Source organism: Streptomyces sp. NPDC091649, from assembly GCF_044756785.1.
Lineage (GTDB): Bacteria > Actinomycetota > Actinomycetes > Streptomycetales > Streptomycetaceae > Streptomyces.
Map to the genome: position 1 here is coordinate 1 of NZ_JBIVTR010000003.1, position 115049 is coordinate 115049.

Below are 115049 nucleotides of genomic sequence, written 5' to 3' on the forward strand. Positions count from 1 at the left end.
CCCACCTCGCCCGCGTCCAGACCCAGATCATCCAGATCCAGCGACTCGACCGGCTTCTTCTTCGCCGCCATGATCCCCTTGAACGACGGATAACGGGCCTCACCGGACTGGTCGGTCACCGACACCACCGCCGGAAGCGAAGCCCGAAGCTCCTCCGAAGCCGTGTCACCGTCACGACGACCGGTCACCACACCCCCGTCCACCGCGACCTCCGACAGCAGCGTCACCTGCGGCACACCCAACCGCTCCGCCAGCAGCGCCGGCAGCACACCCATCACACCGTCCGTCGACGCCATCCCGCAGACCACCAGGTCATACCCGGCCTTCTCCACAGCCTTCGCCAGCACCAGCGACGTCCCCATCACATCACTGCCGTGCAGATCATCGTCCTCGACGTGCACCGCCCTGTCCGCACCCATCGACAACGCCTTGCGCAACGCGTCCTTGGCATCCTCCGGACCCACCGTCACCACGGTGACCTCCGCATCGTCCGCCCCCTCAGCGATCCGCAACGCCTGCTCGACCGCGTACTCGTCCAGCTCCGACAACAGACCGTCGACATCCTCACGATCCAGCGTCAGGTCATCGGCGAACCGCCGGTCACCGGTCGCGTCGGGCACGTACTTCACACAGACAACGATCCTCAAGCTCACGCCGGCTCTCCTGCCTACCTGGGTGTGGTGTGGTTCCACCTGGGTGTCATTCGTAGTAAGGGAAAGGTTATGGCACTCAGTACCCTCTGTAAAGGTACGCAGTGCCAAAAGCGGGCTTCCGGTGCTACGTTTCGCCGCATGAGCGAGGCACGAGGACCCGAGAAGAAGGCGCCCATGCGGGAGGTGCTCGCGCAGGCGGCCTTCCAGCTCTTCCTGGAGCGGGGCTTCGAGCGGACGACCGTGGACGACATCGTGGCGCGGGCCGGCGTGGGCCGGCGTTCGTTCTTCCGCTACTTCCCGTCCAAGGAGGACGCGGTCTTCCCGGACCACGAGCGCTGCCTCGCCGACATGACCGGGTTCCTGGCCGAGGTCGACGACGCCGACCCGGTCGGCGCGGTGTGCGACGCCGCGCGCATCGTGCTGCGGATGTACGCGGCCAACCCCGAGTTCTCCGTGCAGCGCTACCGCCTCACCCGGGAAGTTCCGGGACTGCGGACGTACGAACTGTCCGTGGTGCGCCGCTACGAACAGACCCTCGCCGCCCATCTGCGGGGCCGCTTCGGCGAGGGCGGCGACGGGGAGCTGCGGGCCGAGGTGATCGCGGCCTCCGTGGTCGCCGCGCACAACAACGGGCTGAGGCTGTGGCTGCGGTCGGGTGGGGCGGGCGACCCCGAGGCGGCGGTCGATCACGCGCTCGCCCTGGTGCGCGAGGTGTGGGGCCGGTCGGCCGGGAGGGCGGACGCGCAGTCGCCCGGCCGGGAGGACGGCCTCCCGGCCGGCGCGGATGCCTCGGGCGCCGCCGTCTCCGACGAGGGAGAGGTGATCGTGATGGTGGCGCAGAAGGGCACCCCGATGTGGCGCGTCGTGCGGCAGATCGAGGCCGCCGTCGGCGAGAGCTGAGTACCAATGGGCACTCAGTGCCTTTACTGTCCGGCACTCAGTGCCATATGGTGCGGACGCGCCGGCAGTGCAGGTGCGGCGCGTCCGAGTCGAGCGCAGGGGGTCGAGCCGTGTCCCAGACAGGAATGGGCACCGTCCAGAAGGCGCACGAGGAGTGCGGCCTCTCCTACCACCGCTGCCGCTGGTGCGGCACCGCATCCTTCCGGCGGCTGCTGTGCCCGGTGTGCGCGTCGAGCGAACTGGAGCCCGAACGCACCACCGGCCACGGCGTGGTCGTCCGGACCGCCGTGGTCCACCGCTACACCGAGGCGGCGCGCAACGAGTCCCTGGTGCGGTTCTCCGAAGGATTCGTCTTCCGCTGTCAGATCGTGGGGGCGGCGCCGCACCTGGTGACGGTCGGCGCGCGCGTCCGGCCCGTCCCCGGGGACGGGCCGGAGACGGGCGCGGTCGTGCTGGAGCTCTGCGAGCCGCCCGCACGGCGGGACTGGGCCTGAGACGCCCGCGGGGCCGGCCGACGAGCCGCCGATCGGCCGGTCAGCCGAGCCGGTCGAGCATTTCGTCGGCCAACGGGGCGGAGGAAGCCGGGTTCTGACCGGTGATCAGGTTCCGGTCGGTGATGACGAACGGAGCCCAGGGCTCGCCCTCCTGGAAATCCGCGCCCAGCTCCACCAGCCGGTCCTGGAGCAGCCACTTCGCCCGGTCCGCCAAGCCCGCCTGGGTCTCCTCGGCGTTGGTGAACCCGGTCAGCCGGTACCCGGCGAACGGGTTCGAGCCGTCGGAGCCGGTCGCGGCCAGCAGCGCCGCCGGGCCGTGGCAGACCACGCCGAGCGGTTTGCCCGAGGCCAGCGCCCGGGTGAGCAGCCGCCCGGAGACGGGGTCCACCGCGAGGTCCTCCATCGGACCGTGGCCGCCGGGGTAGAAGACGGCGTCGTACGCGTCCAGGTCCACGTCCTCCAGCGCTACCGGGCTCCGCAGCTCCTCGAACGCCTCCAGCCCCGCCGCCACCCGGTCGGCGCCCTCCTGGCCGCCGTTCGCGTCGGGCGCCAGGCTGCCGCGGTCCACGGTCGGGACGACGCCGCCGGGAGTGGCGACGACCACCTCGTGCCCGGCGTCGGTGAACGCCCGGTGCGGAGCCACCGCCTCCTCCGCCCAGAAGCCCGTGGGGTGGGACGAGCCGTCCGCGAGGGTCCAGTGGTCCGCGCCGGACACCACGAAAAGGATCTTTGCCATGTCGTACATCTCCGTTGGTCGGGGTGACTGACCAGGCCGACGGTAGGCCCGGTCCGGCCAGGAGCCGCGTCCCGCCCACGTGTACCGGAAAGAGGCTTCCGACGAGGCGGTGACGATCGGCCGTCCGGCGGAGCACCTGCCCCCGACGACCGGACCGAACCGTCCCGACGGCTTCGGGCACGGCGCGGCCCCGCCCGCGCGGACACCGTCCGGCATCCGGCCGCGCCGCGGTGCCTGCCCGCTCACCCGGGGGCGGGGGGCCGGCTCCTCCGTGCTTAGCTGGAGCCATGATCGATGACTTCCTGTACGGGACAGCCGGGCACACCGGACCGCCGGCCGAGGTCGAGGCCGCTGTGCGCGCCGCCGCCGCGGCCGAGATCATGCCCCGCCACCGGAAGCTCGCCGCCCACGAGATCATCGAGAAGAGCGGACCGCACGACCTGGTCACCGCCGCCGACCGGCTGGCCGAGGAACACCTCACCGCCGCCCTCACCAAGCTGCTGCCCGGCTCGGTCGTCGTCGGCGAGGAGTCCGTGCACGCCGATCCCGCGGTCTACGACGCCCTCGGCGGCGACGCACCGGTATGGATCGTCGACCCGGTCGACGGCACCCGCCAGTTCGTCCGGGGCGAGGCCGGATTCTGCACCCTGGTCGCCCTCGCCCAGCACGGCGAGGTCCACGCCTCCTGGACGTACGCACCCGTCCTGGGCGAGATGGCCGTCGCGGTCAAAGGCCGGGGCGCCACGCTGAACGGCGCCCCGATACGCTCCGGGACACCCGCACCCGGCGCCGTGCTGAACGTGGCGATGTCGCACCCCGACTACACCACCGACGCCCAGAAGCGGGCCCTGCTCGGCCTGCGCGCCGAAGGCATCCGGGCGCGCCCGTGCGGTTCGGCGGGCCTGGAGTACCTGGCCGTGGCGCGTGGCGACCAGGACGCCGTCGCGTTCAACTGGGAGTTCGCCTGGGACCACGCGGCCGGGCTCCTCCTGGTCACCGAGGCGGGCGGCGCGCAGGCGACCCTCTCGGGCGCCCCGTTCCGCATCGCGGGCGGAAACGACCTGCCGTTCACCGCGGCCCGCGACGACGCCACGGTCCAGCGCGTCCTGACCGCCCTGCGGGCGGGCGGCTGACCCGCCCGAACGGCCCCCGGCACACCCGCGCGTCCCCACGGACGACGGGCCCGAATACCCTGGAGCTTCCGCCCGCAGGCCGACGAAGGAGTCCCCAGGTGACCTCGATGCTCGACGCGGTCGTCGTGGGGGCCGGGCCCAACGGGCTGACCGCCGCCGCCGAACTGGCCCGCAGGGGCTTCGCCGTGGAAATCCACGAGGCGCACGAGACCGTCGGAGGAGGGGCCCGTACCGAGGAGCTGACGCTCCCGGGGTTCCGGCACGACCCCTGCTCCGCCGTGCACCCCCTCGGGATCGGCTCGCCCGCGTTCCGGTCGATGCCCCTGGCCCGGCACGGCCTGGAATGGCTGCGCCCCGAGGTGGAGCTCGCCCACCCGTTCCCGGACGGCACCGCCGCCGTGCTCACCCGGTCCGTCGGCGAGAGCGCCATGTCGCTGGGGCCCCGGGACGCGGGAGCCTACCGCCGCCTCCTCGCCCCCTTCCTCGGCCGCTGGGACGCCCTGGCCGCCGACTTCCTGCGCACCCCCTGGGACGGCCTGCCCCGCGACCCGTACCGGCTGGCCCGCTTCGGCCTGCTCGGCCTCCAGCCCGCCACCTGGGTCTCCCGCCGCTTCGACGGCGAGAAGGCCCGCGGCCTCTTCGCCGGACTCGCCGCCCACGCCATCGCGCCCACCAGCGGGTTCGCCACCTCGGCGATCGCCCTCGTCTTCGCGCTCGCCGCCCACGAGAACGGCTGGCCGGTGCCGCGCGGCGGCTCCCAGGCCATCGCCGACGCCCTCGCCTCCCACCTCCGCGAACAGGGGGGCACGGTCCGCACCGGCAGCGAGGTCAGGCGGCTGGACGAGCTCCCGCCCGCCCGCGCCTACATCTTCGACACCTCTCCCTCCGCGCTCGCCCGGATCGCGGGCCTCGGCTCCGCGTACCACCGCTACCGCTACGGCGCCTCCGCCTTCAAGATCGATTACGCGCTGTCGGGCCCCGTCCCCTGGACCGCCGAGAGCGCCCGCCGCGCCGGGACCGTCCACATCGGCCCCGACGCCGGGACCATCGACACCGCGCTGAAGGCCGCCGTGGAGGGCCGCGACCCCGACATCCCCTTCCTCATCACCGCCCAGCCGAGCCTCCTCGACCCCTCCCGGGCCCCCGAAGGACGCCACGTCTTCTGGGTGTACGGGCACGTCCCGGCCGGCTGGGAGGGCGACGCCACCGACGTCATCGAACGCCAACTGGAGCGCTTCGCCCCCGGTTTCCGCGACCTGGTCCTGGCCCGCGCCCTCTCCGGCCCGCCCCGGCTCGCCCGGCGCAACGCCAACTACGTCGGCGGTGACATCGCCTGCGGAGCCTTCTCCGGCCTCCAGACCCTGATCCGCCCCAAGCTCGCCCGCGTCCCGTACGCGACCGCGCACCCGGCGGTCTTCCTCTGCTCCTCCGCCACCCCGCCCGGACCCGGCGTGCACGGCATGTCCGGCCACCACGCCGCCAAGGCCGTATGGCGACGGCTGCGGGCCTCCTGATCAGCGCGCGGCCGGGCCCCGGCCCGGCGTCCGCCCCCGGGGTCGCACAGCTGTCGGAATCTCGCGTGAGGTCTCTGTCGGAATTCCGCCAGCCAAGCGCCTGACCGGTGCCCCACCCTGGAACCATGCACACCGACACCGAGCGCTGCGTGCGGGCCGTCCAGTCGAAGGACGCCCGCTTCGACGGGTGGTTCTTCACCGCGGTCCTCACCACCCGGATCTACTGCCGCCCCAGCTGCCCCGTCGTGCCGCCCAAGGTCCGCAACATGACCTTCTACCCGAGCGCAGCCGCCTGCCAGCAGGCGGGGTTCCGGGCCTGCAAGCGGTGCCGCCCCGACACCAGCCCCGGCTCCCCGGAGTGGAACGCGCGCGCCGACTCGGTCGCCCGCGCCATGCGGCTGATCCGGGACGGGGTCGTCGACCGCGAGGGCGTGCCGGGACTCGCCTCCCGGCTCGGCTACTCCGCGCGGCAGATCGAACGCCAGCTGCTGGCCGAGCTGGGCGCCGGACCGCTGGCCCTGGCCCGCGCCCAGCGGGCGCAGACCGCCCGCCTCCTCATCGAGACGACCGCACTGCCCATGGCCCAGGTGGCGTTCGCCGCCGGCTTCTCCTCGATCCGCACCTTCAACGAGACGGTCCGCGAGGTCTTCGGCCTCGCCCCCGGCGACCTGCGCACCCGAGCCGCCCGGGCCCCCCGGCCCGCCGCCGTACCGGGTGTCATCGCGCTCCGCCTCCCGTACCGGGCCCCGCTCAACCCCAGCAACCTCTTCGGCCACCTCGCCGCGACCGCCGTCCCCGGCGTCGAGGAGTGGCGGGACGGCGCGTACCGGCGCACCCTCGCCCTCCCGTACGGGCACGGCGTCGTCGCCCTGAGCCCGGCGTCCGACCACATCGCCTGCCGGCTCTCCCTCACCGACCCCCGCGACCTCACCGGGGCCATCAGCCGCTGCCGCTGGCTCCTCGACCTGGACGCGGACCCGGTGGCCGTCGACGCGCGACTGCGCACCGACCCGCTGCTCGCCCCGCTGGTCGACGCGGGACCCGGCCGCCGGGTGCCCCGCACGGTGGACGGGGCGGAGTTCGCCGTACGCGCGGTGCTCGGCCAGCAGGTCTCCACCGCCGCCGCCCGCACCCACGCGGCCCGGCTGGTCACCGCCCACGGCATCCCGGTCGACGACCCCGAGGGCGGCCTCACCCACCTCTTCCCGACCGCCGGGGCGCTGGCCGGTCTCGACCCGGAGGCGCTCGCGCTGCCGCGCAGCCGCCGCACCACGCTCACCACGCTCGTCGCCGCCCTGGCGGAGGACCGGCTGCGGCTCGACACCGACACCGACTGGGAGCAGGCCCGCGCCGAACTGGACGCGCTGCCCGGCTTCGGCCCCTGGACGGTCGAGTCCATCGCCATGCGGGCCCTCGGCGACCCCGACGCCTTCCTCCCCACCGACCTCGGCATCCGCCGGGCGGCAGAACGGCTCGGCCTGCCGGCCACGCCCGCCGCCCTCACCGCACGGGCCGCCGACTGGCGCCCCTGGCGGGCGTACGCCGTGCAGTACCTCTGGACGGTGGACGACCACCCCATCAACCACCTGCCGGCCTGACGCAGACAAGGACACCGCCCCCATGACCGCGACCACCGCTTCGGTGACCACCCAGCACACGGTCCTCGACAGCCCCTACGGCCCGCTGACGCTCGTCGCCACCGACGGCGTCCTCTCCGCCCTCTACATGACCGACCAGCGCCACCGCCCGCCCCAGGAGACCTTCGGCGTCCCGGACCCGGAGCCCTTCGGCGAGGTGGTCCGGCAGCTCGGGGAGTACTTCGCGGGAGACCGCAGCACCTTCGGCCTTCCGCTGAGGCTGGCGGGCACTCCGTTCCAGCGGAGCGTGTGGGCGGAGCTGCTGAAGATCCCGTACGGAGAGACCCGTACGTACGGCGAACTGGCCGAGGAGCTCGGCAAGCCGGGCGCCTCGCGGGCGGTCGGCCTGGCCAACGGCAAGAACCCCGTCGGGATCATCGTGCCGTGCCACCGGGTGATCGGGGCCTCCGGGAGCCTCACCGGCTACGGCGGCGGCCTGGACCGCAAGCGGCGGCTCCTCGCCTTCGAGCGCGGCGAGCCGGAGGACGCGGTGCAGGCGCTGTTCTGAGAGCGGCCCGGGGGCGTACCGAAGCCCGGCTGGCCCCCGGCTCCGCGCTCCTCAGCCGGTGAAGATCTCCACGGCCGTCCAGACCGCGAGACCGAGCATGCAGATACCACCGATGCGCTGCACGGTCTTCAGCGGTACGCGCTTGGCGATGAAGCGGCCCGCCAGCAGGGCGAGGGCCGAGACGGACATCAGGGCCGCGGCCGAGCCGACCGCCGTGGACCAGGTGCCGTTGCTCGCCGCGAGGTTGGCGGTGGTGATCTGCGTCAGGTCGCCCCACTCGCTGATGAACACCGCCATGAAGGCGGTCGAGTAGACCGGCCAGAACCCGGTCACCGTCTTCACCTCGGCGCCCTCGTCGTCGTCCCCGCCGCTGCCGCGCAGCAGGAGGAACGCGCCGAGCGCGAAGAGCGAGGCCGAGACGAGCTTGACGATCCACTCGGGCAGCAGTCCGATGAGGCTGCCCGCGCCGACGGCGATGGCGACGTGCACGACGAACGCGGACGAGGTGCCGAACCAGACATAGAGCGGGCGCATCCGTGTGCCCATGGCCAGCGACGCGAACATCGTCTTGTCGGGGAGCTCCGCGAGGAAGATCAGCCCGAAGGCGGTGATGATCGCCAGAGGGTCGAGGTGCATTCCGGGTGGCTTTCTGTGCGAGCCGGGCCCCGGATCTTCGCGAAGCGCCGCTCGGGCTTTTCGGAGGACCACTCGGCCCGGCATGACGGCACCGCCCACAGGGCGTGGGCGTGTCATACAGGACCGAAGGTCTCGCCCGCCCGTGGAATCCCTCGCAGGACCCACGAGCCCGGCCACCGGGAACCCGGGGGCTCCAGTATGTCGACGACCGGTTTGCGGGGCTACTCCCCTTCGCAGCCGTCAACACTACCCCACCCGGCCGGTTCGGGGGACGGGTGTTCGGACCGTGTGCGCCTCGGTAGAGTCGTGGTGATCACCCGGACCGCAGGTGGTCCCTCCACACCGCCGCGACGGGAAGTGCCCCCATGAGCCGCCGCCCCCGCAAGAACGCGCCCGCCCAGGGCGCCGCCCGGCCCACCGTCAGCGTCTGCCGGGGCTGCTGCTGCGGCACCGGGAAGATTCCGGGCGTCGACCACGCGGCCCAGCTGTCGCGGCTCCGCTCCGGTCTCGACGGGGTCGCCACCGTAAGGGCGGTCGAGTGCCTGGACGCCTGCGAGCAGGGCAACGTGATCGTCGTGCAGCCCTCCTCCGAGGGCCGCGGCGCCGGGGGCCGGCCGGTCTGGCTGGGCCTCGTCAACGACCAGCACGCCGAACAGGACATCGTGACCTGGGCGGCGGCGGGGGGCCCGGGGCTCGCCGACGCCCCTGACATCCTCGACCTGTACGTCTTCCAGCCCTCGCGGCGGGTCCGGGCGGGTCTGGACGGCTGAGACCGCGCGGAGCGGAGAGGCCGGAAACACGCCACGCGAGCGTGGTACCCCGGTGTAGGGTCCGCGCATGGCCAAGGTGACCGTCAGTCTGGATGCCGAACTCATCGTCGAAGTCATGGTGCTCGCGGGGGTGGGGAGCCCCCAGGACGCCGTCGAACTCGTGGTGCGCGACTACATCGCACGCGGCCACCGCACGGAGGCCCTCGTCGCCGACCGCGAGGGGACGGTGCGCGACGTGGAGGTCAAGCCGGAGGCACAGCAGGGCTGATCGCCGGGCACGGGACCGGGCCGAGCACGACTGATCGCCCGTACGGGCCGGGCCCGGGCAGGTCCGGTCGCCCTTAGGCGACCGGCTCGCCGTCCTCCAGCTCCACGGTCCCGCCGCCGGACGTCAGGACCGCCAGCGCGGACCGCACCCGGCCGCCGAGCGAGCCGAGCAGAAAGCCGTCCAGATCGGCGGGCGCCACCAGCCTCCAAGAGAGCAGCTCCTCCTCCTGGAGCCGGATCGCCGCCAGCTGGTCCGCGGTGAGCACCCCGCCGTCGTACAGGTACGCCACGATCGGCGGGCGGCCGGCGCCCCGCACCCAGTCCACGGCGAGCAGCCGCCCCGGCGCCAGGTCGAGGCCGATCTCCTCCGCCGTCTCGCGTCGCGCGGCCTGCCGGGGGCCCTCACCCGTCTCCGACTCGACGGTCCCGCCGGGCAGCGCCCAGCCCTCGCGGTAGTTCGGCTCGACGAGCAGGAGCCGCCCCTCGACGTCACGGAAGAGCGAGGCGGCGCCGGACAGGACCCGGGGGAGCCCGGCGATGTAGGCGGTGTAGTCGGCATCGGGAGTCGTCACGGCCGACAGCGTAGTGGGAACGGCCGTCCCCGGGCGGGTCGTCCCGGTCCTGGCCGAGGTCGTCCGGCCGTGGACGGCCATGGGCAGATCAGGGTCCGTGCGGATAAGGTCGGGGCGGCGCGACTGCCTGTTCGAAAGCAAGGGATGCAAGGTGACGGACGGAGCAGATGTGGAGACCGCCCGCGTGCTCGTCGCGGCGGACAAGTTCAAGGGCTCGCTCACGGCCGTACAGGTCGCGGAGCGGGTGACGGCCGGGCTGCGGCGCGTCGTCCCCGGCGTGCGGGTGGAGGCCCTGCCGGTCGCGGACGGCGGCGACGGCACGGTCGCGGCGGCGGTGGCCGCCGGGTTCGAACGCCGCGAGGCGCGGGTGACCGGCCCGCTCGGGGACCCGGTGACGGCGGCGTACGCGCTGCACGGGTCCACCGCCGTGGTGGAGATGGCCGAGGCTTCGGGCCTCCAGCACCTGACCGAGGGGGTGTTCGCCCCGCTCACGGCCACCACGTACGGTTCGGGCGAACTCCTGACGGCAGCCCTGGAGGCGGGGGCGACGACGATCGTGTTCGGGGTCGGCGGCAGCGCCACCACGGACGGCGGCGCGGGCATGCTCGCCGCCCTCGGAGCTCGTTTCCTGGACGCCGGCGGCAAGCCCGTCGGTCCCGGCGGGGGTCCGCTCGCGGAGCTGGCCGTAGCCGACCTCTCCGGGCTCGACCCGCGCCTGGCGGACGTCGATCTGGTCCTGGCCAGCGACGTGGACAACCCGCTCACGGGGCCCAAGGGCGCCCCGGAGGTGTACGGCCGGCAGAAGGGCGCGAGCGAGGAGGACATCGCGGTCCTCGACGCGGCCCTGGCGCACTACGCCTCGGTCCTGGGCCCCGACGCGGCGGCCCTGCCCGGCGCGGGGGCCGCCGGCGGCATCGGCTACGGGGCGCTCGTCGCCCTCGGCGCCCGCTTCCGCCCCGGCATCGAGGTCATGCTCGACGTGCTCGGCTTCGCCCCCGCGCTGGCCCGTGCCACGCTGGTCATCACGGGTGAGGGCTCGCTCGACGAGCAGACGCTGCACGGCAAGGCCCCGGCCGGGGTCGCCGCCGCCGCCCGCGCGGCCGGGACCGAGGTCGTCGCGGTCTGCGGACGGCTCGCCCTTTCCCCGGAGGCTCTGGAGAAGGCGGGCATCCGCCGCGCCTACGCCCTGGCCGAGCTGGAACCGGACCCGGCCGTCTCCATGGCCCAGGCCGGGCCGCTGCTGGAGCGCGTGGCGGAGTCGATCGCCCGGGACTTCCTGCGGAACTGACCCGCGCCGGGCGGAGCCGATCCACGCGGAGGGAGGGCCCGGCGGGCAGACGCCGGGCGCTCCCTCGGGCCCTTCCTTCCGCCCGGCCCCTCCCTGGCCGGGCGCTTCCCTCCGCCCCTCCCAGCCGGGGCGGCTTTCGCCGGGCTCCCTTCCGCGCGCCCCTATCGCCGGCCGGCTGCCCCGCCTTGCCACCCGGCTACGTTCCCGGGCGCACGGCGGGTGCTGGTCGCCAGGCGGGTCCTGGGCGTACGGCGGGTCCTGGGCGTACGGCGGGCCCCGGGCCCACAGCGGGTCCTGGGCGTACGGCGGGTCCTGGGCGCACGGCGGGCTCCGGACCCACAGCGGGGCCATGGCTCACTGCGAATCCCGGGCGCACACCGCGCGCGGCGGCTCACGGCGGCGCGGAAGACAGCCGCAGTACGTCCAGCGCCAGCACCAGGTCGACCAGCTCGCGCGGCCGTGACAGCGAGCGGGCGGTCAGCCGCTCCAGCCGTCGCAGCCGGTTGAACACCGTGTTGCGGTGACACCGCAGCCGTACCGCTGCCCGCCCCATCGAACCCCCGCACTCCAGCCACGCCTCCAGCGTCCCCACCAGTACCGCCCGCTCCGCGGGGACCAGCGCCAGCAGCGGACCGAACACCTCCGCGAGGAGCCGGGCGGACAGCTCCGGCCGGCTCACCAGCAGGGCCGTCGGCAGCCGCTCGTCGAGCCGTACGACCTCCCGCGTGCCCGGCGCGCACGTCAGCAGCGCCGTGCCCGCGAGCCGCCGTGCCGCTCCCAGCTCCGCCAACGAGCCCACCACCGGACTCATGCCCCCCGGCCCCGCGCCGTGCTTCCCGAGCCGTGCCAGCGCCCCGGGCGGGCCCGCCGCACCCAGCAGCACCACCGCGACGTCCCCGGCCCCGTCCCCGGGACCGCACCAGCGCCAGCGCGTCCCGTCCGCGTCCGGGCCCTCCGCCACCGCGGCCTCCGGCACGGACCCGGCCAGCACCACCACCGCGTAGGCCCCCCGTTCCGGCAGCCCGAGACCGCGTGCCGCGCGCCGCACCAGGTCCGGCGGGGCCCCGCCCGCGAGCAGCGGGCCGAGCAGCACTCCGTACCGCGTCCCACGCCGCATCCGCCGCTCCGTCCCCGAGTCCGGGCGCTCCTGATGACCGATGAGGATGCCACCGGCCGCGTGGGCGGGCGCCCGCCCGTCACCGCCTCTGTGCGCGTGCACAACGAGGCCCTTCGCTCACTGGTCGCCCGCATCGAGTCGGCCCCGTGCCGTGGACGCGCGTCCCGCCCGGTGCTGGTCTGTGGCACCACACGACGCCACACCCTCACCGCTGAGCACCACGGTGAACACGGGACGACAAGGCGGAAGGAGGAGGACGCATGGCAACGCTAGAGATCCGCGCGTTGTCCGTCGGCTACGGTCCGGTCCGGGCGCTGCGCGACATCTCCGTCGAGGTGCCGGACGGCGGGATCACCGCCGTACTCGGCGGCAACGGCGCGGGCAAGACCACGCTGCTGCGGGCCGTGTCGCGGACCCTCGGCTTCCACCGCGGGACGGGCACCGGCACCATCCGGTTCGACGGCCGCCCCCTGGAAGGGCTGCGGCCCGCCCAGGTGGTGGCCGCCGGAGTGGTCCAGGTACCGGAGGGCCGGCAGGTCTTCGCCCGGATGACGGTGGCCGACAACCTGCGGGCGGGCGCCCTCGGGGCGCGCGGCGGACGCAAGGAGACGAGCGCCGCGCTGGCCCGGGTGCACGAGCTGTTCCCGGTGCTCGCCGACCGCGCGCACCAGCGGGCCGGGCTGCTGTCCGGCGGGGAGCAGCAGATGCTGGCCATGGGCCGCGCGCTGATGGCGGGGCCCCGGCTGCTGCTGCTGGACGAGCCCTCGCTCGGCCTCGCCCCGCTGATGGCCGCGAGGATCGCCGAGACGGTGCAGGAGATCAACGCGAGCGGCACCTCCGTCATGCTCGTCGAGCAGAACGCGGCCATCGCCCTGCGGCTCGCCTCCACGGCGTACGTACTGGACGTCGGCGAGGTGGTCCTGTCCGGCCCCGCCGACGAACTCGCCGCCTCCGACGAGGTTCGCCGCCGCTACCTCGGCGTCGTCGACGAGGACGCAGCGTCGGACACCGACCCGGCCGCCCGGCCCCGGCGCACCCTGAGCAGGTGGTCCGCGTGACCTCCACCGCAACGGCCTCGGCGCACAGCACCACGGCGGCCCTCACCGTGCAGGACGTCACCGTCCGCTTCTCGGGGCTCACCGCCCTGGACGGCGTCTCGTTCACCGTCGAACCCGGCAGTGTGCACGCCGTCATCGGGCCCAACGGCGCGGGCAAGTCCACCTGCTTCAACGTCCTGTCCGGCGTGTACCGGGCCACCTCCGGGCACGTCCGCCTCGGCGGCGCCGATCTCACCGGGCTCCAGCCGCACGCCATCGCGGACCTCGGAGTGGCGCGCACCTTCCAGAACCTGGCGCTGCCGCCGTACGCGACCGTCGCAGACAGCCTCCTGCTCGGCCGCCACCGGCTGACCCGCTCCGGGTTCGTCGCCACCGGCCTGCGACTGCCCTCCGCCGCCCGCGAGGAGCGGCGCCACCGCGACCGCGTCCGGGAGATCGCGGAATTCATCGGCCTGGAAAATCAGTTGGAGCGACCGGCGGGATCACTGCCGTACGGACAGCAGAAGCTCGTCGAGCTCGGCCGCGCCCTGTGCATGGAGCCGAAGGTCCTGCTGCTGGACGAGCCGATCGCCGGGATGACGGCGGACGAACGCCGACGCACCGCCGCCGTCGTGGCCGACGTACGCGACAGCCTCGGCATCTCCATCGTGCTCGTCGAGCACGACATGGGGGTGGTGATGCGGCTCGCGGACGCGGTGACCGTACTCGACTTCGGGCGACGGATAGCCGGGGGCACCCCCGCCGAGGTCCAGAGGGACCCGGCCGTCGTCCAGGCATATTTGGGAGCACCTCAATGACCACGTCTCTCGAACTCCTCCTCGGCGGCCTGTCGATCGGCTCCGTGTACGCGCTCATCGCGCTCGGGTTCGTCGTCATCTTCAAAGCCACCGAAGTCGTCAACTTCGCCCACGCCTCCCTGCTGTTGGCGGGCGGCTACGTCACCGCCGTGCTCCACGACGACATCGGGTTCTGGCCCGCGCTGCTCGTCGGGATCGCCGGGGCCGCGTCCGTCGGGGCAGCCATCGAGTTTCTCGTCATGCGCCGCTACCGAGGCAGCGACCACAGCGTCCTGGCCATCGTCACCATCGGCGTCGACATCCTCCTCATCACCGAACTCACCCGCCGCATGGGCACGGACGTGCTCGCCCTCGGGGACCCCTGGGGCGACGAGATCGTCTCCATCGGCGGCATCACCCTCGCCCAGACCAGGATCGCCGCGTTCCTCGCCGCCGGGCTGCTGATCACGGTGTTCCTTCTCGCCTTCCGCTACACCTCATGGGGTGTGTCGATGCGGGCCGCCGCCGAGAATCCGCAGACGGCGGCGCTGATGGGCATCAAGCTGGGGCGGGTCTCGCTCGCCGCTTGGGCGGTCGCCGGAGCCCTCGCCGCCGTCGCCGCGCTCTTCCTCACCGTCTTCCCGACCCCGGGGCTGGAGCGCGCCACCTCGCTCGCCGCACTCAAGGCGTTCCCCGCCGCGATCCTCGGCGGACTCGACTCCACCACCGGGGCGCTCGCCGGCGGGCTCATCGTCGGCGTCACCGAGTCGCTCGCCACCGGCTACCAGAGCGACCTCTCCTTCCTCGGCCGGGGCATCGGCGACCTGGCGCCCTACCTGGTGATGGTGGTGGTCCTGCTCATCCGGCCCGCGGGACTCTTCGGCACGAAGGAGCTGGCCCGTGTCTGACACCGCCGCCTCCGGCACCACCGCCGAAGCCGCTCCCGGGGCCCCCGCGGCCCCCGCGGCCGGCGGTGGCACGGAGAGCTTCACCGACCGGCTGCGCCGGCCCCGTACCCACGCCGTCCTCATCGGCTCCCTCCTGCTCCTCGTCCTCCCCTTCTACCTGGACCGCTTCTGGCTCCAGGCCGGACTGTTCGCGATGGCGGCGGCGATCGGCGCCATCGGGCTCAACATGCTCACGGGCGCCACCGGGCAGCTGTCCATGGGCCACGCGTTCTTCCTCGCGGTGGGCGCGTACGGCTACTGCGTCCTGGCGGGTGAGAGCAGCACCGAGAACGGGCACACACTGTCCGGGCTGGGGCTGCCGACCTGGCTGGCAGCGATCCTCGCCGTGCTTCTCGCCGGGGCGGCGGGCGGGCTGTTCAGCCCCATCGCCGGCCGCCTGCGCGGCGCGTACCTCGGCATCGCGACCCTCGCCCTGATCTTCATCGGGCAACACGTCCTGTTCAACGCGGGCTCGCTGACCGGCGGTTACAACGGCCGGGCCGTACCGCCGCTGTCGCTGTTCGGCTTCACCTTCGACGACACCGAAGTCGTGGTCGCCGCCGTGCCGTTCGGTTCGTCGGAGAAGCTCTGGTACGCGGGCCTGGTCGCACTCCTGGCGAGTGCGCTGTTCGCCCGGGGGGTGCTGCGCGGCCGGCCTGGGCGGGCCATGAACGCCATCCGCGACCACCGGATCGCGGCCGGGGTGATGGGCGTGCCGGTGGCCCGGTACCGGGCCGGCGTATTCGTCCTGTCCTCGATGTACGCGGGTCTCGCGGGAGTCCTGCTGGCCCTGGTCTTCCAGCGGACCGTGCCCGAGTACTTCGGCATGATCCTCTCCCTCGAATATCTCGCCATGATCGTCATCGGCGGGCTCGGCAGCGTCGCGGGAGCCGTGATCGGCGCCGCCTTCGTCTCCCTGCTCCCGCAGGTGTTCACGCACTACAGCGACTCCCTGCCGCTGGTCTCCGCCCCCGGTACGGGCGGGCTGGCGCCCGGTGAGGCGTCCCGCTATCTGTACGGCGCCGCGGTGGTCGCGGTGGTCCTGTTCCTGCCCGGCGGCCTCGCGCGCCCGGGCCTCGCACGCGCGAAGAAGCCGACGGCTCCGGAGCGGTCGGCGGCCTCGAAGAAGCCGTCGGCTTCGAAACGGTCGGCGTCTTCGAAGAATCCAGGGGAGAAGTCATGAAACTGAGAGTGCTCACGGCCGTGGTCGCCACCCTCGCCGTCACCCTCGTCGGGTGCAGCGGCAAGGCGACCGACGGGAAGGCGGACGAGCAGGCCGAGAACGGGATGAAGACGGGGCCGGGGGTCTCCTCCTCGACGATCTCCCTCGGTGTGCTGACCGACATGACGGGGGTCTACGCCTCGCTCGGCAAGAGCGTCACCCAGGCGCAGCAGCTGTGGGTCAAGCAGACGAACGACGAGGGCGGCATCTGCGACCGGAAGATCGAACTGACGGTCCGCGACCACGGCTACGACCCGCAGAAGGCGATCGCCGCGTACACCGAGCTGGAACCGAAGGTGGTGGGCTTCGCCCAGTTCATCGGGTCCCCGTTCGTCGCCGCCGTCGAGCAGCGCATCGACGGCCGGGACAAGGGCCTCGTGCTGCCGCAGGCATGGTCGGCGAACCTGCTGGGCTCCCCGTATATCCGGGTCATCGGCGCCACGTACGACGTCGAGACGATCAACCTGATCGACTACCTCCTCGCCGAGAAGCGCGTCGCGAAGGGCGACAAGATCGGTCATGTGTACTTCGAGGGCGACTACGGCGAGAACGCGCTCGTCGGCTCGAAGCACGCGGCGAAGGAGGCCGGGCTGACCGTCGTCGAGCAGAAGATCAAGCCGACCGACAACGACATGACGGCCCAGGTCGCCGCCCTCAAGCAGGCCGGGGTCACCGCCGTGATCGTCAGTGCGGGCCCGCGCCAGGCGGCCTCGCTCGTCGGCGTCGCCGCGGCCACCGGCTTCGACGTCCCGGTGGTGGGCAACAACTCGGCCTTCGCCCCGCAGCTGCTGAAGACCCAGGCAGGCCCCGCTCTGCTCAAGGACTACTACGTCGCCGCCTCCACGCTGCCCATCGGAGACCCGGGCGACGGCCCCGCCAAGCTCGCCGAGGAGTACGCAGCCCAGTACCCGAAGGACGTGCTCGACAACGGCGTCGTCGCCGGCTACACGGCGGCCTCCCTGTTCGGCGAGGCACTGACGAAGGCGTGTGACGACAAGGACCTCACCCGCGAGGGCATCGACAAGGCGCTGCTCACGATCAAGGGGTACGGGAGCGAGTTCGGGGTGTCGCACGACTTCTCGGACCCGAAGGCGCCGTCCACCCGCGAGAGCGTCATCATGAAGCCGGACGCCGGCGCCGCCGGCGGGCTGAAGGTGGTCCGGCCGGCCGAGGTCGCAGCGGCGGCCGAGTCCTTCACCGCCGGTTCCTGAGCCTCACGGGCCGGCGGGAGGCGTACGGGCGAAGGCCGTCCGTACGCCTCCCGTCGTCGTCGGGGCCGTCCGGTCGGACCTCCCGGCCGTCCGTCCCGACGTAGCGGAAGCGGCCCCGCTCCACCCGGTGGATGAGGACCCCGGGCAAGGCCCGGTGTACCTCCCCGACTCGAAGGCGTAGCCCTGGGAACGCGCGAGGGCCCGGATGCCGGAGCATCCGGGCCCTCGCCCTGTTGTCGCCTGTCCGCCGGCCGCCGCTACGGCAGCTGTGCCGCCCGCGCCTCGCGCCGGTTGTCACGGAACGTGTTCACGCGTCGCGCCGTGGCGAACAGCGGGATCACCGCGCCGAGCACGACCTGGAGCGCGCAGCCCGTCTGGAGCAGCAGCTGACCGCCGGGCGCGTCGAACGCCCACGCCGCGAGCAAGCCCATCGCGGCCACGATCCAGCTGAGCATCGCCACCGCGAGAACGCCCCGCGGCTTGGGGTACTCGACCCGGCTCACCATGAGCCAGGCGACCCCGATGATCGCCAGCAGCGTGAGCGGGAAGGGCAGCTCCAGGAGCACGATCGAGACGACCGTCAGCGCTCCGAAGGGGCTCGGCATGCCCTGGAACATGCCGTCCTTCAGTGTCACACAGGAGAATCTGGCCAGCCTGAGCACCACCGCCAGCAACACGACGATCGCCGCCAGTGCCGAAACCCGCTGATGGGCGTCGTCGGCGACCATGCCGTACACGAGCACGAAGTAGGCCGGCGCGAGCCCGAAGCTGATGAGGTCCGAGAGGTTGTCCAGCTCGGCGCCCATCGGCGAGGAGCGCAGCTTGCGCGCCACGAGTCCGTCGAACAGGTCGAAGATCGCGGCCATCAGCATGAGGATCACCGCGGTCGCGGCGGAGTGCCGGGCCATGCCCGTCCCGTCGCTGCCCGTGAGGTGCGGGATCAGAATGCCCGTGGTGGTGAAGTACACCGCCATGAACCCGCACGTCGCGTTACCGAGCGTGAGCGTGTCGGCTATCGACAGCCGCATCGACAGCGGCATGTCCTCCGCGGCGTCGACGTCGCTCTCCTCGTCGGCCTTCGGTACCCAGCCGGCCTGTGTATCAGGATCAATCACGGTCAATTCGAGTCACCCCCGCGGTGGTGGCCTGGCCGACCTCGACCGCGACATCGATACCTTCCGGAAGGTAGATGTCCACGCGCGAGCCGAAGCGGATCAGGCCGATGCGTTCGCCCTGCTCCACCTTCGTGCCCTCGGGGACGTACGGCACGATCCGACGGGCGACCGCTCCCGCGATCTGCACCATCTCGATGTCGCCGAGCTCGGTGTCGAAGTGCCAGACAACGCGCTCGTTGTTCTCGCTCTCCTTGTTGAACGCCGGAACGAAACCGCCCGGCACGTGCTCGACCGACGTCACGGTGCCCGCCAGCGGCGCGCGGTTGACGTGGACGTTGAGCGGGCTCATGAAGATCGCGACGCGCGTGCGCCCGTCCTTCCACGGCATGATGCTCTGCACCACACCGTCGGCCGGGGAGATGACCCGGCCGTCAGTGATCTCGCGCTCGGGGTCACGGAAGAACCACAGCATGCCCGCCGCGAGCGCGGTGGTGGGCACGGCCACGGCCGCCCAGCGGCCCGACTTGCGGGCTCGGGCCAGGCTGAGGGCTGCGGTGGCGACGGTCGGCAGGAGCCACGGCGATGCTCCGCGGGCGATGCGGACCCCGCCGCGGGGTGCGGAGATAGTGCTGTCGGGCATGGATGACCTTCGTAGCGGATGATGCCGCGCTGGCAACGGGGGACGGCGGCTTTCCGGCGATGCTATCGGTTGCCGGGCGCAACTGGGCAAGCCAGCAGCCGAGTCGGACGGCGGATAGGCACCCGCGGAGGATGACCCGGTGTGATGTTCTTCGCCACCAAATCACCTCGAAAGGGACAATCAGCCCTGGAATCGGTACTCCTCCAAGAGGCGCCGGCCAATGATCATTTTCTGGATCTCGGCGGTACCTTCACCGATCAGCAGCATCGGGGCCTCGCGGTAGAGGCGCTCGATCTCGTACTCCTTGGAGAAGCCGTAACCGCCGTGGATACGGAAGGCGTCCTCGACGACTTCCTTGCAGTACTCGGAGGCGAGGTACTTCGCCATCCCTGCCTCCAGGTCGTTTCGTTCCCCGGAGTCCTTTTTGCGTGCCGCATTGACCATCATCGCATGAGCGGCTTCGACCTTGGTGGCCATTTCGGCCAGTTTGAACTGGATGGCCTGGTGCTGGGCGATCGGTTTGCCGAAGGTGTGGCGCTGCTGCGCGTACGAGACGCCCAGCTCGAATGCACGTTGTGCGACCCCGCAACCACGCGCGGCGACATTCACCCGTCCGACTTCGACGCCGTCCATCATTTGGTAAAACCCTCGGCCCGTCGTGCCCCCGAGGACGCGATTGGCCGGAATGCGCAGGTCGTCCATGATGAGCTCGGTCGTGTCGACGCCCTTGTAGCCCATCTTGTCGATCTTCCCGGGGATGGTCAGACCGGGCCGGACCTCTCCGAAGCCGGGCTCCTTCTCGATGAGGAAGGTCGTCATCGACTTGTGGGGGGCGGTCCCCTCGGGGTGGCCTTCGTCACTCCGGCACAGTACGGCGACCAGTGTGGACGTTCCGCCGTTCGTCAGCCACATCTTCTGGCCGTTGAGAACGTACTCCTCGCCGTCCCTGACGCCCTTCGACGAGATCGCCGAGACGTCCGAGCCGAGCGCCGGCTCCGACATCGAGAACGCGCCCCGCACCTCGCCGAGCGCCATGCGCGGCAGAAACGTGTCCTTCTGCTCCTGGGTGCCGTGCTGCTTGAGCATGTAGGCCACGATGAAATGCGTGTTGATGATGCCCGACACGCTCATCCAGCCGCGTGCGATCTCCTCCACGCACAGCGCGTAGGTGAGCAGCGACTCGCCCAGACCCCCGTACTCCTCCGGGATCATCAGCCCGAACAGGCCGAGTTCCTTGAGCCCCTCGACGATTTCCGTCGGGTACTCGTCGCGGTGCTCCAGCCGGGTCGCGACCGGAATGATCTCCTTGTCGACGAAATCCCGGACCGTGGAAAGGATTTCCCGCTGGATGTCGTTCAGACCGGCGGTCTGGGCGAGTCGCGTCATGGCTGCTTCTCCTGTGGCTTCACGCGGATGGCCTTAAGGCTTCAGACGGTTATGCGGACGGCGTCGGGCGGCCCGGCTGCTCGCCGCCGCGCTCCTGGGTGTACGTCTCGGTGGGCACCATCACCTTGCGACGGAACACGCAGACCACGGTGCCGTCCTGCTTGTATCCCCTCGTCTCCACGTACACGACGCCGCGGTCGTTCCTGGACTTCGACGGCGTCTTGTCCAGCACGGTCGTCTCGCCGTAGAGGGTGTCCCCGTGGAAGGTCGGCGCGATGTGCTTCAGCGACTCGACCTCCAGGTTGGCGATGGCCTTTCCGGAGACGTCCGGCACCGACATGCCGAGGAGCAGCGAGTAGATGTAGTTCCCGACGACCACGTTCTTCCCGAAGTCGGTCGTGTTCTCCGCGTAGTTGCTGTCCATGTGCAGCGGGTGGTGATTCATGGTCAGCAGACAGAAGAGGTGGTCGTCGTACTCCGTGACCGTCTTTCCGGGCCAGTGCTTGTAGACGGCACCGACCTCGAACTCCTCAAAAGTGCGTCCGAACTGCATGGTCAGACCTCCGGGGCTTCGAACTTCGAGGTGCGCCGCATTCCGGCGGCCCGGCCCTTGCCCGCGATGACCAACGCCATCTTGCGGCTGGCCTCGTCGATCATCTCGTCACCGAGCATCGCCGAGCCCTTCTTGCCGCCCTCCTCGGAGGTGCACCAGTCATAGGCGTCGAGGATCAGCTCGGCGTGGTCGTAGTCCTCCTGCGAGGGCGAGAACACGTCGTTCGCCGCGTCGACCTGACCGGGATGCAGCACCCACTTGCCGTCGAAGCCGAGGGCGGCCGCGCGGCCGGCCACCTCGCGGTAGGCGTCCACGTCACGGATCTGGAGGAACGGGCCGTCGATCGCCTGGAGGTCGTGCGTGCGGGCCGCCATCAGGATGCGCATCAGGATGTAGTGGTAGGCGTCCGCCGGATAGCCGGGCGGCTGCTGGCCGACGACCAGGGTCTTCATGTTGATCGAGGCCATGAAGTCGGCCGGGCCGAAGATCAGCGTCTCCAGGCGGGGCGAGGCGGCCGCGATGTCGTCGATGTTCACCAGGCCCTTGGCGTTCTCGATCTGCGCCTCGATGCCGATCTTCCCGATCTCGAAGCCCATCGTCTTCTCGATCTGGGTCAGCAGCAGATCCAGGGCCACGACCTGCTGGGCGTCCTGGACCTTCGGCAGCATGATGCAGTCGAGGTTCGGACCCGCGCCCTCGACGACCGTGATGACGTCCCGGTACGTCCAGTGCGTCGTCCAGTCGTTGACCCGCACGACCCGGGTCTTGCCGCTCCAGTCACCGTTGTTCAGCGCGTCCACGATGGTGTGGCGGGCGCCCTCCTTGGCGAGCGGCGCGCAGGCGTCCTCCAGGTCCAGGAAGACCTGGTCGGCCGGGAGGCCCTGGGCCTTCTCCAGGAAGCGCGGGTTCGAGCCCGGCACGGCCAGACACGAGCGGCGGGGGCGCAGCCGGTTGACCGAGGAGTGCGCGGCGGAGCCGCTCTCCGCCGGGGCGGTGGCGGGCGACGGGTGGGCGGGCGTGGTCATGCGGGGACCTCCAGAGGGTCGAGCTTGTTCGCTTTCCGGATCTCGTCGACGATACGGCCGATGATCTCGGTGATGCCGAAGTCCTTCGGGGTGAAGACGGCGGCCACACCGGCTTCGATGAGCGCGGCGGCGTCGGCCGGCGGGATGATGCCGCCCGCGATCACCGGGATGTCGGGGGCCCCGGCCTCGCGCAGCCGGCGCAGCACGTCGGGTACCAGCTCCGCGTGCGAGCCGGACAGGATCGACAGGCCCACGCAGTGCACGTCCTCCGCGATCGCCGCGTCGGTGATCTGCTCGGGGGTCAGCCGGATGCCCTGGTACACGACCTCGAACCCGGCGTCCCTGGCCCGTACGGCGATCTGCTCGGCCCCGTTGGAGTGCCCGTCCAGGCCCGGCTTGCCGACCAGGAGCCGCAGCCGCCCCACGCCCAGGTCGGCCGAGGTGCGGGTGGCCTTCTCGCGGACGAGGGCGAGCGGGGTGCCCGCCTCGGCGGTGACCGCGACCGGGGCCGAGGAGACCCCGGTGGGCGCGCGGAACTCGCCGAAGACGTCCCGCAGGGCCCAGGACCACTCGCCGGTGGTGACGCCCGCGCGGGCGCACTCGACGGTGGCCTCCATCATGTTCTCGGTGCCCGCGGCGGCCTTCTTCAGCGCGGCCAGCGCCTCGGAGGCGCGCGCCTCGTCGCGGTTGTCCCGCCACTCGTGCAGGGCGGCGACGACCCGGGCCTCGTTCTCGGGGTCGACCGTCATGATCGCGCCGTCGAGGTCGGCGGTGAGCGGGCTGGGCTCGGTGTTCTCGTGGATGTTGACGCCGACGATCTTCTCCTGGCCGCCCTCGATGCGGGCCCGGCGCGCCGCGTGCGAGGAGACCAGCTCGGACTTGAGGTAGCCGGACTCGACGGCGGCCATCGCGCCGCCCATCTCCTGGATCCGCTCGATCTCCGCCAGCGACTCCTCGACCAGGGCCGCCACCTTGGCCTCGACGACGTGCGAGCCGGCGAAGATGTCCTCGTACTCCAGCAGATCGCTCTCGTGCGCCAGCACCTGCTGGATGCGCAGCGACCACTGCTGGTCCCAGGGCCGGGGCAGGCCCAGCGCCTCGTTCCAGGCCGGCAGCTGTACGGCGCGGGCGCGGGCGTCCTTGGAGAGGGTGACGGCCAGCATCTCCAGGACGATGCGCTGGACGTTGTTCTCCGGCTGCGCCTCGGTCAGCCCGAGGGAGTTGACCTGGACGCCGTAGCGGAAGCGGCGCTGCTTGGGGTTCTCGATCCCGTACCGCTCGCGGGTGACCCGGTCCCAGATGCGGCCGAAGGCGCGCATCTTGCACATCTCCTCGATGAAGCGGACGCCCGCGTTCACGAAGAACGAGATCCGGGCGACCACGTCACCGAACTTCTCCTCGGGCACCTGGCCGGAGTCGCGGACCGCGTCGAGCACCGCGATGGCGGTCGACATGGCGTACGCGATCTCCTGGACAGGGGTGGCCCCCGCCTCCTGGAGGTGGTAGCTGCAGATGTTGATCGGGTTCCACTTGGGGATGCGGTTGACCGTGTACGTGATCATGTCCGTGGTCAGCCGCAGCGAGGGCACCGGCGGGAAGACGTGCGTCCCGCGCGAGAGGTACTCCTTCACGATGTCGTTCTGCGTGGTCCCCTGGAGCCTGGCAGGGTCGGCCCCCTGTTCCTCCGCGACCACCTGGTAGAGCGCGAGCAGCCACATCGCGGTCGCGTTGATCGTCATCGAGGTGTTCATCTGCTCCAGGGGGATGTCCTGGAACAGCCGCCGCATGTCACCGAGGTGCGAGACGGGAACGCCGACGCGGCCCACCTCGCCTCGGGCGAGAATGTGGTCCGGGTCGTATCCGGTCTGCGTGGGCAGATCGAAGGCGACCGAGAGACCCGTCTGGCCCTTGGCGAGGTTGCGGCGGTACAGCTCGTTGGACGCCTCGGCGGTCGAGTGGCCGGCGTACGTCCGCATGAGCCAGGGCCGGTCCTTCTGACGTTCGTTCATCGGAGAACCTCAGACGTTGCGGAAGCGGTTGATGGCGTCGATGTGCTGCTCGCGCATTTCCTGGTCGCGGACGCCGAGCCCCTCGCCGGGGGCCAGCGCGAGGACGCCGACCTTGCCCTGGTGCAGGTTGCGGTGGACGTCGTAGGCGGCCTGGCCGGTGTCCTCCAGGGAGTAGACCTTGGAGAGCGTCGGGTGGATCTTGCCCTTGGCGATGAGCCGGTTGGCCTCCCACGCCTCGCGGTAGTTGGCGAAGTGGGAGCCGACGATCTTCTTGAGCGACATCCACAGGTAGCGGTTGTCGTACTCGTGGTGGTAGCCCGAGGTGGAGGCACAGGTGACGATCGTGCCGCCCTTGCGGGTGACGTAGACGCTCGCGCCGAAGGTCTCTCGGCCGGGGTGCTCGAAGACGATGTCGACGTCCTCGCCGCCGGTCAGCTCACGGATGCGCTTGCCGAGCCGCTTCCACTCCTTGGGGTCCTGGGTGTGCTCGTCCTTCCAGAACCTGTAGCCCTCGGCGTTGCGGTCGATGACCGCGTCCGCGCCCATGGCACGGCAGATGTCGGCCTTCTCCGGGCTGGACACGACACAGATGGGGTTGGCGCCGCCGGCCAGCGCGAACTGGGTGGCGTACGAGCCGAGTCCGCCGCTGGCGCCCCAGATCAGCACGTTGTCGCCCTGCTTCATGCCCGCGCCGTTGCGCGAGACGAGCTGGCGGTACGCGGTGGAGTTCACCAGGCCGGGGGCGGCGGCCTCCTCCCAGCTGAGGTGGTTCGGCTTCGGCATCAGCTGGTTGGACTTGACGAGGGCGATCTCGGCGAGGCCGCCGAAGTTCGTCTCGAAGCCCCAGATCCGCTGCTCCGGGTCGAGCATCGTGTCGTTGTGCCCGTCGGAGGACTCCAGTTCGACCGACAGGCAGTGGGCGACGACCTCGTCGCCCGGGTTCCAGGCGTTCACGCCGGGGCCGGTGCGCAGGACGACGCCGGCCAGGTCGGAGCCGATCACGTGGTACGGCAGATCGTGGCGCTTGGTCAGCTCGCTGAGCCTCCCGTAGCGCTCCAGGAAGCTGAACGTCGACACCGGCTCGAAGATCGAGGTCCAGACGGAGTTGTAGTTGACCGAACTGGCCATGACGGCGACGAGGGCTTCGCCGGGGCCGAGTTCGGGGACCGGGACGTCGTCCAGGTGGATCGACTTGCGCGGGTCCTTGTCGCGGGTTTCCAGTCCCGCGAACATCTCCGCCTCGTCCTTGTGCACGGTGATCGCGCGGTAGGACTCGGGGAGGGGCAGGGCCGCGAAGTCCGCGGCGGTGCTGTTCTGCGACTGAATCGCGTCCAGGATGTCCTTCACGGTGTTGCCTCCGGTGATGCGGCGTCGAGGAAACGTTGAGGGGCCCTGCTGGCAGGGTAGCGATGCGGTGTGGAGGGGTGTCTGCCGTCGGTTCGGCGGGTGGAGCTCGGCTCTGCTCGGTGGAGCGGAAGGGTGCCTGTGACGCAGGCGTCCGGGCGCGCAGCACGGTGGTTGCGGGGACAGCCGGCGTACGTGTGACGTCTCAGCACGCCGGCCGCCCGGACACCTTCAACGTATGGCACTCCGTGACACCTGGCAAGGCACCCAGTGCCAACAATTTCTCTCACTTGTCATCCCGTGGGCACGCATGAGCAACACGATGGGTGTTACGGGACGTTCTGTCCTGCTGGCGAGCGGTTACCGGGCCCGGCGGTACACGTACGGCGTCGTCGTGCCGAGTGCCGTGAAGCCGAGCCGGGCCAGGATCGGGGCCGACATGTCCGTCGCGTCGACCTGGAGGAAGCGGTAGCCGCGCTCGGCGGCGACGGCGGCCCGGCGGGCGACCAGGGCCCGGTACAGGCCCCGGCCGCGCCACTCCGCGACCGTTCCGCCGCCCCAGAGCCCGGCGAAGACCGTGCCGGGGTACAGCTCCATCCGGGCCGAGCTGACCGGTTCCCCGCCGGCCGTCACCACGAGCGCCAGGAAGTCGTCCGGAGCCTGTTCCAGCCGCGCCAGCACCTGGTGGCGCAGCCGGCCCGCGTCCGTGCCGAACGCCCGCTCGTGGGCCAGGGCCATCAGCTCGACCCCGGCCGCGTCGGTCACCGGGCGCAGGACGAGGCCCTCGGGCAGCTCGGCCCCGGACCGGAGGGCCGGCTCCCCGACCGGCGCGACCAGCAGGGTCTCCGGCGGACCCGGTGCGAATCCGGCCGCTCGCAGCCGGTCGCCCAGACCGGCCGGCCGGTCGTGGGAGTAGAGCTTCCACTCGAATTCCTCGTGGCCGAGCGCCGTGCAGTGCTCGATCTGGGCCCTGATCGCCGCGTCGGCCCCCTCGGCATCCAGCCCCGGGTCCGACCAGACGACCCCGTTCCAGTCGTCGGGGCCGCCGACCTGGCGCACCAGGGGGCCGGCGCGCTCGACCCGCACGCCCGGCCCGTCGGGGCGGGCGTGCTCGCGCATCGTGCGGTCGTACAGGTCACGTACGTCATCGGTTCGCATCCGCGCACCTCAGCACAGCGGCGACCGGGGAACCACAGGATTTCGGCCGCCTCCCGTGAGGAACGGCCGGTGCCCGACGCGTCGGAAGCCCGGCTCGGGGCAGGCGGTCCCCAGTAAGTGATCATGGATGGATCGGAGAGGCAGGGGTGGGCACCGATGGCGATACCGGTCCGCAGACGGAGCGCCCGGGAGCGGCGTACTTCCTTCGATCTCCGGCGCACCGCCCTGGGGTTCGCCCTGGTCGCGCTGATCGTCGCGGGCGGCGGCGCGGTGCTGCGGGCCCTGTGGCGCGGCGCCGGGCTCCCCGCGGTCGCCGCCGTGCCGGCGGCCGTCCTGGCCCTCGCGGCTGCTCTCGTGGTGCTGCGCCGCCGTCGCGCGCGCCGGGTCGCGGCGGCCGTCACGGACGCCGCGTACGGGATCGTCGACGCGGGCCTCGCCGAGCTGGACGCGGCCGAGACGGACCGGGCCGGTCCGGAGCCCCCGGAGCCGGCCGCCGGTGCGGTCGCCTACGAGGAGCTGGACCCCTACGCCTTCGAGGAGGCCGTGGCCGAACTCTGCCGGCGTGACGGCTGCGCGGACGCCGCGGTGGTGGGCGGCGCGGGCGACCTGGGCGCCGACGTGCTCGCGACCACCCCGGACGGACGCCGCCTCGTCGTCCAGTGCAAGCGCTACGGGCCGGAGAACCGGGCCGGCTCCCAGGAGCTCCAGCGCTTCGGCGGGACCTGCTACGCGGTCCACGAGGCGGATGTCGCGCTCGTCGTCTCCACCGGCGGCTTCACCGAACCCGCGCTCGACTACGCCGAGCAGTGCTCCATCCTCTGCTACGGCCCCGACGAGCTGGCAGCGTGGAGCGAGGGCGGTGCGCCGCCGCCCTGGGAGCCGGCGGGGGCGGCCCCCGCCCGCGGCCGACCGGACGCCCGGCTCAGCGGCCCTTGAGGGCCTGCTGGATCGTTCGCATGACCTCGTCCAGCGGGGCGTCGGTACGCGTCACCGCGACGAGCACCTCGCCGTCCGCGGCCGCCGTCGCCGCCGGGCCGCGCTCGGGCTCGGGGCCGGCGCTCCGGCCCGCTCCGATGCCCGTGCCGAAGGTGTCGCGCACGATCGCGAAGGCGCGGTCGAGCTGGGCCTCCACATCGCCCTGGCCGCTCGCCCGCAGCCAGCGGCGCAGTACGTGGTTGTGCGCGGTGACCACGGCGGACGCGGCGACCTCCGCGAGCAGCGGGTCGTCGTTGCCCACCTGGTGGTCGCGCTCGTCGAAGTGGCCCAGGAGATACCGGGTGAACAGCCGCTCGTAGCGGGCCACCGAGGCGATCTCGGCCTCCCGGAGGGTCGGCACCTCGCGGGTCAGCTTGTAGCGGGCCACGGAGACCGCGGGCTTGGCCGCGTACATCTTCATGACTTCCTTGATGCCGCGGCAGACGGTGTCGAGCGGGTGCTCGTGCGCGGGGGCGGCGTTGAGGACGGCCTCGGCCCTGACGAGGGTGTCGTCGTGGTCGGGGAAGATCGCCTCTTCCTTGGAGCGGAAGTGCCGGAAGAACGTCCGCCGGGCGACGCCCGCGGCACCCGCGATCTCGTCGACGGTGGTCGCCTCGTAGCCCTTCGTGGCGAAGAGCTCCATCGCGGCGGCGGCCAGTTCGCGGCGCATCTTGAGCCGCTGGGCGGCCGCGCGAGTCCCCGCGGTGGTCTCGGGGGCGTCGGTCGCTGCGGTGGCACGGGGTGACTTGGCGGGCTGGGACATGGCATGAACGTAACGCATCGGTGCAGGAGAGCGCGCCTGCGGGGGCGGGCCGCCGGGGGGTCCCAGCAGCCCGCCCCACCCGGCTCCCGGGTCAGCGACGGGCATATTCGCGGAAGCCGCGCCCCGTCTTGCGGCCGAGGCAGCCCGCGGCGACCAGGTGCTCCAGCAGCGGGGCCGGCGCGAGACCCGGGTCGCGGAACTCCTTGTGCAGCACCTTCTCGATGGCCAGCGAGACGTCCAGGCCGACCACGTCGAGCAGTTCGAACGGGCCCATCGGGTAACCGCCGCCCAGCTTCATCGCCGCGTCGATGTCGTCCAGCGAGGCGTAGTGCTCCTCGACCATCTTGATCGCGTTGTTGAGGTACGGGAACAGCAGCGCGTTCACGATGAACCCGGCCCGATCCCCGCAGTCCACCGGATGCTTGGGGATCTTCGCGCACACCGCGCGGACCGTGGCGTGCACGTCGTCGGCGGTCAGGACGGTACGGACGACCTCGACCAGCTTCATCGCGGGCGCCGGGTTGAAGAAGTGCATGCCGATCACGTCCTCGGGGCGCGCGGTCGCCCGGGCGATGGCCACGACCGGCAGCGAGGAGGTGGTGGTGGCGAGCACCGCGCCCGGCCGGCAGACCTTGTCGAGGGCGGCGAACAGCTGCTGCTTGATCTCCAGGTCCTCGGCGACCGCCTCGACGGCGAGGTCCACCTCGGCGAACGCGTCCAGCGACCCGGCCGCCGTGATCCGCGCCAGCGTCTCGTCCCGGGCCTCGGCGGTGAGCCGTCCCTTGGTCACCGACCGCTCCAGCGACTTCCCGATCCTGGCCTTGGCGAGATCCGCCTTCTCCTGGGTCCTGGCCGCCAGCACCACGCCGTATCCGGCCTTCGCGAAGACCTCCGCGATCCCGGAGGCCATCGTCCCGGAGCCCGCGACGCCGATGGAGGCCACAGTGCGGCCCGCTCCGGAGGCGGCGTCGTCCGCCGCCGGGGTCAGCGCGTCCGGCACCACGGCCTGGCCGCCCGGAGCGGCGTACGTGTAGAAGCCGCGCCCGGCCTTGCGGCCGGTCAGGCCCGCGCTGCTGAGCTGCCCGAGGACGGGGGCCGGGGCGTGCAGCCGGTCGTGGGATTCGGCGTACATCGCCTCCAGGACGGTACGGGCGGTGTCGATCCCGATCAGGTCCAGCAGGGCGAGGGGCCCCATCGGCAGGCCGCAGCCCAGCTTCATCGCGGCGTCGATGTCCTCGCGGGAGGCGTAGTTCGCCTCGTACATCGCGGCGGCCTGGTTGAGGTAGCCGAAGAGCAGCCCGTCCGCGACGAACCCGGGCCGGTCGCCGACCGCGACCGGCTCCTTGCCCAGCTCCCGGGCCAGTCTGGTGACGGCCTCGACGGCGGGCGGCGCGGTCAGCACCGAGGAGACCACCTCGACCAGCTTCATCGCGGGCGCCGGATTGAAGAAGTGCAGGCCGAGGACGCGCTCGGGGTGCTGGGACTCGGCGGCCAGCCGGGTCACCGACAGGGCGTTGGTGCCGGTGGCCAGGATCGCGGTGGGGGAGACGATCGCGTCGAGCTCCCGGAACACCTGCTGCTTGATCTCGTACGTCTCGGGCACCACCTCGATGACCAGCTCGGCCTCGGCGGCGGTGCGCAGGTCGTCGGACGTACGGAACCGGGCGAGGGCGTCGCTCCGCTCCTGCTCGGTGATCCGTCCACGGCTCACGGCCCGTGCGGTGGACGCTTCGAGGGAGGCGACGGCGCTCAGGGCGGCCGCCTCGCTGATGTCGATGCCGATGACCTCGCGGCCCGCCAGGGCCAGGACCTCGGCGATGCCGGCGCCCATGGTGCCGAGGCCGACGACGGCGATGGTGCTGAGAGGGGTGTCCATCACGGGACTCCAGGGTGAGTGACGACTGTGGGAGCACGGAACGCGCGACCGTGGGAAGGCGGCGCGGGGCGTGCGGAGGCTGAGTTTCGTGGAACTCGACGCAGGGCCGCTTGAGCGCGCCTGGTCGTTCGAATGACGGACTCTGTCCCGGAGTCGCGTCGCACACGGAAGAACCGAACCGACAAGCACTCCGCATGGCTGCGTCACCAGGCCACCGGAGTCTGCGGGGAGTGTGCCCCGCTCAGATGAGATTAACCGGCGAGTAACGAGCGCGCCACCCCTGCGTCCTTGTGCCCTGGACCACACGAACTCCCCGATGCCGCCCCGCACGGAGCGTGTCCGTCGCTACGCTGAGCGTCATGGATGAGGAGTTCCGTTCACTCGTGGACCGGCTGGCGTCCGAGGCGGCCGACTCGCCGGAGTACGCCCGGCTCGTCGCCGCCGAGGACCCCGAGGAGCTGGCCCGGGTCCTCGTCGAACCGCACCGCCCCCTGTGGGCCCGCGAGATAGCCGCCTTCCGGCTCGGCTGCGCGGGCGACCGGCGGGCCTTCGAGGCGCTGGTGCTCCTGCTCAACCACCGCGACCCCGAACGCTGTGTCTCCGCCGCCCACGCCCTGGCCCGACTGGACGACCCCCGCACACCGAGGGCGGCGGCCGCCCTCGCCACGAACACCCTGCGCACCGCCTACGCCCTGCACCCGGTTCGCCTGCTGACCGACCTGCGGGCCCCCGAGTCGGTCCCCGCCCTGGTCTCCACCCTCCAACGCCTGCTGGCCCCCGGCGAACCGCACTGGCGTGTCGCCCTGGCCTGCGTCGAGGGCCTCGGCCGCCTCGCCGACGCACAGGCCCGCCCGGTCCTCACGGCGGCCCTGCCGCACCCGCGCCTGGGCACGGCCGCGGCCGAGGCCCTCAGGCGGTTGCCGGGGGAGTGCGGGAGCGCACGGACGTAGCGCGCCTCCGGCGCCATGCCCCCATGACCCCGCCCGGGTGCGGGAACGGGCCTGTCGCCGCGGCCGGGCGGCCGCGGCGACAGGCCCGGCCGGGTCAGTGCCGGAAGCCGAGCAGGCCGTGCAGGCGGCTGCCCTTGCTGTTGTCGACCGACTGGGCCGCCGCCTTCTCGGCGGGCAGCGGTTTCGGGTCCGGGAGGGCGGCGCAGACCGCGTCCGCCTCACCCCGGCCGCGCGGGACCGTTCCGTCCCTCAGGTAGGCCGCCAGGTGCTCGTCCAGGCAGTCGTTGCCGCTCAGCGTGATGCCGTGGTTGCCGCCGCCCTCCTCCACGACGAGGCTGGACCCCTTGAGTTTGCGGTGCATGCTGACCGCCCCGCCGTACGGGGTCGCCGCGTCGCCCGTGGCCTGGAGGATGAGCGCCGGGGGCAGCTGACGGTTGTCCACCCGGACCGGTCGCAGCGGCGCCACCGGCCAGTTCGCGCACGGCGCGTTGTACCAGGTGTTGTTCCAGGTCATGAACGGCGCCTTCTGATGGATCCGGCGGCTGTCGTTGCGCCAGGTGCTCCAGTGCTCGGGCCAGCCGGCGTCGCGGCACTGGACGGCGGTGTAGACCGAGTAGCCGTTGTCGCCGCTCGCGTCGACCGCGCCGAAGTTCTCGTACACCTCCACCAGGGCCTCGGCGTCCCGGTTCTTCACGTACGCGGCGAACGCCTCGGCGAGGTAGGGCCAGTAGCCGTTGTAGTACCCGCCGGGCAGGAAGGTGTCCTCCAACTCGCCCGCGCCGACCGTGCCGCCCGCGGGCCGTCGCGCCACGTCCGCCCGCATCCGGTACCAGGCGGCCTCGACGCCCGCCGGGTCGGTGCCCAGGCCGTACGCGGCGTCGTTCCTCGCGACCCACGCGGCGAACGCCTTGTGGCGGTCGTCGAAGGGCTGGTCCTGGCCGAGGTTGCCCTCGTACCAGACGTCGTCCGGGTCGACGACCGAGTCCAGGACCAGGCGGCGCACGCGCTCCGGGTACAGCTTGGCGTAGACCGCGCCGAGATAGGTGCCGTAGGAGTAGCCGAAGTAGTTGATCTGCCGGGATCCCAGGGCCCGGCGGATCACATCGAGATCCTTGGCGGCGCTGACCGTGTCCATGTACGGCAGCACGTCACCGTGCTTCTCGCCGCAGGCCCGGGCGAACGTCTCCGCCCGGTCGCGGTTGATCCGCTCCGAGCGGTGGGAGTCCGGAACCGAGTCCGGGCGTACCGGATCGAAGTGCCCGGGCAGACAGTCCAGGGCCGGGGAGCTCTTGCCGACCCCGCGCGGGTCGAAACCGATCACGTCGTACTGCGCGGCGACCTTCTTCGGCAGCGCGGAGGCCACGAACCCGGCCATCGACAGGCCGCTGCCGCCGGGGCCGCCCGGATTGACCAGCAGCGGGCCCTGGAAGTTCTTGGCGGTGTGCGGGACGCGGGACAGGGCCAGCGTGATCTGACGGCCCGACGGGCGACGGTGGTCCAGCGGGGCGCGGACCTTCGCGCACTGGAGCGTCGGGTAGCTCTCGGTCGGGCACTTGGTCCACGCCGGCTTCGGGGCGGGCGGGGCGCTCGCCGCGGTGGCGGCGGCCGGCGCGGGGGCGGCGGTCAGCAGACCGGCGACGGTCGCACCGACGGCGGCCAGAATTCCTGCACGTTTCGTCATGGGGCCTCCAGGAGTGGAGGGAACGCGGCGCCGGATCACCGGTCCCCGCCGCATGCTCCCCGAATTCCCCCGTGGAAGGGCCCGTTCCGCGCGGAGTCGACCCGTACGGTCACGCCATCGGCCCCATCGGCCCCATCGGCCCCATCGGCGACCCCGCGAGCCTCACATGAGGGTCAGCTGGGTGGGGCCCGGCTCCGGCGCGGCGGGCGGCGCCGGAGCGATTCGCCGGGCCTCGCCCCGGTGCGCCGGGCCGATCCCGAACTCGTCCGCCAGCTCGTGCACCTGACGCGTGATCCGGCGCTGGTACCAGGTGGGGGCGTACGCCCCGTCCGCGTACATCCGCTCGTAGCGCGGCACCAGACGCGGATGGTGCCGCTCCAGCCACGTCAGGAACCACTCCCGCGCGCCGGGGCGCAGATGCAGCACCAGCGGGGTCACCGAGGCCGCGCCCGCACCCGCGATGGCGGCGACCGTGGCGCGCAGCTGCTCCGGGCTGTCCCCGAGGAACGGGATGACCGGCGCCATCAGGACCGAGCAGCCGATGCCGGCGTCGGTGAGCGCGCGCACCACGTCCAGCCGGCGTTCGGGGGAGGGCGTGCCCGGCTCGACCGTCCGCCACAGCTCCCGGTCGGTGAAGCCCACGGAGACGGAGACCCCGATCTCGGTCACGTCCGCCGCCTGCCGCAGCAGCTCCAGGTCCCGCAGGATCAGCGTGCCCTTGGTGAGGATGGAGAAGGGGTTCGCCCGGTCGCGCAGGGCGGTGATGATGCCCGGCATGAGCCCGTACCTGCCCTCTGCCCTCTGGTAGCAGTCGACGTTGGTGCCCATGGCGATGTGCTCGCCCCGCCAGTGCCGCGAGGCCAGCTCCCGCTGGAGCAGCTCGGCGGCGTTGACCTTGACGACGATCTGTGAGTCGAAGCCGGTGCCGGTGTCCAGATCCAGATAGCTGTGGGTCTTGCGGGCGAAGCAGTACACACACGCGTGCGTGCAGCCCCGGTAGGGGTTCACCGTCCATTCGAACGGCATCCGCGAGGCGCCCGGCACCCGGTTCAGGATCGAACGGGCCCGGATCTCGTGGAAGGTGATGCCCCGGAATTCCGGGGTGTCGAACGTGCGCGTGGTCACCGCGTCCGCGGCGAAGAGCGCGCTGTTCCCGGTCGTCGAGTTCTTCTCGACCAGATTGTCCCAGCGCATGGACGCCTCCTCGGTAGCACTCACCGCAGAATAGAACACTTGTTCCCTTGATCGTGCGGAGCGGCCCCCGCGACTAGCGTGTGACCCCCTGGAGGAACCACTTCGTGGCAGGAGGCCCCGAACCATGGCCGGCAAGTTCACCGAACTCGCGATCGACTGCGCGGAGCCCGTCGGCCTCGCTCGGTTCTGGTGCTCGGTCCTCGACTACGAGGTGCGGGACCAGGACGAGGAGGAGGGCGTCGTCACCATCGGTCCGCCGGTGGCGCCCGAGGCGGAGGACCGCCCGGGCCCCGTGCCGCCGGTGCTGACCTTCGCGCGCGTGCCCGAGGCCAAGAGCGTCAAGAATCGGCTCCACATCGACGTCAGTCCCACCGACCGCAACCAGAGCGACGAGGTCCGCCGGCTGCTCGGTCTGGGCGCCCGCCGCGTCGACGTCGGGCAGGGCGACGCGAGCTGGGTCGTCCTCACCGACCCGGAGGGCAACGAGTTCTGCGTCCTCGCGGAGCGCCGCCCCTGAACCCGGCGGACCCCGATTTTGAGCGGCGTGCCCGAGGTGGTTGGCTCAGCTCACCCACCGAACAACCGAGTGCTGGAGGAACAGCCATGGCGCAGGTCGAGGCCACCACGGAGCGGATCATCGCGGCGGACGCGGAGGATGTGTTCGACGCGCTGGCCGACTACAAGAACGTCCGCGGCAAGGTGCTGACCGGGCACTTCAGCGAGTACGAGGTCCGGGAGGGCGGCGACGGCGAGGGCACCCTCGTGCACTGGAAGCTCCAGGCGACCAGCAAGCGCGTCCGTGACTGCCTGCTGGAGGTCAGCGAGCCCACCGACGGACAGCTCGTCGAGAAGGACCGCAACTCCTCCATGGTCACCACCTGGACCGTCACCCCGGCCGGTGAGGGGAAGTCCAAGGCCGTCATGACCACCGTCTGGAACGGCGCCGGCGGCATCGGCGGGTTCTTCGAGCGGGCCTTCGCCCCCAAGGGCCTCGCTCGGATCTACGACGAGCTGCTCCAGAACCTCGCCACCGAGGTCGAGAAGTAGGACCGGCCCGGCGAGGGGATGCGTTTCCCCTCGCCGCACCGGAGGCCGGGCGGGTCCGGCCTCCGCGGGATGACCGGCCTCACCGGAACGGGTGGTTTTCCGGGGCGGCCGGTTGTGCGCCGTAGTGCCTCCCACCGGCGCATAAGCCCTTCGTGCGCGCCGCGTACGCCCCTCGTCACGTTTGCCCCGCCTTGCCGCGCGATGCGACAAATGGGCGGCGCAGGTGCGACGAGGGGAGCGTTACGTGGCGGGCGGGATCACGCTGGTGAAGGACGGACCGGACGGCACGGGAGCGGACGGTCCGACGCCGGACGGCACGGCGGCGACGGCCGGACTCCCCGCCGCACCGCCCCCACCGGCCGGACCCGGCCCGGCCCCGGCGGAGATCAGCCCCCGCAAGGTGCGCATGGTCTTCCTCGGACTGATGCTCACCCTGCTCCTCGCGGCGCTCGACCAGATGATCGTCGCCACCGCACTGCCGAAGATCGTCGGTGAGCTGCACGGCCTGGAGAAGATGTCCTGGGCGGTCACGGCCTACCTCCTCGCCTCCACCATCGTCCTGCCGCTCTACGGCAAGCTCGGCGACCTCTTCGGCCGCAAGGGCGTCTTCCAGTTCGCCATCGTGGTCTTCATCATCGGCTCCGCGCTGGCCGGCTGGTCGCGCACCATGGACGAGCTGATCGCCTTCCGCGCCGTCCAGGGCATCGGCGGCGGCGGCCTCATGATCGGCGTCCAGGCGATCATCGCGGACATCGTCCCGGCCCGTGAGCGCGGCCGCTACATGGGCCTCATCGGCGCGGTCTTCGGCCTCGCCTCGGTCGCCGGCCCCCTGCTCGGCGGGTTCTTCACCGACCACGCCTCCTGGCGCTGGTGCTTCTACATCAACGTCCCCTTCGGCCTGGTCACCCTCGCCGTCATCGCGGTCGTCCTCAAGCTGCCCCGGCCCGCCGTCCGGCCCCGGCTCGACATCCTGGGGGCGGTGCTCCTCGCCGCCGCCTCCACCTGCCTCGTACTGGTCACCAGCTGGGGCGGCACCGAGTACGCCTGGGGCTCGGGAACCATCCTGGGCCTCGCGGCGGGCGCGGTCGTCACGGCGGCGCTCTTCGTCGCAGCCGAACACCGAGCCGCAGAACCGATCATTCCGCTGCGCCTGTTCCGCGACTCCGTCTTCAACGTCACCGGCCTGGTGGGCGCGGTCGTCGGCATCGCGCTCTTCGGGGCCGCCAGCTACCTCCCCACCTACCTCCAGATGGTCGACGGGGCCAGCGCCACCGAATCCGGGCTGCTGATGCTCCCGATGATGATGGGCATCGTCGGCGGCTCCGTCGTCTCCGGCCAGCTCATCACCCGCACCGGCCGCTACCGGATCTACCCGATCCTCGGCAGCGCCGTCTCGGTGGTCGGCATGTGGCTGCTGTCCCTGCTGGAGGCGGACACCTCCCCGCTGGCGTACAGCTTGTACCAGGCCGTCCTCGGCATCGGCATCGGACTGGTCATGTCCGTCCTCGTGCTCGCCGTGCAGAACTCCGTACGCCCCGCGGACCTCGGCACCGCCACCAGCGCCAACAACTACTTCCGGCAGATCGGCGGCAGCGTCGGCGCGGCGATCTTCGGCACGCTGTTCGCCGGGCGGCTCTCCGACGCGCTCGGCGTACGCCTGCCCACCGGCGCGGAGCTGCCCGACCCCGAGTCGATCACCCCGCAGATCGTCCACGCGATGGAACCCGCGCTGCGCGACGCCTACATCCAGGCGTACGTCGACGCGATGCCGCGCATCTTCCTGTACCTCGTGCCGGTGCTCGTGCTCGGCCTGATCCTCGCCTTCTTCCTCAAGGAGAAACCGCTGGTGTCCCACCACAGCCCCGAAGCCGCCGCCGAGACCTCGCCGATCCCCGCCGCCCGCGCCGAAGCAGGCCGCCCGCCCGCCGGCCACCTCTCCGGGGTCCCGGTCCACGGAAGCGTCCAGCACCACGACGGCTCCACCGTCCCGCAAGCCGCCCTCACCCTCATCGACGTCCAGGGGCGGCAGATCGGGCGCGGAGCCAGCGGCGAGGACGGGCGGTACGCGCTCAGCGTCCCCGGCGCGGGCTCCTACGTCCTGATCGCCGCCGCGGGCGGACACCAGCCGCAGGCCGTCAGCGTCACCGTGGGCGAGCGCCCCGTCGAGCTGGACGTGGTGCTCGGCGGCGCCGGACGCCTCGCCGGCTCCGTCCTCACCCCCGACGGCGCCCCCGTGCCGGAGGCGGCCGTCACCCTCACCGACGTACGCGGCGAGGTCGTCGCCTCCACCCGCACCGGGCGCGAGGGCGGCTACGTCATCGGCGAGCTGGTCGCAGGCGAGTACACGCTGGCGGCCGGCGCCCCCGGCTTCCGCCCCGCCGCCCTCCCGGTCAGCGTGCAGGCCGCCCGCGAGACCCGGCAGGACATCGAGCTGGCTGGCGGGGCCGTTCTGCGCGGCGTCGTCAGGGCCAGCGGCGGACGCCCCGTCGAGGACGCCCGGGTCACCCTGCTCGACGCGGCGGGCAACGTGGTCGACACCCTCACCACCGGGCCGGACGGATCGTTCCGGTTCGTCGACCTGTCGTCCGGCGAGTACACGGTGATCGCCGCCGGCTACCCGCCGGTCGCCACCGTCCTCCAGGTCGCGGGCGGCGGCCGCACCGAACGCGACCTCCAGCTCGGCCACGAGGACTGAGACGTACGGGACCCGGGGCCGACGTCTCACCGACGCGCACCGGGCGCCCGCCGGCTCAGCACCTCTGCGCCGCCTGCCGCACCAGCCGCATCAGCGCCCGTGCCCCCGGGCTGAGGCTCCGCGCGGCCGGAAGCACCACCACGCTCTCGTACACCGGCCGGTGCGCTCCGGCCAGCTCCACCACGACCAGCCGGGCCGCCTCCGGCTTGCGGGAGAAGTGGTGCGGCACCACCGCGATCCCCAGGCCCTCCTGCACCAGCTCCAGCAGGCTGTGCACATCGTTGACCTCCAGGCCCACCGTCCGGCGCACCCCCGCCGCCGCGAACGCCTCGTCGGCGGCCCGCCGGGGGCCCCAGTCCGGGTGGAAGTCGATGAACGACGCGCCCGGCAACTCCTCCCACCGCACCTCCGACCGCCCGGCGAACGCGTGCCCCGCCGCGCACAGCAGCACCATCGGCTCCCGGGCCAGCGGCAGCAGCTCCCCGCGCCACTCCGCCGGACCTACCGTGGCCGCGAACGCCAGGTCGAGCCGCCCGCCCGCCACCCCCTCCAGCAGGCTGCTGGTGCCCTCCTGCCGCAGCCGCAGCTCCATCTGCGGATGCTCCCGGTGGAACGCCGCCAGCAGCCGTGCCGGGCTCACCCCCGCCACACACTGCTCGACCCCGACCGTCAGCGTCCCGCGCAGCAGCCCCCGTACGGCGTCGACCGCGTCCCGCGCCGCCCGCGCGCCCGCCAGCGTGCGCTCCGCCTCTACCAGCAGCGCCCGCCCCGCCTCGGTGAGCCGGACCGTGCGCGTGGTCCGGCTGAACAACGGGGTCCGCAGCTCCCGCTCCAGCGCCCGTACGGAGGCGGAGAGCCCGGACTGCGACACGGCGAGGCGCTCGGCGGCGCGGGTGAAGTGGCGCTCCTCGGCGACGGCGACGAAGTGCTCCAGCTGACGCAATTCCATGATTGAGCAATCTAGGCGATGAATCCGAGCGGAATCTCCTGTTGGACCGCTGGATCCATCTGCGGAAGCCTTGCCCGGGTGCGCGCCGGCCCCGGTGCGCCACTCCCGTACCTCTCCCGCGGAGCCCTGTATGCACCTGCCGTCCGCCGACCGCTACTCCGCCATGCCCTACCGGCGCACAGGCCGCAGCGGACTGCTGCTCCCCGCGCTCTCCCTCGGCCTCTGGCACAACTTCGGCAGCGACAGGACGCCCGAGGAACAGGGCCGCATCCTGCGCCGCGCCTTCGACCTCGGCATCACCCACTTCGACCTGGCCAACAACTACGGCCCGCCGCCCGGCTCCGCCGAACTCACGCTGGGCCGCGCTCTGGCGACCGACTTCGCCCACCTGCGCGACGAGATCGTCATCTCCACGAAGGCCGGCTACCACATGTGGGACGGGCCGTACGGGGAGTGGGGCTCGCGCAAGTACCTGCGCTCCTCCCTCGACCAGAGCCTCAAGCGCCTCGGCGTCGGTTACGTCGACGTCTTCTACTCGCACCGCCCCGACCCCGTAACCCCCCTCGAAGAGACGATGGGCGCGCTCGACACCGCCGTACGGCAGGGCAAGGCGCTCTACGCCGGTCTGTCCAACTACTCCGCCGCCCAGACCCGCGAGGCCGCCGCGATCCTCAGGGACCTCGGCACCCCGCTGCTCATCCACCAGCCCCGCTACTCGATGCTCGACCGCCGCATCGAGGACGACGGACTGCCGGACGTCCTCGACGAGCTGGGCGTCGGGTCCATCGCCTACTCCCCGCTGGAGCAGGGCATCCTCACCGACCGCTACCTGAGCGGCATCCCGGCCGGCTCCCGGGCGGCGAGCGCGAGCCCCTTCCTCACGCCCGACGCCGTCACCCCGCAGCTGGTGGAGCGGCTGCGCGCGCTGGACGCCCTGGCGAAGGAGCGCGGCCAGTCGCTCGCGCAGCTCGCCCTGGCATGGGTGCTGCGCGGCGGACGGCTCACCTCCGCCGTCGTCGGCGCGAGCAGCGTCGCCCAGCTGGAGAACAGCGTCGAGGCCACCCGGAACCTGGAGTTCGGCGCGGACGAGCTGTCGCGGATCGAGGAGCTGCTGCGGGACGCGAAGACGGGCTGACGCCGCCGGAGGCGCGGGGCCGGGCTGCCCGGCGCCCCGGGCAGGCGGCGCGGGAAGGGAGCCGCGGAGCACCCCGGAGTGCGGACCACTGGAGGGACCTTCGGCGGACCGGACCTCTGACGGGCCGCCCCTCCCTGGCCCGCGCCGCTCGCGGCGCGTACGGTGTGGCGGCATGAAGATCCTCATCAGCGCGGACATGGAAGGCGCCACCGGAGTGACCTGGCCGGCCGACGTGCTGCCGGGGACACCGCAGTGGGAGCGCTGCCGGTCGATGTTCACCTCCGACGTGAACGCGGCGGCGCTCGGCTTCCTGGACGGCGGCACCGACGAGGTGCTGGTCAACGAGGCCCACTGGTCGATGCGCAATCTTCTGCTGGAGCACCTGGACGAGCGGGTCCAGATGCTCACCGGCAAGCACAAGTCGCTCTCCATGGTGGAGGGGATCCAGCACGGCGACGTGGACGCCGTGGCCTTCGTCGGCTATCACACCGGAGCCGGCGCCGAGGGCGTCCTCGCCCACACCTACCTCGCCAACTCCATCACCGGTGTCTGGCTCAACGGCGTCCGGGCGAGCGAGGGCCTGCTCAACGCGCATGTCGCCGCGGAGTACGGTGTGCCCGTCGTCCTCGTCACCGGCGACGACCTGACCTGTGTGGACGCCCAGGGGTACGCCCCCGACGCCCGGAAGGTCGCCGTCAAGGACTACGTCTCCCGCTACGCGGCGGTGTGCCGCACCCCCGCCCGTACCGCCGCCGACATCCGGGCCGCGGCGCGGGCGGCCACCGTCCTCGCGGGCCGGCGCGACCCCGCCACGGGGGGCACGTTCACGGTGGAGCTGGAGTTCGACGCCGAACACCTGGCGGCGGCGGCGACCGTGGTCCCCGGCGTGGCGGTGAGCGGCGAGAGGCGCGTCGCGTACACCAGCGCGACGATGTACGCAGGAATTCGCACGTTCAAGGCGGTGACGACGATCGTGTCGGCCGCTGTGGAGGAACAGTATGGCTGAGGCCCCCGACCTGCTCGGTCCCGTCGACCGCCAGGCGCTCGACGAAGTGGTGACGTTCACCTCCGAGCTCATCCGCATCGACACCACGAACCGGGGCGGCGGCGACTGCCGGGAGCGCCCGGCCGCCGAGTACGTCGCGGAGCGGCTCGCCGACGCCGGAATCGAACCGACGCTGCTGGAGCGGACACCCGGCCGGACCAACGTGGTCGCCCGGATTCCGGGCACCGATCCGTCGGCCGACGCGCTGCTCGTCCACGGCCACCTCGACGTGGTGCCCGCCGAGCCCGCCGACTGGACCGTGCACCCCTTCTCCGGCGAGGTGAGCGACGGAGTCGTGTGGGGCAGGGGCGCCGTCGACATGAAGAACATGGACGCGATGGTCCTCGCCGTCGTACGGGGCTGGGCCCGCGAGGGCTTCCGCCCCCGGCGCGACATCGTCCTCGCCTACACCGCCGACGAGGAGGACAGCGCCGACGACGGCTCCGGATTCCTCGCCGACCGGCACCCTGGTCTCTTCGACGGCTGCACGGAGGGCATCAGCGAGTCCGGGGCCTTCACCTTCCACGCGGGCGACGGCCTGTCGCTGTACCCCATCGCGGCGGGCGAACGCGGCACCGGCTGGCTGAAGCTGACCGCCGAGGGCCGGGCCGGGCACGGCTCCAAGGTCAACCGGGAGAACGCGGTGAGCGCCCTGGCCGCCGCCGTCGCCCGGATCGGCCAGCACGAGTGGCCCGTCCGACTCACCCCGACCGTCCGTGCCGCGATCACCGAGATCGCCGCCCTGCACGGCATCACCCCCGACCTGGACGCCCCCGAGTTCGACGTGGCCCAGCTCCTCGGCAAGCTCGGACCGGCCGCGTCCCTCGTCGAGAGCACCATCCGCAACAGCAGCAACCCGACGATGCTGGACGCCGGTTACAAGGTCAACGTCATCCCCGGCCACGCCGCCGCCTTCGTCGACGGGCGTATGGTCCCCGGCGGGGACGAGGAGTTCCACGCGACCCTGGACCGGCTCACCGGGCCCTCGGTCGACTGGGAGTTCTACCACCGCGAGACCGCCCTGGAAGCCCCTGTCGACTCCCCGACATACGCCAAGCTGCGTGCCGCCGTCGAACGGTTCGACCCGGACGCGCACACCGTCCCGTACTGCATGTCGGGCGGCACGGACGCAAAGCAGTTCTCCCGCCTCGGCATCACCGGTTACGGTTTCACCCCGCTGAAGCTGCCCGTCGGCTTCGACTACCAGCGGCTCTTCCACGGCGTGGACGAGCGCGTGCCGGTCGACGCCCTCCACTTCGGCGTCCGCGTCCTCGACCACTACCTGCGCACCGCCTGACCGACTACCCGAACCGGGGGGACCGACCTACGTGAACACCGTGCCAGCAGCGCCGTACGGAACCTGGCCGTCGCCGATCGACGCGGTGCTCGCCGCCTCGCGCGACGGCCGCCCCGACCACCTCGGCACGGTCGGGGACGAAGTGTGGTGGACCGAGCCGCGCCCCGCCGAGGGCGGCCGTCGCGCCCTGATGCGCCGCCGCGCCGACGGCGCGGTCGCCCCGGTGCTGCCCGCTCCCTGGGACGCCCGCAGCCGGGTGATCGAGTACGGCGGACAGCCCTGGGCGGGCACGGTGCGCGAGGAGGGCGAACTCCTCGTGGTGTTCGTCCACTTCGCCGATCAGCGGCTGTACGCCTACGCCCCCGACGGGCCGGACGGACCGTGGCCGCTCACCCCCGTGTCGGACGTCGGTGACGGGCTGCGCTGGGTGGACCCGCAGGTGCGCCCGGAGCACGGGGCGGCGGGCGAGGTCTGGTGCGTGCTGGAGGAGTTCACCGGGCCCGCTCCCACCGACGTACGGCGCCTCGTCGCGGCCGTGCCGCTGGACGGATCGGCGGCCGACGACCGCTCGGCGGTCCGTGAACTCTCCGACGAACGGCACCGGTTCGTCACCGGGCCCCGCGTCTCCCACGACGGGCGGCGAGCGGCCTGGATCGCCTGGGACCACCCCCGGATGCCGTGGGACGGGACGGTGGTCATGCTGGCCGACATCACCGACACGGGCGGGTTCACCGGCCTGCGGCCCCTCGCCGGCGATCTGGACGAAGCGGTCTGCCAGGTGGAGTGGGACCGCGACGGCAGCCTCCTGTTCGTCTCCGACCCCGCCGACTGGTGGGAACTCCAGCGCGTTCACCCCGACGCCGTCGCGGGCGGCGCGGTCCCGAGCAGCCGCCTTCTGCCGCCCCGGGGCGAGGAGTTCGGCGGTCCGCTCTGGAAGATCGGGGTGCGCTGGTTCCATCCGCTGGACAACGGGCTGGTCGCCGTCCTGCACGGCAGGGGCGGTATGCGGCTCGGCATCCTCGACCCGGAGACCGGCGAACTCGCCGACGTACCGGGGCCCTGGACCGCCTGGGCCGACACGCTCGCCGTCCACGGCAGCCGGGTCGTCGGCGTCGCGGCAGGTCCTCGCAGCGCCCCCGAGATCGTCGAGCTGGACACCACGACCGGGCACACCCGCGTCATCGGCACGCCCCATGAGGACGCGGTGGACCCCGCGTACTATCCGGTGCCCGAGGACCGCACCTTCACCGGCCCCGACGGCCGTGAGATCCACGCACATGTCTACCCGCCGCACAGTCCGGACCGCACCGGCCCCGAGGGCGAGAAGCCGCCGTACGTGATCTGGGCGCACGGCGGGCCCACCGGCCACGCCCCGCTCGTCCTCGACCTGGAGATCGCCTACTTCACGTCGCGCGGCATCGGCGTGGCCGACGTCAACTACGGCGGCTCCACCGGCTACGGCCGCGCCTACCGTGAACGGCTGCGCGGCCAGTGGGGCGTGGTCGACGTCGTCGACTGCGCGGCCGTCGCCTCGGCCCTGGTCGAGGAGGGCGCCGCCGATCCGGACAGGCTCGCGATCCGGGGCGGCAGCGCGGGCGGCTGGACCGCCGCCGCCTCGCTGACCGCGAGCGGCCTGTACGCCTGCGGGACGATCCTCTACCCGATCCTCGATCTCGAAGGGTGGGCGATGGACGAGACCCACGACTTCGAGTCGCGGTATCTGGAATCCCTCGTCGGCCCGTTCGCCGAGGTGCCCGAGCGCTATCGCGAACGTTCCCCGATCCACCGCACCGACCGGCTGGACGCCCCGTTCGTCCTCCTCCAGGGCCTGGACGACGTGATCTGTCCGCCCGCCCAGTGCGAGCGGTTCCTCGCCGCCATCGCCGGCCGGGGCATCCCCCACGCCTACGTCGCCTTCGCGGGGGAGGGCCACGGCTTCCGGCGCGCGGAGACGCTGGTCCGCGCACTGGAGGCCGAACTCTCCCTCTACGCGCAGACGTTCGGTATCGACCGGTCCGACGTGCCACTCCTGGAGCTGACCACGTGACCTCCCGGGAGGTTGCGCCGGTGACGCGCCTCGCCCGGCCGCACCGGCTGGCCCCCGGCTCCCGGGTGGCCGTCGTCGCGCCCAGCGGACCCGTGCCCGCCGACCGGCTGGAGGAGGGGCTCGCCGTCCTGCGCGACTGGGGCCTCGAACCCGTGGTCGGCCCCCATGTCCGCTCCGCCCATCCGGAGTTGGACTACCTCGCCGGCCCGGACGCGGGACGTGCGGAGGACTTCCAGGGGGCGTGGTGCGACCCGTTGGTGGAGGCCGTGTTCTGCGCCCGGGGAGGATACGGCGCGCACCGGATGGTCGACCTGGTCGACTGGGAGGCGATCCGGGCCGCCGGGCCCAAGGTGTTCGTCGGTTACAGCGACATCACCGTGCTGCACGAGGCGTTGGCGCTGCGGGCCGGTTTCGCGACCCTGCACGGGCCGATGGTCGCCACCGAGACGTTCCTGCGGGACGCGCCCACCCGTGAGCACCTGCGCGCCACGCTCTTCACGCCGGAGGCTGTACGCACCCTCGGTCTGGAGACGGCCGGCGCCCTCGTCCCCGGCCGGGCGCGGGGCGTCCTGTACGGCGGTTGCGCCGGTCTCCTCGCCGCCGACGCCGGCACCCCCGGCGGCCGGGCCCATGCCCGGGGCGGGCTGCTGGTGATCGAGGACACGGGGGAGGACCCCTACCGGCTCGACGGCGTCCTCACCCGGCTGCTGCGGTCCGGGGCCCTGGACGGAGTCGTGGGGGTGGCCTGCGGCTCCTGGCAGGAGTGCGGACCGTACGAGAGGATCCGCGCGGTGCTCGCCGACCGGCTCGCCCCGCTGGGCATACCCGTGGTCGAGGAGCTGGGCTTCGGGCACGGCCCGACTGCGCTGACGATCCCCCTGGGCGTGCCCGCGGTGCTCGACGCACCGGCGGACGGCGGGCGTTGCACGCTGACCGCCGAGGTATCCGCCCTGCGCTGAGCCTTCTCGGCCGCCACTCCGGGGACGCCCGCGCCGTCCGCGCGGGGGTGCGCTCCCCCACCCGCGGCGTGAGCTCCCGTCAAGAACCGCTGACCGCTGCGTTGACACGGCTATGACCGGTGTCACAGCATGAACACGGCCCAATACTTACCGGTCGGTAAGGTGTCCTCGGTGTGGAGGTCTTCGTGTCAGGTGCTGTTTCCAGAGTGCGCGGCCCGCTCGCCGCGGTCGCCGGGGCGGCCCTCGCCGCCCCCCTCGTCCTCACCGGCCCGGCCCACGCCGAGGCCGGCCCGTACACCGTCACCCCGCTGACGTTCACCGTCGAGGCGGGCGGCCGCACCTGTACGGTGGACGCCGACCTCTACCGGCCCGCAGGCGCCGACGCGGACCGCCCCGCCCCCGCCGTCCTCGCCACCAACGGCTTCGGCGGCAGCAAGTCCGACGGCTCCACCGACGCCATCGGCGCGGCCTTCGCCGAGCGCGGCTACGTGGGGCTCGTCTACTCGGGTCTCGGGTTCGGCGAGTCCGGCTGCCTGATCACCCTCGACGATCCCGCCATCGACGGCCGGGCCGCGAGCGAACTCCTCGACTTCCTCGGGGGAGTTCGCGCGGCCGACGACGGCACCCGGGCCGACTACGTCACCCAGGACGCCGAAGGCGACCCGCGCGTCGGCATGATCGGCGGCTCCTACGGCGGCGCGATCCAACTGGCGACCGCCTCCGTCGACCCCCGAGTCGACGCCCTCGTCCCGCTGATCACCTGGAACGACCTCGGGTATGCCCTGGCCCCCAACAACACCGGGGCGCGCACCGGCGTCACCTCCGACACCCCCGGCGTCTTCAAGTGGCAGTGGACCAATGGCTTCTACCTGATCGGCGAAGGGCAGCCGCTCCTCAATCCCGGCCTGGACCCGTCCCGCTTCAACCGGCTGGACTGCCTGCACTTCGCCACCCGCGCCTGCGAGACCATCCGGCTGCTCAACACCGGCCGTTTCCCCGCCGACCGGACCGCGGCGATGCTCGCCTACGCGCGCGGCGTCTCACCGGTCTCCTACCTCGACCGGGTCAAGGCCCCCACCCTCATCGTCCAGGGGCAGGCCGACAGCCTGTTCAACCTCAACGAGGCCACCGCCACCTACCGCACACTCAAGGCGCAGGGCACCGAGACGAAGATGATCTGGCAGTCCTGGGGGCACAGCGGCGGCCAGGTCCCCGGCGAACTCGACCTGAGCAAGGGCAATCTGGAGACCAGCCACGTCGGGCGGCGGGTACTGGCGTGGTTCGACCGCTACCTCCACCAGAACAAGGACGCCGACACCGGACCCGCCTTCTCCTACTACCGCGACTGGGAGAGCGGCTACGGTACGGCCTCCGGCGTCCCCGCCCTCTCGCGGTCCCTCTACCTCTCCGGCGACGGCAAACTCGTCGACAACCGTTCCAAGGTGGCGCGAGGCAGCCGCCAGTACACCAACTGGCTCGTGCCCACCAGCCACTCCGAAAGCTCCATCGCCCCGCTGATCGGGCTCCCCGACCCCGAGCCGTACGACACGAGGGGCACCTACCTCGGCTGGCGCAGCGAACCTCTCGGCGCGCCCCTCGACGTGGTCGGCGCGCCGAAGGCCACCCTGAAGGTCGTCTCCCCGAAGGCGGAACGGGTCCAGAACAGCGGCGACGCCTCCGACAAACTCGTCCTGTTCGCCAAGGTCTACGACATCGCGCCCGACGGCGGCCGCACGCTGGTGAACCGGCTCGTCTCCCCGGTCCGGGTCCCCGACGTCACCCGGCCCTTCACGGTGGAGCTGCCCGGCATCGTCCACCGGTACGGGAAGGGGCACCGCCTGGAGTTCGTGATCGCCGCCAGCGACACCGCCTACTTCGGCAACCGGGGCGTCAAGCCCGTCACCGTGGTCCATGCGCCCGAGGACACCGGCGTACTGGAACTTCCGGTGGTCCCGTCCGGCTGACGCCCGGTGTCCCGTTCACCCGAACGGTCGTACAGCACCGCCCCCCGGGCCCGGCGGTCGTACATGCTGGGACCCCGGGGGGCGGTCGCGCGCACGACGGCGGGCCGGACGGCGACGGGCGAGCGGAAGGGCCGGACCATGAGCCCCAAGGACGTATCGAGCGGGACCGGGCGCGGCACGGGGTGGCTCACTCCGGGGCGCATCGTGGTCGGTGTGCTGGTCGTGCTCGTCATCGTGTTCATCTTCGTGAACACGGACAAGGTCACCATCCGGGTGCTGATCCCCGAGGTGACGATGCCCCTCTGGTTCGCCCTGCTGGCCATGTTCCTCATCGGCCTGGGCTGCGGCGGCTACCTCTTCCGCCGCCGGGGGAAGTGACGGCGGGGCCGCGGCGCGCCGCGACCGGACGTCCCCGATGTCCGGGCGGGCCCACCGGCCGCCCCGGGGGGGCCGTGACGGACGGCTCCCCCGGGGCGGCCGGGTCAGACAGTGACCTTGCGGTCCACGTACTCGAAGACCGAGCCGTCCGGGTGCAGGGCGATGAGGTTACGGCCCGCCGGGGTCGGCACCGGCCCCGCGATGACGCGCGCGCCCGCCCGGGTCAGGGCCGCGTTCGCCTCGTCGACGTCCTTGACGGCGATGGTCGCGCCCACTTTGCGCAGCACCTCCAGCTCCGACTCCGGCCCGCTCATCAACAGGAAGCAGCCGATCGCGGCCACCGACACCCCACCGCGCTCGAAGCGCAGGGCCGACGTGCCCGTCAGCCCTTCGTAGAAGACCACCGAGGTCTCCAGGTCGTCGACGCAGATACGCAGCGTGGTTCCGAGGATCTCCATGCGTACGAGGGTAGTTGGCGGCCGTCACCGGTGTGATCGATTCTGGTCGGGCCGGGCCCTCCTCACACCCGGCACAGCACCTCGCCGTGCGGGACCATGAACCACCCGTCACCCTCGGCGCCCCAGGAACGCCAGGCCCCGGCGATGGCCGCGAGCCGCTCGGTGCTCGTGTGGCCGCCCCGGACGGCCAGCTCGGCGTAGACCGAGTCCGTCGTGCGGTCCGCCCACAGGCCGCTCCACCAGGCGCGGCTCTCCGGGGTGGCGAAGCACCAGGCGGCCGCGGTCGGGGTGACGTCGGTGAACCCGGCCCGCCGTGCCCACGACAGGAGCCGGCGCCCCGCGTCCGGCTCGCCGCCGTTGCCCCGGGCCACCCTGCCGTACACCTCCTGCCACTCGTCGAGCCCCGGGGTCTCCGGGTACCAGGTCATCGCCGCGTAGTCGCTGTCGCGCGCCGCGACCACGCCGCCGGGGCGGCAGACGCGCCGCATCTCGCGCAGCGCCTGGACGGGGTCGCCCACGTGCTGGAGCACCTGGTGGGCGTGGACCACGTCGAACGAGTCGTCGGGGAATTCCAGGGCGTGGACGTCGGCCACCGCGAAGTCGACGTTTCCCAGGCCGCGTTCGTTCACCACCGCGGCGGCCTGGCCGAGAATGCCGTCGGCGGTGTCGACCGCGGTGACCCGGCCCGGCGCGACCAGCGCGGCCAGATCGGCGGTGATGGTCCCGGGTCCGCAGCCGACGTCCAGTACGTCCAGACCGGGGCGGAGTTCCTCGATGAGGTAAGCCGCCGAGTTGGCGGCGGTACGCCAGCGGTGCGAGCGCAGAACGGACTCGTGGTGGCCGTGCGTGTACACGGCGGTCTCCTTCGGCATGGCGTGACGTCCTCTCCCGGAGCTTCCCGCCGGCGAACGCGGCGACAGCGGCCACCGTACGTCGAGATGTCGGAATGTGAGATAGGCGTCTTGCCATGCGGACGGAGGGGTTGTCAGGCCGGCATCGGGCAGTAGACGGTCAACGCCTCCGGCAGCTTGTCGATCATCAGCTCCGTTCCGGAGTGGGCCACTTCGCCGTCGTACGCGTACGGCGTCCCGGGTGCGAGGCCGCCGATCCGCACCCGGCGCCGCCGCACCGCGGCATGGGCGGGGGAGCGGGTCAGCGGTCCCGCGACCGCCGCTCCCAGCAGGCGCAGCGCGGGTCCCCGCCCGCCGTGCACCACCCGGACGTCCAGCAGTCCGTCCGCCAGGTTGTGGCGGCGGCCCGGGGCGGGGCCCACCCGCTGGAAAAGCCCGTTGCCGACGAAGAGCAGCCACAACGGACGTCTGCGGCCCTGTAGTTCGGCCTCCAGTGGGCGCTGGCCGCGCAGCACGTGGAACGCCGCCAGCACGCCCGCCGGCCAGCCGCCGATCCGGGGGGACCAGTGCTCCCGGGTGCGCACCAGGTCCGGATAGACGCCCAGCGAGAAGGCGTTCAGGAAATAGCCGTCCGCCCCCTCCGGTCCGTTGGGCCCCGGCCGGAAGCGACCGAGGTCCACCCGGATCGCGTCGCCCGCGCTGAGGGCGATGGCGGTGTCGTGGACGGTCTCGATGCCCAGGTCGTAGGCGAAGTGGTTGAGGGTCCCGCCGGGGAAGACCGCCAGGGGCATCCCGTGCGTCGCCGCCACGGAGGCCGCCAGGTTCACCGTCCCGTCGCCCCCGCAGACGCCCAGCGCCCGGCCCCGGCCCGCCGCCTTCTCCAGAGCGGCCGACACCTCCCCGGGAGGCACCTCCACCACCTCCGCCGCGGGCAGCGCCTCGCGCACCAGCGACGCGGTGGCGGTGGCGGTGCCCGACCCCCGGTTCACCACCACGACGAGGCCCTTGCCGGCGGGCAGCGCCGGGGCCTCGCCGGGCGGGCGGCCGGGAGCGGGCAGCTGGCCCCGGGTGGGCACGACCCCGCGCAGGGCGAACGCGGCTCCTACGCCGAGCACCGCACCCGCCAGCACATCGCTCGGATAGTGGACCCCGGTGTAGACGCGGGAGGCCGCCACGGCCGCCGCGACCGGGGCCACGGCCGCACCCCAGCCCCTCGACTCCAGGGCCACCCCGGTGGCGAAGGCCGCCGCCGACGCCGCATGGCCGGAGGGGAAGGAGGTGGTGACCGGCTGCCGCTTGAGCCGCCGTACCACCGGCACCAGATCCGCTATCGGCCGCTCGCGGCGCACCGCGCCCTTCCCGACCGTGTTGATCGCCACCGAGGCCACGGCGAGGGACGCCACCCCGCGCAGCGCGGCCCGGCGCGAGCGCGCACCGCTGCCGAGAGCCGCGATCCCGGCCGCCGCCCCGAGCCAGAGCAGCCCGTGGTCGGCGCTCCGGCTCAGCCTGGGCAGCAGCGGGTCGGCGCCCGTCCAGTGCCGGTCCGCGACGCTGCGGAAGACGGCCAGGTCCCGCTCTTGCAACCAGCCGCGCAACCGGGCGGCGGCGGGGGCGGCGGATGAGGTTCGCGGTGAGGACATGGCTCAGCGAATACCCTGCCGGACCCCGCTGAACCAGCAGGCGCGCGGAGATCCCGGCCACGCCGCCGCCGCCGACCGGCGGACGGCCCACGCGGCGACGGCCCCGGCGCGCGTGTGACTGGGCGGGCGGGCCGCCCGGAACCTCCGTATAAAAGAAGCGTCGGAGGAACCGGCCGAAAGGAAGCGTCGGACAATCCGGCCGCCGGAATGCAGGAAGGCCGGGGAGCGGGGGAACCCGGGAAGCGGGGAACCCGGAGAGCCGGGAACCCGGGAAGGGAAGCGGGCCCTCGGGCCCCGGGCCGCATGGCCGGGCGGACCGGCCGGGACGGATGAACGACGAGCGGCGAGGAGGGCCGGATGCACGGGACCGAGGACAACGGTCCGCTCGGCGCACAGCCGCAGCCACGGCCCGAGGCGCGGGGCTCCACCGGAGGAGCCGAGCGCGGCGGCCGCGAACGGGCCGATGGCCCGGGGCGTGCCGACGCGGCGGCCCTCTCCGCCCGGCGCACGCCCTCAGCGCACGGGGACGCCGGGCACCAGGGTGGCGGGGACGGGGACGGGGACGCCGGGCGCGGGGACGCCGGGCGCGGGGACAGCGGGTACGGGGACGCCGGGCACAGGGACGGCGCGCACGGGGACGGCGCGCACACGGACGCCGTGCACGAGGACCACGGGCCCGTCCGCTACGGGCCTCCCGCCCCCGACCCCGGCCTGCCGGTCCTCCCCGAACTGGCCGCCGTCCTCGCCGCCGCGTCCTCGCTGACCCGTCCGGAACCGCCCGGCGGAGGGCCCGCGCTGCGCGGGGCGGCCCGCGGCTACTGGGACCGGCGCGGACTGCACGGTACGGCGGACATGATCGCCGCCGCCCCCGGCGCCCAGCCGCTCCTCCTGGCCCTGATCGCCGCACACGGCGGCGACGTCCTCATGCCGCGCCCCTGCCCGGCAACCTGGATGCCGCAGGCCCGGCTGCTGGGCCGCCCCGCCTACCACGTGCCCACCCCGGCCGAATGCGGCGGCGTACCGGACCCGTACGCCCTGCTGGAGACCGTCCGCCGGGTCCGTGCCGAGGGCGGCCGGCCGAAGCTGCTGCTGCTGTCCGTCGTGGACGACCCCACGGCCACCGTCGCCCCGCCCGAGCTGGTGCGCGAGGCGTGCGAGGCGGCGGTCGGCGAAGGGCTGCACATCGTCAGCGACGAGACCTGGCGCGACACCGTGCACCGCCCCCGCGACACCGTCCTGCTCAGCCCCGCCGAAATGTGCCCGGACGACGTGACGGTCGTCGCCGACCTGTCCGGAGCCCTCCTGCCGGCCGCCTGGCCGGTCGCCGTCGCCCGCTTCCCGGACACCGCCCGGGCTGCCGTCCGGCACGCCCGCACCCTGGACATCCTCACCGCGCTCGGCGCCCTCGTCGCGGCTCCGGTCGCCCATGCGGCCGCCCACGCCCTCGGGGAGCCGGAAGCCGTCCGCGACCGGATCCGGCGGGCCGCGGCGCTCCAGGCGGAGGTCGCCGGCGCCGCCCACCGCGCGGTCCTCGGCTCCGGCGCGCTGGCCCGTCCCCCGCAGGCGGGCCGCCACCTCTACGCCGACCTCGGCCCGTCGCGCCCCCCGCTGGCGGACCTGGGCGTCACGGATTCCCTGGAGCTGGAGGAGTACCTCACCGACCGGCTCGGCGCACCGTCCCCGGGCGGACACCGCTTCGGGGACGAGCTGGGCGCCCTGCGCGTACGCCTGGACACCGGTCCGCTGCTGGGCACCACCCCGCGACAGCAGACGGAGGCCCTCACCGCCGCGCGGCCCCTGGAGCTCCCCCACGTGGCACGGGCGCTCGACAGGTTCGCGGCGGTCCTCGGCGCGCTGCGCTGAGCGCGGCCGCCCGGGCGGCTGGAGACCCGGCCCCCGACGCGGTGGCACACCGTTCACCCCGTCGCGTCGCCCGTCCCCCGGCCGGACCACGACCGCAGCCGGCGCCACACCGCCGGAGCCCCGCTGATCAGCAGCGTCAGCGCGACCGCCGCGACCACGCCCTGCCACGGCTCCGGGAACAGCGAACCGCCCAGGATCCCGATCAGCTGGTAGGTCGCCGCCCAGGCCAGGCACGCCGGAACGTCACCCCGGGCGAACCTCCGCAACGGCATCCGGGCCAGCAGACACGCCAGCATCACCGGTATCCGTCCGGCCGGCACCAGGCGGGACAGCACCAGCACCGTCCCGCCGCGCTCGCCCAGCTTCGCCCGCGCCCGGGCCAGCCGCTCCGGCGCGGCCCGGCGGGTGATCGCCCCCAGCCACTTCGAGCCGTTCTTCGACCGCACCCCGCGCTGTCCCAGCCAGTACAGGCAGACGTCCCCGAGGAACGCGGCCGCCGCCGCCACCCCGAACACGAGGAGCAGGGAGAACGGCGACGTCTGGTGGAGGGCCACCACGGCCGCCGAACTCACCAGCGCCCCCGTCGGCACCACGGGGACCAGGGACCCCAGCGCCACCAGCGCGAACAGCGTCGGATAGCCGACCGCCTGCTGGGTCGACTCGGGCGGCAGCTCCCGCACCACCTGCTGGATCTCGTGGATCACCGGCCGGCCTCCGGCCGGACCCGTTCGCCGTGCCCCAGCACATGCACCGCCACCGACGGCGCCCGCTTCGCCGCCTGCCGTACGAACTCGTCGCCCGGTCCGTGGAACTCGTGCGGACGCACCCCGTCCAGGCCGATCGGCCAGTACGTGCCGTAGTGCACCGGCACCGCCGCCCCCGGATCGAGACGGGTCAGGGCCTCGGCGGCACGCACCGGGTCCAGATGGCCCTGCCCCAGGAACGGCCCCCAGCCGCCCACCGGGAGCAGCGCCACGTCCACGGGCCCGACCGCGTCGGCCATCCCGTCGAAGAGCCCGGTGTCCCCGGCGAAGTACGTCCGGGCCTCGCCCTCGACCACATAGCCGAGCGCGGGCGCGCGGTGCGGCCCGACGGGCAGCCGCCGCCCGTCGTGCAGCGCGGGGACCGCCCGCACCCGCACCTCGCCGACCCGTACCGTGTCACCCGGCCGCACCTCGGTGAGGTGCAGCCGCCGTCTGCGCCGCAGCGTCCGCAGACCCGGCACGGCCGCCACCGCGCCGCTCGGCACGATGAGCCGGCTGCCGGGAGCCAGCCGGGCCAGCGACGGCAGATGCAGATGGTCGGAGTGCAGATGGGAGACCAGCACCACCTCGGCGACCGCGGCCCGAGGAGGCGGCACCTCGCCCCGGCGGCGGCGCAGATGCGCGAAGCGCCGTACGAACAGGGGGTCGGTCAGCACCCGTACCCCCGAGTCCTCGATCGTGCAGGTGGCATGACCCCACCAGGTGACCTCCACCGGCACCGCGGCCTCCTCGCTCGCTCCCCGTCGCCTCCGCGACCTTGTGTCCCGGTGCGGCCGGCGCGGCCCGTGTCCGGGTGCGCGCCGCTACGAGCCTATGCGCCCCCCGCACCCTCGCGCCGGGCGCCGGGTCTCCGGCCGAAGCCGCTGACCGTGACCGGCGCTGTGAAAAGCTGAAGGGCGGGCCCGGCCGACCGGGCCCGCGGCGGAGAGGGTGTGAGGTGGACCGGCGTGGGTGACCGAAAGTGGCGGACGGCGGGCGGCGCCCTGATGCGGGTCGTCGCGGTCTGGGCGGTGTCCACCCTCACCATGCTCGTACTGGCCGGAGTCCTGCCCGACTTCCGGCTCCAGTCGGCGGACGGCGACACCGTCACCAGGACGGCCTTCACCGCGGCCTGGGGGGCAGGGGCCTTCGGCCTCCTGTCGGCACTGGTCTGGCCGGTCCTCGTGCGGGCCCTGCTCGTCGTGCCGGCGCTCGTCCTGGGCGCCCTGGTCTTCTTCCTCAACGGCTCGCTGCTGCTGATAGCGCTCCGCCTCATCCCGAACGGGCGCGGCGCGGCCGATCCGGAGACGGCGGTCGTCGTCGCCGCCGTGATGTCCGCCGTCGCCTCCGCCACCTCCACCGCCCTCGCCGTCCGCGACGACGAGGCGTACCGCCGCCGGCTGTCCCGGCTCGCCGACCGGCGCCGCCGCCGGGGCCGCTCCCCGGGCCCGCCGGAGCCCGGCCGGAACGGACCGCCGGGCACCGTCTTCCTCCAGCTCGACGGCGTCGGCCACGACGTCCTGGTGAAGGCCGCGGCCGACGGGCTGATGCCGACCGTCGCCGGCTGGCTCGCCGACTCCTCCGGGCACCGGCTCACCCCCTGGCGCACCGACTGGTCCAGCCAGACCGGGGCCAGCCAGCTCGGCATCCTGCACGGCAGCAACCACGACGTGCCCGCGTTCCGCTGGTACGAGAAGGAGACCCGCACCGTCATGGTCTCCAGCCGTCCCGCGAGCGCCCTCGAAATGCAGCGCCGGGCCATCGAGCGGACCCACGACGAGGGGCTGCTCACCGTCGACGGCGCGAGCCGGGGCAACCTCTTCGGCGGCGGAGCCGGGCAGCTGGCCCTGGTGCTCTCCATGGCGGCCCGGCGCGGCAAGGGCCGCCGCTCCCGCGCCGGATACTTCGCCTACTTCTCCGACCCGGCCAACGCGACCCGTACCGCCCTCTCCTTCGTCGCCGAGGTGTTCCGCGAGATCGGACAGTCGACCCGCGCCCGTGCCCGGAAGACCACGCCGCGGATCAAGCGCGGCGGGCTCTACCCCTTCATCCGGGCCTTCGCCACCGTCGTGGAGCGCGATGTGGTCGTGGCCGCCGTCCTCGGCGACATGTTCGCCGGACGCACCGCCGTCTACGCCGACCTCGTCGCCTACGACGAGGTCGCCCACCACTCGGGGCCCCACAGCCACGACGCGGAGAAGGTCCTCGTACGCCTCGACCGTTCCCTCGCCCTGATCGCCAAGATCGCCGACCACACCCCGCGCTCCTACCGGATCGTGCTCCTGTCCGACCACGGCCAGAGCCCCGGGGAGACGTTCGCGGGGAAGTACGGGCTCACGCTCAAGGACCTCGTCCGGGCCGGCTGCGGGCTGCCCGTGCCGCGCCGGGCGCAGCGCACCCGCAGCGCCTCCGAGGCCCGTGACGCGGTGCGGATCGCGCTGCACCGCCCCGTCGAGGGACAGGAGGCCGAGCACCCCGCCAGACTCTCCGACCCGATCGTGCTGGCCTCCGGCAACCTCGGGCTGATCTCCTTCCCCGACATCGAGGGCCGCGCCTCCCGCGAACAGATCGAGCGCCGTCACCCGGCGCTGCTCTCCACGCTCGCCAACCACCCGGGGATCGGCTTCCTCCTCGTCCGCTGCGAGGAGCACGGCTCCGTGGTGCTGGGGGCGGGCGGGGCCGAAGTCCCCGTCGCCGAACTGGCGGACGGCGAGGGCCCGCTCGCGGACTTCGGCGTCGGGGCGGCGGCCGCCGTACGGCGCACCGACACCTTCCCGCACGTCGCCGACGTCATGGTCAACTCCATGTACGACCCCGCCACCGGGACCGTGCACGCCTTCGAGGAGCAGATCGGCTCGCACGGCGGCCTCGGCGGCGAACAGTCCCGGCCGTTCCTGCTCTGGCCGCGCGGACTGACGGACCCGCTCGACATCGTGGCCGCCGAGACCGCGGAGGGAGCACCCGTGCCGCCGGGCGGCGGCCTGGTGGGCGCCGAGGCGGTGCACCGGGTGCTGACCCGCTGGCTCCAGGAGTCCTCCGGCCCGCAGGTACCGGTGCGGACCGAGGGATTCGCCGGGGCCTGGTCGGCGGACGAGCCGTTTCCGGGAGCTGGTGTCCCGGCGCAGGACGAGCCGTCCCGGGGGGAGGCCCCGGTGCCGGAGGCTCCGGAAGCGACTGCCTGACCAGCTGCCTGCCCGCCGGTCAGCAACCCCGCCGACGGGCCCCGATCGGCGGACCGCCCCTCCGGCAGGCCGCCTCCCCGGCACGGTCCCCTTTCCGGCAGGGCCCCCTCTTCGACGGCCGGCCTCCGGCCGGCCGCCGCCGGGCGGCCCCGCGGGCTCGGGCAGCCCGGCCGGCTCAGGCCGACTCCCGCCGTACCAGCGTCGGCGGGAAGAGCACGGCGGGCGAGGGGCCGTCAGGCTCGCCGATCTGCCTCAGCAGCGACCGAGCCATCTCCGCGGCCATCTCCTCCACCGGCTGCCGGACCGTGGTCAGGGGCGGGTCGCAGGCGGCCGCCGCGCTGCTGTCGTCGAAGCCGACCACCGCCACATCGGACGGCACCTCGCGCCCGGCCCGGAGCAGGACCGGGAGCGCCCCCAACGCCATCAGGTCGGAGGCGATGAACACCCCGTCCAGGTCAGGCCGGTCCGCCAGCAGCCGGCGCATGGCCGCGGCCCCGCCCAGATGCGTGAAGTCCCCCTCGGCGCAGGCCACGTCCTCGATGCCGTGGACGGCGGCGGCCTCCAGGAATCCCGTGAGCCGGACCTGCCCGGCGGGCAGGTCCTGCGGCCCCGAGACCGTGCCGATGCGCCGTCGCCCCAGCGCGGCGAGGTGATCGGCGGCCAGCCGCGCCCCGGCGTGCTGGTCCACCTCCACATAGGCCAGCGGGGACGGAGAGCGGGGACGGCCCGCGAGGACGGCGGGCATCCGGGTCTCCTGGAGCAGTCCGGGAAGCGGGTCGTCGGCGTGCGTGGTGATCAGCACGACCCCGTCGACATGGCCGTGGCGCAGATAGGAGAGCAACTGGCTGCGGGACGCCTCGTCGTCGGCCAGCATGACGACCATCTGTATCCCCGCCGGACGCAGGACCTCCAGCAGCCCGCTGACGACCCGCCCGAAGTACGGGTCCGAGAACATCCGGCCGCCGAACGGCTCGGACATCGGCCGCCGTTCCCGCTCGGAGACCACCAGGGCCACCGAGTCGGTCCGCCGGGTCACCAGCGAGCGAGCGGCCCGGTTGGGGACGTAACCGGTGGCCGCCACCGCCTCCTCCACCACGGTGCGCAGGGCGGGATCCACCGTGGTGGCCCCGTTGATCACCCGGGACACGGTCGCCCGTGACACACCGGCCACGGCCGCCACGTCCTCCAGGGTCGAGGGGCGTACGCGGTGCGGCACTCCGGCTGTCATGCAGCCCTTTATACCCGCAGCCCAGCCGCGTCGTCCGGCCGAGGGCCGGGGCCAGGTCCGGCGGACGCGGACGGTACCGGGGGCGGCCGGAGGGGCGTTGTCAGTGGTGGGCGGAAGAATGGTGGCCATGACGAACTCAGCTGCTGTGCTCGCCGATGCCACCGCCTATGCCGCCGCGGTGGAGGAAGCCTCCGTCGCCGCCGCCGCGTACTACGCCACCGGCGAGAGCGCACTGGACGACGACGCCTACGACCGGCTGGCGCGCGGGATAGCCGTCTACGAGGCGGACCACCCGGACGAGGTGCTCGCGGCCTCGCCGACGGGCAAGGTCGCGGCCGGGGCCGCCGTCGGCGACGTGCCGCACACGGTGCCCATGCTGTCGCTGGACAACGTGTTCTCGGCCGAGCAGTTCGTGACCTGGACCGCGTCGCTGGAGCGGCGGATCGGCCGGCCGGTGACCGCGTGGAGCGTCGAGCCGAAGCTCGACGGCCTGGCGGTCGCCGCGCGCTATCGGGACGGCCGCTTCGAGCGCCTCATCACCCGGGGCGACGGCACGGCGGGCGAGGACGTCTCGCACGCGGCCGGTGCCGTGGTCGGGCTGCCGGAACGGCTGGCCGCCCCGGTCACCATCGAGGTGCGCGGCGAGATCCTCATGACGAACGATCAGTTCGAGCGGGGCAACGCGGCCCGTACGGAGCACGGCGGCGCCCCCTTCGCCAACCCGCGCAACGGGGCGGCGGGCACCCTGCGCGCCAAGGACCGCGCCTACCGGGTGGAGACGACCTTCTTCGCCTACGGCGCGCTGCCGCTGCCCGATTCCGGAGAGCTCACCGAGACCCTCGCCGAACTGCCCCACAGCGAGGTCCTGGCCTACGTCGCCGGTCTCGGCGTGCACACGGCCGCGGGCACCGATGTGGCGCCGCTCCGGGCCAGCACGGTCGAGGAGGTCCAGGCGCGGGTGGCCGAGACGGCCTCCCTGCGCGCCTCGCTGCCGTTCGGCATCGACGGCATCGTGATCAAGGCCGACCTGGCGGCCGACCGGCGCGACGCCGGCTCCGGCACCCGGGCGCCCCGCTGGGCCACCGCCTACAAACTCCCCGCCGTGGAGAAGATCACCCGGCTTCTGGCCGTCGAGTGGAACGTCGGACGCACGGGCATCATCGCGCCGCGCGCCGTCCTGGAGCCCGTGGAGATCGACGGCTCCACCGTCGGGTACGCCACCCTCCACAACCCCGCCGACATCACCCGCCGCGACCTGCGGCTGGGCGACCAGGTCATGGTCTACAAGGCCGGCGACATCATCCCGCGCATCGAGGCCCCCGTCGTGCACCTGCGCACCGGCGAGGAGACGCCCGTCGAGTTCCCCGGGAGCTGCCCGCAGTGCGGCTCCGACATCGACACGAGCGAGCAGCGCTGGCGCTGCACCCGGGGCCGCGACTGCCGCCTGGTCGCCTCCGTCTCGTACGCGGCGGGCCGCGACCAGCTCGACATCGAGGGCCTCGGCTCCACGCGGGTCGTCCAGCTCGTGGAGGCGGGTCTCGTCGCGGACTTCGCGGACCTGTTCACCCTGGAGCGCGAGCAGTTGCTCTCCCTCGACCGGATGGGCGAGACCTCCACGGACAACCTCCTGGCGGCCATCGACACCGCCCGCACCCGGCCGCTCTCCCGGGTCTTCTGCGCCCTGGGCGTACGGGGCACGGGACGTTCCATGTCCCGCCGTATCGCACGGTACTTCGCCACGATGGACCGGATCGTCGCCGCCGACACCGAGACGCTCCAGCGGGTCGACGGCATCGGCAAGGAGAAGGCCGCCGCGGTGGTCGCCGAGCTGGAGGAGCTGGCGCCGCTGATCGGCAAACTCGTCGCGGCCGGGGTGACGATGACCGAGCCGGGCGCCACCCCGCCTCCGGAGCCCGGGGAGGAGGAAGCGGACGGTGCGGTGGCGGAGACCGGCGCCGCGACCGGTGGTGAGGCCGGTGGTGACGGTGCCGTGCCGCCCCTCGCGGGGATGACCGTGGTGGTGACGGGCGCGATGTCCGGAGCGCTGGAGAAGCTCTCGCGCAACCAGATGAACGAGCTGATCGAGCGGGCCGGCGGCAAGTCGTCCTCCAGCGTCTCCGGGCGCACGAGTCTGCTGGTCGCCGGGGAGAAGGCCGGGTCCAAACGTACGAAGGCCGAGGGCCTGGGAGTCCGGATCATGGCGCCCGAGGAGTTCGCGGAGCTGGTCGGCGCCTTCCTGGCGACGGCCGAGGAGGGATGAACCGGTGCGCGCCCGGCGCACCGCGCTGTCACTCCTGTGAATCAGCGAGGAAGTGGCGTTCCACCACCCCGTATTGCATAGTGATGGATCGGTCGTGCCTCGCTATCAGTGGGCCGACGGATGCGTGGGCGGCCGCGATGGCCGGCCGGGGGTGAGGGACGATGCGTTCTGTGCACGACGGACAGCGACCGGGTCGCGCCGTCGCCCCGTCGTCACCCGGTGCCGGCACGGGCCCACGGGCCACCCCTTCTCGCGGGCCGGAGTGGCCGGGCGGAGCCGGTCCCGGCCGGGCCGTGGCGGCCTCGATCCCTCCCGCTCCGACCGCTGTTCCCACGACCACCGCGATGCGGGCCGTCCGCGTTCCGATGACTTCCGCGCCCGGCGAGTGGCGAGGGCCGCTCCGCCCGGGCGCGGGCCCATGGGGGAAGGGCCCCGGACCGCTTCGTGACGGGAGCGGTGCCGGGGCGTTCGGGGTGGGGCGTTCCCCGGGGAATCCCCGGACGCACCGCCGGCGCCAGGGCGCAGTGGGCGCTCCTGACGGTCCTCCGGCCGCCCGGGGACTTGCCCTGGACCTCGGCAGCTCCCGCACCCGGGCCTGGGTGCCCGGCCGGGGGCTGGTGCTCGAACCGCTCCCCGGCCCCGGCCCCCGGGAGGGCGCCGATCGGCCGGTCCGGCGCGGGCGCATCGTCGATCCCGAATCCTGCGGCCGGCTGCTCGGCCGCATCGCCGACGCGGCCCTGGGCCCCGACCGCAGCGACAGCGTGATCGTTCTCAGCCACCCGGTGCTCGCCGGGGCCGAACACCGCACCGCCGCGCGGGCCCTGCTCGCCGGGCTCGGCACGACGCGCGTCCTGGTCCTCAGCAGTGCCCGGGCCGCCGCCGCGTACGCGGGCCCGAGGGAGACGGGCCCCCTTCTCGTCGTCGACATGGGCGCCGAGCTGACCGAGGTCACACTGCTCGTCAACGGCCTCGTCGCCGACGCCCGGCAGGCCGAGTGCGGGCTCGACGACCTCGACGGTCTCGATCCGGCGATGCTGTCCGCCGTCCTCGTCCGCACGGTGCTCGACATGATCACGTCCATGTGGCGGCACGACCGGCACGGCGCGATCCGCGGAGCCCTGCGCAAGGGGCCCGTGCTCGCGGGCGGCGGTGCGCTGCGGACCGACGTCACCGATCGCATCGCCCACTGCCTGGGCACCCCTGTGCGTCTGGCGGACGACCCGTCGACCACGGTGGTCCGCGGCGCCGGACAGATCCTCAGCTCCGTGCTCCGCCATCGGACCGCGCCGCCCGAGCACTCCGGCCGGACGAGGTGACGCCGGCCCCCCGACCGCCCCGGACGGACGTGTCCCGGGTGCGGTGCGTGCTGGCCACGCTGCTTCTCACCGTCCTCACCCTGGTCGGCGGCGCCGCCACGGCGAGCGGCGCGGGGCCCGCCGCGGCCTCCCGAAGCCTCGTGCCCGCCGTCACCCCCGCGGCGCCCGGCACATCGCAGACCCACCGCACCGGACACCACACCGGGCGCGCCGCCTGGCACCGCGCCGGGCACGACTCCCGCCACCGGGCGGGGCACGGCGCCGTTCACGACTTCCCGCACCGCGCCGGGCACCACCGCTGGGGGCCGGACCACGCGAACAGGTCCGCGACCGAGCCGGACGTGGCGACGCGGACCGGGCACGAGCACCAGCGGGCAGCCGATCCGGCCCAGTCACCCCGGGCGGGCACCGGCCGGGCGTATCTGCTCCTGCACGCGCCACCGCCGCCGCACGACGCGCTGACGCCCGCTCCGCCGGGACCGGCCCGGCCGCCCGGCGGCGTACGGCAGGTCGCGGCGGACTCCTTCGACGTACCCGGCAGCCGCCGGGGCGCACTCCCCGGCGTACGGGGGCCTCCGGGCAGGAGCACCGGTCCCACGACCGGTCGTCCGTCCTGCTCTGCCGATCCGGCGTCGCGTCCTCACTGAGGTGAGGGCGGCCGACGCCCCACCGGAGGATCTCCATGACTCGCGCCACCACGGTGCGAGCGGTTCTGGCTCTCGCCGTCCTGCTCGTCTCCGTCTACATCACCCTGACCATGTCGCCCAGACTCGGCCTCGACCTCCAGGGCGGCACCCGCATCGTGCTCCAGGCCCGGGACACCGCCACCGTCGAGGCGAACCGGGAGACGACCGACCGCACCGTGGAGGTGCTGCGGCAGCGCATCGACTCGCTGGGCGTCTCCGAACCCACTCTGACCCGTTCCGGCGAGGACCGGATCATCGTCGAACTGCCCGACGTCCAGGACCCGCGCCAGGCCGCCGAGGTGATCGGCCGGACGGCTCAGCTCACCTTCCATGCGATCGAGGGCCCGGCGGCCGGGGAACCGGAGAAGAAGACCTCCGACCCCGACCGGCTGACCCTCCCCGACGAACAGGGCCGTGCGCTGGATCTCGGCCCCACCCGACTCTCCGGCGCGGGCGTCGAGGACGCCACCGCCGCGTTCGACGCGCAGGGGGGAGCGGGTTGGAGCGTGTCGCTCGAATTCCGTAAGGGAGCCGGCCAGGACTGGAAGCGGCTGACCGGCGAGGCCGCCTGCCATCCCGCCGGGGACGACCGGCGCAGGGTGGCCATCGTCCTCGACGAGAAGGTCATCTCCTCGCCGCAGGTCGACCCTTCGGTGGGCTGCCGCGTCGGCCTGCCGTCCGGCACCACCCAGATCACCGGCTCGTTCAGCGCGGACGAGGCGCGTGACCTGGCACTGCTCATCAAGGGCGGCGCGCTGCCCGTGCCCGTCGAGATCGTCGAGCAGCGGACCGTCGGCCCGACGCTCGGCGAGGCGGCCATCGAGGCGAGCGCCCAGGCGGCCCTCATCGGAGCAGCCGCCACCGCGCTCTTCATCACCTTCGTCTACCGCCTCTTCGGCGCCCTGGCCGCGGTGGCGCTGGGCGCGTACGGGGTGATCGCCTACGCCGCGCTCGTCGCCCTCGGCGTCACGCTGACGCTCCCCGGACTCGCCGGTTTCGTCCTCGCGATCGGGATGGCGGTCGACGCGAACGTCCTGGTCTTCGAACGGGCCAGGGAGGAATGTGCCGAACGGCCCCAACGCACCCTGCGCTCCGCGCTGACCACCGGATTCAAGAAGGCGTGGAGCGCGGTCGCCGACTCCAACGCGACCACGCTGATCGCGGCCGGACTGCTCTTCTTCCTGGGTTCGGGCCCGGTCAAGGGCTTCGGGGTCACCCTCGCCATCGGGGTCGCCGCCTCGATGTTCTCCGCACTGGTCATCGCCCGCGCGCTCACCGAGATCGCCGCGAACTCCCGCTTCGTCAGCGACTACCGGAGCGTCAACGGCATCGCGCGCCCCGGCGCCGTACGGAACTGGCTGGTCCGCAAGGACCCGCGGCTCTTCCGGAAACCGGTCCGCTGGATCTTCGTCTCGGCGGCCCTGATCGCGGTCGCGGTGTCCGGGATCGTGGTGCGCGGGGTCGACCTGGGCGTCGAGTTCACCGGGGGCCGGCTGATGGAGTACTCCACCAGCCGCCCGGTCGACGTCGAGACGGCCAGGGACACGCTGGCCGGCGCGGGGTTCGGCGACGCCGAGGTCACCACGGCGGGCGACGGCGATCTGTCCGTCCGCACCGGGAAGCTCGACAACGACGGTGAGCACGCCCTGCGGACGGCCCTCGCGGAGCAGGGCGGTGAGACGACGAAGGTACGGGACGAGCTGATCGGCCCCAGCCTCGGCGACGAACTGCGGCGCAACGCGCTGATCGCCCTCGGGGTCGCGGTGGCCGTGCAGCTGGCCTACCTGGCGATTCGGTTCCGCTGGACGTTCGCCGTGGCCTCGGTCGGGGCCATGGTGCACGACGTGATCCTCGTGGTGGGAGCCTTCGCCTGGCTGGGCCGGCCGGTGGACGGCATCTTCCTGGCCGCTCTGCTCACCGTCATCGGCTACTCGGTCAACGACTCGGTGGTGGTCTTCGACCGGGTGCGGGAGCTGTGGGGGGCGAACCGGAAGACACCGCTGGACACCATCGCCCGGCGGGCCGTCCTCCAGACCGTTCCGCGCACGGTGAACACCGGGATGGGCGCCCTGTTCATCCTGATCGCCCTCGCGGTGCTGGGCGGCGACTCGCTCGCCGACTTCGCGCTCGCCCTGCTCATCGGCATCTGCGTCGGCACCTGGTCCTCGGTGTTCACCGCCGTACCCGCAGCCCTGGCCCTGGAGCGTACGGCCAAGGCCCCGCCGCCCGTGCCCGGAAGGGGGAAGGGCAGGGCGAGCGGACGTACCGGTGCGCCCAGGCGCGACCCGCTCGACAACGGGGCCCGCGTCTGAGGCGGTCGCGCGCTCCGGGACCACGCTCCGCATGTCCGTCCGCCCCCGCGGTCTCCCGCCGCCCCGGCCACGCCGCCGGGGCGGCGGGAGACGGGCGCAGGCGGCAGGGGGGCAGAGGCCAGGAGGGTCGGAAGCGCGCGGACCGGCGGGACGCCGTGGTGCCCGCCCGGCCGGCGGCAGCGGTCCCGCATCGCCCGGCGGCGCACCCCGTGTCGGGCGGGACAGCCGTGGCGCCGGGCCCGTAACGTCACCGACGGGCCGGGGCCGGTACGGGCCGCCCCGGCCCGCCGCGACCCATGCGCTGATCCACCGAGACCCACGGGAGCCGTTCCATGAGCACCGAACCGCTGTCGCCGGCCGAGATCGACCGACGGCTGGAGAGTCTGCCCGGCTGGGCCCTGGAAGGCGACCGGATCAGCCGGACCTTCCGGCTGCCCTCGCACTTCGCCGCCGCCGCGCTGACGGTCCACATCGCGCGGATTCAGGACGAGCTGAACCACCACTCCGACCTGATGCTCGGGTACAACGCGGTGGCTCTCTCCGTCCAGACGCACGACGCCGGAGGCCGGATCACCGAGAAGGACCTGGCGCTCGCCGCCCGGGTGTCGTCCGCCGCCGCGGCCCACGGGGCCGAATAGTCCCGCAGGGCCGGGACGGTCCCCGCGAGGCCGCACGGTCCGAGGACGAGCATGGTCCCGCGGGGACGAGCACGGCCCCGCGGGGCCGCCGGAGATCAGGCCACAGTGCCGAACCTCGGGTGCGTACCGAGCCATCGCGCGTAGTCCGGACTGCGCGACACCGCCTCCGCGTACGCCGCACGAGTCGCTCCGGCCACCGTCCCCGACGCGGCGTCCGCGGCGGGGGAGCGCGGATGCCAGCCCACCAGGTGGCGCCAGCTCAGCGGGGCCCCGGCCAGCGGCCTGGTCACCAGTCCGGGCGTCGGCGGGAACGTCGCCCGGCACAGCCCGATCGCCCGCCCCACCTGCACCAGGTGGACGACGGATGAGGTGTCCGTCTCGTACACCGACACCGGAGTGAACCCCGACCGCGCGCAGGCCGCGGTGAAGCAGTCGGCGAAGCAGCCGTCGCCGGGCACGTCCGCCCAGCACTCGTCCGCGAGCGCGGCCAGGTCCAGCTCCGCCTCACCGGCCAGGGTGTGGTCCTCCGGCAGCATCACGAAGACCGGGTCCACCCCGACGACCTCCCAGGCCAGCCGGTCCGCCAGCGGCGGCGGGCTCTCGCCGCACGTCCCGATCAACGCGAAGTCCAGCCTTCCGTCGACCACCAGCGAGGCGATCTCGGCCACCGACCACGAGGTGTACGTCGACACCTGCGCCGACGGGTGCGCCGCGGCCATCCGGTCCACCAGGCCGCCGAGCAGCGGGCCGTGCGTGCCGCCCAGCCGGAACCGGTCCAGCGACCCGGTCGCATTGGCGAACCGTACGGCCTCCGCCTGGAGTTCACTGACCGCGGGCAGCACGACGCGGGCCCGCTCCAGCACCAGCTCGCCGAGCGGGGTGGCGCGCGCTCCGGTGTGGTCGCGGTCGAAGAGGGCGCCACCCAGGGCCTTCTCGATCCGGCGCAACTGAGCGCTGAGAGCGGGCTGGGCGAGACCCAGCGTGGCGGCGGCCTTGGTGAGGCTGCCCGAGTCGGCTATGGCACGGACCGTTCGCAGATGGCGCAACTCCAGCTCCATAAGGGCAAGTTATGGCCCCGGGAGCACCCCGGCAATATGCGTGCTCCGCCTACCGTTCAGTCGGTGTACCCGGGCCGTTCCCCGCGGGGGCCGGGCGACGGGGAACGGCGTCCGGTTCAGCCGTGCCAGGCCCCGTCCCCGGCGGCTTCGCGGGCGAAGGCGGAGAAGTCCTTCGGCTCCCGCCCCAGGACCCGCTGCACATCGTCCGTCGTCGCCGTGTTGTGGCCGTCCAGCAGTGTCTCGAACAGCTCGGCCAGGAACCGCGCCTCCGGACCGGGCACCCCGAACTCCTCCAGCAGTGAGGCGTACGCGGGTCCCGTCACCGGCACGTACCGCACGGGCCGGCCCGCCGCCCGCGCCAGCTCCTCGGCCGCCTGTGCGAACGTCAGGCTCCGGGGGCCCGTCAGCTCGTACACCGCCCCCGCGTGTCCGTGCCCGGTCAGCGCGGCCACCACCACGTCGGCCAGGTCGTCGAGGTCCACGAACGGCTCCGCCGTCGTGCCCGCCGGGAACGCCACCTCGCCGCCGAGCACGCCCTCCAGCAGCGCGCCCTCGCTGAAGTTCTGCGCGAAGAACGCCGACCGGACGACCGTGACCTCCGCCGCTCCGGCGGCCCCGCGCAGCGCCTCCTCGGCGACGACCGCCTGTGGTTCGCCACGCCCGGACAGCAGCACCACCCTGCGCACCCCGCAGGCCGCCGCGGTCCGCCCGAAGGCCGCCATCGCCCCGGCCGCGCCGGGCACCGCCAGATCCGGGTAGTACGCGACGTAGGCGGCCCGGGCGCCGCGCAGCGCCTCGGCCCAGCCGGAGTCGTCCTGCCAGTCGAAGGGAACCGTCCCCGCGCGTGAAGCCGAGTCCGCCGCACGCGCGCCCGGGCCCCCGGTGTCCGCACCCGAGTTCCCGGTGTCCGCACCCGAGTTCCCCGTGCGGGTGCCCGAGCGGACCGGCGCCCCGAGGGCGGTCAGCCGTTCCGCCACCCGGCGGCCGGTCTTGCCCGTGCCGCTCGTCACCAGGACCGTTCCCACGGCTCCCTCCCCGTCCCGCTCCGCGCCCTGCCCCGTCCCCTGCTCAGCCGCCGTTCGTCCCATGCCCCGTCCCGCTTCCCGTCCGTTGCCGTTGCCGTGGTCGTGGTTCCGCCGTGTGTCCGCGTTCTCCGTCATGGCTCCAGACTCCCGGGCCCGCGGCCGGTCGGACATGCGCCAAAGGCTCAGGTGCCTACTCCTCCGTCCACGCGCTCCTCCGTCCACGCTCACCCGTCTACGCTGGCGGCCATGGACCCTCTCGCCGGACTCCTGGACGGGCCGCGTGCCCGAGGCGCCTTTCTGCTCCGCATGGTGATGGGGCCGCCCTGGGCGGTACGGGTCGAGGACCGGGCGCCGATCTGCCTCATGTCGGTCCGGCGCGGCACGGCCTGCATCGTCCCGTCCGACGGAGGCGAACCGGTCCGGCTCGGCCCCGGCGACATCGCGGTGGTCCGCGGCCCCGAGCCGTACACCGTCGCCGACGCGCCCGGGACGGCACCCCACGCGCTCGTCGGGCCCGGTGGCGTCTGCACCACGCTGCACGGCCGGCCGCTCTCCCAGGACATGGTGCTCAACGTACGGACCTGGGGAAACGCGGCCGACGGCACGACCGCGGTCCTCGTCGGCACCTATCTGCTGGACGGTGAGATCAGCCGCCGTCTGCTGGACGCCCTGCCCCAGCTGCTCACGGTTCCGGCGGACCCGCGGACCCGGCCGCTGCTGGATCTGCTCGACGCGGAGATCGCGCAGGACGAGCCGGGCCAGCGCGTCGTCCTGGACCGGCTGCTGGACCTCCTGCTCATCGCGGTGCTCCGCGCCTGGTTCGCCCGGCCCGGGGCCGACCCGCCCGCTTGGTACCGGGCGATGGGCGACCCGGTCGTGGGCACGGCCCTGCGGCTGCTCCACAACGATCCGGCGCACCCCTGGACCGTCGCGTCGCTCGCCGCCCGCGCCGGGGTGTCCCGGGCCGGTCTCGCCCGGCGGTTCACCGAACTGGTCGGAGAGCCGCCGATGGCCTACCTCACCGGTCGTCGGCTGGCCGTCGCGGCGGACCTCCTGCGTGAGAGCGACGCCACGGTGGAGGCCGTGGCCCGGAAGATCGGCTACAGCGCCCCCTTCGCCTTCAGCGCCGCGTTCAAGCGGGCCCGGGGAGTCAGCCCGCAGGAATACCGGAGCAGCCTGCCGGACGACGAACCCGATTTGCCGGAACGGCAAGGGAACTTGCCGCCCGGTCGCCCTTTGGGGAGGCTGGCCCCATGAGCAGCCACGCCGGCCACGGCCACCACCACGCCCCCGCCACTCCCGCACGCGGACCTGCCTCCGCCCCCGCCCACGCACACGGGCCAGGGGGAGATCCGGGGACGGACATCGACTGGGACGTCCTGGGCCCCCTCCTGGAGCAGGAGGCCGAACTCAACGCCGCGCAGTACGAGGAGGCGGCCCGCTGGATCGCCGCCCTGCCCACCGCACCGAAGGTCCGCCGGGTCCTGGACATCGGCAGCGGACCCGGCGTCGTCTCCTGCCTGCTGGCCGAGGTCTTCCCGGAGGCCGAGGCGGTGGCTGTGGACGCCACACCCGCCCTCCTGGAACGCGCGGGCGACCGCGCGCGACGCCTCGGCGTGGGGGACCGCCTCCGAACCCTGACGGCCGGACTCCCGGAAGACCTGGACCGGCTGGGCGAGGCCGATCTGATCTGGGCGGGCAACTCCCTGCACCACCTGGGCGACCAGCGCGCCGCTCTGGCGGGCTTCGCCCGGCTCCTGCGGCCCGGCGGCACGGTCGCGCTCGTCGAGGGCGGACTGCCCACCCGGCGACTGCCGCGCGACATCGGCATCGGAGAGCCCGGCCTGGAGGCCCGTATGGGCGCCGCCGCCGCCACGCGCTTCGAGCGCATGCGATCCGAGCTCCCGGGCGCGAAGCGGGAGACCGAGGACTGGAGCGCGCTCTTCACCGCGGTCGGCCTGGTCCCGCAGGGCACCCGCAGCTTCCTCCTCGACCTGCCCGCCCCGCTCTCCCGGCCCGCCCGCGACCATGTCGTCGCGAGCTTCGCCCGCGAGCGCGACGTGATCGGTGAACTGCTGACGGCCGAGGACAGCGCCGTACTGGAACGGCTGCTGGACCCCGAGGACCCCGAAAGCCTGCACCACCGCCCCGACGTCCACCTGCTCGCCGCCCGCACCGTGCACCTGGGCCGACGCGACCGGGGAGCGCTCGGCGGGTCCTGATCGGCCGCCGGACGAGGAGGCGAGGAGGGAGAGGTGCGGTCCGGCCCGTGAGTCCGTCCGCTCACGCGGCCGGGACGCCCCCACGGCCTGATCCGGTCGACGCGAAAACGGCGGTGCCCACGGTGCGCGCGGATATAGCGTGAAGATCATGAGACCAGCGACCGGCACTCCCACGGACCAGGCGCCGGCTGACCCCGCCGCCACCGACGACATGCTGGCCACCCAGCCCATCGGCTACTGGAGCGGACGGGTTCACGCCGTCGTCACCCGGCACCTGCGTGACGCGATGGCCAGGATCGACGTCACGCAACCGCAGTACTGGGTGCTGAACCGTGTGAACGGTGGGCCCGGGGCGGTGACCCGCGAGGAGGCCGTCAGTCAGCTGACGCCCCTCGCCGACGGGCCGGACGAGATCGCGCGGGTCATCGACCAGCTGACCCACCGCGGCTGGCTGCGGACCGACGCGGGGCAGTGCCTGCACCTCACCGAGGCCGGCGAAGCCGCCAGGGTGCGGCTGCGCGAGCTGGCGACCGAGGTACGAGCCGTGGTCCACCGCGGCATCGATGACGAGGAGTACGTGGCGGCGCTCAAGGTGCTGCGCAGGATGACGGACAACGTCGAGGGCGCCGCGCGACCGGCGGCCCCGTCCGCTTCCTGAGAGCCGCCCCGTCCGCCCCTGACGGGCGCACGACGACGGCTACGGCGCCTCGCCGCTCTGTCGGTACGCCCGGACGCACGCCGCGGGGCGGAGGTCCCTCCGCCACGCGGCGTGCGTCCGACGCCGTGCGCCGACCCGTCCGGGATCACGGGACGGCCCTCAGCCGGCCGGCTCCAGCCGCCACCACTGGAAGGGCGAATCGGTGTCCTCCCATTGCTGAACGGTCCCCCCGGCCTCGGTGGAACGGTCCGCGACCTCCATGACGAGCCCGCTGACGAAACTCACCAGCGTCACCGTCCCGGGCGCCTCGGGATGCTGCTCGATCAGCCACTCCTGGGCGCCGAAGTTGTTGGCCTTCCACTGCTGGATCCGGGTGCCGTTCACCGTGTCGGCGCCGGCCACGTCCAGCCGCTTCCCGCTGTGCTCGTTGACCAGGTGGAAGAGGGCCGCGCCCTCGTGCACCGGGGACAGCCGCCACAGCTGCGCGGCCGTCCCGTCGTCCTCGCCCTGCTGCACCCGGGCCCCGCTGCCCCGGGCCGCGCCGTACACCTCCAGCAGCAGCCCGCTGCCGATGTTGCGCAGGCGGTAGACGCCCGCCTCGACGACGGGCGCGAGTTCAGCGCTCATGCTTCCCGGTCCCCCTATGGACGTGGTTACCGCCGCTGGGACACCGCTGACGACGGCGCCCCCACCGGGAACGCGGTGGGGGTGCCGGGCGGCCGGGCGCTCAGGCACCGAGGTTGAACTCCGCCGGGTCGGGCCCGAGCCGCTTGCCCTCGTCCAGGGCCGCGAAGGCGGCGAGGTCGTCGGCATCCAGCTCGAAGCCGAACACATCGAGATTCTCCTTGATCCGCGACGGGGTCACGGACTTCGGGATCACGATGTTGCCGGTCTGCAGGTGCCAGCGCAGCACCGCCTGGGCGGGCGTACGGCCGTGCTTCCGGGCGATGGCGACGACCGTCGGCACCTCCAGCAGCCCCTTGCCCTGGCCCAGCGGCGACCACGCCTCGGTGGCGATGCCGTGACCGGCGTGGAAGGCGCGGGACTCGGCCTGCTGGAGCTGCGGGTGCAGCTCGATCTGGTTGACGGCCGGTACCACCGAGGTCTCGGCGAGCAGCCGCTCCAGGTGCTCGGGGCGGAAATTCGACACCCCGATGGCCTTCGCGCGACCGTCGGCGAGGATCTTCTCGAACGCCTTGTACGTGTCGGTGTACGCGTCCTTCGCCGGGACCGGCCAGTGGATCAGGTACAGGTCGACGTAGTCCAGGCCGAGCTTGTCCAGCGAGGCGTCGAAGGCGCGCAGCGTCCGGTCGTGGCCCTGCTCGGTGTTCCACAGCTTCGTGGTGACGAAAAGCTCGTCGCGGGCGACGCCGGAGGCGGCGATGGCCTTGCCGGTGCCCGTCTCGTTCTCGTAGATCGCGGCGGTGTCGATGCTCCGGTACCCGGCCTCGATGGCGGTGGCGACCGCCTTCTCCGCCTCGTCGTCCGGCACCTGCCAGACACCGAAACCGAGCTGCGGCATGTCGAGGCCGTTGTTGAGGGTGATGGAGGGGACCTGGCTCACGAGCGGTCGATCCTAACGTCGTCGGTTGGTGACTCCCCACGACAACGACCGGACGGTCCCAGGGATTCCCGCACCCGGACCTACCGCCCGATCAGCCGACCGCGCCGCCGCGGCCGGGTCCGCGGCACGCCGCCGGGTCAGTGGTACAGCGCGTCGACCTCGGCCGCGTACGCCGTCTCGATCGCCTTGCGCTTCAGCTTCAGCGAGGGGGTCAGCAGCCCCAGCTCCTCGGTGAACGGATGGGCCAGGATCCGGAACGTACGGATCGACTCGGCCTGGGACACGGCCGTGTTGGCGGCCACGACCGCCCGGCGGACCTCCATCTCCAGGTCCGGGTCCCGCACCAGGTCGGCCGGGCCGAGCGGGGTGCGGCCGCGCATCGACAGCCAGTGCTCCACGGACTCCTGGTCGACGGCGACGAGCGCCGCGATGTACGGGCGGTCGTTGCCGACGACGATGCACTGCGCCACCAGCGGATGCGCCCGCACCCGTTCCTCCAGGCCCGCCGGGGAGACGCTCTTGCCGCCGGACGTCACCAGGATCTCCTTCTTCCGCCCGGTGATCGTCAGATACCCGTCCTCGTCCAGCGCGCCCAGGTCACCGGTCGCCAGCCAGCCGTCCCGCAGCACCGCTCGCGTGGCCGCCGGGGCGCCCAGATAGCCGGAGAACACGTTCGGCCCGCGCAACCAGACCTCGCCGTCGTCCGCGATGTGCACCGACGTCCCCGGAATCGGCAGGCCGACCGTCCCGTACCGGGTGCGCTCGGGAGGGTTCGCCGTCGCCGCCGCGGTCGACTCGGTCAGCCCGTACCCCTCGAAGACGCTCACCCCCGCGCCCGCGAAGAACAGCCCGAGCCGGCGTTCCATGCCCGAGCCGCCCGACATCGCGTGCCGAACCCGGCCGCCCATCGCGTCGCGGACCTTCTTGTAGACGACCTTGTCGAAGAACTGGTGCTGCATCCGGAGTCCGGCCGAAGGCCCCGGCCCGCCCCCGAACGCCTTCTGCTCCAGGGCCTCGGCGTACTTCACCGCGATGTCGACGGCCCGGTCGAACGGCCCGGCCCGGCCCTCCGCCTCGGCCTTGCGCCGGGCGCCGCTGAACACCTTCTCGAAGATGTACGGCACCGCCAGGATGAACGTCGGCCGGAACGTCACCAGGTCCGGCATCAGCGCGTTCGCCGACAGTTCCGGCTGATGGCCGAGCTTCACCCGGCCACGGAGGGCGGCGATCTCGACCATCCGCCCGAAAACGTGCGCCAGCGGCAGGAAGAGGAGGGTGGCCGCCTCGTCGCCGGGCTTGGAATGGAACACCGGCTCCCAGCGCGCGACCATCGTGTCGCTCTCGAACATGAAGCTCGCGTGGGTGATCACGCACCCCTTGGGGCGGCCGGTCGTCCCCGAGGTGTAGATGACGGTCGCCACGGAGTCGGGCGTCACCGCCCGCCGGTGCCGCTGCACCACCTCGTCGGCCACGCCCGCACCCGCCCCGAGCAGCTCGTCCACCGCCCCGGCGTCCAGCTGCCACAGCCGCTTCAGCCGCGGCAGCCGGTCGATCACCGAACCGACGGTCATCGCGTGGTCCTCGTGCTCGACCATCACCGCCACCACCTCGGCGTCGTGCAGCATCCACAGGACCTGGTCCGCCGAGGAGGTCGGGTAGATCGGCACCGACTGGGCCCCGACGGTCCAGAGGGCGAAGTCGAAAAGGGTCCACTCGTAGCGCGTACGGGACATCAGTGCCACCCGGTCGCCGAACCGCACCCCGTGGGCGATCAGTCCCTTGGCCAGGGCCAGCACCTGATCGCGGAAGTCCCCGGAGGTCACATCGCGCCACTGGCCCCCGGCGTCCTTGCGGCCGAGCGCGACGCGGTGCGGATCGTCCTCCGCGTAGTCGAAGACCACATCGGCCAGACCACCGACCTGAGGCGCCGCCGCCATGGGTGGGACAGTGAAATCGCGCAATGACATGCTCCTCGTGGCGCTTCGCACAGCGCCGCGACGCTACCCCAAGCGGGGGCCCCGCGGGAGGGTCCGGGGGCCTGCGCACACGGTGCCGTCCGCACCGGTAGACCGTCGAAATCCGGCCAGATGGGCCAGGCCCGGGCGTGCCGCCCGTCCGGTTCTGACGGAGGGGTGAGCGACTCGCGCCGGAATCTCCACGGAATCCGCCCGTGGCGACCACCGCGGCGTGTCCGGCCGCCGGGGGCCGTCGGATGTTTCCGGCGGCTGCGACCCGTCCGGCGTATGTGCCGTATGCGTCGTGCCCGGCGAGCTGTGACCGCCCGACGTACCCGGTCACCGCCGTCACCGCGGCGTATCGGACGGTCGCGGGAGCCCCGGCGTACCCGGCCGCCTGCCGCCGCCGGTCACGGACGCCCGCTACGGGCTGTCCCGCCCGCCGTCCCGCCCGGCGGTCCCGCGTTGCAGCCGGTCGCCGCCCGCCAGGATGGCGGAGGCCAGAGCGTCGGCGGCCTCCTGGGCCGCGCCCCGGCGGTTTCCGTACAGCAGTACGAAGTCGACGCCGCCCAGCTCCGGCAGTCCCGCCCTGGCCGGTACCGGCATCAGCCCCGGCGGGACCATGCCCCGCGAGTGCGCCATCAGCCCCAGACCCGCCCGCGCCGCCGCGACCAGCCCGCTCAGGCTCGTGCCCGTGCAGGCGATCCGCCACCCCCGCCCGTGCTCCTCCAGCACTTCGAGGGCGCGGGCCCGGGTGATGGCCGGCGGCGGGAAGACGACCAGCGGCACGGGGCGCTCCGGATCGACGCGCAGCCGCGGTGCGCCGATCCAGCCCAGCTCGTCCTGCCACATGAGCTCACCGTGGGTGCCGCCGATCCGCCGCTTGGCCGGCACCAGATCCAGCCGGCCCGCCGCGAGCCGGCGGTGCAGCGTTCCGGACAGCTCCACGGTGAGCTGGAGTTCGGCCTCCGGATGGTCGCGCCGGAGGGACTCCAGGAGCGGCGGCCCGCAGCGCGGAGAGCAACCGGAGCGCTGACCGGCGAGGGGCCGCCGGGGGGCCTCCCCCCGGACATCGCCAGCCCCGGACCTCGCGCGCCGGGCCTCGCGCGCCGGGCCGTGCCGACCGTGGGCCCCGCCCCGGGCAGCCCCTGGCAGCCCCGGGCCCCGCGCCTCGGCCCCGTCCGCCTCAGCCCTGCCGGGCCGTCGCCTCCAGCGCGATCCGGTGCTCACCGGCGTACACGTTCATCGACGGGCCGCGCAGGAAGCCGACCAGCGTCAGACCGCTCTCCGCCGCCAGGTCCACGGCCAGCGAGGACGGCGCCGAGACCGCCGCGAGCACCGGGATCCCCGCCATCACCGCCTTCTGCGCCAGCTCGAACGAGGCGCGCCCCGACACCAGCAGCACGGCCCGCGACAGCGGCAGCCGGTGGTCGGTGAGCGCCCGGCCCACCAGTTTGTCGACCGCGTTGTGCCGGCCGACGTCCTCGCGGACGTCCAGCAGCACGCCCTCCTCCGAGAACAGCGCGGCGGCGTGCAGTCCGCCCGTCCGGTCGAACACCCGCTGCTCGGCCCGCAAGCGGTCCGGGAGGGCGGACAGCAGCTCCGGGGTGACCCGCACCGGGGGAGCGTCGGCCACGGGGTGCCGGGTCGTGGTGCGTACCGCGTCCAGGCTGGCCTTGCCGCAGAGACCGCACGACGAGGTGGTGTAGACGTTCCGCTCCAGCGTGATGTCGGGGACCCGGACCCCGGGCGCGAGCTTCACGTCCACCACGTTGTAGCTGTTCACCCCGTCCGCCGTCGCCCCGGCGCAGTAGACGATCGACTGCACCTCGCCCCCCTCGGCGATCACTCCCTCGCTGACCAGGAACCCGGCGGCCAGCGCGAAATCGTCCCCCGGCGTCCGCATCGTGATGGCCAGCGGCCGGCCGTTCAGACGGATCTCCAGGGGCTCCTCCGCCACCAGGGTGTCCGCGCGGGAGGAGACGGCCCCGTCCCGGATGCGGAGGGTGCGGCGGCGTTCGGTGACCCGTCCCATAGAGCTGAACCCGATTCTGTCCGTGTGCGGTGGCTTCTGTCCGTGTGCGACCGTGGAATCCGTCCGTACGCGGCGGCGGTATCCCGACTCGGTCATTGTCCGACACCCGCACCGGCGTGTCGCCGCCACCCGCGCAGCACGCTGTCCAGGCTGTTGTCAACGCTCCAACGTGTGGGCCGGTTTCCTGTGGGATCACGTGCCCCCGTACCCGTCGGTAGCGACCAAGACTGGATGTTTCCTGCCCTACATGACGATGGGAACCCGTATGACCGGCTCACGTGTCGTGGCGCTCGGCCACTACCAGCCCGCCAAGGTGCTCACCAACGACGATCTGGCGGCCATCGTCGACACGAGCGACGAGTGGATCACCAGCCGGGTCGGTATCAAGACCCGCCATGTGGGTGGCCCCGACGAGCCGGTGGACGAGATGGCCGCGCAGGCGGGAGCCAAGGCCCTCGCCGCCGCCGGGCTGGCCCCCTCGGACATCGATCTGGTCCTCGTCGCCACCTCCACCGCGATCGACCGGTCCCCGAGCATGGCTGCCCGGGTCGCGGCACGGCTCGGCATGGGCTCGCCCGCCGTGATGGACATCAACGTGGTGTGCTCCGGCTTCACGCACGCGCTGGCCACCGCGGACCACGCGATCCGGGCCGGTGCGTCGACCCGGGCGCTGGTCATCGGCGCCGACAAGATGGCCGACATCGCCGACTGGACCGACCGCACCACCTGCGTCCTGCTCGGCGACGGTGCGGGCGCCGCGGTCGTCACCGCCGACCCGACCGCCCCCGACGCCCCGGACGGGCCGGGCATCGGTCCGGTGCTGTGGGGGTCCGTTCCGGAGATGGGCAACGCCGTCCGGATCGAGGGGACGCCGCCGCGCTTCGCGCAGGAGGGTCAGTCGGTCTACCGCTGGGCCACCACCCAGCTCCCGCCGATCGCCCGGAAGGTCTGCGAGAAGGCGGGTATCGCCCCCGAGGACCTGGCCGCCGTCGTCCTGCACCAGGCCAATCTGCGGATCATCGAGCCCGTCGCCCGCAAGATCGGCGCGGTCAACGCCGTCATCGCGCGCGACGTGGTGGACTCCGGCAACACCTCGGCGGCCTCCATCCCGATGGCGCTTTCCAAGCTGGTCGAGCGCGGCGAGGTCGCCTCCGGCGCGCCCGTCCTGCTCTTCGGATTCGGCGGAAACCTCTCGTACGCGGGGCAGGTCATCCGCTGCCCCTGACCGCTTCGGCGTGCCTGTGCGGCCTCGGGCCGGGGACCTTTGTCCTGGGTGTGGAGAAAGTTGGGGCCGATTCCCGCGCAACTTCTTCCCACCCCGGGAAAGCGCTGCTACGTTCCCTCGAAAGCCCGACGGACTGGCCGATGTGGCGGGGAGGGACGCGTGAGACGTATGACGGCACGACCCGCGAACGCGCATCAGGCGCGGCTGCTCCGGCTGCTGCGCGACGGGGGCCCCAACTCCCGTGCCCAACTGGGCGACCAGGTCGAGCTCTCCCGCTCGAAGCTCGCCGTCGAGGTGGACCGGCTGCTGGACACCGGTCTCGTGGTCGCCGACGGACTCGCCGCGTCGCGCGGCGGGCGCCGCTCGCACAACATCCGGCTCGCTCCCGAACTGCGGTTCCTCGGGGTCGACATCGGCGCCACCTCGATCGACGTGGCCGTCACCAACGCGGAGCTGGAGGTGCTGGGGCACCTCAACCATCCGATGGACGTGCGGGAGGGGCCCGTCGCCGTCTTCGAGCAGGTCCTGTCGCTGGCCGCCAAACTCCGGGCCTCCGGGCTCGCCGAGGGCTTCGACGGCGCGGGCATCGGCGTCCCCGGCCCCGTCCGCTTCCCCGAGGGTGTGCCGGTCGCGCCGCCGATCATGCCGGGCTGGGACGGCTTCCCGGTCCGCGAGGCGCTCAGTCAGGAGCTGGGCTGTCCCGTCATGGTCGACAACGACGTGAACCTCATGGCCATGGGGGAGCAGCACGCCGGAGTGGCCCGCTCCGTGGGCGACTTCCTCTGCGTCAAGATCGGTACGGGCATCGGCTGCGGCATCGTCGTCGGCGGCGAGGTCTACCGCGGTACGACCGGCAGCGCCGGGGACATCGGCCACATCCAGGTGGAACCCGACGGCAGGGCCTGCGCCTGCGGCAACCGGGGCTGCCTGGAGGCCCACTTCAGCGGCGCCGCGCTCGCCCGTGACGCGGAGCAGGCGGCCCGGGACGGCCGCTCGCCCGAGCTCGCCGCCCGGCTGGAAGGCGCGGGACGTCTCACCGCCGCCGATGTGGCCGCCGCCGCGGCGGCCGGGGACGCCGCCGCGCTCGATCTGATTCGCGAGGGCGGCAACCGGACCGGGCAGGTCATCGCCGGTCTCGTCAGCTTCTTCAATCCCGGTCTGGTGGTGATAGGCGGCGGGGTCACCGGCCTCGGTCACAACCTCCTCGCCAGTGTCCGCACCCAGGTCTACAAGCAGTCCCTGCCCCTCGCCACCGGCAATCTCCCCATTGTGCTGGGCGAGTTGGGGCCGGCCGCCGGAGTGATCGGTGCGGCCCGGCTCATCAGCGACCACCTCTTCTCACCGGCCTGACCAAGGGGCCGTACGCACCACCGTATTGGTCAGGTACCCGGCACGAGCCGGGTACTCGTCAGGTACTGGCTCGTCAGGTACCAGTCAGCAGCCGTTCGCGGTGCCGCCGGCTCCACGGCACCCCCAGCTCCGCGCCCTGTCCGCTCACCTCCCCTCCCCGGCCATTCGGCACCGTCCGAGCAGGGGAGACCCCATTCGCCGAGGGGATTCGTCATGGCACCAGCACCACCCCTGCTCACCATGTCCGGCATCACCAAGCTCTTCCCCGGCGTCCGCGCCCTGGACGGCGTCGACCTGGAGGTCCAGGCCGGCGAGGTCCACTGCCTCCTCGGCCAGAACGGTGCGGGCAAGTCCACGCTCATCAAGGTGCTCGCAGGCGCCCACCAGCCCGACGGCGGCGAGATCACCTGGCAGGGCGAAAGCGTCCGGCTCAAGTCGCCGATCGCCGCCATGCGCCTGGGCATCGCGACCATCTACCAGGAACTCGACCTGGTCGAAGGGCTGTCGGTCGCCGAGAACGTCTTCCTCGGCCACGAGCCGACCAGCGCGGGCTTCATCGTCCGTACGGGCGCCGGGCGTTCGGCGGCCCGGTCGCTCCTGGCCCGCCTCGGACACCCGGAGATCGACCCGGCCCGACAGGTCGGGGACCTCTCCGCCGCCCAGCAGCAGATCGTCTCCATGGCGCGGGCGCTCTCCCACGACGTCCGGCTCATCGTGATGGACGAGCCCTCCGCGGCCCTCGACCCGGACGAGGTCGACAACCTCTTCCGGATCGTCGACGGCCTCACCGCCGACGGCGTGGCCGTCGTCTACATCTCGCACCGGCTCGACGAGATCCGCCGCATCGGCGACCGCGTCACCGTCATCAAGGACGGCCGGACCGTCGCCGTCGGGCTCCCCGCCGCCGACACCCCCACCCGCGACATCGTTGCCATGATGACCGGCCGGGATGTCGCCTATGTCTTCCCGCCGCGCTCCGAGGAGCCGGCCGCCGCCACCGCGGAACCGGTGCTCCGGGTCGAAGGTCTCTCTCGCAGGGGGGAGTTCGCGCCCGTCGACCTGGAACTGCGGCCCGGCGAGATCGTCGGGCTGGCCGGACTCGTCGGCTCGGGCCGCTCGGAGATCCTGGAGACCATCTACGGCGCCCGCAGGCCGAGCACCGGGACCGTCACCGTCGCCGGCGAGCGGATCCGCTCCGGCAGCGTCCGCGCCGCCGTCGCCGCGGGCATCGGCCTCGCTCCCGAGGAACGCAAGGCGCAGGCCCTGCTGATGACCGAGTCCGTCACCCGCAACGTCTCCGTCTCCTCCCTCTCGCGTTTCGCCCGGATCGGCTGGATCGACCGGGGCCGGGAGCGCGGGGCCGCGCGGGGCGCCACCCGCGAACTGCAGATGCGGCCCGACAACCCGGACGCCGCCGTCCGTACCCTCTCCGGCGGCAACCAGCAGAAGGCCGTCCTCGCCCGCTGGCTGCTGCGCGGCTGCCGGGTCCTTCTGCTGGACGAACCCACCCGCGGCGTCGACGTCGGCGCGCGCGCCGAGCTCTACGCCGTGATCCGCCGGCTGGCCGACGAGGGCCTCGCCGTTCTTCTCGTCTCCAGCGAAGTGCCCGAAGTCCTGGGCCTCGCCGACCGGGTGCTGGTGCTCCGCGAGGGCCGTGTGGTCCACACGGCCCCCGCTCAGGAGCTCGACGAGCACCGCGTACTCGACCTCGTGATGGAAGGGAGCCCGACGCCATGACACAGCTCGCCCCGTCGGCGCAGCACAACGGGCCGGACAAGGGGGCCTTCACCCGCCCCTTCGAAGCACTCCGGTTCGACGTCCGGATCCTGTCCCTGCTCGGTGTCCTCGCCGCCCTGATCGTGGTCGGCGGCATCACCGAACCGGACGCCTTCCTGGACACCGGGAATCTCCAGCTGATCCTGACCCAGGCATCCGTCATCGGTGTCGTCACCGTCGGCATGACCTTCGTCATCATCAGCGGCGGCATCGACCTCTCCGTCGGCGCGATGGTCGCCCTCGCCTCGGTGTGGGCGACGACCCTGGCCACCCAGGAGTACGGCTTCGCGGGCATCGCGTTCACGGCGGTGGTCGTCGGCCTGGCCGCCGGGCTGGTGAACGGCGTCCTCATCGCGTACGGGGGAATGGTCCCCTTCATCGCGACGCTGGCCATGCTCGCCTCGGCCCGGGGACTCGCCCTCCAGATCACCGACGGCAAGACCCAGATCGTCACCGTGGACTCGGTCCTGGACCTCGGCCTGCCCGACTCCTACTTCCTCGGCATACCGCCCCTGGTCATCATGTTCGCCGCGGTGACGCTCGTCGGCTGGCTGATCCTCAACCGGACCACCTTCGGCCGCCGCACGGTCGCGGTCGGCGGCAACGCGGAGGCCGCCCGGCTCGCCGGGATCGACGTCCGGCGCCAGCGTCTGTACCTCTACCTGCTGTCCGGACTGTGCTGCGGCATCGCCGCCTTCATGCTGATCGTGCTCGCCGGGTCCGGCCAGAACACCAACGGCAACCTGTACGAGCTCGACGCCATCGCCGCCGCGATCATCGGCGGGACCCTGCTCAGCGGCGGCCGGGGCACCATCGTCGGCTCGGTGCTCGGTGTCCTGATCTTCACCACGATCACCAACATCTTCGCCCTCAACAACCTCCAGAGCGACGTCCAGCAGATCGCCAAGGGCGCCATCATCGTCGCCGCCGTCCTCGTCCAGCGCCGCACCCTGCGCGGCGGGGATACCTGAGCGCCCTGACCGCTCCGCACACCCCGAGCGCCCGGGCGCCCGCCGGGCACCCGAGCGCCCTGCCCGCTGCGCCCACCCGTCGAGCGCCTGAGCACTTCCACACGCCCGCCGAGCCCCGCCCCGCAACCGCACCGCCCACGCATCCACCCGACGAAGGGTCAGACCGCCATGCCAGAAACCAGCCGCAGAGGGCTGCTGTTCGGAACCGCCGCCGTCTCCGCGGGCGCGCTCCTCACCGCCTGCACCAGCAACGAGCCCAAGAAGACCGAGCCCGCCGGCAACAGCGCCCCCGCAGACGACAAGCCCGGCAAGGCCGTCACCATCGGCTTCGCCGGACCCCAGGCCGACCACGGCTGGCTCAACGCCATCAACGTGAACGCCAAGTCCCGGGCGGAGACGTACTCCGACGTCACCCTGGAGACCACCGAGGGCTCCAACGACACCGCCGCCCAGATCGGCCAGGTCAAGACCCTCATCAACAAGAAGGTCGACGTCCTCGTCGTCCTCCCCGCCGACGGCAAGGCGCTCACCCAGGTCGGTCTGGAGGCCATGAGGGCGGGCATCCCCGTCGTCAACCTGGACCGCGTCTTCGCCTCCCCGCAGGCGTACCGGTGCTGGGTCGGCGGCGACAACTACGGCATGGGCCTCAACGCCGGGCACTACATCGGCGAGCAGCTCAAGGACAAGCCGGACGCCAAGGTCGTCGAACTCGCCGGCATCGACAACCTGGAGCTGACCAAGCAGCGCAGCCAGGGCTTCGCCGACGCCCTCAAGAACTACTCCAACATCAAACTGGTGGCACGTCAGGCGGCCGACTTCACCGTCGAGTCGGGCCAGGCCAAGATGGCACAACTCCTCCAGGCGCAGAAGCAGTTCGACGCCCTGTGGAACCACGACGACGACCAGGGCGTCGGCGCGCTCCGCGCCATCGAGCAGGCGGGACGCGACGAGTTCATCATGGTCGGCGGCGCCGGCGCCAAGTCCGCGATGGACGCCATCAAGGCGGACGACTCGGTCATCAAGGCCACCGTCCTCTACCCGCCCACGATGGCCGCGTCCGCGATCGACCTGGCGCGCGCACTGGGCCAGGGCAAGGGGGTCAGCGGCCTCTCCGAGATGGAGATCCCGACCTCCCTGACCCTGTACTCCGCGGTCGTGACCAAGGACAACATCGACCAGTACCTGCCGACGGGCTTCAACTGACCGGGACTCCGGGGGGCGCCGAGAGTCCGTCCCCCGGCCCGTTACCGCACACCGACGAGGAGGAAGTCCGCATGGCCCGTAGTCAAGAGACGGAAACGCAGACCGCAGCACCGGAGCCGCGGCAGGCACCGGGAACGCTCGGGGTCGGCATGGTCGGATACGCGTTCATGGGCGCCGCCCACTCCCAGGGGTGGCGCACCGCCGGACACGTCTTCGACCTGCCCCTGCGGCCCGCTCTCGCCGCGATCTGCGGACGCGACCGTGCGGCGGTCGACGACGCCGCCGCCCGCCACGGCTGGGCGGCGGCGGAGACGGACTGGCGGGCACTGATCACCCGGGACGACGTCCAGCTGATCGACATCTGCACCCCCGGCGACAGCCATGCCGAGATCGCCATCGCCGCCCTGGAAGCGGGCAAGCACGTGCTGTGCGAGAAGCCGCTCGCCAACACCGTCGCCGAGGCGGAGGCGATGGTTCGCGCCGCCGAAGCGGCCGAGGCCCGCGGCCAGGTGGCCATGGTGGGCTTCAACTACCGCAAGGTGCCCGCGATCTCCTATGCCCGGCAGCTCATCGCGGAGAGCCGGATCGGCCCCCTGCGCCATGTGCGCGCCACCTACCTCCAGGACTGGCTGGTGGACCCGGCGTCCCCGCTCACCTGGCGGCTCAAGCGCGAGCACGCCGGGTCCGGCGCGCTCGGGGACCTCGGGGCGCACATCGTCGACCTGGCCCAGTACCTGTCGGGCGAGCTGCTGACCGGGGTGTCCGCCGTGACCGAGACCTTCGTACGCGAACGGCCCCTGCTCGCCGGAGCGACGGCCGGCCTCACCGGCGGCGCCGACACCGTGGAGCGGGGCGAGGTGACCGTGGACGACGCGGCGGTCTTCACCGGCCGCCTCACCTCCGGCGCACTGGCCTCCTTCGAGGCGACCCGCATGGCGGCGGGGCGCAAGAACGCGCTGCGTCTGGAGATCAACGGAGAACGCGGCTCACTCGCCTTCGACCTGGAGCGGCTCAACGAGTTGTCCTTCCACGACCACACCGAGCCGGCCGCCATCGCGGGATTCCGGCGCATCCTCGTCACCGAACCCGAGCACCCCTACCTGGAGGCGTGGTGGCCCCCGGGCCACGCCCTCGGCTACGAACACACCTTCGTCCACCAGGCACGCGACGTCGTCCGCACGATCGCCGACGGCACCGCGCCCCGGCCCTCCTTCGCCGACGGGCTCCAGGTGCAGCGTGTGCTCGCCGCCGTCGAGGAGAGCGCCGCCAAGAACTCGGTCCACACCCCGGTCCCTTCCTAGGAGGTACCCATGCCCCGCCCCTTCACCCTGTTCACCGGCCAGTGGGCCGACCTCCCACTGGAGGAGGTCTGCCGCCACGCCCGGGACTTCGGTTACGACGGGCTCGAACTCGCCTGCTGGGGCGAGCACTTCGAGGTCGACAAGGCGCTGTCCGATCCGGGCTATCTGGATACCAGGCACCAACTGCTCGACGCCTACGGGCTGAAGTGCTTCGCGATCTCCAACCACCTGGTCGGCCAGGCCGTCTGCGACAACCCGATCGACGAGCGCCACCAGGGCATCCTGCCCGCCCGCATCTGGGGCGACGGCGAGCCCGAGGGCGTACGGCAGCGGGCCGCCGCCGAGATCGCGGACACCGCCCGGGCCGCCGCCGCCTTCGGGGTGGACACCGTCATCGGATTCACCGGGTCCTCGATCTGGCACCTGGTCGCGATGTTCCCGCCCGTGCCCCCGCGCATGATCGAACGCGGGTACGAGGACTTCGCCGAGCGCTGGAACCCGGTCCTGGACGTCTTCGACGCCGAGGGGGTGCGCTTCGCGCACGAGGTGCACCCGAGCGAGATCGCGTACGACTACTGGACCACTCGGCGGGCCCTCGAAGCGGTGGACCACCGGCCCGCGTTCGGGCTGAACTTCGACCCGAGCCACTTCGTCTGGCAGGACCTCGACCCGGTCGGCTTCCTCTACGACTTCCGTGACCGCATCTACCACGTGGACTGCAAGGAGGCCCGCAAACGCCTCGACGGCCGCAACGGCCGCCTCGGTTCGCACCTCCCCTGGGGCGACCCCCGGCGCGGCTGGGACTTCGTCTCCGCCGGCCACGGCGACGTGCCCTGGGAGGACGTGTTCCGGATGCTGCGGTCCATCGGCTACGGGGGCCCCGTCTCCGTGGAGTGGGAGGACGCCGGGATGGACCGGCTGACCGGCGCCCCGGAAGCGCTTGCCCACCTCAAACGGTTCGACTTCGACCCCCCGACGGCCTCCTTCGACGCGGCCTTCGGCGGCGGCGAGTAGCGCGACCGGTCCAGCCCCCGGGCATGATCCGCACCACGGACCCCAGCCCCGGGGGCCGCCCCGCGCTGCCCGGAAACGCCTTTGTCCTGGCGGAAGCAGAAGTTCGACTTACCTGTCGCACAAGGGCTTTCCGTCGAGGACGAACAGGTCTACCGTCCACTTCGTGTACACGACATGACTCGCGTCACCGGGGCCGCTCCCGGCCCCGGCGACGCACGCGCGGCAGTCCCCGCGCGGCACGGCACGGCTACACCCGCCCGTACAACCGGCACTCTCCGGAGGACCTACGTGCACAGAACCAGAAAGCGGCTCCTGGCCCGGACCCGCGTCCGCAAAAGCCTCGCGCTGTTCACCGGCGGCCTGCTCGCCGCCGCGACCCTGACCCTCGGCTCCGCTCCCGGTGCCACCGCCCACCCGGGCCACCCCGGACACGAGGACAACCTGGCGGAGGACTTCCAGCAAGTCACCCTGGCCAAGGGCGTCGAGGAGACCGGCGAGCCCATGTCGCTGGCCGTCCTCCCCGACCGCAGTGTGCTGCACACCTCGCGCAGCGGCGAACTGCGGATCACCGACAGCGCCGGCAACACCCGGATATCCGGCACCCTGCCCGTGTACACACACGACGAGGAAGGTCTCCAAGGCGTCGGCGTCGACCCCGACTTCGCCGAGAACCGGGCCATCTACCTCTTCTACGCACCCCCGCTGGACACCCCCGCGGGCGATGCTCCCGAGACCGGAACCGCCGCCGACTTCGCGAAGTTCGAGGGCGTCAACCGGCTCTCCCGCTTCGTTCTCAACGAGGACGGAACCCTCGACACCGCCAGCGAGAAGAAGGTCCTCGACGTCGCCACCTCGCGCGGCACGTGCTGCCACGTCGGCGGTGACATCGACTTCGACGCAGAGGGGAACCTCTACCTCTCCACCGGCGACGACACCAACCCCTTCGCCTCCGACGGCTTCACCCCGATCGACGAACGGCCCGACCGCAACCCCGCGTTCGACGCCCGCCGCACCTCGGGCAACACCAATGACCTGCGCGGCAAGATCCTGCGCATCAAGGTCGCCGAGGACGGCTCGTACACCATCCCCGAAGGAAACCTCTTCGCGCCCGGGACGGACAGGACGCGCCCCGAGATCTACGCGATGGGCTTCCGCAACCCCTTCCGCTTCTCCGTCGACCGGGAGACCGGCGTCGTGTACGTCGGCGACTACGGCCCCGACGCCGGCGCGGCCGACCCCCAGCGCGGACCCGCCGGGAAGGTCGAGTTCGCCCGGGTGACGAAGGCCGCCAACTTCGGCTGGCCCTTCTGCGTCGGCGACAACGAGCCCTACCGCGACTACGACTTCGCCACCAAGACCTCGGGCGCCGCCTTCGACTGCGCCGCCCCGAAGAACGAGTCGCCGCACAACACCGGGCTCGTCGACCTGCCGCCGGCCGAGGCCGCGTGGATCCCTTACGACGGCGGCTCGGTGCCCGAGTTCGGCAGCGGCTCCGAATCCCCGATGGGCGGACCCGTCTACCGCTACGACGCGGACCTGAACTCCCCGGTGAAGTTCCCCGAGGCATACGACGGCGACTTCTTCGCGGGCGAGTTCGGCCGCCAGTGGATCAAGCGCATCGAGCAGGACGCCGACGGAGGCGTCCAGTCCATCAACGACGTGCCGTGGTCCGGCACGCAGATCATGGACATGGCCTTCGGCCCGGACGGGGCGCTGTACGTCCTCGACTACGGCCTCGCCTGGTTCGGCGGAGACGAGAACTCCGCGCTCTACCGCATCGAGAACGCCACCGGAGGCCGCTCACCCATCGCCGAGGCATCCGCGAACAAGACCTCCGGCACCGCACCCCTGAAGGTGAGGTTCTCCTCGGCCGGCACGACGGACGGCGACGACGACGCCCTGACCTACTCCTGGGACTTCGGGGACGGCAAGACCTCCACCGCCGCCAACCCCGCCCACACGTACAAGAAGAACGGCACCTACACCGCCACCCTCACCGCCCAGGACCCGACCGGCCGCACCGGCTCGGCGAGCGTCCACGTGACCGTCGGCAACACCGCCCCGACCGTGGAGCTGGAACTCCCCGTGGACGGGCAGCTCTTCGAGTTCGGTGACTCCGTGCCGTTCAAGGTGAACGTCAGCGATCCGGAGGACGGGACCATCGACTGCACCGAGGTCGAGGTCAAGTTCACCCTGGGCCACGACAGCCACGGCCACGACATCACCACCGAGCACGGCTGCGAGGGCACCATCAAGACCGCCATGGAAGGCGGCCACGACCCCAACGCCAACATCTACGGCGGCATCTCGGCCTCCTACACCGACAACGGCGGCGGCGGCCAGGCCAAGCTGTCCGGCAAGGACACCGCGCGCCTCCAGCCCAAGCACCGGCAGGCCGAGCACTTCGACGCCTCCGCGGGCGTCGCCACCTTCGACAAGGCGAGCGCGCACGGCGGCAAGACCGTCGGCGACATCCACAACGACGACTGGATCTCCTTCAGGACGTACGTCCTCGGCGACACCACCAAGCTCACCGCCCGTGTCTCCTCCGCCGGCTCCGGCGGCTTTCTGGAAGTGCGCACCGGATCACCCACCGGGAAGATCCTCGGCTCGGGACCCGTCCCCGTGACCGGCGGCTGGGACACCTTCCAGTACATCGACATCCCGTTGCGCGGCGTGCCCAAGAAGCAGACGGAACTCTTCCTCGTCTTCAAGGGAGGTGACGGAGCGCTCTACGACGTCGACGACTTCGAACTGTCCGACTCCCCCGTCGACCGGACCGCCAAGCGCGTCCTGGTCTTCTCCAAGACCGCCGGATTCCGGCACGACTCGATCCCCACGGGCATCGCGGCCCTGAAGGAGCTCGGCAAGGACTCCAACATCACGGTCGACTCCACCGAGTCCGCCGCCCAGTTCACCACCAGCAACCTCGCCCGCTACGACGCCGTGGCCTTCCTCTCCACCACCGGTGACGTCCTCAACGCCGAGCAGCAGAAGGCATTCGAGAACTACGTGGCCACCGGCGGCGGTTACGTCGGCATCCACGCGGCCGCCGACACCGAGTACGACTGGGAGTTCTACGGCGGCCTCGTCGGCGCCTACTTCGACTCGCACCCCCACATCCAGCCCGCCACCGTCCGCGTCGAGGACCACGACCACCCCGCGACCGAGCACCTGGACGAGGAGTGGGAGCGCACCGACGAGTGGTACAACTACGGCACCAACCCCCGGGACAACGCCAAGGTCCTCGCGACACTCGACGAGACGACCTACACGGGCGGGAACATGAAGGGCGATCACCCGATCTCCTGGTGCCAGACCTACCAGGGCGGCCGCTCCTTCTACACCGGCCTCGGCCACACCAAGGAGTCCTACGCCGAGCCCGCCTTCCGCAGCCACGTGCTGGGCGGCCTGCGTTACGCCACCGGCCAGGTCAAGGCCGACTGCAAGCCCGACAAGGGCCACCGGCCGATCTTCAACGGCAAGACGCTGGAGGGGTGGAAGCAGGCCGGCCCGGGAAAGTTCTCCGTCAGTGACGGCGCCCTGCACTCCGAGGGCGGCATGGGTCTGCTCACCTACCAGGCCAAAGAGCTGAAGGCGTACTCGCTGAAGCTCGACTGGAAGATGTCCGGCGACGACAACTCCGGTGTCTTCGTGGGCTTCCCGGAGTCCGACGACCCCTGGTCGGCCGTCAACAACGGGTACGAGATCCAGATCGACGCCACCGACGCCGCCGACCGCACCACGGGCGCCGTCTACACCTTCAAATCCGCGAACATCAAGGCCCGCGACCGCGTCCTGCGGCCGCCGGGACAGTGGAACAGCTACGAGATCAAGGTCCGGGGCGAACGTCTGCAGATCTTCCTCAACGGAGCGAAGATCAACGACTTCACCAACACCGATCCGGCACGCAGCCTGAAGGACGGCTACATCGGCCTCCAGAACCACGGAGCCGACGACCAGGTGTCCTTCCGCAACATCCAGCTGAAGGAGCTGCCCTCGAAGTAGGGCGGCCGCCTCTGCCGACGACGGGCGGGGGGAAGCGCACACCTTCCCCCCGCCCGCCGTCCCCCACCCCCGACGTCCCCCAGGGAGGCAGCCCGTGACCGCACACGCAGCTCGCGAAGGCCGAACCGACGCCCCAGGCCCCATCGACGCCCCGAGCCCCCCGGAGGCCCCCGGCCCCGCGGGCACAGGCGGCCGCACCGGCGTCTGGTTCATCGGAGCACGCGGCTCCGTGGCGACCACCGCCACCGCGGGCTGCGCCGCCATCGCCGCGGGGCTGCACCCGCCGACCGGCATGGTCACCGAGACGCCCCCCTTCGCCGACAGCGGCCTGCCCGCCCTGGCCGACCTGGTCTTCGGCGGCCACGACACCCTCGACTGCCCGCTGTCCAAGCGGGCCGAGGCCCTCGCCGACGGCGGCGTGCTGCCGCACGGACTCCCCTCCGCCGTACGCGCCGAACTCGACGCCGCCGACGCCGGGATCCGCCCCGGCGGACCGCTCCCCGGCGACACCCGCGACGACGAGGAACTGATCGCCGCGTTCGCCGCCGACCTCACCGACTTCGCCCACCGCAACGGCCTGGCCCGCACCGTCGTCCTCAACGTCGCCTCCACCGAACCCGCGCCCGGCCCCGACGACACGAGGCTCCCCGCCAGCTCGCTCTACGCCGCCGCCGCCCTGCGGGCCGGCTGCTCCTACGCCAACTTCACCCCCTCCACCGGCCTGCGCGCCCCCGCGCTCACCGACACCGTCGCCGCCAGCGGACTTCCCCACGCCGGACGCGACGGCAAGACCGGCCAGACGCTGCTCCGTTCCGTCCTCGCCCCGATGTTCCTCCAACGCGCCCTCGCCGTACGGGCGTGGTCCGGGTCGAACCTGCTGGGCGGCGGGGACGGGGCGGCGCTGGCCGATCCGGCGGCCGCCGCCGCGAAGAACGCCGGCAAGGAACGCGTCCTGGCCGACACCTTCGGCACCGCCCCCGAGGGGGAGGTGCACATCGACGACGTGCCCGCGATGGGGGACTGGAAGACCGCCTGGGACCACATCGCCTTCGACGGCTTCCTCGGCTCCCGCATGATCCTCCAGACCATCTGGCAGGGCTGCGACTCGGCCCTCGCGGCCCCACTCGTCCTGGACCTGGCGCGGCTGCTCGCCCGTGCCCACGAGGCGGGGATCAGCGGCCCCCTGCCGGAACTCGGCTTCTACTTCAAGGACCCGGACGGCGGCGCCTCGGCGGCCCTCGCCGAGCAGTACGCCACGTTGCTCTCCTTCGCCGAGCGGCTGCGGGCCCACGCATGAGGCGGCGGCAGCGATCCCTCCCCACGGCTCTCGCGACGGCACGGTCCGTGCTGCCGGCCGGGCGGCGGAACGGTTCCGCAGACGGCGGCGCACCGGCCGCCGCGACCGATGACAGCCTGTCCGGTGCGGGTGGGACTGCACCCGCACCGGACAGGCCCGAACCGTCTTCCACGGGCCGGAGCGGGGAACGGGGCGCCGGCTCCGGCCGGGACCGGCCGGACGCGTGCCCCGGCCGGCGCACGCCCCGGGAGCGCCTGCGGGCCTGGGCGGAACTGCTGCGCGTCTCCGCCCTGTTCTCCGTCCCCGGGGACGCCCTGGCGGGCGCGGCGGCGGTGGGCCGCCGGCCCGGCCGGGGCACCGCCCTGGCGATGGGCGCGTCGCTGTGCCTGTACGAGGCCGGGATGGCCCTCAACGACTGGGCCGACCGCGACGAGGACGCCGTGGACCGCCCGCACCGCCCGATCCCCTCGGGCCGCGTCAGCCCGGCGGCGGCCCTGGGGGCGGCCGGGGCGCTCACCGCGGCGGGCCTCGCCCTCGCGGCCCGGGCGGGCCGCCCCGCCCTGACCGTCGCCACGGGCCTGGCCGCCACGGTCTGGGCCTACGACCTCCGCCTGAAGCACACGCAGGCGGGCCCGGCGGCGATGGCCGCGGCCCGCTCGCTGGACCTGCTCCTGGGCGCGGCGGCCACGGCGACAGGTGTGCGCACGCCGAGCGGGAGCGGCTCACCCGACAACGTTGCCGGGGCGAGTGCGGCCGCGACAGCGCCGCCGGCGCCGGGCGCGCTGACGGCGTCACGGTCCGCTCTGCCCGCCGCCCTGGTGCTCGGGGCCCACACCTACGGCGTCACCGCCGTGTCGCGCCACGAGGCGCACGGCGGTTCCACCCGCACCCCGCTCACGGTGCTGGCCACGACGACAGCCCTCGCGGCAGCGGTGCTGGGGGAGCCCTGGCGGCCCGGTACGGGAAGGGCCGACGCCGACACCCGGCGCGTCGGCACCGGCCCGCTCGGGAGAGTCGCCGACCCGGTCCGGCTCCTGGTCGTCGGGCTCACCGGCGCCTACCTCCGAACCGCCGGGCCGCCTCTCCTGCACGCCGCACTGAACCCGTCCCCGCCCCTGACCCAGCGGGCGGTCGGAGGAGGCATCCGGGCCATGATCCCGCTACAGGCCGCGCTCGCCGCCCGCGCCGGGGCCCCCGTCACCGGCCTCGCCGTCATGGGCCTCGTCCCCCTCGCCCGCGGCCTCGCCCGGAAGGTGAGCCCCACATGACCCTCCACCTCGGATACGGCACCAACGGGCTCACCGACCTCCGCCTCGACGACGCCCTCGGCCTGCTCGCCGACCTCGGCTACGAAGGCGTCGGCCTCACCCTCGACCACATGCACCTGGACCCCATGGCCGCCGACCTCACCGAACGCACCCGCCAGGTCCGGCGCAGGCTCACCTCCCTCGGGCTCCGGGTCACCGTGGAGACTGGCGCCCGCTATGTCCTCGACCCGCGCCGCAAGCACGGCCCCTCCCTCCTCGACCCGGACCCCGCCGCCCGGGCCGCCCGCACCGCCCTGCTCGTCCGTGCCGTCGGCGTGGCCGCCGACCTCGGCGCGCACGCCGTCCACTGCTTCAGCGGCGTCACCCCGCCCGGCACCTCGGCCGACACCGCGTGGCAGCGCCTCACCGAAGCGATCGCCCCCGTCCTCGAAGCCGCCGAACGGTCCGGCATCCCGCTCGCCGTCGAACCCGAACCCGGTCACCTCCTCGCCACCCTCGCCGACTTCCACCGACTGCGCGCCCTCCTCGACGACCCGGAACCGCTCGGCCTCACGCTCGACATCGGCCACTGCCAGTGCCTGGAGGAGGCGTCGCCGGTGGAGTGCGTCGAGGAATCCGCCCCCTGGCTCCGGCACGTCCAGATCGAGGACATGCGACGCGGAGTCCACGAGCACCTCCCCTTCGGCGACGGGGAGATCGACTTCCCGCCCGTGCTCGCCGCCCTCGCCGCCTCGGACTACGAGGGCCTCACCGTCGTCGAACTGCCCCGCCACTCCCACGCCGGCCCCGAACAGGCCCGCACATCGATCGACTTCCTGCGTGACGCCATGACAAGGAGGGCCATGGCCGGGGGCGGCGGGCCGGGGAGCGGCATGACGAGGGACGCCGCGACGGGGGATGCCGCGACCCGCTTCGCCACGACACGCACCACCGGGATCGAGGGGGCCGCCCCGTGCTGAAGTCCCGCGAAGAACTCGACGCCGAACTGGACGGGCCCGCCCGCGCCTGGCTGGAAGAGGCCCTGGCCGAGGCGGCCCGCTGCACCCTCCCCGCGGAACCCACGCTCGCAGCCCTCGGTGCGGAGCCCCCCGGCGGCTGCGCCACCGCGCCGTGGGAGCTGCGGTACGCCGCCGCCGGCCGGCACTGCGGACCGGAGCGCGCCGACTCCGTACGCTCCCTCCTGCTCGTCGAGGCCCGCGCCTCGCTGCCTTCCGTCACCCGGCTCTACGACCAGGGCACCGCCGCCGAACGCCGCGCCGTCCTGCTCACCCTGCACCGCCTCGACCTCGGCGACACCGCTCTCCCACTCGTCGAGGACGCCCTGCGCGCCAACGACACCCGGCTGGTCGCCGCGGCCGTCGGCCCCTACGCCGCCGAGCACCTGGCCCCGCACGCCTGGCGGCACGCCGTACTGAAGTGCCTGTTCACCGAGGTGCCGGTCGCGGCGGTCGCCCGGCTCGCGGACCGGGCCCGAGGTGACGCCGAACTCTCCCGCATGGTCAGGGACTTCGCCGCCGAACGCACAGCGGCGGGCCGCCCCGTCCCCGAAGACCTGCGCACGGTCCTCGCACTCACCGCCCAGGCCGACGAGCGCGGCCACCAGGCCCCGCCGACCGCAGCCCCCGCCCCCACGGAGGAGACCTGATGCGCATCTTCGACCCCCACATCCACATGACCTCCCGCACCACCGACGACTACCGGGCGATGTACGACGCGGGCGTCCGCGCGGTCGTCGAACCCTCCTTCTGGCTCGGCCAGCCCCGCACCTCGCCCGCCAGCTTCTTCGACTACTTCGACGCCCTCCTCGGCTGGGAGCCCTTCCGTGCCTCCCAGTACGGCATCGCCCACCACTGCACGCTCGCCCTCAACCCCAAGGAGGCGAACGACCCCCGCTGCACCCCGGTCCTGGACGCCCTGCCCCGCTACCTCGTCAAGGACTCCGTCGTCGCCGTCGGCGAGATCGGCTACGACTCCATGACCCCGGCCGAGGACCACGCCCTGGCCGCACAGCTCCAGCTCGCCGCCGACCACGGCCTGCCCGCCCTCGTCCACACCCCGCACCGCGACAAGCTCGCCGGTCTGCACCGCACCATCGACGTCATCCGTGAATCGAACCTCCCCCCGGAGCACGTCCTGCTCGACCACCTCAATGAGACAACGGTAGAGGCGGCCACTGACAGCGGCTGCTGGGCCGGATTCTCCATCTACCCGGACACCAAGATGGACGAGGAGCGGATGGTCGCCGTCCTCAAGAACCACGGCACCGAGAAGATCCTCGTCAACTCGGCCGCCGACTGGGGAAAGAGCGACCCCCTCAAGACCCGCAAGGTCGCCGACGCGATGCTGGAGGCCGGCTTCACGGAGGACGACGTCGACCAGGTCCTGTGGCGCAACCCCGTCGCCTTCTACGGCCTGAGCGGCCGCCTCCACCTGGACACCGCCGCCCCCGGACAGCGCCCGCCACTCCACGAGGGCAACTCCATCCTGCGCGGCGGGGAGTGAGGCCATGCGCTTCCGCCACCCCGACGGCTCCACCGTCCACCTCGCCTACTGCACCAACGTCCACCCCGCGGAAAGCCTGGACGGCGTCCGCGCCCAGCTCCGCGACCACTGCGAACCCGTCCGCCGCCGCCTCGGCCGGGACCGGCTCGGCATCGGCCTCTGGCTCGCCCGGGACGCCGCCCGCGCCCTGATCAACGACCCCGCCGGACTCCGCGCGCTGCGCGCCGAGCTCGACAGCCGCGGCCTCGAAGTGGTCACCCTCAACGGCTTCCCCTACGAAGGCTTCGGATCGGGCGAGGTCAAATACCGGGTCTACCGGCCGGACTGGACCGAACCCGACCGCCTCGCCCACACCACCGACCTCGCCCGACTGCTGGCCGGCCTGCTCCCGGACGACACCACCGAGGGCACCATCTCCACCCTGCCCCTCGCCTGGCGCACCCCCTACGACGGCGACCCCGAGGCGGCCCGCACCGCCCGGGCCGCCCTCACCACGCTCGCCCAGCGCCTCGACGCACTGGCCGAACTGACCGGCAAGTCCATCCGCGTCGGCCTCGAACCGGAACCGGGCTGCACGGTGGAGACCACCGCCGACGCCATCGCCCCCCTCACCGGCATCGGTCACGACCGCATCGGCGTCTGCGTCGACACCTGCCACCTCGCCACCTCCTTCGAGGACCCCGGCACCGCACTCGGCGCGCTCACGGCCGCCGGTGTCCGCGTCGTCAAGTCCCAGCTCTCCGCCGCCCTGCACGCCGAACACCCCCACCTGCCCGAGGTCCGCACCGCGCTCGCCGCGTTCGCAGAACCGCGCTTCCTCCACCAGACCCGCACCAGCACCGCCGCCGGACTGCGCGGCACCGACGACCTGGACGAGGCCGTCGCAGGCCGGACGCTCCCGGACAGCACGCCCTGGCGCGCCCACTTCCACGTACCGCTGCACGCACCCCCGGCGCCCCCGCTGACCTCGACGCTGCCCGTGCTCCGCGACACGCTGACCCGGCTCGTCGGCGGACCCGCGCCCCTGACCCGGCACCTGGAGGTGGAGACGTACACCTGGCAGGCCCTGCCCCCGGAACTGCGGCCCCGCACCCGCACCCAGCTCGCCGACGGCATCGCCGCGGAACTCACCCTCGCCCGCGACCTCCTGGTCGACCTCGGCCTCAAGGAGCTGCCATGAGCGCGCCCGACACGGGAACCGCACAGGACCCCGGCACCACCGGCCGCACGAGCACAGGCCGGGCGGCCTGCGGCCCCACCCCCCTCCTGGTCCTCGACGTCGTCGGTCTCACCCCCCAGCTCCTGGCCCACATGCCGAACCTCCGGAACCTGGGGGAGCAGGGGACGAAGGCGCCGCTCTCGACCGTCCTGCCGGCCGTCACCTGCGCCGCCCAGTCCACCTTCCTCACCGGCACGATGCCCGCCGAACACGGCATCGTCGCCAACGGCTGGTACTTCCGCGAGCTCGGCGACGTCCTGCTGTGGCGCCAGCACAACGGGCTCGTCGAGGGCGACAAACTGTGGGACGCGGCCCGCCGCGCCCACCCCGGCTACACCGTCGCCAACATCTGCTGGTGGTACGCGATGGGCGCCGACACCGACTGGACGGTCACCCCGCGCCCCGTCTACTACGCCGACGGCCGCAAGGAACCCGACTGCTACACCAGGCCCCCGGCCCTGCACGACGAACTGACCGGCGAACTCGGCACCTTCCCCCTCTTCCACTTCTGGGGCCCCGGAGCCGACCTCACCTCCTCCCGGTGGATCATCGACGCCACCCGCCACATCATCGCCACCCGCACCCCGGACCTCGCCCTCTGCTACCTGCCGCACCTGGACTACGACCTCCAGCGCTACGGCCCCGACGACCCCCGCTCCCACCGGGCCGCCGCCGACCTCGACCGGGCCATGGCCCCGCTGCTGGCCGACGCCCGCGCCGAGGGACGCACCGTCGTCGCACTCTCCGAATACGGCATCACCCGCGTCGACCGCCCCGTCGACATCAACCGCGCGCTGCGCCGGGCGGGCCTGCTGGAGGTCCACACCCAGGACGGCATGGAATACCTGGACCCGATGACCTCCCGGGCCTTCGCCGTCGCCGACCACCAGCTCGCCCACATCTACGTACGCCGTCCCGAGGACCTGGAGGCGACCCGGGCGGCCCTCGCGGACCTGCCGGGCATCGAGCAGCTCCTCGACGACGAGGGCAAGAAGGCGCACCACCTGGATCACCCCCGCTCCGGCGAACTGGTCGCCGTCGCGGAGAAGGACGCCTGGTTCACGTACTACTACTGGCTCGACGACGCCCACGCCCCCGACTTCGCGCAGCTCGTCGAGATCCACCGCAAGCCCGGCTACGACCCCGTCGAGCTCTTCATGGACCCCCAGGACCCCTACGTCCGGGTCAAGGCCGTCTCGGCGGTCGCCCGCAAGAAGCTCGGCCTGCGCTACCGCATGGCGGTCGTCCCCCTGGACCCCTCACCTGTTCGCGGCAGCCACGGCCGCCTCCCCGAGAGCGACGACGAAGGTCCGCTCATCCTCTGCTCCACCCCCCACGCCTTCACCGAACGGGTCAGGGCCACCGAAGTGAAGTCCCTGCTCCTCCAGCTTGCCGGACTGCACTGACAACGCCCCGGCACCGCACCGCGCACATCCGCACCCCAACCCACCAGGTCACCCAAGGGAGTCACGCGAACATGAGCCGCACCTCCAAGGACACCGAACTCGCCCGCAGACTGAGCCGCCGCGACATCCTCGGTGTCGCCGCCGGAGCCACCGCCGCCACGATCATCGGCACGGCGAGCGCCCGGGCCGACAGCCACGACCGCGGTCAGGGACACGGCAAGGGCCACGGCCACGGACATGGCCACGGGCACGGCAGGGGCAAGCCCGTCCTGCCGCCCGGCCGCCTCGGCATCCAGCTCTACAGCCTGCGCGACCAGGTCTCCACGCTCGGCTTCGGCCCGGTCTTCACCGAGCTGGAGAAGTACGGCTACGACGAGATCGAGTTCGCCGGCTACACCCAGGGCTCGGCCGGAGCCATCACCCTGGCCCAGCTCAAGGGGCTGGCCCGCGACCACGGCCTCAACCCGATCGGCAGCCACGTCGGCTACTACGACGACGACAACCCCGGCGCCTACACCTTCGCCCAGAACCTGGAGAAGGTCCTGGACGACGCCCAGGCCCTCGGCCTCAAGCACATCGGCACGGCTTCGGGCCCCTTCCGCTACGGAACCACGGTCGACGGCTGGAAGCGGGCGGCGGAGGACTTCAACACGTACGGGGCGGCCGCCCGCGAGCGCGGTATGAAGTTCTACCAGCACAACCACGCCGAGGAGTTCTCCTTCGCGACCGACCAGCCGCGCGTACGCCTCTACGACGTGTTGCTCGCCGAGACCGACCCGGACCTCGTCTACCTGGAGATGGACATCTACTGGGCGTACTGCGCCCGGTTCCGCTTCAGCAAGCGCGTGGACGGCAGCCCGGCCCCGCTCGACCCGCTGAGGTACGTCCTGAAGAACCCGGACCGCTACCCGCTGTTCCACGTCAAGGACGGCGTCCGCGACGAGACGACACGCGACGGCTACCGCATGTCCGACGTCGGCGACGGGGACATCGACTACAAGACGTTCCTGTCCGAGGTCACGGGCCGGACCCACCGGGGCCGGACGTACCACCACTGGCAGACCGAGCACGACAACCCGGTTCAGTCGCTCGCCTTCGCCCGCAAGTCGAGCGAGCACCTGCACTCCCTGCGCGAGGGCCGCTGCGGCGACTGACGCGTGCGACCCGGTCCGCCGGAGTCTCTCCGGCGGACCGGGCGGCGGGACCGGGCCGCATCGCCGCCCTCAGGGCGTGTCCGGCGGATCCTGACCGGGTCCGCGACGCCTGGCACTTCCCCAAGCTCTCGGCTTCGGTCGAGAAGGGGAGGCCCCATCCCTCGCGGCGTTGCCGAGACGTCCGAATCGCTCCGCGATGAGGACGTTTCCGCGCCTTGCGACGCACCGCACCGGACGCCGCGGCCTGTCCGGCGCTGATCCGCCGGGCATGCCCTAGCCGATGCCCTGCCGGTCCGGACGCAGGGCGAACTCCCGGTCGGCGGCCACCGGCACCGTCCGCTCCACGGTCTGGACGAGCAGCTCACGATGCCTGACCAGCGATTTCTTCCGGTCCTCGGGGACGAGCAGCAGGAGATCGTCCAGCCCCGCCATCAGCCGGCGCGTCACCTGGGGGCTCCCGGCGACACACCACCGGATCTCCTCGAAGGCGAGGTCGACCAGGTCGTCCCACCCCGGACCGTCCTGCACCAGGCGCACCCGCCCGGCCCGGTCCCGGTGGTGGACGGCGCCGAGCGGCAGGTGCGCCACGGCCGCGAGGAACTGCACGATCCGGTCCAGGCACTGCACGGCGGTGGTCGGATCGTTCACGGACGTCGACAGCGCCCGCAGCGCGATGTCCGCCAGCTGACGCAGCCCGAACGCCAGATCCTGGTGCAGGGTGCGCTCCACCGAGACGGAGACCGCGTACCGCAGCCGGCGCCGCGGCGGCACGGACCCGCCGTGGACGGCGAGCACCGGCGTCCCCGGCACCACGAAGTCCCCGATACGGGGAATGAGCCGCAGGACGACGTCCTGCCGGCGCGCGGCCCGGACCAGCCGCGCCGTATTCACGTCCCGCAGCACTCCGGCCCGCCCCTCGTGCGTCACCCGTCCGGTTTCCGGCCCCGGGCCGTCGTCGTCCCCCGGCCCCCTCGGCATCCGGCCCAGCACCCGGAACGAGTCGCGCGCGATCCTGTCGAGGACCGGCCCCACCTGCATCAGCCGCAGCGTCGCGCTCACGTAGACGACGAAGAGCAGCAGACTCAGCCCGAGCAGCACCAGGATGAGCAGGCTCTGCACCAACGGGACCGAGACCACCCGGCGCGGGTCGGTCTCGCTCTCGTACGAGGAGAGGACCAGCAGCGAGAAGAGGAACGTCGCCAGGAACACCGTCAGCGTGAGCTTGCTGATCCGGCTCCTGACGAAGATCCGCACCACCCGCGGCGTCAGCTGGCCGCTGGCCATCTGCACCGCGACCAGCGAGATGCTGAACACGACACCGATGAACGTCATCATCGCCGAGCTGATCGTCGTGACGATCGTCTTCGCGTCCTGCGAGAACGCGATCAGCTCGCCGAGCTCGTCGTACGCCTCCTCCCGCTGGAGCAGCGCGACGATCGCGTCGTCCAGTTCGGTGGCGACCAACCACAGCGCGAACACGCAGACGAACCCGATGGTCGGGGCCGACCAGAACGTGTCGCGCAGATGCTCGCGCAGAGGGGACAGCGGACGGGGCCGGCGGTAGCCGCGAACACTCATGGACGCGAAGGTAGCCCCGCGACCTCCGCGGACCGGGGAGGTCGAGGCCCCACCGGCACGCCGCACCGCACTGACCACCGGATATGCGGGTGAAAGGCGCGCCGAACCCCTGGTATTGTTTTCCATGTCGCCGCGGGGAACACACCGCGAACGGCAGACACCTTGTCCGGGTGGCGGAATGGCAGACGCGCTAGCTTGAGGTGCTAGTGCCCTTTATCGGGCGTGGGGGTTCAAGTCCCCCCTCGGACACCAGCGAAGACCCCAGTTGATCTGGGGTCTTTTGCGTTTCCGCCCCCGCGTGCCCCTGTGCTTCCCGCCGCGCGGATATGACGTCGGGTGAATGTGCGCGTGCGATGCGTGACCGCCTGTCGTGGCCCGGCCCGGATCCTTCTCCTCATGAATCCGCTCAATCGACATATTTTGTCGGTATTGCCGCACCGGAGCGTGGTTCATCGCAGAAAAGGGGGTACTCGCATCCACCAACCCGTACGCGACGACCGAGGAGGAACGTTGAGTGACTTCAACGGTGGAAACCGTCCGAACGAGGATACGGCCGCGGCTGTGAAGCAGACGGCGCAAGCGAGAGCGGGCGAGGGCGCCGAGCTGGTGGGCGAGAAGGCGACGGACGTCGTCGGCGCCGCCGGGCAGCACGCGGGCGAGATGGCCGGCGAGGCTTCCGCCCGGGCCCGGGACGTCGCCGGTGAGCTGCGCGACCAGGTGAACGACCAGGCTCAGGCGCAGACGCGCCGCCTGGCGCGGAACGTCCGTCGGCTGGCGGACGAGTTGAGCGACATGGGGGAGAGCGGCAAGGAGGATTCGCCGGCCACCGACGCCGTTCGGCAGATAGCCGATCGCGGCCGCGATGTCGCGGACCGGCTGGAGAGCCGGGGCCCGCAGGGGCTGGTCAGCGACCTCCAGGACTTCGCGCGACGGCGTCCGGGCGTGTTCCTGGCCGGAGCCGCGCTCGCCGGGTTCGCGACCGCCCGCCTCAGTAAGGGAATCTCCGCCGCGAGCGACGAGGGAGCGGCCACGCCGTCTGCCGACGACGACCGCGGTGCCGGCTTGCCCGCCCCGGCCGTCGGCGAGCCCGACGGGTCCGACCGGGCCGCGGCGGACAGGCTCGGCGGCGGGACGCGGTTCGCGGACTCCTACGAGCCGGCCCGGCGCTCACCGTCCTACGGCGGAGCGGTCTCGTCGCCCGGGCCGTTGCCGGTGAGTGACCCACTCCCGAACCCCGACCCGCGACAGCCGTAAGGGGGGCTGATCCATGGCCACTCCCTCTTCGCAGAAAGTCACCGCCCGGCAGGAGTCCGGTTCGTCCGGCGCCACCCGGGCCCCGTCGCAGGACCCTTCCGTCGGAGAGCTGGTCGGCGAGATCGGCGACGACCTGAGCCGGCTCGTCCGCAGCGAGATCGAACTGGCGAAAGCCGAGATCAAGCAGGAGGCGACCAAGGCCGGCAAGGCGGCCGGCATGCTCGCCGGTTCCGGATACGCCGGGCACCTGGTGCTGTTGCTGGGCAGCCTGACCGCGATCTTCGGACTGGCACACCTGGTCGACCTCGCCTGGGCGGCACTCATCGTGACCGCGGTGTGGGCCCTGGTGGGCGCTGTCCTCTTCGTGTCCGGGCGCAAACGCCTGCGCGCGGTACAGGTCAAGCCCGAACGGACCGCCCAAACGCTGAAGGAGGATGCCTCATGGGCACGGAACCCGACGAACTGAAGGCCGAAGTCGACGACACCCGGGCGCGGTTGGCCCACAACGTCGACCGCCTCGCGGACCGGGCGGCGCCCCGGCGTGTGGCCCGGCGCAAGGCAGAGGCCGCGCAGTCCCGGCTGACCGGTGTCAAGGAGCGTGTGATGGGGAGCGTCGACCGCACCACGGACGTACAGCCCGGCCGCCAGGCGCAGGAGCTCGCCGAGCGCGCCGGAGAGGCCGGCGACGCCGTCCGCCGTACGGCGGACGAAGTGGGCCGTTCCGCACGCGAGGCACCGCAGCGGGTGGCCAGGCAGACGCAGGGCAGCCCCCTCGCGGCCGGCGTCATGGCCTTCGGCGCCGGCATGCTCGCCGCAGCCCTCCTGCCGCCCTCGGCGGCGGAGGAACGGCTCGGCGCCCGGGTGCGCGAGCACTCGGACGAACTGCTCCAACCCGTCAAGCAGACCGCCCAGGAGGCGGCGCAGGAGCTGAAGGAAGGGATGCGCGAACCGGCCGCGGAAGCCGTGGAGTCGGTGAAGAGCACGGCCCGGGACGCGGCGCAGGCCACGAAGCAGCAGGCCCGGGACTCGGGTCAGGAAGCGGCCACCGGACTGCGGGAGGTCGGCCAGGACGCCGCCCGGGACGCACGCGACCAGGCAGACCGCCGACCGGGCTGAGCGCCCACGCCACGGGAGGGGGCGCTCGCCGCGCCCCTTCACCGAGCGCGGCCGACCCGTCGTGCGAAGCCGCTCGTTCCGGACCAGCCCGCGCGCCGCGCACATGTGATCGTCGCGGCGCTCCTCCGCATGAGTGGGGTGCACCTGATGAAGCAGACCGGCAAAACTCCCGACTCCCCCGCAGACATTTCCCGAAGGTCCTGGGCCCACGTGCTGAAGCGCACGGTCAAGGAGTTCAAACGAGACGAACTGCCCGACAGGGCCGCGGGTTTGACCTACTACGGCATTCTCGCGCTCTTCCCCGCCCTGCTGGTGCTCGTCGCCCTGCTCGGCATCGCGGGCGATTCGGCCACCCGCACTGTCCTGGACAACATCCAGAAGCTCGCGCCCGGTTCGGCCCGTGATGTGCTGACCAACGCGGTGACGCAGCTCCAGTCCAGCGGTGGGACCAGTTCCGTGCTGGCCGTCGTCGGCCTGCTGGGCGCTCTGTGGTCCGCCTCCGGATACATCGCCGCCTTCATCCGCTCCTCCAACGCCGTCTACGACATGCCGGAGGGCCGCCCGGCCTGGAAGGTGCTGCCGGTGCGCGTGGGGCTGACCCTGGTGCTGATGGTCCTCGCCTGTGTCAGCGCGCTGATCGTCGTGCTCTCCGGAGGTATCGCCCGGCAGATCGGAACGGCACTGGGGATGGGCGACACCGCGATGACCGTCTGGTCCATCGCCAAGTGGCCGGTCCTCGTGGTGCTGGTGGCCGCCATGCTGGCGATCCTGTACTGGGCCGCCCCGAACGCCAAGGGCCGCGGTTTCCGGTTCGTGTCGCTGGGCAGTCTGCTGGCCCTGCTGATCTGGATGGCCGCCTCGGCGGGCTTCGCGTTCTACGTGGCCAACTTCGGCTCTTACAACAAGACCTACGGGACTCTCGCCGGAGTCATCATCTTTCTCGTCTGGTTGTGGATCACGAACCTGGCGGTCCTTCTGGGCCTCGAGTTCGACGCGGAGACGGCCCGGGAACGATCGGTCGTGAGCGGCCGGCCCGCCGACGAGGAACCGTACGTCGAGCCGCGCGACACCCGGAAGTGGACCGACGAGGAACGCCGGTCCGCGGAGCACCTCGACCTCGGGGCTACCGGGCGCGAAGGCCGTGACGCCCAGCGACGGGGTGAGAGCGGCTGATGCACCGGAAGGACTGACCGGCCCCTCCGCCCCCCTCCCGTCACGATCCGGTCTCGGACGCGGGAGGGGGGCTTGTTTTTGGCCATGTAATCGATTCCAATCATCCGTGTAATCGATTCCATGGCTTCGTGCCACCGGTCCGGCACCGGTCGGCGCCAGGGTTTCGAGGTGTACGGAATCCACAAGGAGGTGGTCCGGACATGGCAGGCATCAAGGATGTCGCGGCCGAGGCGGGTGTGTCCGTCGCCACGGTGTCGCGCGTGCTGAACGGCCACCCGTCCGTCAGCGCGGAGGCGCGCAGTCGCGTCCTCGCCGCCGTCGAGGCACTCGGCTACCGGCCGAACGCGGTGGCCCGCTCGCTGCGCACCGCGCAGACCCGCACCCTCGGCCTGGTCATCAGTGATGTGCTCAACCCGTACTTCACCGAGCTGGCCCGCTTCGTCGAGGAGGAGGCCCGCGCGCTCGGCTACAGCGTCATCATCGGCAACGCCGACGAGCGGCCCGAGCTGCAGGACCACCACATCCGCACGCTCATCGACCGCAGGATCGACGGGCTCCTCGTCTCGCCCGCCGACGGCGGCTCCCCGCTGATGCGGGAAGTGGCCGAAAGCGGCACCCCGATGGTCTTCGTCGACCGCTGGATCCCCGGGATCGACGTCCCCGTCGTCCGGGCCGACGGTACGGGCGCCGTCAAGGACCTCGTCACGCATCTGCACGGCCTCGGTCACCGCCGGCTCGCCATCATCGCCGGGCCCGCGGCCACCACCACCGGCAACGAGCGCGTCGAGGCGTTCCGGGACGCGATGCGGGAGCTCGGGCTCGCCCTGCCCGACGCCTACATCGGCCAGGGCGACTTCCAGGCGGCCAGCGGCCGGCGGGCCACCGAGGGCTTCCTCGCCCTGGCCGAACCGCCCGAGGTGGTGTTCGCCGCCGACAACCTGATGGCCCTGGGAGCGCTGGACGCGATCCGGGCCCGAGGGCTGCGGGTCCCCGACGACATCGCGCTCGCGGCCTTCGACGACATCCCGTGGTTCGTCCACACCGACCCGCCGGTCACCGCCATCGCCCAGCCGACCGCCGACCTGGCACGGGCCGCGGTGCGCGCCCTGGCCGACAGCATCGAAGGGCGGACCCCGCAGTCCGTCACCCTGCCCGCCCGCCTCGTCGTACGCCGCTCGTGCGGCGGGGCCGCATCGAACCAGAGGAGCGACCGGTGACCGCACCGGACAAGCAACTGGTGGCCGCACCAGACGAGTTGCTGCGCATCGAAGGTCTGCGCAAGACCTTCCCCGGCGTGGTGGCGCTCGACAACGTCGACTTCGACCTCCGCCGGGGCGAGGTCCATGTCCTGCTCGGCGAGAACGGCGCGGGCAAGAGCACCCTCATCAAGATGCTCTCCGGCGCCTACCGCCCCGACCACGGCCGCATCCTGGCCGAGGGGCGCGAGGTGCGCATCGAAGGCGCCCAGGACGCCGAACGGCTCGGAATCGCCACCATCTACCAGGAGTTCAACCTCGTACCCGACCTCACCGTCGCCGAGAACATCTTCCTGGGCCGCCAGCCGCGCCGCTTCGGACTCATCGATCACCGCCGGATGCGACAGGACGCGGAGAAGCTGCTGCGCCGGGTCGGCGTCAGCGTGCGCCCCGACGTCAAGGTCCGTGAACTGGGCATCGCTCGGCTCCAGATGGTGGAGATCGCCAAGGCGCTGAGCCTGGAGGCCCGGGTTCTGATCATGGACGAGCCGACGGCCGTGCTCACCTCCGAGGAGGTCGACAAGCTCTTCGCGATCGTCCGCCAACTGCGCGAGGACGGTGTCGGGATCGTCTTCATCACCCACCACCTGGAGGAGATCGCCGCGCTGGGTGACCGCGTCACCGTCCTCCGCGACGGCCGCAGCGTCGACCGGGTCCCCGCGTCGACCCCCGAGGACGAACTCGTCCGGCTCATGGTCGGGCGCAGCATCGAGCAGCAGTACCCGCGCGAACGGCCGCGTGCCGGCGACGCGTTGCTGTCCGTGCGCGGACTCACCCGGGACGGCGTCTTCCACGACATCAGCTTCGACGTGCACGCCGGTGAGGTCGTCGGCCTCGCCGGCCTCGTCGGGGCGGGCCGTACGGAGGTGGCGCGCGCCGTCTTCGGCGCCGACCCCTACGACGCGGGCACCGTCGACGTACGCGGCGAGCGCCTGGTCCGCCACGACGTACCCGCCGCGATGGGCGCCGGGATAGGGCTCGTACCGGAGGACCGCAAGGGCCAGGGCCTTCTCCTGGACGCCTCCGTGCAGGAGAACCTCGGGCTGGTCACCCTGCGTTCCGCGACCCGCTCCGGGCTCGTGGACCTCAAGGGCCAGCGCACCGCCGCCGCCCGCATCGCCCAGCAGCTCGGCGTCCGTATGTCCGGCCTCGGCCAGCATGTGCGGACCCTCTCCGGCGGCAACCAGCAGAAGGTCGTCATCGGCAAATGGCTGCTGGCCGACACCCGGGTGCTGATCCTCGACGAACCCACCCGGGGCATCGACGTCGGCGCCAAGGTCGAGATCTACCAGCTCATCAACGAACTGACCGCCTCCGGGCACGCCGTCCTGATGATCTCCAGCGATCTGCCGGAGGTCCTCGGCATGAGCGACCGGGTCCTCGTCATGGCCCAGGGCCGGATCGCCGGGGAACTCCCCGCCGACGAGGCCACCCAGGACGCGGTGATGGCCCTCGCGGTCGGCACCCCGGCCACCCCGCAGGCCCCCGCCCCCACCGAACACCCCGCACCGAAGAAGGAAGAGGAGGGCCCCCGTGGCCACTGAGACAGCCAAGAGTGACACGGGAACGGGTGGAGTCTCCGTGATACGCCGCATCCTGCTCGACAACGGCGCGCTCAGCGCCCTGGTCGTCCTGGTGGTGGCGATGTCGCTGCTCTCCGGCGACTTCCTGACCACCCAGAACCTGCTGAACGTCGGCGTCCAGGCGGCCGTCACCGCGATCCTCGCGTTCGGCGTCACCTTCGTCATCGTCTCGGCGGGCATCGACCTGTCCGTCGGTTCGGTGGCCGCCCTGTCCGCGACGGTCCTCGCCTGGTCCGCGACCTCGGCGGGTGTTCCCGTCGTCCTGGCGGTCGTGCTCGCGATCGTCACGGGCATCGCCTGCGGCTTCGTGAACGGCGCTCTCGTCTCGTACGGCAAACTCCCGCCGTTCATCGCCACGTTGGCGATGCTCTCGGTCGCCCGCGGCCTCTCCCTCGTCATCTCGCAGGGCAGCCCGATCGCCTTCCCCGAATCGGTCTCGGTGCTCGGTGACACGCTCGGCGGCCGGCTCCCCGTACCGGTCCTCGTGATGATCGCGATGGGTCTGATCACCGCACTGATCCTCGGCCGCACGTTCATCGGCCGCTCGATGTACGCGATCGGCGGCAACGAGGAAGCGGCCCGGCTCTCCGGGCTCCGCGTGAAGCGCCAGAAGATCGTCATCTACGCGCTGTCCGGCCTCTTCGCCGCCGTCGCGGGCATCGTCCTGGCCTCGCGTCTGGTCTCCGCCCAGCCGCAGGCCGCCCAGGGGTACGAACTCGACGCCATCGCCGCCGTCGTCATCGGCGGAGCCAGCCTCGCCGGCGGCGTCGGCAAGGCGTCCGGCACCCTGATCGGCGCGCTCATCCTCGCCGTCCTCCGCAACGGGCTCAACCTCCTCTCCGTATCGGCGTTCTGGCAGCAGGTCGTCATCGGCGTCGTCATCGCGCTCGCCGTCCTGCTCGACACGCTGCGCCGCAAGGCCGGTTCGGGAGCGTCCTCCTCGGCGGGCGCCGCACCCGGCGCACCCGGGTCCGGCCGCAGGGGAGCGCTCAAGCTCGCCGGGGCGGCACTCTGCGTGGCCGTCGTCGTCAGCGCCGTCTCCTTCTTCAACTCCGGCTCGTCCGGCGGCACGACCAGGGTCGGCATGTCCCTCTCCACGCTCAACAACCCCTTCTTCGTGCAGATGAAGGAGGGCGCGCAGGCAGAGGCGGAGAAGGCGGGCATCGACCTCACCGTCACCGACGCCCAGAACGACGCCTCCCAGCAGGCCAACCAGCTTCAGAACTTCACAAGTTCGGGCTTCTCCTCGATCATCGTCAACCCGGTGGACTCGGACGCCGTCGGACCCGGCGTCCGCAGCGCCAACAAGGCGGACATTCCGGTGATCGCCGCCGACCGGGGCGTCAACAAGGCGGACACCGCCACGCTGGTCGCCTCGGACAACGTGGCGGGCGGCAAGCTCGCCGCCGACACCCTGGCGGACAAGCTCGGAGGCAAGGGCAGCATCGTCATCCTCCAGGGCACGGCGGGCACCTCCGCCAGCCGCGAGCGCGGGGCCGGTTTCGCCGAGGGACTCAAGGCGTACCCGGACATCAAGGTGGTCGCCAAGCAGCCCGCGGACTTCGACCGCACCAAGGGCCTGGACGTCATGACGAACCTCATCCAGTCGCACCCCGGCATCACCGGCGTCTTCGCGGAGAACGACGAGATGGCCCTCGGCGCGGTCAAGGCACTCGGCGCCAAGGCCGGGAAGTCCGTTCCGGTCGTCGGCTTCGACGGGACCCCGGACGGCCTGAAGGCGGTCGAGGCCGGCACGCTCTACGCGTCGGTGGCCCAACAGCCCGCCGAACTGGGCAAGATCGCGGTGCGCAACGCCGTGAAGGCCGCGAAGGACGAGAAGGTCGAAAGCACGGTGAAGGTCCCGGTCAAGGTGGTCACCCGGGACAACGTCGCCGACTTCTCCTGAACCCACCCCGTGAGCCGCCCTGTCGACCGGCGGACCGACGAGAGCAGGAAGCACGCATGCACGACAACGCCCCCGACGACCGGTACGACCTGCTGGTCGTCGGGTCGGCCAACGCCGACCTGGTGATCGGCGTCGAGCGCCGCCCCGCGCCCGGCGAGACGGTCCTCGGCTCCGACCTGGCCGTCCACCCCGGAGGCAAGGGCGCCAACCAGTCGCTGGCCGCCGCCCGCCTCGGCGCCAGGACGGCGCTGCTCGCCCGGGTCGGCGACGACGACCACGGACGGCTGCTGCTGGAGACCCAGCGCGCGGCGGGCGTGGACACGGGCGGCGTCCTGGTGGGCGGGGCGCCCACAGGGGTCGCCCTGATCACCGTCGACCCCTCGGGCGACAACAGCATCGTGGTCTCGCCGGGGGCCAACGGACGGCTCACACCCGAGGACGTCCGGGCGGCGGCCCCGCTGCTGGCCGCCGCCCGGGTGATCTCCGTACAGCTGGAGATCCCGCTCGACACGGTGGCCGAGACGGTACGCGGCCGGGGGGCGGACACCCGCCTCGTCCTCAACCCGTCGCCGCCCGCCCCGCTCCCCGCCGAGGTGCTGGCCGCCTGCGACCCGCTGGTGGTGAACGAGCACGAGGCGCGGTACATCCTGGGCGAGGACGCGGGGGCGACCCCGCACGACTGGGCCACGGCTCTGCTCGCGCTCGGGCCGCGCTCGGTCGTGATCACTCTGGGCGCCGCCGGGGCCTTGGTGGCGGACCGCCGCGCTGATTCCCTGGACCACCTGGTCGGCCCGAAGGTCGACGCCCTCGACACGACCGGGGCCGGGGACGCGTTCACCGCCGCCCTGGCCTGGCGGCTCGGCCGCGGCGACGACCTGCGGGAGGCGGCGGCGTTCGCGGTCCGGGTGGGTGCGGCGGCGGTCACGGCGCGCGGGGCGCAGGAGTCGTTCCCGACGCTGGAGGAGGTGGACGCGCTGTGAAGAAGTCGGGCATCCTCAACCGCCACCTGGCGGGTGCGATCGCCGAACTCGGCCACGGCGACGGTGTGCTGGTCTGTGACGCCGGTATGCCGATCCCCCCGGGCCCCCGCCTCGTCGACCTGGCCTTCCGCGCCGGGACGCCCTCGTTCGCCGAGGTGCTGGAGGGACTGCTCGACGAGCTGGCGGTGGAGGGCGCGACAGCCGCCCTGGAGATCCGCCAAGCCAATCCGGAGGCCGCCGCCCTTCTGGACGGCCACTTCCCCCGCCTGGAACTGGTTCTCCACGACGACCTGAAGGCGCTCACGGCGGGCGCCCGCCTGGTCGTACGGACCGGGGAGGCCCGGCCGTACGCGAACGTCCTGCTGCGGTGCGGGGTCTTCTTCTGAGCCGGCGCCTGCTTCCCCGACCGGACTGACGGCGGTACGAAGACGGGCCACGCCCCGACGCGGGACACGGCCCGTCCTTCGTCGCCCCCGTCGCCCGGGCCGCGGGTTCAAGGTGTTCCAGCGGGCTCCAACCCGTCGGCCCGGCCCGCGAGTTCGCGCCGTCCGCCCGGGCCGCGAGGCCGTGCCGTCGGTTCGGACCGCGAGTGACGGCGGATGCGGACTGGACGGACCCCGACCGCGGGAAATTCCTGGCGCGTCCCGACCGGCCGAGCTACGCTTCCCGCGATGAATCACTCCATGAGCAGATTGGGGGACCCGTCCGCGCAAGGTGAGTGCTGATGCTCACTTCGACCGCGAACCGGGATTCCCACCCGTCCTTCTGGCCCCGCGTGCGTGCATTCGCCGTGCCGGCCTCGATGATCGAGACTGCGACCGCCCGCCGCAAGGCCGGGGACTGGGCAGGAGCGTGCGCCGCGGCAGGCGTCGACGTCGATCTCCGCCTCCGGTCCGTGGCAAACGACCACGGCCGCGAAACCGCCGCCCGCGTACGGGCGGACCTTTGCCGACTGGCCCCCGACCTGTTGCGCTGGCATCTGCCACGGGTCGCACCGAAGGGGCTGCTGCGTCCGGGGCTGACGATCGCCCTGGCCCGCTACGACACCGCCGAACGCGCCGGCCCGGGCCCGTTGCGCCTGGTCGTCCGGACCCCGCCCGCCCGGGCGGACGCCGGGCAGCGGATCAGCCTCGCGCTGTGGGACGGGCCGCACACCGGACCCGGCGCCCTCCGGCACCCTCACCCCCATCCGAGCCGGCGCTTCCGACTCGATCTGCACCGCCACCTGTGGGACGCCGACAGGGCCCATGAGCTGCCGGCCCGGACCGGCCTCGACGACACGTCAGCCACCCCGGGAACCCAGCCGGGCGGCCCGGGCCTGTGGGCCGCCGTGCCGGCGGACCTCCGCTGCGCCGTCGACCGGTGGGCCGCCGAGGCGGCGATCCTGCTCCGGGCCGAGGGGCGGCGGCCGGACGGAACGGTGAGCGTGCGGCTGGGCGCCCGGTGCAGGCTGCTCCTGCACCTCGCGGCCGACGAGGACGGCCGGGAGACGTCTGTCGCGCGGATCGCGGCGGTGACCCCCGACTCCGGCGCTTCCCGGCCGCCGGTGCTGCCGGACGCGGCCACCTGGGTGCTTCCCGACCTCGACCTGCTCCGAACCGGCGCGATCGAGGCCGGCCGGCTGCACCCGCTGGTCGCTCGGGCCCTCGTGCCGGACCTCCCGCCGCCGGCTCCGGCACTCCCGCCCGCCGACGACCGGACGGGAGCGCCGCGCCTCGTGGAATGCCGGGGGGCGCAGCACCGGATCGGTCTGGTCGAAGGCGCCCTCACCGCACTGGACCACGACCCGGCCGAGATACGCCGCGAAGAACTGCTCGTCGCGCTGATGGGCACTCCGCTGCCCTGCCTCCAGGCCATCGACGAGGCCCACCGGCGGCCGGACTGCCTCACCGGGGTCCGCGAACGTCTCGACCACGGGGACACAGCCGGAGCTCTGGCCGTCGTCGAGGGCCTGCTCGGCCCCGAAGCGGTGCTGCCCGACGGCCCCCTGCGGGACGAGCTGGAGGCCGCGGCCCGACGCCGGGTCGCCTACGGACTGTTCCGGTCCGGCCTGCTCGGGCCCGGCCCCGCCGGGCACCGCCCGCACCCCCGTCCTCCACGCCGGACCCGACGCCCGCACCACACGAACGTCCGCTGACCGCGGGCTCCAGGGACCCTCCGCTCCCGCTCCGTGAGCGTACTCACCGGCGCCCGCACCCCGCCCACGTCCATTCGCCCTCTCGCATCCCCAGGTGATCACCCATGCTCACGAACACCCCGTCCGCCGTGCCCGCGGACTCCGCTCCCGGCTCCCCCCTCGCGGTGGCGGCGGCGCTGACGCGCCTGCTCCGCGCCACCACCACCGAACCGCGTCCCGACATCCAACTGGAGGCGCTCGCCCTGGCGGTCTCCGCCGACCTCCCCGTGCTCCTGTGGGGCGAGCCGGGGATCGGCAAGACCGCGGCCCTCACCCAGCTCGCCGCCTCCCTGGACCTGCCGCTCACCACGGTCATCGCCAGCGTCCACGAGCCGTCCGACTTCTCCGGACTGCCCATCGTCGGGGACGACCCCGCCGAACAGGGGGTCCCGATGGCCCCGCCGGACTGGGCCGTCCGCCTCTTACGTGCCGGCAAGGGCCTGCTGTTCCTCGACGAGCTGTCCACCGCACCGCCCGCCGTGCAGGCCGCGCTCCTCCGCCTCGTACTGGAGCGGCGGATCGGAGCGCTGCGACTCCCGCCGGAGGTTCGGATCGTGGCCGCGGCCAACCCCCGTTCGTCGGCGGCCGACGGCTGGGAGCTGAGCTCGCCGCTCGCCAACCGTTTCGTCCACCTCCAGTGGACCCACGACCACGAGGTCGTCGTACGCGGCCTCGCCGGCACCTGGCCCCGTGCGACTCTGCCCCGCCTCGACCTTGGGAAACTGCCCCGGGCCGTGGACATCGCCCGCCGCGCGGTGTGCGGGCTCCTCTCCGCCCGGCCCGCACTCGTCCACCGGCTGCCGAGTACGGAGACACGCCGCGGCGGCCCCTGGCCGTCGCCGCGCAGCTGGGACATGACCCTGGCTTTGATCGCCTTCGCGACCGCCGCCGGATCCTCCAGAGAGGTGCTGTCCCTGCTGGTCAGGGGCACGGTGGGGGACGGCCCCGGACTGGAGCTGCTGGCGGGCCTGGACCGGATGGACCTTCCGGACCCCGAGGACCTCCTCGCCGACCCCGCGGGCGCCGTCCTGCCCGAACGCGGCGACCTCCGTCAGGCCGCGCTGGAGGGAGTCGTCGCCGCGATCCGTGCCCGCCCGGGCCGGGCCCGCTGGGACGCCGCGTGGGCGCTGCTCGTCCGCGCGCTGGAGACCGGAGCCCCGGACCTGGTCGTCGTCCCCGCCCCGGGTCTCCGTCGTCATCGACACCTCCGGCTCGGTCAGCGACGCCGAACTGGGCAGCGCCCTCCTGGAAGTCGCCGCCGTCTCCCGTGCGGTGGGCGGCCGCCGTGACCTCATCACCGTCCTCGCGTGCGACGCGGCGACCCGGGTCGTGCACCCGCTGTGCCGGGCCGAGGGCATCCCGCTGCTGGGCGGTGGCGGCACGGATCTGCGTACGGGCTTCACCAAGGCGCTCCGGGCCGGGCCCCGCCCGGACGCCATCGTCGTGCTGACGGACGGGCAGACGCCGTGGCCCACGACGCGACCGGCCTGCCGCACGGTCATCGGCCTGTTCCCGAGGGATCACCGGCGCCGCTCCTGGGACGAGGACAACCCCGACTACGTCCCTCGCCGACCGCCGGCGTGGGCGCGGGTGGTGGAGATCGGTTAGCGGGCACTGCTGTTGGAGCTCGACGAGCGCCCTCGACGAGGACCGCCGGGCCGGCGGCGTCCGGGCGGCACGGGAAGCGCGGTGGGGCCACTCGTGTACGTGCGGACTGACGGGAACGATCACACCGCCCCCACCAGCTCCGCCAGCGCGTGGGCCAGCATGTCCAGCCCCGGCCCCGCCGGGCCGCCCGGCTCGCTCATGTACGTGTCGCGGCGGATCTCGACCATCAGCGCGGTGACCCGGCGATCCGTACCGTAGTGCCGCAGAGGGACGTACGCACCGGCGAACGGGGAGTCGTGCCCGATGCCGTCGTGGCCGACGCAGCCGCCGAACACCCGGCTCGCCGCCGCGAGCAGCTCCGGCGGGGTGTGGAAGGGGTCGGTGCCCAGGCAGACGGGCGGGCGGGGGCCGGCGCCGTGGAGCTCGTAGGGGAGGGGCGCGGTCGGATACGAGTGGACGTCGATGATCACCGCGCGGCCGGCAGCGGCGATGCGCCCCTCGACCGCCGCCGTCATCGCGTCGGCGTACGGGTGGAAGTACGCCTCCAGCAAGGGGGCCGGGTCCGTCTCCGGCGGGCGGAGCGGTTCACGGTGGGTGGTGCGGGTGTAGACGGCGCCCATGCCGACGGCGAGCATCTCCTCCCGCTCGTCCGGGAAGCGTTCCGGGTCGACCACCAGCCGGGAGCAGTCGTTGACGAAGCGCCACGGCGCGGCCGGGGCGATCGCCGCCGCCGCGGCGGCCAGTTCGGCGGTGTGTGCGTCGGTGATGTGGTCGAGCTCCCGCTCCAGAGCGGCGTCGTCCAGGGTGATTCCTTCGCGCACCCGCCGGGGGATGCGCCGGGACCCGTGCGGAACGTGCAGGAGGACCGGCGAGCCGGCCGCCCCCGGGATGAGGGTGAACGGCTTCCGCGGATCACTCATGGCCACTCCTTCGGTGCGCTTCCTACCTTCCCGCGCCAGCATCCCCCACCGCCCCGGACAACGCCGGACGGCCTCGCCGTTCCCCGGGCCGCCCGTCATCGAGCCGGTCCAGCGGCTACCGTTGGGCCTGCGATCGGTCGCGGCGGTGCCCGGGAGGGGCGCCATCGAACTCGTGGGCCTGCCGCGGCTGCGGGAGAGGCGTACAACACCGCCCGGGCCCTGACCGACCTGGTCGAGATCCTGCTGGCCCGTGAGGCCCCCGCCGCGGCACTGCCGCTGATCGACGACGCGGTCAGGATCCTGTCGGCGGAGAACGCCGACCAGCACGTGGAGTATCCGCGCCGCTTGCGGGAGCGGTGCTCCGGCCCCCGGGGGTAGGGGCGGGGCGCGGCGGCGCTCCGCGCGCCGACGGCTCCTCGGCCCCGACCGTGACCACCACCTGGTGAGCGGCGCCGCCGGTGCGGACCGTCAGGCCGTCCGCGACGAGCGCGGCGCCGGGACTTCCCGCCGCGATCCAGGCACGCACCGCCGACGCGTACACCGCCGGGTCCGCGTCGGCTTCCGGTCCGCCGGTCAGCCGGAACAGAGCCCCGTCGCGGATACGCACGACGCAGGACGAGGACCCGGTGACGTACGCCGCGAGCGCGCAGTGCGGATGCCGGGCCAGTACCTCGGCGGCCCATCGGCCGGGCGGGCCGAACCTCGGGTCGTCCGGCTCGCCGTCCCGGAAGACGACGTCCGCCAGGCCGAGTTGACCCGGGTCGCGGGTGTCCTCGTGCACGGACAAGTGGGCGTCACCCGCCCCGGCCGGCTCCCGGCCGGGATCGGCGAACCGGGTGACGACGACCTCCGGCCCCGCGAGCAAACGCGTCAGCACACGCAGGGGGGCCGTACGGGGAGCCGGCTCCGGGGCCGGCAGCGGCAGAGGCACGAGCCGGGCCGGGCCCGGCGGCTCGGGGGCGGCCATCAGCCCGTAGAAGGCGCGCCTCAGCCGTACGGCCGCTTCGCCGGCCGCCGCCTGCCCGGAGCAGGTCGGCAACGCCCGACCGGAACGCCGAAGATCTCGTGCAGGTGGCGAGGAGCTGCACGCCGAGGTCGTCGTGGAACAGCGGCAGGACGTCGAGCAGCCGGGTCGCCGAGGCGACGTTGTGCACGATGAGCAGCACCCGGCGGCATCGAACCCGCGTGGCCCAGCGCTCCGCGCCGTCCCCGACCGGCACCCGTATCCAGTCGTCCTGCCCCTCGTCCATACCGGCCCTCCCGCGCTTCCGGACACAAGCGCTGGCCACGATGTATCGGCAGGTGGCCAAAGGAGCCGCCGCCCCTCCGGCGGGCGCCAAAAGAAGGAGGCGGCGGCCTGATGGTGCGGCTACCGGCCGGAGCCGATCACCGGGTAGTGGTCGGAGAGGTTCGTGTAGGTGTGGTCGGTGCCCCAACTGGACACCGTCCAGGGCGCGCTCTGCTCCTTGATCACGTCGTTCTTCCAGCCCGACGGCTTGACGTGCCCCGAGCGGTGCAGGACGTGGTCCAGGTCCTCGCGCGGGTCGTCGGGGTAGCGCTCGGAGGCGATGGTGTTGTCGCGGGTGTCGAAGGAGTACGGGTGGCCCGTCCGGGTCTCCGGCGCGGACAGGCCGGCGTCGGAGAGGAATGACGCGTACTCGGCCGAGTGCCCGTCGACGTTGAAGTCACCTGCCACCACGACCTGTTCCGAGGCCGGGATGTTCTTCGCGTCCAGGAACGCGTCCATCTCCTTGAACTGACGGCTGCGCATCTGTGCGGCTTCGCCCGCCGAGCAGCCGGGGTCGGTCGACTGCGCGTGGGTGCCGACGACGTGGACCCGGGAGCCGTTGACGTTCAACACCGTGTACGCGAAGCCCTTGTTCGACCACCAGTCGCCACCGCACGCGTCCTTGAACACGTACTGCTCCTTGCGCACGATCGGCCACTTGCTCAGGATGGTGACGCCGCCGTCCTCCGGCGTCGCCGCCGCGTAGGAGCCGCCCGTAGCGTCCCAGCCGCTCTTGCTCCGGCCGACCACCGGGGTCTGGTACGGGTACTGGGCGGCGGCGTTCCGCTGGAGTGCGTCGGAGGCCCCGTTGTCGAACGCCTCCTGGATCACCACGACGTCATTGCCCCGGAAGAACGACGTCTTGGGGATCTCGGCCGCTCGGTGGTCCTGGCCCCAGTTGGGGTAGAGGGTCTTGCTGAAGAGAAACGCGTTGTACGAGAGCACCCGCAGCGACGGGGTCTCGGCGGCGGCTGCCTGCGGGGCGTTCGCGGCGAGGGTGACGGTGGCGAGGGTGGCGGACAGAGCCACGCCGGTCAGACGGCGGAACGCGGTGCTCGGCACAGAGGTCTCCTGCGGTTCAGTGGGGGGCTTGCCGGTTGCCACCCATCAAAGCAGGGGCAGTTACCCACCGGTAGACATGAGGTGGCACAAGTCTGTCCGGCCGGCTGCCATCCGGATTCCCGATCGAGGGGGCGGGG

General features: G+C 72.9%; 97 protein-coding genes, 1 tRNA gene and 2 pseudogenes. 65 read left to right on the top strand and 35 right to left on the bottom strand.

The features are described from left to right. The coding region (locus tag ACIQMU_RS07485; RefSeq protein WP_402688426.1) for an electron transfer flavoprotein subunit beta/FixA family protein at positions 1 to 653 on the bottom strand (653 nt) is incomplete at its 3' end. Positions 654 to 827: 174 nt separating this feature from the next. On the opposite strand from ACIQMU_RS07485, the gene ACIQMU_RS07490 reads away from it, so the two are divergent. Beyond that, entirely contained in the window at positions 828 to 1553 is a 726-nt protein-coding gene (locus tag ACIQMU_RS07490) for a TetR family transcriptional regulator (protein WP_352239021.1), read from the top strand. Between the two features lie 125 nt (positions 1554 to 1678). Continuing rightward, positions 1679 to 2047: a hypothetical protein gene (locus tag ACIQMU_RS07495; protein ID WP_352239020.1), complete on the top strand. Its 369-nt coding sequence runs from the start codon at positions 1679 to 1681 to the stop codon at positions 2045 to 2047. Between the two features lie 40 nt (positions 2048 to 2087). Here the strand turns inward: ACIQMU_RS07495 and ACIQMU_RS07500 are convergent, their stop codons facing one another. Next, positions 2088 to 2783: a type 1 glutamine amidotransferase domain-containing protein gene (locus ACIQMU_RS07500; protein ID WP_352238993.1), complete on the bottom strand. Its 696-nt coding sequence runs from the start codon at positions 2781 to 2783 to the stop codon at positions 2088 to 2090. 287 nt (positions 2784 to 3070) lie between these two features. On the opposite strand from ACIQMU_RS07500, the gene ACIQMU_RS07505 reads away from it, so the two are divergent. From ACIQMU_RS07505 to ACIQMU_RS07520, 4 genes are all read left to right on the top strand, one after another. Continuing rightward, positions 3071 to 3916, top strand: coding sequence for an inositol monophosphatase family protein (locus ACIQMU_RS07505; protein WP_352238992.1), 846 nt, complete (start codon positions 3071 to 3073; stop codon positions 3914 to 3916). A gap of 98 nt (positions 3917 to 4014) precedes the next feature. Then, the gene (locus ACIQMU_RS07510) at positions 4015 to 5430 is read left to right on the top strand and encodes a phytoene desaturase family protein (RefSeq protein WP_402688427.1); all 1416 of its coding nucleotides are present in this window, start codon (positions 4015 to 4017) and stop codon (positions 5428 to 5430) included. A 125-nt stretch (positions 5431 to 5555) separates the two neighbouring features. Further along, positions 5556 to 7028, top strand: coding sequence for an AlkA N-terminal domain-containing protein (locus ACIQMU_RS07515; RefSeq protein WP_352238990.1), 1473 nt, complete (start codon positions 5556 to 5558; stop codon positions 7026 to 7028). Positions 7029 to 7050: 22 nt separating this feature from the next. Further along, positions 7051 to 7575 carry a methylated-DNA--[protein]-cysteine S-methyltransferase gene (locus ACIQMU_RS07520; protein WP_402688428.1) on the top strand — a complete coding sequence of 175 codons (525 nt, stop codon included), beginning with the start codon at positions 7051 to 7053 and terminating at the stop codon, positions 7573 to 7575. A gap of 51 nt (positions 7576 to 7626) precedes the next feature. Here ACIQMU_RS07520 and ACIQMU_RS07525 read toward each other — a convergent pair whose 3' ends face one another. Then, on the bottom strand, positions 7627 to 8211 hold the full coding sequence (locus tag ACIQMU_RS07525; RefSeq protein ID WP_352238988.1) for a TMEM165/GDT1 family protein: 585 nt from the start codon (positions 8209 to 8211) through the stop codon (positions 7627 to 7629). Positions 8212 to 8576: 365 nt separating this feature from the next. Here ACIQMU_RS07525 and ACIQMU_RS07530 point away from each other — a divergent pair, with 365 nt between their 5' ends. Both ACIQMU_RS07530 and ACIQMU_RS07535 read left to right on the top strand, forming a co-directional pair. Beyond that, positions 8577 to 8981 (top strand): (2Fe-2S) ferredoxin domain-containing protein, encoded by a 405-nt coding sequence (locus ACIQMU_RS07530; protein ID WP_352238987.1) that lies wholly within the window; start codon positions 8577 to 8579, stop codon positions 8979 to 8981. 67 nt (positions 8982 to 9048) lie between these two features. Then, positions 9049 to 9249: a type II toxin-antitoxin system VapB family antitoxin gene (locus tag ACIQMU_RS07535; RefSeq protein ID WP_352238986.1), complete on the top strand. Its 201-nt coding sequence runs from the start codon at positions 9049 to 9051 to the stop codon at positions 9247 to 9249. A 73-nt stretch (positions 9250 to 9322) separates the two neighbouring features. Here ACIQMU_RS07535 and ACIQMU_RS07540 read toward each other — a convergent pair whose 3' ends face one another. Beyond that, positions 9323 to 9820, bottom strand: coding sequence for an NUDIX hydrolase (locus tag ACIQMU_RS07540; protein WP_352238985.1), 498 nt, complete (start codon positions 9818 to 9820; stop codon positions 9323 to 9325). Positions 9821 to 9989: 169 nt separating this feature from the next. Between ACIQMU_RS07540 and ACIQMU_RS07545 the strand changes: the two genes are divergently transcribed. Then, complete coding sequence (locus tag ACIQMU_RS07545) at positions 9990 to 11108, top strand: glycerate kinase (RefSeq protein WP_402688576.1); 1119 nt, start codon at positions 9990 to 9992, stop codon at positions 11106 to 11108. Positions 11109 to 11499: 391 nt separating this feature from the next. On the opposite strand, the gene ACIQMU_RS07550 is transcribed toward ACIQMU_RS07545, so the two are convergent. After that, positions 11500 to 12225 carry a PucR family transcriptional regulator gene (locus tag ACIQMU_RS07550; RefSeq protein ID WP_402688577.1) on the bottom strand — a complete coding sequence of 242 codons (726 nt, stop codon included), beginning with the start codon at positions 12223 to 12225 and terminating at the stop codon, positions 11500 to 11502. A gap of 260 nt (positions 12226 to 12485) precedes the next feature. On the opposite strand from ACIQMU_RS07550, the gene ACIQMU_RS07555 reads away from it, so the two are divergent. Genes ACIQMU_RS07555 through ACIQMU_RS07575 form a run of 5 tightly spaced genes read left to right on the top strand, consistent with a single transcriptional unit; the run spans position 12486 to position 17439 of the window. Then, the gene (locus ACIQMU_RS07555) at positions 12486 to 13283 is read left to right on the top strand and encodes an ABC transporter ATP-binding protein (RefSeq protein WP_352238984.1); all 798 of its coding nucleotides are present in this window, start codon (positions 12486 to 12488) and stop codon (positions 13281 to 13283) included. Continuing rightward, complete coding sequence (locus ACIQMU_RS07560) at positions 13271 to 14080, top strand: ABC transporter ATP-binding protein (RefSeq protein ID WP_402688429.1); 810 nt, start codon at positions 13271 to 13273, stop codon at positions 14078 to 14080. The genes ACIQMU_RS07555 and ACIQMU_RS07560 overlap by 13 nt, the downstream gene beginning before the upstream one ends. Beyond that, the gene (locus ACIQMU_RS07565) at positions 14077 to 14967 is read left to right on the top strand and encodes a branched-chain amino acid ABC transporter permease (RefSeq protein ID WP_352238982.1); all 891 of its coding nucleotides are present in this window, start codon (positions 14077 to 14079) and stop codon (positions 14965 to 14967) included. The genes ACIQMU_RS07560 and ACIQMU_RS07565 overlap by 4 nt, the downstream gene beginning before the upstream one ends. Next, entirely contained in the window at positions 14960 to 16189 is a 1230-nt protein-coding gene (locus tag ACIQMU_RS07570; RefSeq protein WP_352238981.1) for a branched-chain amino acid ABC transporter permease, read from the top strand. Before ACIQMU_RS07565 ends, ACIQMU_RS07570 begins: the two co-directional genes overlap by 8 nt. Continuing rightward, complete coding sequence (locus tag ACIQMU_RS07575; RefSeq protein WP_352238980.1) at positions 16186 to 17439, top strand: ABC transporter substrate-binding protein; 1254 nt, start codon at positions 16186 to 16188, stop codon at positions 17437 to 17439. Before ACIQMU_RS07570 ends, ACIQMU_RS07575 begins: the two co-directional genes overlap by 4 nt. A 257-nt stretch (positions 17440 to 17696) precedes the next feature. On the opposite strand, the gene pssA is transcribed toward ACIQMU_RS07575, so the two are convergent. The 8 genes from pssA to ACIQMU_RS07615 form a co-directional block, all read right to left on the bottom strand. Then, the gene (gene pssA, locus ACIQMU_RS07580; protein ID WP_352238979.1) at positions 17697 to 18560 is read right to left on the bottom strand and encodes a CDP-diacylglycerol--serine O-phosphatidyltransferase; all 864 of its coding nucleotides are present in this window, start codon (positions 18558 to 18560) and stop codon (positions 17697 to 17699) included. Continuing rightward, positions 18547 to 19194, bottom strand: coding sequence for a phosphatidylserine decarboxylase (locus tag ACIQMU_RS07585; RefSeq protein WP_352238978.1), 648 nt, complete (start codon positions 19192 to 19194; stop codon positions 18547 to 18549). The genes pssA and ACIQMU_RS07585 overlap by 14 nt, the downstream gene beginning before the upstream one ends. A gap of 180 nt (positions 19195 to 19374) precedes the next feature. Then, the gene (locus ACIQMU_RS07590; protein WP_352238977.1) at positions 19375 to 20580 is read right to left on the bottom strand and encodes an acyl-CoA dehydrogenase family protein; all 1206 of its coding nucleotides are present in this window, start codon (positions 20578 to 20580) and stop codon (positions 19375 to 19377) included. Between the two features lie 49 nt (positions 20581 to 20629). Further along, on the bottom strand, positions 20630 to 21133 hold the full coding sequence (locus tag ACIQMU_RS07595) for a MaoC family dehydratase (protein WP_352238976.1): 504 nt from the start codon (positions 21131 to 21133) through the stop codon (positions 20630 to 20632). A 2-nt stretch (positions 21134 to 21135) separates the two neighbouring features. Beyond that, entirely contained in the window at positions 21136 to 22158 is a 1023-nt protein-coding gene (locus tag ACIQMU_RS07600; protein ID WP_352238975.1) for a CoA ester lyase, read from the bottom strand. Then, positions 22155 to 24167 (bottom strand): protein meaA, encoded by a 2013-nt coding sequence (locus ACIQMU_RS07605; protein WP_402688430.1) that lies wholly within the window; start codon positions 24165 to 24167, stop codon positions 22155 to 22157. The genes ACIQMU_RS07600 and ACIQMU_RS07605 overlap by 4 nt, the downstream gene beginning before the upstream one ends. 9 nt (positions 24168 to 24176) lie before the next feature. Further along, positions 24177 to 25514 carry a crotonyl-CoA carboxylase/reductase gene (ccrA, locus tag ACIQMU_RS07610; RefSeq protein WP_352238973.1) on the bottom strand — a complete coding sequence of 446 codons (1338 nt, stop codon included), beginning with the start codon at positions 25512 to 25514 and terminating at the stop codon, positions 24177 to 24179. Positions 25515 to 25871: 357 nt separating this feature from the next. Next, positions 25872 to 26669: a GNAT family N-acetyltransferase gene (locus tag ACIQMU_RS07615; RefSeq protein WP_352238972.1), complete on the bottom strand. Its 798-nt coding sequence runs from the start codon at positions 26667 to 26669 to the stop codon at positions 25872 to 25874. Between the two features lie 156 nt (positions 26670 to 26825). Between ACIQMU_RS07615 and ACIQMU_RS07620 the strand changes: the two genes are divergently transcribed. Next, the gene (locus ACIQMU_RS07620; RefSeq protein ID WP_402688431.1) at positions 26826 to 27605 is read left to right on the top strand and encodes a restriction endonuclease; all 780 of its coding nucleotides are present in this window, start codon (positions 26826 to 26828) and stop codon (positions 27603 to 27605) included. Here ACIQMU_RS07620 and ACIQMU_RS07625 read toward each other — a convergent pair. Together ACIQMU_RS07625 and ACIQMU_RS07630 are read right to left on the bottom strand one after the other, a co-directional pair. Beyond that, positions 27592 to 28407 carry a TetR family transcriptional regulator gene (locus tag ACIQMU_RS07625; protein WP_402688432.1) on the bottom strand — a complete coding sequence of 272 codons (816 nt, stop codon included), beginning with the start codon at positions 28405 to 28407 and terminating at the stop codon, positions 27592 to 27594. The two genes, ACIQMU_RS07620 and ACIQMU_RS07625, sit on opposite strands and share 14 nt — an antisense overlap. A gap of 91 nt (positions 28408 to 28498) precedes the next feature. After that, positions 28499 to 30283 carry a 3-hydroxyacyl-CoA dehydrogenase family protein gene (locus ACIQMU_RS07630; RefSeq protein ID WP_402688433.1) on the bottom strand — a complete coding sequence of 595 codons (1785 nt, stop codon included), beginning with the start codon at positions 30281 to 30283 and terminating at the stop codon, positions 28499 to 28501. Positions 30284 to 30642: 359 nt separating this feature from the next. On the opposite strand from ACIQMU_RS07630, the gene ACIQMU_RS07635 reads away from it, so the two are divergent. Next, a complete protein-coding gene (locus tag ACIQMU_RS07635) occupies positions 30643 to 31233 on the top strand; it encodes an adenylosuccinate lyase (protein WP_402688434.1) in 591 nt (196 codons plus the stop codon). 94 nt (positions 31234 to 31327) lie between these two features. Here the strand turns inward: ACIQMU_RS07635 and ACIQMU_RS07640 are convergent, their stop codons facing one another. Both ACIQMU_RS07640 and ACIQMU_RS07645 read right to left on the bottom strand, forming a co-directional pair. After that, positions 31328 to 32914 carry an alpha/beta hydrolase gene (locus tag ACIQMU_RS07640; RefSeq protein WP_352238967.1) on the bottom strand — a complete coding sequence of 529 codons (1587 nt, stop codon included), beginning with the start codon at positions 32912 to 32914 and terminating at the stop codon, positions 31328 to 31330. A 162-nt stretch (positions 32915 to 33076) separates the two neighbouring features. Beyond that, a complete protein-coding gene (locus ACIQMU_RS07645) occupies positions 33077 to 34108 on the bottom strand; it encodes an Rv2578c family radical SAM protein (protein WP_402688578.1) in 1032 nt (343 codons plus the stop codon). Between the two features lie 124 nt (positions 34109 to 34232). On the opposite strand from ACIQMU_RS07645, the gene ACIQMU_RS07650 reads away from it, so the two are divergent. The 3 genes from ACIQMU_RS07650 to ACIQMU_RS07660 all read left to right on the top strand — a co-directional run bounded on the left by ACIQMU_RS07650 (position 34233) and on the right by ACIQMU_RS07660 (position 37850). Continuing rightward, complete coding sequence (locus tag ACIQMU_RS07650) at positions 34233 to 34625, top strand: VOC family protein (protein WP_352238966.1); 393 nt, start codon at positions 34233 to 34235, stop codon at positions 34623 to 34625. Positions 34626 to 34711: 86 nt separating this feature from the next. Further along, positions 34712 to 35155, top strand: coding sequence for an SRPBCC family protein (locus ACIQMU_RS07655; RefSeq protein WP_352238965.1), 444 nt, complete (start codon positions 34712 to 34714; stop codon positions 35153 to 35155). A gap of 244 nt (positions 35156 to 35399) precedes the next feature. Further along, positions 35400 to 37850 carry an MFS transporter gene (locus tag ACIQMU_RS07660; RefSeq protein WP_352238964.1) on the top strand — a complete coding sequence of 817 codons (2451 nt, stop codon included), beginning with the start codon at positions 35400 to 35402 and terminating at the stop codon, positions 37848 to 37850. A 55-nt stretch (positions 37851 to 37905) separates the two neighbouring features. Here ACIQMU_RS07660 and ACIQMU_RS07665 read toward each other — a convergent pair whose 3' ends face one another. Next, a complete protein-coding gene (locus ACIQMU_RS07665) occupies positions 37906 to 38799 on the bottom strand; it encodes a LysR family transcriptional regulator (protein WP_352238963.1) in 894 nt (297 codons plus the stop codon). 130 nt (positions 38800 to 38929) lie between these two features. Here ACIQMU_RS07665 and ACIQMU_RS07670 point away from each other — a divergent pair, with 130 nt between their 5' ends. From ACIQMU_RS07670 to ACIQMU_RS07700, 7 genes are all read left to right on the top strand, one after another. Then, positions 38930 to 39934, top strand: coding sequence for an aldo/keto reductase (locus ACIQMU_RS07670; RefSeq protein ID WP_402688435.1), 1005 nt, complete (start codon positions 38930 to 38932; stop codon positions 39932 to 39934). 172 nt (positions 39935 to 40106) lie between these two features. Next, complete coding sequence (locus ACIQMU_RS07675; RefSeq protein ID WP_402688436.1) at positions 40107 to 40940, top strand: M55 family metallopeptidase; 834 nt, start codon at positions 40107 to 40109, stop codon at positions 40938 to 40940. Beyond that, positions 40933 to 42276: a M20/M25/M40 family metallo-hydrolase gene (locus ACIQMU_RS07680; RefSeq protein WP_352238960.1), complete on the top strand. Its 1344-nt coding sequence runs from the start codon at positions 40933 to 40935 to the stop codon at positions 42274 to 42276. Before ACIQMU_RS07675 ends, ACIQMU_RS07680 begins: the two co-directional genes overlap by 8 nt. 31 nt (positions 42277 to 42307) lie before the next feature. After that, positions 42308 to 44323: a prolyl oligopeptidase family serine peptidase gene (locus tag ACIQMU_RS07685; protein ID WP_402688437.1), complete on the top strand. Its 2016-nt coding sequence runs from the start codon at positions 42308 to 42310 to the stop codon at positions 44321 to 44323. 20 nt (positions 44324 to 44343) lie between these two features. Continuing rightward, positions 44344 to 45282 carry an LD-carboxypeptidase gene (locus tag ACIQMU_RS07690; protein ID WP_402688438.1) on the top strand — a complete coding sequence of 313 codons (939 nt, stop codon included), beginning with the start codon at positions 44344 to 44346 and terminating at the stop codon, positions 45280 to 45282. A 206-nt stretch (positions 45283 to 45488) separates the two neighbouring features. Then, positions 45489 to 47246 (top strand): CocE/NonD family hydrolase, encoded by a 1758-nt coding sequence (locus tag ACIQMU_RS07695; RefSeq protein WP_352239016.1) that lies wholly within the window; start codon positions 45489 to 45491, stop codon positions 47244 to 47246. A 138-nt stretch (positions 47247 to 47384) separates the two neighbouring features. Continuing rightward, positions 47385 to 47624, top strand: a complete 240-nt coding sequence (locus ACIQMU_RS07700) for a LapA family protein (protein ID WP_352238957.1) — start codon at positions 47385 to 47387, stop codon at positions 47622 to 47624. Positions 47625 to 47728: 104 nt separating this feature from the next. Here the strand turns inward: ACIQMU_RS07700 and ACIQMU_RS07705 are convergent, their stop codons facing one another. The 3 genes from ACIQMU_RS07705 to ACIQMU_RS07715 all read right to left on the bottom strand — a co-directional run bounded on the left by ACIQMU_RS07705 (position 47729) and on the right by ACIQMU_RS07715 (position 50573). Further along, entirely contained in the window at positions 47729 to 48082 is a 354-nt protein-coding gene (locus ACIQMU_RS07705) for a VOC family protein (protein WP_352238956.1), read from the bottom strand. A gap of 62 nt (positions 48083 to 48144) precedes the next feature. Next, entirely contained in the window at positions 48145 to 48954 is an 810-nt protein-coding gene (locus ACIQMU_RS07710) for a methyltransferase domain-containing protein (RefSeq protein ID WP_352238955.1), read from the bottom strand. 113 nt (positions 48955 to 49067) lie between these two features. Continuing rightward, complete coding sequence (locus ACIQMU_RS07715; RefSeq protein ID WP_352238954.1) at positions 49068 to 50573, bottom strand: phosphatase PAP2 family protein; 1506 nt, start codon at positions 50571 to 50573, stop codon at positions 49068 to 49070. Positions 50574 to 51230: 657 nt separating this feature from the next. Between ACIQMU_RS07715 and ACIQMU_RS07720 the strand changes: the two genes are divergently transcribed. Then, a complete protein-coding gene (locus tag ACIQMU_RS07720; RefSeq protein WP_402688579.1) occupies positions 51231 to 52436 on the top strand; it encodes an aminotransferase class I/II-fold pyridoxal phosphate-dependent enzyme in 1206 nt (401 codons plus the stop codon). A gap of 53 nt (positions 52437 to 52489) precedes the next feature. Here the strand turns inward: ACIQMU_RS07720 and ACIQMU_RS07725 are convergent, their stop codons facing one another. Together ACIQMU_RS07725 and ACIQMU_RS07730 are read right to left on the bottom strand one after the other, a co-directional pair. Then, the gene (locus ACIQMU_RS07725) at positions 52490 to 53140 is read right to left on the bottom strand and encodes a VTT domain-containing protein (RefSeq protein ID WP_352238952.1); all 651 of its coding nucleotides are present in this window, start codon (positions 53138 to 53140) and stop codon (positions 52490 to 52492) included. Next, the gene (locus ACIQMU_RS07730; RefSeq protein ID WP_402688439.1) at positions 53137 to 53919 is read right to left on the bottom strand and encodes an MBL fold metallo-hydrolase; all 783 of its coding nucleotides are present in this window, start codon (positions 53917 to 53919) and stop codon (positions 53137 to 53139) included. The genes ACIQMU_RS07725 and ACIQMU_RS07730 overlap by 4 nt, the downstream gene beginning before the upstream one ends. A gap of 228 nt (positions 53920 to 54147) precedes the next feature. Here ACIQMU_RS07730 and ACIQMU_RS07735 point away from each other — a divergent pair, with 228 nt between their 5' ends. Then, on the top strand, positions 54148 to 56361 hold the full coding sequence (locus ACIQMU_RS07735) for an alkaline phosphatase family protein (RefSeq protein ID WP_402688440.1): 2214 nt from the start codon (positions 54148 to 54150) through the stop codon (positions 56359 to 56361). A 175-nt stretch (positions 56362 to 56536) separates the two neighbouring features. On the opposite strand, the gene ACIQMU_RS07740 is transcribed toward ACIQMU_RS07735, so the two are convergent. Continuing rightward, on the bottom strand, positions 56537 to 57589 hold the full coding sequence (locus tag ACIQMU_RS07740; protein WP_402688441.1) for a LacI family DNA-binding transcriptional regulator: 1053 nt from the start codon (positions 57587 to 57589) through the stop codon (positions 56537 to 56539). Positions 57590 to 57707: 118 nt separating this feature from the next. On the opposite strand from ACIQMU_RS07740, the gene ligA reads away from it, so the two are divergent. The 5 genes from ligA (at position 57708) to ACIQMU_RS07765 (ending at position 64801) form a co-directional block, all read left to right on the top strand. After that, positions 57708 to 59849 (top strand): NAD-dependent DNA ligase LigA, encoded by a 2142-nt coding sequence (gene ligA, locus ACIQMU_RS07745; protein ID WP_352238948.1) that lies wholly within the window; start codon positions 57708 to 57710, stop codon positions 59847 to 59849. A gap of 599 nt (positions 59850 to 60448) precedes the next feature. Beyond that, the gene (locus tag ACIQMU_RS07750; RefSeq protein WP_352239015.1) at positions 60449 to 61165 is read left to right on the top strand and encodes a rod shape-determining protein; all 717 of its coding nucleotides are present in this window, start codon (positions 60449 to 60451) and stop codon (positions 61163 to 61165) included. 47 nt (positions 61166 to 61212) lie between these two features. Next, on the top strand, positions 61213 to 61812 hold the full coding sequence (locus tag ACIQMU_RS07755) for a hypothetical protein (protein WP_402688442.1): 600 nt from the start codon (positions 61213 to 61215) through the stop codon (positions 61810 to 61812). Positions 61813 to 61847: 35 nt separating this feature from the next. Beyond that, a complete protein-coding gene (secD, locus tag ACIQMU_RS07760) occupies positions 61848 to 64163 on the top strand; it encodes a protein translocase subunit SecD (protein ID WP_352238946.1) in 2316 nt (771 codons plus the stop codon). A 332-nt stretch (positions 64164 to 64495) separates the two neighbouring features. After that, on the top strand, positions 64496 to 64801 hold the full coding sequence (locus tag ACIQMU_RS07765; RefSeq protein WP_352238945.1) for a 4a-hydroxytetrahydrobiopterin dehydratase: 306 nt from the start codon (positions 64496 to 64498) through the stop codon (positions 64799 to 64801). Positions 64802 to 64896: 95 nt separating this feature from the next. Here ACIQMU_RS07765 and ACIQMU_RS07770 read toward each other — a convergent pair whose 3' ends face one another. Both ACIQMU_RS07770 and ACIQMU_RS07775 read right to left on the bottom strand, forming a co-directional pair. Further along, the gene (locus tag ACIQMU_RS07770) at positions 64897 to 65859 is read right to left on the bottom strand and encodes a LysR family transcriptional regulator (RefSeq protein ID WP_352238944.1); all 963 of its coding nucleotides are present in this window, start codon (positions 65857 to 65859) and stop codon (positions 64897 to 64899) included. 116 nt (positions 65860 to 65975) lie between these two features. Then, positions 65976 to 67019 (bottom strand): NmrA family transcriptional regulator, encoded by a 1044-nt coding sequence (locus ACIQMU_RS07775; RefSeq protein ID WP_402688443.1) that lies wholly within the window; start codon positions 67017 to 67019, stop codon positions 65976 to 65978. Positions 67020 to 67130: 111 nt separating this feature from the next. On the opposite strand from ACIQMU_RS07775, the gene ACIQMU_RS07780 reads away from it, so the two are divergent. The 3 genes from ACIQMU_RS07780 to ACIQMU_RS07790 all read left to right on the top strand — a co-directional run bounded on the left by ACIQMU_RS07780 (position 67131) and on the right by ACIQMU_RS07790 (position 69764). Next, positions 67131 to 68141 carry an AraC family transcriptional regulator gene (locus tag ACIQMU_RS07780; protein WP_402688444.1) on the top strand — a complete coding sequence of 337 codons (1011 nt, stop codon included), beginning with the start codon at positions 67131 to 67133 and terminating at the stop codon, positions 68139 to 68141. After that, a complete protein-coding gene (locus ACIQMU_RS07785) occupies positions 68138 to 69106 on the top strand; it encodes a class I SAM-dependent methyltransferase (protein ID WP_352238941.1) in 969 nt (322 codons plus the stop codon). Before ACIQMU_RS07780 ends, ACIQMU_RS07785 begins: the two co-directional genes overlap by 4 nt. Positions 69107 to 69254: 148 nt before the next feature. Next, the gene (locus tag ACIQMU_RS07790) at positions 69255 to 69764 is read left to right on the top strand and encodes a MarR family winged helix-turn-helix transcriptional regulator (RefSeq protein ID WP_402688445.1); all 510 of its coding nucleotides are present in this window, start codon (positions 69255 to 69257) and stop codon (positions 69762 to 69764) included. Positions 69765 to 69923: 159 nt separating this feature from the next. Here the strand turns inward: ACIQMU_RS07790 and ACIQMU_RS07795 are convergent, their stop codons facing one another. The 5 genes and pseudogenes from ACIQMU_RS07795 to fdhD all read right to left on the bottom strand — a co-directional run bounded on the left by ACIQMU_RS07795 (position 69924) and on the right by fdhD (position 75318). After that, the gene (locus ACIQMU_RS07795) at positions 69924 to 70391 is read right to left on the bottom strand and encodes an RICIN domain-containing protein (RefSeq protein ID WP_352238939.1); all 468 of its coding nucleotides are present in this window, start codon (positions 70389 to 70391) and stop codon (positions 69924 to 69926) included. 100 nt (positions 70392 to 70491) lie between these two features. After that, entirely contained in the window at positions 70492 to 71328 is an 837-nt protein-coding gene (locus tag ACIQMU_RS07800) for an aldo/keto reductase (RefSeq protein WP_352238938.1), read from the bottom strand. A 137-nt stretch (positions 71329 to 71465) separates the two neighbouring features. Next, complete coding sequence (locus ACIQMU_RS07805; RefSeq protein WP_402688446.1) at positions 71466 to 73265, bottom strand: AMP-dependent synthetase/ligase; 1800 nt, start codon at positions 73263 to 73265, stop codon at positions 71466 to 71468. 441 nt (positions 73266 to 73706) lie between these two features. Next, positions 73707 to 74288, bottom strand: a pseudogene (locus ACIQMU_RS07810) (LysR substrate-binding domain-containing protein); the annotation flags it as partial. A gap of 181 nt (positions 74289 to 74469) precedes the next feature. Beyond that, positions 74470 to 75318, bottom strand: a complete 849-nt coding sequence (gene fdhD, locus ACIQMU_RS07815; protein WP_352238936.1) for a formate dehydrogenase accessory sulfurtransferase FdhD — start codon at positions 75316 to 75318, stop codon at positions 74470 to 74472. Between the two features lie 265 nt (positions 75319 to 75583). Between fdhD and ACIQMU_RS07820 the strand changes: the two genes are divergently transcribed. The 16 genes from ACIQMU_RS07820 (at position 75584) to ACIQMU_RS07895 (ending at position 97012) form a co-directional block, all read left to right on the top strand. Beyond that, on the top strand, positions 75584 to 76543 hold the full coding sequence (locus ACIQMU_RS07820) for a beta-ketoacyl-ACP synthase III (protein ID WP_352238935.1): 960 nt from the start codon (positions 75584 to 75586) through the stop codon (positions 76541 to 76543). A 168-nt stretch (positions 76544 to 76711) separates the two neighbouring features. Beyond that, positions 76712 to 77893, top strand: coding sequence for an ROK family transcriptional regulator (locus ACIQMU_RS07825; RefSeq protein ID WP_352238934.1), 1182 nt, complete (start codon positions 76712 to 76714; stop codon positions 77891 to 77893). A gap of 213 nt (positions 77894 to 78106) precedes the next feature. Continuing rightward, positions 78107 to 79630 (top strand): sugar ABC transporter ATP-binding protein, encoded by a 1524-nt coding sequence (locus tag ACIQMU_RS07830; protein ID WP_402688447.1) that lies wholly within the window; start codon positions 78107 to 78109, stop codon positions 79628 to 79630. Next, positions 79627 to 80640 carry an ABC transporter permease gene (locus ACIQMU_RS07835; RefSeq protein ID WP_352238932.1) on the top strand — a complete coding sequence of 338 codons (1014 nt, stop codon included), beginning with the start codon at positions 79627 to 79629 and terminating at the stop codon, positions 80638 to 80640. Before ACIQMU_RS07830 ends, ACIQMU_RS07835 begins: the two co-directional genes overlap by 4 nt. Before the next feature lie 168 nt (positions 80641 to 80808). Beyond that, a complete protein-coding gene (locus ACIQMU_RS07840) occupies positions 80809 to 81843 on the top strand; it encodes a substrate-binding domain-containing protein (protein WP_352238931.1) in 1035 nt (344 codons plus the stop codon). Between the two features lie 71 nt (positions 81844 to 81914). Further along, positions 81915 to 83144: a Gfo/Idh/MocA family protein gene (locus ACIQMU_RS07845; protein ID WP_402688448.1), complete on the top strand. Its 1230-nt coding sequence runs from the start codon at positions 81915 to 81917 to the stop codon at positions 83142 to 83144. 9 nt (positions 83145 to 83153) lie between these two features. Next, complete coding sequence (locus ACIQMU_RS07850) at positions 83154 to 84158, top strand: sugar phosphate isomerase/epimerase family protein (protein WP_402688449.1); 1005 nt, start codon at positions 83154 to 83156, stop codon at positions 84156 to 84158. Positions 84159 to 84446: 288 nt separating this feature from the next. Next, positions 84447 to 88166 carry a ThuA domain-containing protein gene (locus ACIQMU_RS07855; RefSeq protein ID WP_402688450.1) on the top strand — a complete coding sequence of 1240 codons (3720 nt, stop codon included), beginning with the start codon at positions 84447 to 84449 and terminating at the stop codon, positions 88164 to 88166. A gap of 94 nt (positions 88167 to 88260) precedes the next feature. Next, positions 88261 to 89463, top strand: coding sequence for an inositol-3-phosphate synthase (locus ACIQMU_RS07860; protein WP_402688451.1), 1203 nt, complete (start codon positions 88261 to 88263; stop codon positions 89461 to 89463). Continuing rightward, positions 89460 to 90731, top strand: coding sequence for an SCO3242 family prenyltransferase (locus ACIQMU_RS07865; protein WP_402688452.1), 1272 nt, complete (start codon positions 89460 to 89462; stop codon positions 90729 to 90731). Before ACIQMU_RS07860 ends, ACIQMU_RS07865 begins: the two co-directional genes overlap by 4 nt. Further along, positions 90728 to 91690 (top strand): sugar phosphate isomerase/epimerase family protein, encoded by a 963-nt coding sequence (locus ACIQMU_RS07870; RefSeq protein WP_352238926.1) that lies wholly within the window; start codon positions 90728 to 90730, stop codon positions 91688 to 91690. The genes ACIQMU_RS07865 and ACIQMU_RS07870 overlap by 4 nt, the downstream gene beginning before the upstream one ends. Beyond that, the gene (locus ACIQMU_RS07875; protein ID WP_352238925.1) at positions 91684 to 92376 is read left to right on the top strand and encodes an EboA domain-containing protein; all 693 of its coding nucleotides are present in this window, start codon (positions 91684 to 91686) and stop codon (positions 92374 to 92376) included. The genes ACIQMU_RS07870 and ACIQMU_RS07875 overlap by 7 nt, the downstream gene beginning before the upstream one ends. Continuing rightward, complete coding sequence (locus tag ACIQMU_RS07880; RefSeq protein WP_352238924.1) at positions 92376 to 93233, top strand: TatD family hydrolase; 858 nt, start codon at positions 92376 to 92378, stop codon at positions 93231 to 93233. Before ACIQMU_RS07875 ends, ACIQMU_RS07880 begins: the two co-directional genes overlap by 1 nt. A gap of 4 nt (positions 93234 to 93237) precedes the next feature. After that, a complete protein-coding gene (eboE, locus tag ACIQMU_RS07885) occupies positions 93238 to 94413 on the top strand; it encodes a metabolite traffic protein EboE (RefSeq protein WP_352238923.1) in 1176 nt (391 codons plus the stop codon). Further along, positions 94410 to 95858, top strand: a complete 1449-nt coding sequence (locus ACIQMU_RS07890; RefSeq protein ID WP_402688453.1) for a nucleotide pyrophosphatase/phosphodiesterase family protein — start codon at positions 94410 to 94412, stop codon at positions 95856 to 95858. Before eboE ends, ACIQMU_RS07890 begins: the two co-directional genes overlap by 4 nt. 71 nt (positions 95859 to 95929) lie before the next feature. After that, on the top strand, positions 95930 to 97012 hold the full coding sequence (locus ACIQMU_RS07895) for a sugar phosphate isomerase/epimerase (protein WP_352238921.1): 1083 nt from the start codon (positions 95930 to 95932) through the stop codon (positions 97010 to 97012). 273 nt (positions 97013 to 97285) lie between these two features. Here the strand turns inward: ACIQMU_RS07895 and ACIQMU_RS07900 are convergent, their stop codons facing one another. Continuing rightward, on the bottom strand, positions 97286 to 98590 hold the full coding sequence (locus ACIQMU_RS07900) for a DUF2254 domain-containing protein (protein ID WP_402688454.1): 1305 nt from the start codon (positions 98588 to 98590) through the stop codon (positions 97286 to 97288). Positions 98591 to 98754: 164 nt separating this feature from the next. Between ACIQMU_RS07900 and ACIQMU_RS07905 the strand changes: the two genes are divergently transcribed. The 13 genes and pseudogenes from ACIQMU_RS07905 to ACIQMU_RS07965 form a co-directional block, all read left to right on the top strand. Then, positions 98755 to 98842 (top strand) — tRNA-Leu (locus tag ACIQMU_RS07905). A 309-nt stretch (positions 98843 to 99151) separates the two neighbouring features. Continuing rightward, positions 99152 to 99844: a hypothetical protein gene (locus ACIQMU_RS07910; protein ID WP_402688455.1), complete on the top strand. Its 693-nt coding sequence runs from the start codon at positions 99152 to 99154 to the stop codon at positions 99842 to 99844. A 13-nt stretch (positions 99845 to 99857) separates the two neighbouring features. Then, the gene (locus ACIQMU_RS07915; protein ID WP_352238918.1) at positions 99858 to 100310 is read left to right on the top strand and encodes a phage holin family protein; all 453 of its coding nucleotides are present in this window, start codon (positions 99858 to 99860) and stop codon (positions 100308 to 100310) included. Then, the gene (locus ACIQMU_RS07920) at positions 100286 to 100960 is read left to right on the top strand and encodes a DUF3618 domain-containing protein (RefSeq protein WP_352238917.1); all 675 of its coding nucleotides are present in this window, start codon (positions 100286 to 100288) and stop codon (positions 100958 to 100960) included. Before ACIQMU_RS07915 ends, ACIQMU_RS07920 begins: the two co-directional genes overlap by 25 nt. Positions 100961 to 101107: 147 nt before the next feature. Beyond that, a complete protein-coding gene (locus ACIQMU_RS07925) occupies positions 101108 to 102133 on the top strand; it encodes a YihY/virulence factor BrkB family protein (protein ID WP_402688580.1) in 1026 nt (341 codons plus the stop codon). 200 nt (positions 102134 to 102333) lie between these two features. Then, positions 102334 to 103350, top strand: a complete 1017-nt coding sequence (locus ACIQMU_RS07930; RefSeq protein ID WP_352238915.1) for a LacI family DNA-binding transcriptional regulator — start codon at positions 102334 to 102336, stop codon at positions 103348 to 103350. Continuing rightward, positions 103347 to 104933 (top strand): sugar ABC transporter ATP-binding protein, encoded by a 1587-nt coding sequence (locus ACIQMU_RS07935; RefSeq protein ID WP_402688456.1) that lies wholly within the window; start codon positions 103347 to 103349, stop codon positions 104931 to 104933. Before ACIQMU_RS07930 ends, ACIQMU_RS07935 begins: the two co-directional genes overlap by 4 nt. After that, a complete protein-coding gene (locus ACIQMU_RS07940; protein ID WP_352238913.1) occupies positions 104923 to 106878 on the top strand; it encodes a substrate-binding domain-containing protein in 1956 nt (651 codons plus the stop codon). The genes ACIQMU_RS07935 and ACIQMU_RS07940 overlap by 11 nt, the downstream gene beginning before the upstream one ends. Before the next feature lie 56 nt (positions 106879 to 106934). Further along, entirely contained in the window at positions 106935 to 107858 is a 924-nt protein-coding gene (locus ACIQMU_RS07945; RefSeq protein WP_352238912.1) for a ribokinase, read from the top strand. After that, positions 107855 to 108244: a D-ribose pyranase gene (gene rbsD / locus ACIQMU_RS07950; RefSeq protein WP_352238911.1), complete on the top strand. Its 390-nt coding sequence runs from the start codon at positions 107855 to 107857 to the stop codon at positions 108242 to 108244. Before ACIQMU_RS07945 ends, rbsD begins: the two co-directional genes overlap by 4 nt. Positions 108245 to 108582: 338 nt before the next feature. Then, on the top strand, positions 108583 to 109995 hold the full coding sequence (locus ACIQMU_RS07955) for a hypothetical protein (protein WP_402688457.1): 1413 nt from the start codon (positions 108583 to 108585) through the stop codon (positions 109993 to 109995). 104 nt (positions 109996 to 110099) lie between these two features. Further along, on the top strand, positions 110100 to 111323 hold the full coding sequence (locus ACIQMU_RS07960) for an AAA family ATPase (RefSeq protein WP_402688458.1): 1224 nt from the start codon (positions 110100 to 110102) through the stop codon (positions 111321 to 111323). Beyond that, positions 111208 to 111642, top strand: a pseudogene (locus tag ACIQMU_RS07965) (VWA-like domain-containing protein); the annotation flags it as partial. The gene ACIQMU_RS07960 and the pseudogene ACIQMU_RS07965, both read left to right, overlap by 116 nt. 119 nt (positions 111643 to 111761) lie before the next feature. Here the strand turns inward: ACIQMU_RS07965 and ACIQMU_RS07970 are convergent. The 3 genes from ACIQMU_RS07970 to sph form a co-directional block, all read right to left on the bottom strand. Beyond that, positions 111762 to 112562, bottom strand: coding sequence for an N-formylglutamate amidohydrolase (locus tag ACIQMU_RS07970; RefSeq protein WP_402688459.1), 801 nt, complete (start codon positions 112560 to 112562; stop codon positions 111762 to 111764). A 292-nt stretch (positions 112563 to 112854) separates the two neighbouring features. Beyond that, on the bottom strand, positions 112855 to 113601 hold the full coding sequence (locus ACIQMU_RS07975; protein ID WP_402688460.1) for a hypothetical protein: 747 nt from the start codon (positions 113599 to 113601) through the stop codon (positions 112855 to 112857). Between the two features lie 330 nt (positions 113602 to 113931). Then, positions 113932 to 114912 (bottom strand): sphingomyelin phosphodiesterase, encoded by a 981-nt coding sequence (sph, locus tag ACIQMU_RS07980; RefSeq protein ID WP_402688461.1) that lies wholly within the window; start codon positions 114910 to 114912, stop codon positions 113932 to 113934. Positions 114913 to 115049: the final 137 nt, after the last annotated feature.

Excerpts from the sequence above, each read along its gene's own strand:
- ACIQMU_RS07490 (WP_352239021.1), top strand. The coding sequence starts at position 828 with ATGCGGGAGGTGCTCGCGCAGGCGGCCTTCCAGCTCTTCCTGGAGCGG.
- ACIQMU_RS07495 (WP_352239020.1), top strand. The coding sequence starts at position 1,679 with ATGGGCACCGTCCAGAAGGCGCACGAGGAGTGCGGCCTCTCCTACCAC.
- ACIQMU_RS07500 (WP_352238993.1), bottom strand. The coding sequence starts at position 2,783 with ATGGCAAAGATCCTTTTCGTGGTGTCCGGCGCGGACCACTGGACCCTC.
- ACIQMU_RS07505 (WP_352238992.1), top strand. The coding sequence starts at position 3,071 with ATGATCGATGACTTCCTGTACGGGACAGCCGGGCACACCGGACCGCCG.
- ACIQMU_RS07515 (WP_352238990.1), top strand. The coding sequence starts at position 5,556 with ATGCACACCGACACCGAGCGCTGCGTGCGGGCCGTCCAGTCGAAGGAC.
- ACIQMU_RS07520 (WP_402688428.1), top strand. The coding sequence starts at position 7,051 with ATGACCGCGACCACCGCTTCGGTGACCACCCAGCACACGGTCCTCGAC.
- ACIQMU_RS07525 (WP_352238988.1), bottom strand. The coding sequence starts at position 8,211 with ATGCACCTCGACCCTCTGGCGATCATCACCGCCTTCGGGCTGATCTTC.
- ACIQMU_RS07530 (WP_352238987.1), top strand. The coding sequence starts at position 8,577 with ATGAGCCGCCGCCCCCGCAAGAACGCGCCCGCCCAGGGCGCCGCCCGG.
- ACIQMU_RS07535 (WP_352238986.1), top strand. The coding sequence starts at position 9,049 with ATGGCCAAGGTGACCGTCAGTCTGGATGCCGAACTCATCGTCGAAGTC.
- ACIQMU_RS07550 (WP_402688577.1), bottom strand. The coding sequence starts at position 12,225 with ATGCGGCGTGGGACGCGGTACGGAGTGCTGCTCGGCCCGCTGCTCGCG.
- ACIQMU_RS07555 (WP_352238984.1), top strand. The coding sequence starts at position 12,486 with ATGGCAACGCTAGAGATCCGCGCGTTGTCCGTCGGCTACGGTCCGGTC.
- ACIQMU_RS07565 (WP_352238982.1), top strand. The coding sequence starts at position 14,077 with ATGACCACGTCTCTCGAACTCCTCCTCGGCGGCCTGTCGATCGGCTCC.
- ACIQMU_RS07575 (WP_352238980.1), top strand. The coding sequence starts at position 16,186 with ATGAAACTGAGAGTGCTCACGGCCGTGGTCGCCACCCTCGCCGTCACC.
- ACIQMU_RS07585 (WP_352238978.1), bottom strand. The coding sequence starts at position 19,194 with ATGCCCGACAGCACTATCTCCGCACCCCGCGGCGGGGTCCGCATCGCC.
- ACIQMU_RS07590 (WP_352238977.1), bottom strand. The coding sequence starts at position 20,580 with ATGACGCGACTCGCCCAGACCGCCGGTCTGAACGACATCCAGCGGGAA.
- ACIQMU_RS07595 (WP_352238976.1), bottom strand. The coding sequence starts at position 21,133 with ATGCAGTTCGGACGCACTTTTGAGGAGTTCGAGGTCGGTGCCGTCTAC.
- ACIQMU_RS07600 (WP_352238975.1), bottom strand. The coding sequence starts at position 22,158 with ATGACCACGCCCGCCCACCCGTCGCCCGCCACCGCCCCGGCGGAGAGC.
- ACIQMU_RS07605 (WP_402688430.1), bottom strand. The coding sequence starts at position 24,167 with ATGAACGAACGTCAGAAGGACCGGCCCTGGCTCATGCGGACGTACGCC.
- ACIQMU_RS07615 (WP_352238972.1), bottom strand. The coding sequence starts at position 26,669 with ATGCGAACCGATGACGTACGTGACCTGTACGACCGCACGATGCGCGAG.
- ACIQMU_RS07620 (WP_402688431.1), top strand. The coding sequence starts at position 26,826 with ATGGCGATACCGGTCCGCAGACGGAGCGCCCGGGAGCGGCGTACTTCC.
- ACIQMU_RS07625 (WP_402688432.1), bottom strand. The coding sequence starts at position 28,407 with ATGTCCCAGCCCGCCAAGTCACCCCGTGCCACCGCAGCGACCGACGCC.
- ACIQMU_RS07630 (WP_402688433.1), bottom strand. The coding sequence starts at position 30,283 with ATGGACACCCCTCTCAGCACCATCGCCGTCGTCGGCCTCGGCACCATG.
- ACIQMU_RS07635 (WP_402688434.1), top strand. The coding sequence starts at position 30,643 with ATGGATGAGGAGTTCCGTTCACTCGTGGACCGGCTGGCGTCCGAGGCG.
- ACIQMU_RS07640 (WP_352238967.1), bottom strand. The coding sequence starts at position 32,914 with ATGACGAAACGTGCAGGAATTCTGGCCGCCGTCGGTGCGACCGTCGCC.
- ACIQMU_RS07645 (WP_402688578.1), bottom strand. The coding sequence starts at position 34,108 with ATGCGCTGGGACAATCTGGTCGAGAAGAACTCGACGACCGGGAACAGC.
- ACIQMU_RS07650 (WP_352238966.1), top strand. The coding sequence starts at position 34,233 with ATGGCCGGCAAGTTCACCGAACTCGCGATCGACTGCGCGGAGCCCGTC.
- ACIQMU_RS07655 (WP_352238965.1), top strand. The coding sequence starts at position 34,712 with ATGGCGCAGGTCGAGGCCACCACGGAGCGGATCATCGCGGCGGACGCG.
- ACIQMU_RS07665 (WP_352238963.1), bottom strand. The coding sequence starts at position 38,799 with ATGGAATTGCGTCAGCTGGAGCACTTCGTCGCCGTCGCCGAGGAGCGC.
- ACIQMU_RS07670 (WP_402688435.1), top strand. The coding sequence starts at position 38,930 with ATGCACCTGCCGTCCGCCGACCGCTACTCCGCCATGCCCTACCGGCGC.
- ACIQMU_RS07675 (WP_402688436.1), top strand. The coding sequence starts at position 40,107 with ATGAAGATCCTCATCAGCGCGGACATGGAAGGCGCCACCGGAGTGACC.
- ACIQMU_RS07680 (WP_352238960.1), top strand. The coding sequence starts at position 40,933 with ATGGCTGAGGCCCCCGACCTGCTCGGTCCCGTCGACCGCCAGGCGCTC.
- ACIQMU_RS07700 (WP_352238957.1), top strand. The coding sequence starts at position 47,385 with ATGAGCCCCAAGGACGTATCGAGCGGGACCGGGCGCGGCACGGGGTGG.
- ACIQMU_RS07705 (WP_352238956.1), bottom strand. The coding sequence starts at position 48,082 with ATGGAGATCCTCGGAACCACGCTGCGTATCTGCGTCGACGACCTGGAG.
- ACIQMU_RS07710 (WP_352238955.1), bottom strand. The coding sequence starts at position 48,954 with ATGCCGAAGGAGACCGCCGTGTACACGCACGGCCACCACGAGTCCGTT.
- ACIQMU_RS07715 (WP_352238954.1), bottom strand. The coding sequence starts at position 50,573 with ATGTCCTCACCGCGAACCTCATCCGCCGCCCCCGCCGCCGCCCGGTTG.
- ACIQMU_RS07740 (WP_402688441.1), bottom strand. The coding sequence starts at position 57,589 with ATGACAGCCGGAGTGCCGCACCGCGTACGCCCCTCGACCCTGGAGGAC.
- ligA (WP_352238948.1), top strand. The coding sequence starts at position 57,708 with ATGGTGGCCATGACGAACTCAGCTGCTGTGCTCGCCGATGCCACCGCC.
- secD (WP_352238946.1), top strand. The coding sequence starts at position 61,848 with ATGACTCGCGCCACCACGGTGCGAGCGGTTCTGGCTCTCGCCGTCCTG.
- ACIQMU_RS07765 (WP_352238945.1), top strand. The coding sequence starts at position 64,496 with ATGAGCACCGAACCGCTGTCGCCGGCCGAGATCGACCGACGGCTGGAG.
- ACIQMU_RS07770 (WP_352238944.1), bottom strand. The coding sequence starts at position 65,859 with ATGGAGCTGGAGTTGCGCCATCTGCGAACGGTCCGTGCCATAGCCGAC.
- ACIQMU_RS07775 (WP_402688443.1), bottom strand. The coding sequence starts at position 67,019 with ATGACGGAGAACGCGGACACACGGCGGAACCACGACCACGGCAACGGC.
- ACIQMU_RS07780 (WP_402688444.1), top strand. The coding sequence starts at position 67,131 with ATGGACCCTCTCGCCGGACTCCTGGACGGGCCGCGTGCCCGAGGCGCC.
- ACIQMU_RS07785 (WP_352238941.1), top strand. The coding sequence starts at position 68,138 with ATGAGCAGCCACGCCGGCCACGGCCACCACCACGCCCCCGCCACTCCC.
- ACIQMU_RS07790 (WP_402688445.1), top strand. The coding sequence starts at position 69,255 with ATGAGACCAGCGACCGGCACTCCCACGGACCAGGCGCCGGCTGACCCC.
- ACIQMU_RS07795 (WP_352238939.1), bottom strand. The coding sequence starts at position 70,391 with ATGAGCGCTGAACTCGCGCCCGTCGTCGAGGCGGGCGTCTACCGCCTG.
- ACIQMU_RS07805 (WP_402688446.1), bottom strand. The coding sequence starts at position 73,265 with ATGGCGGCGGCGCCTCAGGTCGGTGGTCTGGCCGATGTGGTCTTCGAC.
- fdhD (WP_352238936.1), bottom strand. The coding sequence starts at position 75,318 with ATGGGACGGGTCACCGAACGCCGCCGCACCCTCCGCATCCGGGACGGG.
- ACIQMU_RS07820 (WP_352238935.1), top strand. The coding sequence starts at position 75,584 with ATGACCGGCTCACGTGTCGTGGCGCTCGGCCACTACCAGCCCGCCAAG.
- ACIQMU_RS07825 (WP_352238934.1), top strand. The coding sequence starts at position 76,712 with ATGACGGCACGACCCGCGAACGCGCATCAGGCGCGGCTGCTCCGGCTG.
- ACIQMU_RS07830 (WP_402688447.1), top strand. The coding sequence starts at position 78,107 with ATGGCACCAGCACCACCCCTGCTCACCATGTCCGGCATCACCAAGCTC.
- ACIQMU_RS07835 (WP_352238932.1), top strand. The coding sequence starts at position 79,627 with ATGACACAGCTCGCCCCGTCGGCGCAGCACAACGGGCCGGACAAGGGG.
- ACIQMU_RS07840 (WP_352238931.1), top strand. The coding sequence starts at position 80,809 with ATGCCAGAAACCAGCCGCAGAGGGCTGCTGTTCGGAACCGCCGCCGTC.
- ACIQMU_RS07845 (WP_402688448.1), top strand. The coding sequence starts at position 81,915 with ATGGCCCGTAGTCAAGAGACGGAAACGCAGACCGCAGCACCGGAGCCG.
- ACIQMU_RS07850 (WP_402688449.1), top strand. The coding sequence starts at position 83,154 with ATGCCCCGCCCCTTCACCCTGTTCACCGGCCAGTGGGCCGACCTCCCA.
- ACIQMU_RS07865 (WP_402688452.1), top strand. The coding sequence starts at position 89,460 with ATGAGGCGGCGGCAGCGATCCCTCCCCACGGCTCTCGCGACGGCACGG.
- ACIQMU_RS07870 (WP_352238926.1), top strand. The coding sequence starts at position 90,728 with ATGACCCTCCACCTCGGATACGGCACCAACGGGCTCACCGACCTCCGC.
- ACIQMU_RS07880 (WP_352238924.1), top strand. The coding sequence starts at position 92,376 with ATGCGCATCTTCGACCCCCACATCCACATGACCTCCCGCACCACCGAC.
- eboE (WP_352238923.1), top strand. The coding sequence starts at position 93,238 with ATGCGCTTCCGCCACCCCGACGGCTCCACCGTCCACCTCGCCTACTGC.
- ACIQMU_RS07890 (WP_402688453.1), top strand. The coding sequence starts at position 94,410 with ATGAGCGCGCCCGACACGGGAACCGCACAGGACCCCGGCACCACCGGC.
- ACIQMU_RS07895 (WP_352238921.1), top strand. The coding sequence starts at position 95,930 with ATGAGCCGCACCTCCAAGGACACCGAACTCGCCCGCAGACTGAGCCGC.
- ACIQMU_RS07900 (WP_402688454.1), bottom strand. The coding sequence starts at position 98,590 with ATGAGTGTTCGCGGCTACCGCCGGCCCCGTCCGCTGTCCCCTCTGCGC.
- ACIQMU_RS07915 (WP_352238918.1), top strand. The coding sequence starts at position 99,858 with ATGGCCACTCCCTCTTCGCAGAAAGTCACCGCCCGGCAGGAGTCCGGT.
- ACIQMU_RS07920 (WP_352238917.1), top strand. The coding sequence starts at position 100,286 with ATGGGCACGGAACCCGACGAACTGAAGGCCGAAGTCGACGACACCCGG.
- ACIQMU_RS07925 (WP_402688580.1), top strand. The coding sequence starts at position 101,108 with ATGAAGCAGACCGGCAAAACTCCCGACTCCCCCGCAGACATTTCCCGA.
- ACIQMU_RS07930 (WP_352238915.1), top strand. The coding sequence starts at position 102,334 with ATGGCAGGCATCAAGGATGTCGCGGCCGAGGCGGGTGTGTCCGTCGCC.
- ACIQMU_RS07945 (WP_352238912.1), top strand. The coding sequence starts at position 106,935 with ATGCACGACAACGCCCCCGACGACCGGTACGACCTGCTGGTCGTCGGG.
- ACIQMU_RS07955 (WP_402688457.1), top strand. The coding sequence starts at position 108,583 with ATGCTCACTTCGACCGCGAACCGGGATTCCCACCCGTCCTTCTGGCCC.
- ACIQMU_RS07960 (WP_402688458.1), top strand. The coding sequence starts at position 110,100 with ATGCTCACGAACACCCCGTCCGCCGTGCCCGCGGACTCCGCTCCCGGC.
- ACIQMU_RS07970 (WP_402688459.1), bottom strand. The coding sequence starts at position 112,562 with ATGAGTGATCCGCGGAAGCCGTTCACCCTCATCCCGGGGGCGGCCGGC.